Origin of the sequence: Corynebacterium sp. KPL1995, assembly GCF_000477935.1 — a bacterium.
Lineage (GTDB): Bacteria > Actinomycetota > Actinomycetes > Mycobacteriales > Mycobacteriaceae > Corynebacterium > Corynebacterium pseudodiphtheriticum.
The window spans coordinates 114151-228175 of the sequence record NZ_KI515715.1; the positions used below are offsets into that span (position 1 = coordinate 114151).

100 protein-coding genes, 12 tRNA genes, 1 pseudogene and 1 riboswitch (2 of these 114 running past the window's edge) are annotated in these 114025 nt (G+C 56.3%); of the genes and pseudogenes, 41 read left to right on the forward strand and 72 right to left on the reverse strand.

All coding sequences use genetic code 11. The annotated features are described in order from the left end of the window. A protein-coding gene (locus HMPREF1292_RS00485; protein WP_023018279.1) for a translation initiation factor IF-2 N-terminal domain-containing protein crosses the window boundary here: on the reverse strand, nt 1–2280 show its 5' portion. Its footprint begins 1350 nt before the window's first position; 2280 of the gene's 3630 nt are visible here — the first part of the coding sequence; the start codon lies at nt 2278–2280; the stop codon falls past the left edge of the window. A 297-nt stretch (nt 2281–2577) separates the two neighbouring features. Here HMPREF1292_RS00485 and HMPREF1292_RS00490 point away from each other — a divergent pair, with 297 nt between their 5' ends. After that, on the forward strand, nt 2578–3303 hold the full coding sequence (locus HMPREF1292_RS00490; protein WP_023018280.1) for a hypothetical protein: 726 nt from the start codon (nt 2578–2580) through the stop codon (nt 3301–3303). 271 nt (nt 3304–3574) lie between these two features. On the opposite strand, the gene ndk is transcribed toward HMPREF1292_RS00490, so the two are convergent. The 4 genes from ndk to HMPREF1292_RS00510 form a co-directional block, all read right to left on the reverse strand. Then, nucleotides 3575–3985 carry a nucleoside-diphosphate kinase gene (gene ndk, locus HMPREF1292_RS00495; RefSeq protein ID WP_021353603.1) on the reverse strand — a complete coding sequence of 137 codons (411 nt, stop codon included), beginning with the start codon at nt 3983–3985 and terminating at the stop codon, nt 3575–3577. 161 nt (nt 3986–4146) lie between these two features. Continuing rightward, the gene (locus tag HMPREF1292_RS11185) at nt 4147–4512 is read right to left on the reverse strand and encodes a DUF4233 domain-containing protein (protein WP_081703827.1); all 366 of its coding nucleotides are present in this window, start codon (nt 4510–4512) and stop codon (nt 4147–4149) included. 188 nt (nt 4513–4700) lie between these two features. Beyond that, nucleotides 4701–6299 carry a folylpolyglutamate synthase/dihydrofolate synthase family protein gene (locus HMPREF1292_RS00505; protein WP_023018282.1) on the reverse strand — a complete coding sequence of 533 codons (1599 nt, stop codon included), beginning with the start codon at nt 6297–6299 and terminating at the stop codon, nt 4701–4703. Continuing rightward, nucleotides 6299–9046: a valine--tRNA ligase gene (locus HMPREF1292_RS00510; RefSeq protein ID WP_023018283.1), complete on the reverse strand. Its 2748-nt coding sequence runs from the start codon at nt 9044–9046 to the stop codon at nt 6299–6301. The genes HMPREF1292_RS00505 and HMPREF1292_RS00510 overlap by 1 nt, the downstream gene beginning before the upstream one ends. Nucleotides 9047–9150: 104 nt before the next feature. On the opposite strand from HMPREF1292_RS00510, the gene panB reads away from it, so the two are divergent. Genes panB through HMPREF1292_RS00525 form a run of 3 tightly spaced genes read left to right on the forward strand, consistent with a single transcriptional unit; the run spans nt 9151 to nt 11599 of the window. Beyond that, nucleotides 9151–9981 (forward strand): 3-methyl-2-oxobutanoate hydroxymethyltransferase, encoded by an 831-nt coding sequence (gene panB, locus HMPREF1292_RS00515; protein ID WP_023018284.1) that lies wholly within the window; start codon nt 9151–9153, stop codon nt 9979–9981. Further along, the gene (gene panC, locus HMPREF1292_RS00520) at nt 9982–10875 is read left to right on the forward strand and encodes a pantoate--beta-alanine ligase (protein ID WP_023018285.1); all 894 of its coding nucleotides are present in this window, start codon (nt 9982–9984) and stop codon (nt 10873–10875) included. Further along, nucleotides 10868–11599 (forward strand): hypothetical protein, encoded by a 732-nt coding sequence (locus tag HMPREF1292_RS00525; protein ID WP_021353596.1) that lies wholly within the window; start codon nt 10868–10870, stop codon nt 11597–11599. Before panC ends, HMPREF1292_RS00525 begins: the two co-directional genes overlap by 8 nt. A gap of 106 nt (nt 11600–11705) precedes the next feature. On the opposite strand, the gene clpX is transcribed toward HMPREF1292_RS00525, so the two are convergent. Continuing rightward, nucleotides 11706–13040: an ATP-dependent Clp protease ATP-binding subunit ClpX gene (clpX, locus tag HMPREF1292_RS00530; protein WP_021353595.1), complete on the reverse strand. Its 1335-nt coding sequence runs from the start codon at nt 13038–13040 to the stop codon at nt 11706–11708. A 178-nt stretch (nt 13041–13218) separates the two neighbouring features. Here clpX and HMPREF1292_RS00535 point away from each other — a divergent pair, with 178 nt between their 5' ends. Next, the gene (locus tag HMPREF1292_RS00535; RefSeq protein WP_023018286.1) at nt 13219–15642 is read left to right on the forward strand and encodes a sensor histidine kinase; all 2424 of its coding nucleotides are present in this window, start codon (nt 13219–13221) and stop codon (nt 15640–15642) included. Between the two features lie 66 nt (nt 15643–15708). Here HMPREF1292_RS00535 and HMPREF1292_RS00540 read toward each other — a convergent pair whose 3' ends face one another. The 5 genes from HMPREF1292_RS00540 to HMPREF1292_RS00560 form a co-directional block, all read right to left on the reverse strand. Continuing rightward, entirely contained in the window at nt 15709–16380 is a 672-nt protein-coding gene (locus tag HMPREF1292_RS00540; protein ID WP_021353593.1) for a response regulator transcription factor, read from the reverse strand. A gap of 335 nt (nt 16381–16715) precedes the next feature. Continuing rightward, nucleotides 16716–17345: an ATP-dependent Clp protease proteolytic subunit gene (locus HMPREF1292_RS00545; RefSeq protein ID WP_021353592.1), complete on the reverse strand. Its 630-nt coding sequence runs from the start codon at nt 17343–17345 to the stop codon at nt 16716–16718. A 38-nt stretch (nt 17346–17383) separates the two neighbouring features. After that, the gene (locus HMPREF1292_RS00550; RefSeq protein ID WP_023018287.1) at nt 17384–17986 is read right to left on the reverse strand and encodes an ATP-dependent Clp protease proteolytic subunit; all 603 of its coding nucleotides are present in this window, start codon (nt 17984–17986) and stop codon (nt 17384–17386) included. Between the two features lie 198 nt (nt 17987–18184). Continuing rightward, on the reverse strand, nt 18185–19573 hold the full coding sequence (tig, locus tag HMPREF1292_RS00555; RefSeq protein ID WP_023018288.1) for a trigger factor: 1389 nt from the start codon (nt 19571–19573) through the stop codon (nt 18185–18187). A 92-nt stretch (nt 19574–19665) separates the two neighbouring features. Next, nucleotides 19666–19739: transfer RNA gene (locus HMPREF1292_RS00560), tRNA-Pro, on the reverse strand. 150 nt (nt 19740–19889) lie between these two features. Between HMPREF1292_RS00560 and HMPREF1292_RS00565 the strand changes: the two genes are divergently transcribed. Next, nucleotides 19890–22214 (forward strand): NADPH-dependent 2,4-dienoyl-CoA reductase, encoded by a 2325-nt coding sequence (locus HMPREF1292_RS00565; RefSeq protein WP_023018289.1) that lies wholly within the window; start codon nt 19890–19892, stop codon nt 22212–22214. 11 nt (nt 22215–22225) lie between these two features. On the opposite strand, the gene HMPREF1292_RS00570 is transcribed toward HMPREF1292_RS00565, so the two are convergent. Then, nucleotides 22226–23971, reverse strand: a complete 1746-nt coding sequence (locus HMPREF1292_RS00570; protein WP_023018290.1) for a pyruvate dehydrogenase — start codon at nt 23969–23971, stop codon at nt 22226–22228. A gap of 170 nt (nt 23972–24141) precedes the next feature. After that, nucleotides 24142–24216 (reverse strand) — tRNA-Gly (locus tag HMPREF1292_RS00575). 227 nt (nt 24217–24443) lie between these two features. Between HMPREF1292_RS00575 and HMPREF1292_RS00580 the strand changes: the two genes are divergently transcribed. Further along, nucleotides 24444–25268, forward strand: a complete 825-nt coding sequence (locus tag HMPREF1292_RS00580; protein ID WP_023018291.1) for a hypothetical protein — start codon at nt 24444–24446, stop codon at nt 25266–25268. Nucleotides 25269–25365: 97 nt separating this feature from the next. Here HMPREF1292_RS00580 and HMPREF1292_RS00585 read toward each other — a convergent pair whose 3' ends face one another. From HMPREF1292_RS00585 to HMPREF1292_RS00600, 4 genes are all read right to left on the reverse strand, one after another. Continuing rightward, a complete protein-coding gene (locus HMPREF1292_RS00585; RefSeq protein ID WP_021353174.1) occupies nt 25366–25560 on the reverse strand; it encodes a PspC domain-containing protein in 195 nt (64 codons plus the stop codon). A gap of 12 nt (nt 25561–25572) precedes the next feature. Continuing rightward, nucleotides 25573–26049, reverse strand: coding sequence for a ribose-5-phosphate isomerase (locus HMPREF1292_RS00590; protein WP_021353173.1), 477 nt, complete (start codon nt 26047–26049; stop codon nt 25573–25575). 83 nt (nt 26050–26132) lie between these two features. Continuing rightward, nucleotides 26133–26405 carry a hypothetical protein gene (locus HMPREF1292_RS11190; RefSeq protein ID WP_023018292.1) on the reverse strand — a complete coding sequence of 91 codons (273 nt, stop codon included), beginning with the start codon at nt 26403–26405 and terminating at the stop codon, nt 26133–26135. A gap of 2 nt (nt 26406–26407) precedes the next feature. Beyond that, complete coding sequence (locus HMPREF1292_RS00600) at nt 26408–27019, reverse strand: DsbA family protein (RefSeq protein ID WP_023018293.1); 612 nt, start codon at nt 27017–27019, stop codon at nt 26408–26410. A 274-nt stretch (nt 27020–27293) separates the two neighbouring features. Between HMPREF1292_RS00600 and pepN the strand changes: the two genes are divergently transcribed. Next, entirely contained in the window at nt 27294–29849 is a 2556-nt protein-coding gene (gene pepN / locus HMPREF1292_RS00605; protein ID WP_023018294.1) for an aminopeptidase N, read from the forward strand. Between the two features lie 42 nt (nt 29850–29891). Here pepN and HMPREF1292_RS00610 read toward each other — a convergent pair whose 3' ends face one another. Beyond that, on the reverse strand, nt 29892–30638 hold the full coding sequence (locus HMPREF1292_RS00610; protein WP_023018295.1) for an SDR family oxidoreductase: 747 nt from the start codon (nt 30636–30638) through the stop codon (nt 29892–29894). A 45-nt stretch (nt 30639–30683) separates the two neighbouring features. Further along, a complete protein-coding gene (locus HMPREF1292_RS00615; RefSeq protein ID WP_023018296.1) occupies nt 30684–31928 on the reverse strand; it encodes a cystathionine gamma-synthase in 1245 nt (414 codons plus the stop codon). A gap of 138 nt (nt 31929–32066) precedes the next feature. Here HMPREF1292_RS00615 and HMPREF1292_RS00620 point away from each other — a divergent pair, with 138 nt between their 5' ends. From HMPREF1292_RS00620 to HMPREF1292_RS10305, 4 genes are all read left to right on the forward strand, one after another. Beyond that, the gene (locus tag HMPREF1292_RS00620) at nt 32067–33116 is read left to right on the forward strand and encodes a mechanosensitive ion channel family protein (RefSeq protein ID WP_021353168.1); all 1050 of its coding nucleotides are present in this window, start codon (nt 32067–32069) and stop codon (nt 33114–33116) included. Then, entirely contained in the window at nt 33097–33585 is a 489-nt protein-coding gene (locus tag HMPREF1292_RS00625; RefSeq protein ID WP_023018297.1) for a globin, read from the forward strand. The genes HMPREF1292_RS00620 and HMPREF1292_RS00625 overlap by 20 nt, the downstream gene beginning before the upstream one ends. 147 nt (nt 33586–33732) lie before the next feature. Beyond that, a complete protein-coding gene (locus HMPREF1292_RS00630) occupies nt 33733–34542 on the forward strand; it encodes a hypothetical protein (protein ID WP_023018298.1) in 810 nt (269 codons plus the stop codon). Between the two features lie 257 nt (nt 34543–34799). Next, a complete protein-coding gene (locus HMPREF1292_RS10305) occupies nt 34800–35804 on the forward strand; it encodes a hypothetical protein (protein ID WP_023018299.1) in 1005 nt (334 codons plus the stop codon). A gap of 105 nt (nt 35805–35909) precedes the next feature. On the opposite strand, the gene ald is transcribed toward HMPREF1292_RS10305, so the two are convergent. Beyond that, a complete protein-coding gene (ald, locus tag HMPREF1292_RS00640) occupies nt 35910–36998 on the reverse strand; it encodes an alanine dehydrogenase (RefSeq protein ID WP_023018300.1) in 1089 nt (362 codons plus the stop codon). A 241-nt stretch (nt 36999–37239) separates the two neighbouring features. After that, nucleotides 37240–37353: riboswitch (TPP riboswitch) on the forward strand. On the opposite strand from ald, the gene thiC reads away from it, so the two are divergent. From thiC to HMPREF1292_RS00655, 3 genes are all read left to right on the forward strand, one after another. Beyond that, complete coding sequence (thiC, locus tag HMPREF1292_RS00645) at nt 37341–39182, forward strand: phosphomethylpyrimidine synthase ThiC (protein ID WP_174232164.1); 1842 nt, start codon at nt 37341–37343, stop codon at nt 39180–39182. Its footprint overlaps the riboswitch before it by 13 nt. A 167-nt stretch (nt 39183–39349) precedes the next feature. Continuing rightward, nucleotides 39350–39598: an antitoxin VbhA family protein gene (locus HMPREF1292_RS00650; protein WP_023018302.1), complete on the forward strand. Its 249-nt coding sequence runs from the start codon at nt 39350–39352 to the stop codon at nt 39596–39598. Between the two features lie 155 nt (nt 39599–39753). Beyond that, a complete protein-coding gene (locus HMPREF1292_RS00655) occupies nt 39754–40338 on the forward strand; it encodes a Fic family protein (RefSeq protein WP_255342460.1) in 585 nt (194 codons plus the stop codon). 66 nt (nt 40339–40404) lie between these two features. Here HMPREF1292_RS00655 and HMPREF1292_RS00660 read toward each other — a convergent pair whose 3' ends face one another. The 8 genes from HMPREF1292_RS00660 to HMPREF1292_RS00695 all read right to left on the reverse strand — a co-directional run bounded on the left by HMPREF1292_RS00660 (nt 40405) and on the right by HMPREF1292_RS00695 (nt 49963). Beyond that, a complete protein-coding gene (locus tag HMPREF1292_RS00660) occupies nt 40405–41337 on the reverse strand; it encodes a trypsin-like serine protease (protein ID WP_023018304.1) in 933 nt (310 codons plus the stop codon). 63 nt (nt 41338–41400) lie between these two features. Continuing rightward, entirely contained in the window at nt 41401–42465 is a 1065-nt protein-coding gene (locus HMPREF1292_RS00665; protein ID WP_021352964.1) for a DUF418 domain-containing protein, read from the reverse strand. A gap of 196 nt (nt 42466–42661) precedes the next feature. Then, complete coding sequence (locus tag HMPREF1292_RS00670; RefSeq protein ID WP_023018305.1) at nt 42662–43363, reverse strand: hypothetical protein; 702 nt, start codon at nt 43361–43363, stop codon at nt 42662–42664. Continuing rightward, nucleotides 43363–43971 carry a thioesterase family protein gene (locus tag HMPREF1292_RS00675; protein ID WP_023018306.1) on the reverse strand — a complete coding sequence of 203 codons (609 nt, stop codon included), beginning with the start codon at nt 43969–43971 and terminating at the stop codon, nt 43363–43365. The genes HMPREF1292_RS00670 and HMPREF1292_RS00675 overlap by 1 nt, the downstream gene beginning before the upstream one ends. A 53-nt stretch (nt 43972–44024) precedes the next feature. Continuing rightward, nucleotides 44025–45695: an energy-dependent translational throttle protein EttA gene (ettA, locus tag HMPREF1292_RS00680; RefSeq protein ID WP_021352961.1), complete on the reverse strand. Its 1671-nt coding sequence runs from the start codon at nt 45693–45695 to the stop codon at nt 44025–44027. 118 nt (nt 45696–45813) lie between these two features. After that, entirely contained in the window at nt 45814–46374 is a 561-nt protein-coding gene (locus HMPREF1292_RS10310) for a single-stranded DNA-binding protein (RefSeq protein WP_023018307.1), read from the reverse strand. Between the two features lie 241 nt (nt 46375–46615). Further along, nucleotides 46616–47617, reverse strand: a complete 1002-nt coding sequence (locus HMPREF1292_RS10315; RefSeq protein ID WP_023018308.1) for a GDSL-type esterase/lipase family protein — start codon at nt 47615–47617, stop codon at nt 46616–46618. A 66-nt stretch (nt 47618–47683) separates the two neighbouring features. Beyond that, complete coding sequence (locus HMPREF1292_RS00695) at nt 47684–49963, reverse strand: cytochrome c oxidase assembly protein (protein WP_023018309.1); 2280 nt, start codon at nt 49961–49963, stop codon at nt 47684–47686. A 109-nt stretch (nt 49964–50072) separates the two neighbouring features. On the opposite strand from HMPREF1292_RS00695, the gene HMPREF1292_RS00700 reads away from it, so the two are divergent. Beyond that, nucleotides 50073–50146: transfer RNA gene (locus HMPREF1292_RS00700), tRNA-Arg, on the forward strand. A 153-nt stretch (nt 50147–50299) separates the two neighbouring features. On the opposite strand, the gene HMPREF1292_RS00705 is transcribed toward HMPREF1292_RS00700, so the two are convergent. Continuing rightward, the gene (locus HMPREF1292_RS00705; RefSeq protein WP_023018310.1) at nt 50300–50782 is read right to left on the reverse strand and encodes a DUF3800 domain-containing protein; all 483 of its coding nucleotides are present in this window, start codon (nt 50780–50782) and stop codon (nt 50300–50302) included. 277 nt (nt 50783–51059) lie between these two features. Between HMPREF1292_RS00705 and cmrA the strand changes: the two genes are divergently transcribed. From cmrA to HMPREF1292_RS00725, 4 genes are all read left to right on the forward strand, one after another. Continuing rightward, nucleotides 51060–51857, forward strand: coding sequence for a mycolate reductase (gene cmrA, locus HMPREF1292_RS00710; protein ID WP_023018311.1), 798 nt, complete (start codon nt 51060–51062; stop codon nt 51855–51857). Between the two features lie 83 nt (nt 51858–51940). Beyond that, nucleotides 51941–52624, forward strand: coding sequence for an oligoribonuclease (gene orn / locus HMPREF1292_RS00715; RefSeq protein WP_023018312.1), 684 nt, complete (start codon nt 51941–51943; stop codon nt 52622–52624). Between the two features lie 49 nt (nt 52625–52673). Then, a tRNA-His gene (locus tag HMPREF1292_RS00720) sits at nt 52674–52749 on the forward strand. A 121-nt stretch (nt 52750–52870) separates the two neighbouring features. Next, nucleotides 52871–53539, forward strand: coding sequence for a GntR family transcriptional regulator (locus HMPREF1292_RS00725; RefSeq protein ID WP_021352954.1), 669 nt, complete (start codon nt 52871–52873; stop codon nt 53537–53539). 3 nt (nt 53540–53542) lie between these two features. On the opposite strand, the gene hrpB is transcribed toward HMPREF1292_RS00725, so the two are convergent. Together hrpB and HMPREF1292_RS00735 are read right to left on the reverse strand one after the other, a co-directional pair. Further along, nucleotides 53543–55969 carry an ATP-dependent helicase HrpB gene (gene hrpB, locus HMPREF1292_RS00730; protein ID WP_034645377.1) on the reverse strand — a complete coding sequence of 809 codons (2427 nt, stop codon included), beginning with the start codon at nt 55967–55969 and terminating at the stop codon, nt 53543–53545. Nucleotides 55970–56061: 92 nt separating this feature from the next. Beyond that, nucleotides 56062–57210 (reverse strand): Ig-like domain-containing protein, encoded by a 1149-nt coding sequence (locus HMPREF1292_RS00735; protein ID WP_126849897.1) that lies wholly within the window; start codon nt 57208–57210, stop codon nt 56062–56064. A gap of 395 nt (nt 57211–57605) precedes the next feature. Here HMPREF1292_RS00735 and HMPREF1292_RS00740 point away from each other — a divergent pair. Continuing rightward, nucleotides 57606–57678: transfer RNA gene (locus HMPREF1292_RS00740), tRNA-Lys, on the forward strand. Nucleotides 57679–57827: 149 nt separating this feature from the next. Here HMPREF1292_RS00740 and HMPREF1292_RS00745 read toward each other — a convergent pair. Then, nucleotides 57828–58619: an enoyl-CoA hydratase-related protein gene (locus HMPREF1292_RS00745; protein ID WP_023018315.1), complete on the reverse strand. Its 792-nt coding sequence runs from the start codon at nt 58617–58619 to the stop codon at nt 57828–57830. A gap of 65 nt (nt 58620–58684) precedes the next feature. Next, complete coding sequence (locus tag HMPREF1292_RS00750) at nt 58685–60031, reverse strand: glutaminase (RefSeq protein WP_023018316.1); 1347 nt, start codon at nt 60029–60031, stop codon at nt 58685–58687. Between the two features lie 108 nt (nt 60032–60139). Between HMPREF1292_RS00750 and HMPREF1292_RS00755 the strand changes: the two genes are divergently transcribed. Next, complete coding sequence (locus HMPREF1292_RS00755) at nt 60140–60724, forward strand: nicotinamidase (RefSeq protein WP_023018317.1); 585 nt, start codon at nt 60140–60142, stop codon at nt 60722–60724. 39 nt (nt 60725–60763) lie between these two features. On the opposite strand, the gene HMPREF1292_RS00760 is transcribed toward HMPREF1292_RS00755, so the two are convergent. Beyond that, nucleotides 60764–61045 (reverse strand): DUF3618 domain-containing protein, encoded by a 282-nt coding sequence (locus HMPREF1292_RS00760; protein ID WP_021354079.1) that lies wholly within the window; start codon nt 61043–61045, stop codon nt 60764–60766. Nucleotides 61046–61268: 223 nt separating this feature from the next. Between HMPREF1292_RS00760 and bcp the strand changes: the two genes are divergently transcribed. After that, nucleotides 61269–61739 carry a thioredoxin-dependent thiol peroxidase gene (bcp, locus tag HMPREF1292_RS00765; RefSeq protein WP_027018040.1) on the forward strand — a complete coding sequence of 157 codons (471 nt, stop codon included), beginning with the start codon at nt 61269–61271 and terminating at the stop codon, nt 61737–61739. Nucleotides 61740–61814: 75 nt separating this feature from the next. Further along, complete coding sequence (locus HMPREF1292_RS00770; RefSeq protein WP_023018319.1) at nt 61815–62435, forward strand: TetR/AcrR family transcriptional regulator; 621 nt, start codon at nt 61815–61817, stop codon at nt 62433–62435. Nucleotides 62436–62472: 37 nt separating this feature from the next. Here the strand turns inward: HMPREF1292_RS00770 and HMPREF1292_RS00775 are convergent, their stop codons facing one another. From HMPREF1292_RS00775 to HMPREF1292_RS00790, 4 genes are read right to left on the reverse strand one after another with little or no spacing between them, the layout of a single operon-like run. Further along, nucleotides 62473–62877: a holo-ACP synthase gene (locus HMPREF1292_RS00775; protein ID WP_023018320.1), complete on the reverse strand. Its 405-nt coding sequence runs from the start codon at nt 62875–62877 to the stop codon at nt 62473–62475. Nucleotides 62878–62881: 4 nt separating this feature from the next. Next, complete coding sequence (gene bioD, locus HMPREF1292_RS00780; RefSeq protein ID WP_023018321.1) at nt 62882–63559, reverse strand: ATP-dependent dethiobiotin synthetase BioD; 678 nt, start codon at nt 63557–63559, stop codon at nt 62882–62884. Continuing rightward, complete coding sequence (locus tag HMPREF1292_RS00785) at nt 63556–65079, reverse strand: adenosylmethionine--8-amino-7-oxononanoate transaminase (protein ID WP_023018322.1); 1524 nt, start codon at nt 65077–65079, stop codon at nt 63556–63558. The genes bioD and HMPREF1292_RS00785 overlap by 4 nt, the downstream gene beginning before the upstream one ends. A gap of 3 nt (nt 65080–65082) precedes the next feature. Next, the gene (locus tag HMPREF1292_RS00790; RefSeq protein ID WP_023018323.1) at nt 65083–66003 is read right to left on the reverse strand and encodes an SPFH domain-containing protein; all 921 of its coding nucleotides are present in this window, start codon (nt 66001–66003) and stop codon (nt 65083–65085) included. Between the two features lie 248 nt (nt 66004–66251). Here HMPREF1292_RS00790 and HMPREF1292_RS00795 point away from each other — a divergent pair, with 248 nt between their 5' ends. Together HMPREF1292_RS00795 and HMPREF1292_RS00800 are read left to right on the forward strand one after the other, a co-directional pair. Next, nucleotides 66252–67073, forward strand: a complete 822-nt coding sequence (locus HMPREF1292_RS00795) for an SDR family oxidoreductase (RefSeq protein WP_051137410.1) — start codon at nt 66252–66254, stop codon at nt 67071–67073. Nucleotides 67074–67179: 106 nt separating this feature from the next. Then, the gene (locus HMPREF1292_RS00800) at nt 67180–67791 is read left to right on the forward strand and encodes a class I SAM-dependent methyltransferase (protein WP_021354069.1); all 612 of its coding nucleotides are present in this window, start codon (nt 67180–67182) and stop codon (nt 67789–67791) included. Nucleotides 67792–67910: 119 nt separating this feature from the next. Here the strand turns inward: HMPREF1292_RS00800 and HMPREF1292_RS00805 are convergent. Beyond that, nucleotides 67911–67992: transfer RNA gene (locus HMPREF1292_RS00805), tRNA-Leu, on the reverse strand. A gap of 72 nt (nt 67993–68064) precedes the next feature. Between HMPREF1292_RS00805 and HMPREF1292_RS00810 the strand changes: the two genes are divergently transcribed. Beyond that, a complete protein-coding gene (locus tag HMPREF1292_RS00810; protein WP_023018325.1) occupies nt 68065–68502 on the forward strand; it encodes a hypothetical protein in 438 nt (145 codons plus the stop codon). Continuing rightward, nucleotides 68502–68864, forward strand: coding sequence for a DUF3817 domain-containing protein (locus HMPREF1292_RS00815; protein ID WP_021354068.1), 363 nt, complete (start codon nt 68502–68504; stop codon nt 68862–68864). Before HMPREF1292_RS00810 ends, HMPREF1292_RS00815 begins: the two co-directional genes overlap by 1 nt. A gap of 74 nt (nt 68865–68938) precedes the next feature. On the opposite strand, the gene HMPREF1292_RS00820 is transcribed toward HMPREF1292_RS00815, so the two are convergent. The 8 genes from HMPREF1292_RS00820 to clpS all read right to left on the reverse strand — a co-directional run bounded on the left by HMPREF1292_RS00820 (nt 68939) and on the right by clpS (nt 74966). Beyond that, the gene (locus tag HMPREF1292_RS00820; RefSeq protein ID WP_023018326.1) at nt 68939–69580 is read right to left on the reverse strand and encodes a non-canonical purine NTP pyrophosphatase; all 642 of its coding nucleotides are present in this window, start codon (nt 69578–69580) and stop codon (nt 68939–68941) included. Further along, complete coding sequence (gene rph, locus HMPREF1292_RS00825) at nt 69580–70371, reverse strand: ribonuclease PH (protein WP_023018327.1); 792 nt, start codon at nt 70369–70371, stop codon at nt 69580–69582. Before rph ends, HMPREF1292_RS00820 begins: the two co-directional genes overlap by 1 nt. Before the next feature lie 29 nt (nt 70372–70400). Continuing rightward, nucleotides 70401–71174, reverse strand: coding sequence for an MBL fold metallo-hydrolase (locus HMPREF1292_RS00830; protein ID WP_021354065.1), 774 nt, complete (start codon nt 71172–71174; stop codon nt 70401–70403). 68 nt (nt 71175–71242) lie between these two features. Further along, on the reverse strand, nt 71243–72076 hold the full coding sequence (gene murI / locus HMPREF1292_RS00835) for a glutamate racemase (RefSeq protein WP_021354064.1): 834 nt from the start codon (nt 72074–72076) through the stop codon (nt 71243–71245). Nucleotides 72077–72240: 164 nt separating this feature from the next. Next, complete coding sequence (locus HMPREF1292_RS00840) at nt 72241–72954, reverse strand: rhomboid family intramembrane serine protease (protein WP_023018328.1); 714 nt, start codon at nt 72952–72954, stop codon at nt 72241–72243. Between the two features lie 15 nt (nt 72955–72969). Beyond that, nucleotides 72970–74055 (reverse strand): P1 family peptidase, encoded by a 1086-nt coding sequence (locus HMPREF1292_RS00845; protein ID WP_034645398.1) that lies wholly within the window; start codon nt 74053–74055, stop codon nt 72970–72972. A gap of 14 nt (nt 74056–74069) precedes the next feature. Then, entirely contained in the window at nt 74070–74603 is a 534-nt protein-coding gene (locus tag HMPREF1292_RS00850; RefSeq protein ID WP_021354061.1) for a DUF2017 domain-containing protein, read from the reverse strand. Nucleotides 74604–74654: 51 nt separating this feature from the next. Continuing rightward, entirely contained in the window at nt 74655–74966 is a 312-nt protein-coding gene (gene clpS, locus HMPREF1292_RS00855; protein WP_031268667.1) for an ATP-dependent Clp protease adapter ClpS, read from the reverse strand. A gap of 224 nt (nt 74967–75190) precedes the next feature. On the opposite strand from clpS, the gene HMPREF1292_RS00860 reads away from it, so the two are divergent. Together HMPREF1292_RS00860 and HMPREF1292_RS00865 are read left to right on the forward strand one after the other, a co-directional pair. After that, a complete protein-coding gene (locus tag HMPREF1292_RS00860) occupies nt 75191–76534 on the forward strand; it encodes a nicotinate phosphoribosyltransferase (protein ID WP_023018331.1) in 1344 nt (447 codons plus the stop codon). Beyond that, nucleotides 76535–78673, forward strand: a complete 2139-nt coding sequence (locus HMPREF1292_RS00865) for an ATP-dependent DNA helicase (protein WP_023018332.1) — start codon at nt 76535–76537, stop codon at nt 78671–78673. 40 nt (nt 78674–78713) lie between these two features. Here HMPREF1292_RS00865 and serB read toward each other — a convergent pair whose 3' ends face one another. The 3 genes from serB to nrdF all read right to left on the reverse strand — a co-directional run bounded on the left by serB (nt 78714) and on the right by nrdF (nt 83396). After that, the gene (serB, locus tag HMPREF1292_RS00870) at nt 78714–80015 is read right to left on the reverse strand and encodes a phosphoserine phosphatase SerB (protein ID WP_023018333.1); all 1302 of its coding nucleotides are present in this window, start codon (nt 80013–80015) and stop codon (nt 78714–78716) included. Nucleotides 80016–80255: 240 nt separating this feature from the next. Continuing rightward, complete coding sequence (ctaD, locus tag HMPREF1292_RS00875; RefSeq protein WP_021354055.1) at nt 80256–81998, reverse strand: cytochrome c oxidase subunit I; 1743 nt, start codon at nt 81996–81998, stop codon at nt 80256–80258. 414 nt (nt 81999–82412) lie between these two features. Then, a complete protein-coding gene (gene nrdF, locus HMPREF1292_RS00880) occupies nt 82413–83396 on the reverse strand; it encodes a class 1b ribonucleoside-diphosphate reductase subunit beta (RefSeq protein WP_021354054.1) in 984 nt (327 codons plus the stop codon). A gap of 195 nt (nt 83397–83591) precedes the next feature. On the opposite strand from nrdF, the gene HMPREF1292_RS00885 reads away from it, so the two are divergent. Next, entirely contained in the window at nt 83592–84332 is a 741-nt protein-coding gene (locus HMPREF1292_RS00885) for a FadR/GntR family transcriptional regulator (protein WP_023018334.1), read from the forward strand. Between the two features lie 52 nt (nt 84333–84384). On the opposite strand, the gene nrdE is transcribed toward HMPREF1292_RS00885, so the two are convergent. From nrdE to HMPREF1292_RS00910, 5 genes are all read right to left on the reverse strand, one after another. Then, the gene (gene nrdE, locus HMPREF1292_RS00890) at nt 84385–86547 is read right to left on the reverse strand and encodes a class 1b ribonucleoside-diphosphate reductase subunit alpha (RefSeq protein ID WP_021354052.1); all 2163 of its coding nucleotides are present in this window, start codon (nt 86545–86547) and stop codon (nt 84385–84387) included. A gap of 92 nt (nt 86548–86639) precedes the next feature. Continuing rightward, the gene (nrdI, locus tag HMPREF1292_RS00895) at nt 86640–87080 is read right to left on the reverse strand and encodes a class Ib ribonucleoside-diphosphate reductase assembly flavoprotein NrdI (protein ID WP_023018335.1); all 441 of its coding nucleotides are present in this window, start codon (nt 87078–87080) and stop codon (nt 86640–86642) included. Nucleotides 87081–87224: 144 nt separating this feature from the next. Beyond that, nucleotides 87225–87470 carry a glutaredoxin-like protein NrdH gene (gene nrdH, locus HMPREF1292_RS00900; protein ID WP_021354050.1) on the reverse strand — a complete coding sequence of 82 codons (246 nt, stop codon included), beginning with the start codon at nt 87468–87470 and terminating at the stop codon, nt 87225–87227. Nucleotides 87471–87932: 462 nt separating this feature from the next. After that, nucleotides 87933–88055 carry a type B 50S ribosomal protein L36 gene (gene ykgO, locus HMPREF1292_RS00905; protein WP_021354049.1) on the reverse strand — a complete coding sequence of 41 codons (123 nt, stop codon included), beginning with the start codon at nt 88053–88055 and terminating at the stop codon, nt 87933–87935. 184 nt (nt 88056–88239) lie between these two features. Then, a complete protein-coding gene (locus HMPREF1292_RS00910; protein ID WP_023018336.1) occupies nt 88240–89661 on the reverse strand; it encodes a sugar porter family MFS transporter in 1422 nt (473 codons plus the stop codon). A 41-nt stretch (nt 89662–89702) separates the two neighbouring features. On the opposite strand from HMPREF1292_RS00910, the gene nadE reads away from it, so the two are divergent. Then, nucleotides 89703–90557 (forward strand): ammonia-dependent NAD(+) synthetase, encoded by an 855-nt coding sequence (nadE, locus tag HMPREF1292_RS00915; protein WP_023018337.1) that lies wholly within the window; start codon nt 89703–89705, stop codon nt 90555–90557. 7 nt (nt 90558–90564) lie between these two features. On the opposite strand, the gene HMPREF1292_RS00920 is transcribed toward nadE, so the two are convergent. Continuing rightward, a complete protein-coding gene (locus HMPREF1292_RS00920) occupies nt 90565–91323 on the reverse strand; it encodes a fructosamine kinase family protein (protein ID WP_023018338.1) in 759 nt (252 codons plus the stop codon). A 57-nt stretch (nt 91324–91380) separates the two neighbouring features. On the opposite strand from HMPREF1292_RS00920, the gene HMPREF1292_RS00925 reads away from it, so the two are divergent. Then, nucleotides 91381–92223: a hypothetical protein gene (locus HMPREF1292_RS00925; protein ID WP_023018339.1), complete on the forward strand. Its 843-nt coding sequence runs from the start codon at nt 91381–91383 to the stop codon at nt 92221–92223. Between the two features lie 52 nt (nt 92224–92275). Here HMPREF1292_RS00925 and HMPREF1292_RS00930 read toward each other — a convergent pair whose 3' ends face one another. Beyond that, nucleotides 92276–92818, reverse strand: a complete 543-nt coding sequence (locus HMPREF1292_RS00930; protein WP_023018340.1) for a hypothetical protein — start codon at nt 92816–92818, stop codon at nt 92276–92278. Between the two features lie 96 nt (nt 92819–92914). Between HMPREF1292_RS00930 and HMPREF1292_RS00935 the strand changes: the two genes are divergently transcribed. Together HMPREF1292_RS00935 and HMPREF1292_RS00945 are read left to right on the forward strand one after the other, a co-directional pair. Next, complete coding sequence (locus HMPREF1292_RS00935) at nt 92915–94105, forward strand: cytochrome P450 (protein ID WP_023018341.1); 1191 nt, start codon at nt 92915–92917, stop codon at nt 94103–94105. 655 nt (nt 94106–94760) lie between these two features. Further along, nucleotides 94761–95932: pseudogene (locus tag HMPREF1292_RS00945) on the forward strand (IS1249 family transposase). 169 nt (nt 95933–96101) lie between these two features. On the opposite strand, the gene HMPREF1292_RS00950 reads toward HMPREF1292_RS00945, so the two are convergent. From HMPREF1292_RS00950 to ramA, 7 genes are all read right to left on the reverse strand, one after another. After that, nucleotides 96102–96174, reverse strand: a tRNA-Ala gene (locus HMPREF1292_RS00950). Between the two features lie 182 nt (nt 96175–96356). Continuing rightward, on the reverse strand, nt 96357–97076 hold the full coding sequence (locus tag HMPREF1292_RS00955) for a thioredoxin domain-containing protein (RefSeq protein ID WP_023018346.1): 720 nt from the start codon (nt 97074–97076) through the stop codon (nt 96357–96359). Nucleotides 97077–97141: 65 nt separating this feature from the next. Next, complete coding sequence (locus HMPREF1292_RS00960) at nt 97142–97663, reverse strand: MauE/DoxX family redox-associated membrane protein (protein WP_023018347.1); 522 nt, start codon at nt 97661–97663, stop codon at nt 97142–97144. 1 nt (nt 97664) lies between these two features. After that, nucleotides 97665–100280, reverse strand: coding sequence for an ABC transporter permease (locus HMPREF1292_RS00965; protein WP_023018348.1), 2616 nt, complete (start codon nt 100278–100280; stop codon nt 97665–97667). Nucleotides 100281–100282: 2 nt separating this feature from the next. Next, entirely contained in the window at nt 100283–101101 is an 819-nt protein-coding gene (locus tag HMPREF1292_RS00970) for an ABC transporter ATP-binding protein (protein ID WP_023018349.1), read from the reverse strand. A 126-nt stretch (nt 101102–101227) separates the two neighbouring features. Beyond that, nucleotides 101228–102490 (reverse strand): UDP-N-acetylglucosamine 1-carboxyvinyltransferase, encoded by a 1263-nt coding sequence (gene murA, locus HMPREF1292_RS00975; protein WP_021354038.1) that lies wholly within the window; start codon nt 102488–102490, stop codon nt 101228–101230. Nucleotides 102491–102520: 30 nt separating this feature from the next. After that, complete coding sequence (gene ramA / locus HMPREF1292_RS00980; protein ID WP_021354037.1) at nt 102521–103363, reverse strand: acetate metabolism transcriptional regulator RamA; 843 nt, start codon at nt 103361–103363, stop codon at nt 102521–102523. A 319-nt stretch (nt 103364–103682) separates the two neighbouring features. Between ramA and cysK the strand changes: the two genes are divergently transcribed. Beyond that, on the forward strand, nt 103683–104618 hold the full coding sequence (gene cysK, locus HMPREF1292_RS00985; RefSeq protein ID WP_023018350.1) for a cysteine synthase A: 936 nt from the start codon (nt 103683–103685) through the stop codon (nt 104616–104618). A 20-nt stretch (nt 104619–104638) separates the two neighbouring features. Next, nucleotides 104639–105205, forward strand: coding sequence for a serine O-acetyltransferase EpsC (gene epsC / locus HMPREF1292_RS00990; protein WP_021354035.1), 567 nt, complete (start codon nt 104639–104641; stop codon nt 105203–105205). A gap of 265 nt (nt 105206–105470) precedes the next feature. On the opposite strand, the gene HMPREF1292_RS00995 is transcribed toward epsC, so the two are convergent. From HMPREF1292_RS00995 to HMPREF1292_RS01005, 3 genes are all read right to left on the reverse strand, one after another. Then, nucleotides 105471–105764 carry a GNAT family N-acetyltransferase gene (locus tag HMPREF1292_RS00995; protein WP_021354034.1) on the reverse strand — a complete coding sequence of 98 codons (294 nt, stop codon included), beginning with the start codon at nt 105762–105764 and terminating at the stop codon, nt 105471–105473. A 473-nt stretch (nt 105765–106237) separates the two neighbouring features. Then, nucleotides 106238–106310: transfer RNA gene (locus tag HMPREF1292_RS01000), tRNA-Phe, on the reverse strand. A gap of 54 nt (nt 106311–106364) precedes the next feature. After that, nucleotides 106365–106438, reverse strand: a tRNA-Asp gene (locus HMPREF1292_RS01005). Between the two features lie 238 nt (nt 106439–106676). On the opposite strand from HMPREF1292_RS01005, the gene HMPREF1292_RS01010 reads away from it, so the two are divergent. Continuing rightward, nucleotides 106677–107483: an SDR family NAD(P)-dependent oxidoreductase gene (locus HMPREF1292_RS01010; RefSeq protein ID WP_023018351.1), complete on the forward strand. Its 807-nt coding sequence runs from the start codon at nt 106677–106679 to the stop codon at nt 107481–107483. A gap of 118 nt (nt 107484–107601) precedes the next feature. Here the strand turns inward: HMPREF1292_RS01010 and HMPREF1292_RS01015 are convergent. Together HMPREF1292_RS01015 and HMPREF1292_RS01020 are read right to left on the reverse strand one after the other, a co-directional pair. Continuing rightward, a tRNA-Asp gene (locus HMPREF1292_RS01015) sits at nt 107602–107678 on the reverse strand. A 31-nt stretch (nt 107679–107709) separates the two neighbouring features. Continuing rightward, nucleotides 107710–107782: transfer RNA gene (locus tag HMPREF1292_RS01020), tRNA-Glu, on the reverse strand. 140 nt (nt 107783–107922) lie between these two features. On the opposite strand from HMPREF1292_RS01020, the gene HMPREF1292_RS01025 reads away from it, so the two are divergent. Beyond that, nucleotides 107923–108321: a metal-sensitive transcriptional regulator gene (locus HMPREF1292_RS01025; RefSeq protein WP_023018352.1), complete on the forward strand. Its 399-nt coding sequence runs from the start codon at nt 107923–107925 to the stop codon at nt 108319–108321. Here HMPREF1292_RS01025 and HMPREF1292_RS01030 read toward each other — a convergent pair whose 3' ends face one another. Beyond that, the gene (locus tag HMPREF1292_RS01030) at nt 108322–109800 is read right to left on the reverse strand and encodes a DUF4185 domain-containing protein (RefSeq protein WP_023019813.1); all 1479 of its coding nucleotides are present in this window, start codon (nt 109798–109800) and stop codon (nt 108322–108324) included. 144 nt (nt 109801–109944) lie between these two features. Here HMPREF1292_RS01030 and HMPREF1292_RS01035 point away from each other — a divergent pair, with 144 nt between their 5' ends. Next, nucleotides 109945–110205, forward strand: coding sequence for a heavy-metal-associated domain-containing protein (locus HMPREF1292_RS01035; protein ID WP_021354030.1), 261 nt, complete (start codon nt 109945–109947; stop codon nt 110203–110205). 28 nt (nt 110206–110233) lie between these two features. Then, nucleotides 110234–112555 carry a cation-translocating P-type ATPase gene (locus HMPREF1292_RS01040; protein WP_023018354.1) on the forward strand — a complete coding sequence of 774 codons (2322 nt, stop codon included), beginning with the start codon at nt 110234–110236 and terminating at the stop codon, nt 112553–112555. Between the two features lie 332 nt (nt 112556–112887). On the opposite strand, the gene HMPREF1292_RS01045 is transcribed toward HMPREF1292_RS01040, so the two are convergent. Both HMPREF1292_RS01045 and HMPREF1292_RS01050 read right to left on the reverse strand, forming a co-directional pair. Beyond that, nucleotides 112888–112960: transfer RNA gene (locus HMPREF1292_RS01045), tRNA-Lys, on the reverse strand. A gap of 165 nt (nt 112961–113125) precedes the next feature. Continuing rightward, a protein-coding gene (locus HMPREF1292_RS01050; RefSeq protein ID WP_021354028.1) for an acetyl-CoA hydrolase/transferase family protein crosses the window boundary here: on the reverse strand, nt 113126–114025 show its 3' portion. Its footprint extends 612 nt past the window's final position; 900 of the gene's 1512 nt are visible here — the last part of the coding sequence; the start codon falls outside the window, past its right edge; it ends in the stop codon at nt 113126–113128.

Sequence of the window (114025 nt, forward strand, 5' to 3'; positions counted from 1 at the left end):
CCCGGTATTAACGTCAATAACGATCATCGCTTCCGTCCGGTCGATGACCAACGAACCACCGGATGGCAACGGCACATTACGCGACAAGGCCACTTGGATCTGTTCATCAATGTGATACGCAGTAAAGGAATCCTGGTCGTTGAAAGCCTTTGGGTCGTGCTTTGTAATTCGCTTCAACAAATCCGGAGCCACGGACTTCACATAGGAGTAAATGACTTCATAGGCCCGATCACCGTCGACAATGAGCTCAGTGTAGTCCTCGTTAAACAGATCGCGAACCACCTTGACCAGCATATCTGGTTCTTCGAAGAGAGTTACTGGCTCGGTTGATGCAGACTGCATCTCATCTTCCATGCGCTGCTTAATATGCAGCCACTGGTTGTGCATGCGGTCCACATCAGCAGCAATGGCACGCTCCGGCACGCCTTCGGCAGCCGTGCGGATGATCGTGCCACCATCTTCCGGTACGACGCGCTCCAACATGTCTTTCAAGCGTTTCCGCTCTTCCGCCGGAAGTTTCCGTGAAATCCCAGCATTACGCCCGCCTGGCACATACACCAGGTACCGGCCAGAAAACGAGATATGCGCGGTCAGACGCGCGCCCTTATGGCCCAACGGGTCTTTCATGACCTGCACCAACACTTGGTCGCCAGGCTTCAAGGCCGCTTCAATACGACGCTGGTGTCCGCTGAGGCCGCGTGCTTTCCAATCAACTTCCCCGGCATAAAGGACTGCATTGCGTCCCTGCCCAATATCGATGAACGCTGCTTCCATGTTGCGTAACACGTTTTCGACGCGACCCAGGTAGATATTTCCGATCATGGAGCCTTGGTTTTCCGCATTGACAAAATGCTCGACCAACACGTCGTCTTCGAGCAGACCGAGTTGAGTAACCGTACCTGGCCCGTCCATGCGTGGACGCTCGCAGACAACCATTTTGCGCGTGATCGCTGCTCGACGCTCTTGGAATTCACTTTCGGAAACTATGCGTTCTGTCTTGCGGCTTTCTTCCCGCAGCTCGTTGCGACGACGGCGCTGTGCTTCCAGACGGTCGGAGCCGCGCAAACCACGTGGCTCGTCAATCTTTTCGACGGTGTGCTTGTTGTCCGCAGCTTTGTCTTTATTTTTGGCATCACCGGTGTTTTTCGCGTCACCAGAATTTTTTGCGTCGCCGGAATTTTTTGTGCTGGCAACTGCTTCTTCGACACTGCCCTGTGAACCTTCGTTCGAGGACTCCTGGGCACTCTCATCAAAACCGCCGTCTTTCTGGGAAGCGACGTTGCTTCCAGCAACATGGCGATTATCATCACCCTGATCAGCGTCAGCAGTCTGCACCGATTGCGCGCTACCACGCCCACGCGATCCGCCACGGCGACCACGGCGGCGTCGACCGCGGGAATTAGTGCTGCTCCCACCGCGATTATTCGTGGAGTTGTCGTTACGCACCGCGTCATCACCCGTTAGGCCATCACCCGTTAGATCATCGTTGCCCGCTAAGTCATCTCCCACCAGATCATCGGAAGCGACTGAGTTGGATGAATGAGCCGTCGCATCGCTTGCTGCGGTCCGCGCACCATTTCTCCTTACACCGCGCGAGGTTTTTCCAGCACGGTTACGTCCCCGGTTATCGCCGTTTTCTTCAGGTGCGCCAGTTGCATCCTCGGCTTCTTCCGTAGCGGCGATGATGTCGTCAATCTCAGATTCGGCAACGTCCGGACCGACATCCGGTGCACGGAATACTGGAACGTAGGCATTCATCCTCGGTTCTGCTGGGGCGGGCACATTCGGGGCTGGCTCAGGCTCATCAGCTACCGAAATGTTTGGCAGATCCGCAGCAACTTTTTGCACGATCTGGTTAATTTCATTTTCCACGTTTTTGCGCACCCGGTGGCGCAATTTCTCTTCCGCTTCGTGGTCTAGCGTCGAATCTGTTTGCTTTGGTTGCTTTGGTTGCTGTGCTTTCTTGCCATGCGTTTTTTCGCTCTTATCGGCCGTTTTGCCTTCGGCTTCGCTCTGTTCAGCCTTGCCAGCTGTGCCCGAATCGGGATTGCCCGAATCGGCTTTGCCTTTGCTCGCGATATAATCCAGTACGGCAGTGACCTCGTCCGGTGCCACATTCGACTGGGCACGCTTAGAAATCTGCAAATCCGCTAAAACTCCAATGAGCTCCCGCGAACTCAACCCTAGATTTTTCGCCAACGTATACACGCGGGTCTTTTCCGGCCATGCCGCGCTTGTCAGCGTCGAAGCTTTTTCAATTGTCTCTTTGGTGAAATTCACCGTTATCTTTTCTCCTGAGCTCGTCTTAAACCCCGGGCGCAGCCACCTGGCCGCTGCCGCGCAGGGCATCGAAAATATTCAAATATAAAGCCCACACCGGGCTCGTCATACAAAAACTGTGTGCCGTAACGTTCTTCCAACCGCACTCGCGGGAACAACACAGTTGGCATTATGTCACAGAATTCTTGCCGACGGATAGCCGCAAAGCACAACTTCGCCCACAGTTTCCTCCCGCTAGCTGCGTGCCATCTGAACAATCGAACTCGGCAACTCGGCGATTTTGATTAAAATAAGGACATGCTCAGTAGAAAGGGTCACCACCGTTCGATAACTACACAACTGCTTTTCAACGCTGGCGCCGCCGTGCCCGCAGGGCTTGGTTATTCGTTGATACTGCACGAGCACTGGTTAGCAGCAGTACTCTGCTTCGCCTGTGCCATCGGATCCGGTGTCTGGCTGTTCCGTGATTACCTAGTCTCCGTTTCCACCGAGGAATACCGGGACACCGATTACACCCCGCAGCAAAAACTCATGCTGTACCTTCCGATAGTCCCGTGGAGTGTCATTCTGCCGCTGCCAATTGCCCAATTAGACGGCGTTCTTCATCCAGCTGCCTCCATTGCTGTGACGGCGGCGGTGGCGACCATCGGCTTTGCTTTCCAGATCCTCGGCACCAATATCGGTCCGCGTCGCGTCGGCAAGCGTCGAATCCAACAGGCACTGCGAAAAAGCAATATGGAAGAAATCACCAGTGAGCGACTCGAACTGGTCGCACGACATCCGAAGGTACTGCGGGGCCTGGCGGCCGTCGGAGCCGGGGATAATGTGTTCATCAACGTCACAGAATTTGCAGGCGCCATCCACCGGGACACCGATGAAGTGATCACTGAGCTGGAAACACTGCGGAAAGCGCACCTGGTCGAGGCGAAGAAAATTACCGTGCGCGAGCAGCCGCACAAGTGGCAATATAGCTTAACCCCCGCCGGTATTCGGTGCTTGCAGCACTACCGGCAGGGGCGTTAGCGAAGTTCGGTGTTACAGGGATTGCGGTTGCGCTCCCGCTAGCACGGGGTTTGTTAGCACGGAGGTGAGCAGCGCTCAGCGCCACCCTTGGCATAGACGCTGGCGGCAATCCCTAGCTACGGTCATGTGTCTTTTTTACAAATAGTGCTACGAAATCGCCGGTTTTGCGGCCACTATTTGCAAAATTCGCACATAAACTGCGCCAGGTTATATAAGTGCGCGGAACGAGCGCACCGAGTGGAGACAGATTCTTGGAACCAGATCCCGCTGCTTACAGGTTCGGGAACCAGATCCCGATCTCGCGCTCTGCGGATTCTGGGGAATCAGAACCGTGGACGACGTTTTCTGCAACGGACAACGCAAAATCACCGCGGATGGTGCCCGGGGTGGCCTTACCGACGGGATCGGTGCCGCCAGCCAGCTGGCGCCATGCGTCAATGGCGCGGTCGCCTTCCACGATGCCAGCGATCAAGGGCGCGGAAGTGATGAAATCCACCAGCTCACCGAAAAATGGCTTATCGGCGTGCTCAGCGTAGTGCTTTTCTGCGGTTTCGCGGTCTGCCACACGCAAATCGAGTTCTGCCAGACGCAGTCCCTTGCGCTCAATGCGGGAGATGATCTCTCCCACGTGGCCATTCTGTACACCGTCAGGTTTGATCAAAATCAGAGTACGTTCAGTCATGGTCTCTAGTTTACAACTTGTTTCAATGAAAACTTCTTCGGTCTAGCACTTCCCAGCCGACACCAAGCACCGGAAATTCCACGACTAGCGCAGCTAGTCTGTACCCAAATGCTGACCACTAGCGCAGTTAGTCCGTGCCCAAATGCTGACCACTAGCGCAGTTAGTCCGTGCCCAAATGCTGAGTGGTTAGCAAGCCACGCCGCATGCGTTCCAACAACATCGAGCGCAAATACAGCATGAACGCCCAGACAGCAATGAACAACAGCATGATGACGCCGATGGACCAGTGGATGAAGAACGTCAACAACCCGAGCGCTTGCAGCACCAGAATCATGGGGATAGCCCAGGACTTGCGCACGAAAAAGACTGCGAGCACATGCAAAGCCCCGAGCACCGTTACCGCAACCCAGTTCGGCGTCGTCCAATACACGCCACCATCAATTTTTAAAATGACGGTAAGACCCAAAAAGATACTGATCGCTTGCATGATCAGCGTGCCCGACATCATGCCGGCCAGCCCACGCATGGGGTCTTTTACCGGCGCTTTGCCTGGGCCCAATGGGCCGTACTCGGCAGCGCGGCTGCCAGCCGCCCCAGTAACGCGGCGGGCACTATCCTCGCGGGCGCTACCCTGCCGGCCACTATCCTGCCGGGCTTTGTCGCGGCTGTCGCGGCGGTCACGGCGGTTATTGTCGTGGCGGGAATTCTGATCTGTCACGACGGTTCCTTTCCAAATAGCGTGCGGGCTTCCCCAGCGGTAACCACCGAGCCGGTGATCACGATGCCAGAGCCCGATTGCACCTCGGCATCTTCTGCCAATTCCACGGCCAGCGCGTAGGCACCAGGCAGGTCGTCGATAGTGTGCACGCGCTCTTCACCAAAGATTTCCACGGCGTATTCCGCCAGCGTATATGCGTCCAGAGCTCGCGGAGAGCTGTTTTGACTAATAACCACTTCATCCAGGTGCGGTTCCAAAGCCAGCAATACGCCCTTGGCATCTTTGTCGTCGAATACGGCTACTACGCCGATGAGACGCTGGAAATTAAAATCACGCGAGAGCGCCGCACCCAGTGCCTGCGCACCATGTGGATTGTGCGCTACATCGATGAACGTAGTCGGCGAGGTGCGCACGCGTTCTAAACGGCCCGGCACCGACACGGTGCGGAAGCCTTCCCGCACAGTATCCAGGTCAAGCCCGTGCCCGGCGCGAGCTCCAAAGAACGCTTCTACCGCTGCCAGTGCGCACGAGGCGTTCGCTGCCATGTGACTACCCGAAAGAGGGATGAAGATCTCTGGGTATTCCCCACCAAGCCCGCGCAGGTGCAATTGCTGCCCACCTACAGCGACGGAGGTTTCCAGCACCCCAAATTCGCTGTTATAGCGCGCTACACCGGCTTCCACTTCGACGGCACGGCGCAGAATCACGTCCATGGCTTTCGAGTCTTGTTCTCCGATGATCGCGATGTTCTCGGAGGGCTTCAACACGTCGTCCAGGTCATCACGTTGTTTGATGATCCCGGCTTTTTCCGCCGCGATTTCTTCGATGGTCTCACCCAGGTAGTTCTGGTGGTCCAAGCCCACCGGCATGACGACGGAAACTTCCGGGTTCACCACGTTGGTGGAATCCCAGGTCCCTCCCAGGCCAACTTCCACCACCGCGACTTCCACCGGAGCATCCGCAAACGCGGCATAAGCCATGGCAGTCAGGATCTCGAATTTGGATAAGCGCACGTCGAAATGCGCATCGGTCATCTGCACAAACGGCTCAATTTCTTCCCATTGGCGCACGTATTCCCGCGCAGGAATCGGGTTACCGTCCAAGCAGATGCGCTCGGTAACCGTCTGTAAATGCGGCGAGGTGAACATGCCAGTGCGCCGATGAAAACCACGCAGTAGCGAATCAATCATGCGCACCGTCGAGCTTTTACCGTTGGTACCCGCGACGTGGATAACGTGGAAGTTTTCTTGCGGGTTGCCCAATAAATCCAGCAGGTACTCTATGCGTTCCAGGCTCGGATCGATCTTCGTTTCTGGCCAGCGGGTATCGAGTTCCGCTTCCACCGCAGCCAGCGCGCTGAGTTCTTCTGGCGTGGCTTGCAGCGGGGCTGGCGCGTTGCGTTCTTCATCCGGCAATCCCAGGTTGAGTTTCAACCCGTGCTCGTCGACTTCCACCGCATCGCCGGCCAAGGCGGCGAGGTCCTGATCTAACTCGCTGCTCTCGGAATGGTCTGTGTGTTGGTGACCATTGCCTGTGTTCTGGCGCTCATGGTCTGCGTGTTGACGATCATGGTCTGCGTGTTCGTTTTCTGTCACTAGCCTAGTGCCTCCAGACGCGCGCCGATGCGGTCAACTTCTTCTTGTGCCAGCTGTTGGCGGTCTTTGATCTTGTCGACGACATCTTGTGGTGCCCTGGCCAAGAATTTCTCGTTTTGCAGCTGGCCACTGGTCTGGGCCAGTTCCTTTTCTGCCTTTTTCAGGTCCTTCTGCAGTCGGGCACGTTCTGCTGCCACGTCCACGGCACCAGAGGTATCCACCGCAATGGTGATCGTGGCCTGGCTGAGACGCACCTCAACGGAAGCAGACTCGGTGAAATCTGCGCCTGGTTCTTCCACGTTTGCCAGGTTGCGCACCAGGTTTTCCTGTCCAACCAAGTCGGCAGCAGCAAAATCCAGCTTTCCGGGAATCTTCTGCGACGGCTTCACGCCCTGGTCCGCACGGAAGCGACGCAGCTCGGTAATCAATACCTCGGCATCGGCAATGCGACGTGCAGCAACCTCATCAACCGCGACCCCACCGTTGGTATCAGCTGCGGTAGGCCAATCTGCTACCACCAGAGATTCGCCACCGGTCAGCGCCTTCCACGTCACTTCGGTCACAAACGGCATGGTTGGGTGCAGCAAGCGCAGCACCACGTCCAGCACCCGTCCCAGCACGATCTGGGTATTCCGGCCTTGGGCAGACTCCCCCTCGCGTGGGATCTGGGTTTTGGCGATCTCGACGTACCAGTCGCACAGCTCACCCCAGGCGAAGTGGTAGAGCAGCTCGTTGGCTTTCGCGAATTGGTAGTCGTCCAGATACTTGTCTACCTGCGCGCGTACTTGTTCGGTGCGGTCCAAGATCCAGCGGTCGGCGTCGGTAAGCTCACTGCGCTCGGGCAGCTCGCCCATACCCGCACCGTTCATCAACGCGAACTTGGTGGCGTTAAACAATTTGGTGGCAAAGCGCTTCGAAGCCTCTGCGGCCTCATCACCCACCGGCAGATCCACGCCTGGGTTTGCGCCACGCGCCAAGGTAAAGCGCAAAGCGTCGGCGCCGTAATCGCGTACCCAGTCCATTGGGTCAATGCCGTTGCCCAGTGACTTCGACATCTTGCGGCCGTGCTCATCACGAACCAAACCATGCAGGTAGAGATCCTTGAACGGCACCTGTGGCCGGCCGTCAGCAGCCGTGCCGAAGGTTTCCGGGTCCTGTTGAGCTGCGAAGGTGCCGAACATCATCATGCGGGCAACCCAGAAGAACAAGATGTCGTAGGCGGTGACCAGCACCGAGGTTGGGAAATAGCGCTCCAGGTCAGCGGTTTTATCTGGCCAGCCCATCGTGGAAAATGGCCACAGTGCAGAGCTAAACCACGTATCCAATACGTCGGGGTCTTGCTCATAGCCTTCTGGGGCTTGCTCATCAGGGCCGACGCAGACGATGTCACGCTCGCCGTTTTCATCTTCTGGCCCGTACCAGATCGGAATGCGGTGGCCCCACCACAACTGGCGCGAGATAGTCCAGTCGTGCATGTCATCAACCCAATCGAAGTAGCGCGGCTCCATCGACGTCGGGTGAATCTTGGTATCGCCTTCACGCACGGCATCACCAGCCATCTGTGCTAGCTTGTCCACCTTCACAAACCACTGCAGCGACAAACGCGGCTCAATCGGTTCCCCGCTACGCTCTGAATGACCCACCGAGTGCGTATACGGGCGCTTCTCCGCAACGATGCGGCCTTGCTCCGCCAAAGCCTCACGCACTTTTACGCGGGCTTCTTCACGGCTCAACCCATCAAACTGGGTACCGGTACCAGCGATATGGCCGGTGGTATCCATGACCGTGGGCATGTCCAGGTTGTGACGCAAGCCCATCGCATAGTCATTCGGATCATGCGCCGGGGTGATCTTCACAGCACCGGAACCGAATTCTGGATCTACGTAGTCGTCGGCGATGACTTCCAGCTCCAGATCGTCCCGGAATGGGTGCGGGAACTTCTTGCCCACTAGGTGGGTATAGCGCTCATCATCCGGGTGTACGGCCACGGCGACGTCGCCAAGCATGGTTTCTACACGGGTAGTGGCGACGATGACGTGATCTTCGTCGTCGGCAAGCGAGCCATAACGCAGCGAAACCAGCTCACCGTCGACGTCTTTGTGTACGACCTCGATGTCACTGACCGCTGTTTCCAGCACCGGCGACCAGTTAACCAAGCGGTGCGCACGGTAAATCATGCCCGCGTCAAACATCTGCTTGAAAATGTGCTGCACGGCGCGCGAGAGCCCCTCATCCAGGGTGAAGCGCTCGCGCGACCAGTCGACGGAGTCACCAATCGCACGCATCTGCTGTTGGATGGTGCCGCCGTATTCTTCCTTCCATTCCCAAACCTTGGCAATGAAATCTTCCCGCGAGTAATCCCAGCGAGATTTGCCTTCCTGCTCGCGCAGCTTAGCTTCCACCTTCGTCTGGGTAGCAATGCCTGCGTGATCCGAACCCGGCAACCACAGCGTGGAAAAACCCTGCATGCGCTTGCGACGGATAATCGAATCCATCAACGTGTGATCCAACGCATGCCCCATATGCAATTGTCCGGTGACATTCGGTGGCGGCAAAACCACGGAATAAGCAGGCTTGTCCGCATCTTCGTCCGGGCGGAAATAGCCCTTCGACTCCCAAGCGTCGTAAAGATCTTTCTCTACCTCGCCCGGCTGCCAGTTCTTCGCAAGCAGATCGCTACGGTCGCGACCCGGCGCGGCATCGGTTGCGGAATTACGGTCATCTGGGTTTTGCTGGTTCTCCGTCATCACGGCGCCTATTCTAGCGCCCACCCGCAACCTGGGCCGCAGCGCTACAGGAGTTGCCCAGCAGATCCCCAGTAATAATCCGCCACACTGCTAAAATCCGGCCTATGTCTACCCAACCGTCTCTCCCTGCAAAACGTCTGCGCACCCATTATTTTTCCCGCGCAAAAGCCAACGGCACCCCTTTCACTGCACTGACCAGCTACGATAGCCTCACCGCCAGCATTTTCGACGACGCCGAGATTGATCTGCTGCTGGTGGGAGATTCCGCGGCCAACGTCGTGTTCGGGCACAGCTCCACTTTGCCGATCACCACCGAGGAGCTCATCAGCCTGTCCGCTGCGGTGGTGCGCTCTACCCGCCGCTCATTCGTTGTCGCCGATTTGCCCTTTGGCAGTTATGAGACTTCGCCAGCCCAAGCCGTGGATACCGCGGTGCGGTTTATGAAAGAGGCCGGCGTGCAGGCGGTAAAAATCGAAGGTGGTGTGGAAATAGCTCCGACCATCAAAGCGCTTGTCGACGCCGGCATTCCGGTGTGTGCACACATTGGTTTTACCCCGCAAGCCGAACACGCGCTCGGCGGCTACCGGGTACAAGGCCGTGGTGAGGCCGCCGCGCAGCTGCACGCCGACGCACAGGCCGTGGCAGAAGCGGGGGCTTTCGCCGTCGTCATGGAAATGGTACCCAGCCAACTGGCTGCTCAGATCACCCGTGACTGCCCTATTCCTACCATCGGCATCGGTGCAGGTAACGAGTGCGACGGCCAGATCCTGGTCTGGACTGATGCCTTCGGTCTGGGCGCTGGGACGCCACCGCGATTCGTGCGCCAGTACGCCAATCTTGCCGACGAGCTGCGTAAAGGTGCTCGTGCTTACCGCGAGGATGTTGCAGCCCGTACGTTCCCGAATGACGCCGAATCATTTAGTGACGAGAATTAAATGCAGGTCTTCCACACTATCTCTGACGTACGCGAGTTTTGCGCAAAAGCACGCTCGGCTCCCACGGTGGGCACAGCTTCCACTGCAGGCTCGACTCCCACGGTGGGCTTGGTTCCCACGATGGGCGCACTGCACGACGGGCATGCCAGTCTGGTGCGCGCCGCACGCGCCGACAACGACATCGTCGTCGCATCAGTATTCGTTAACCCACTGCAGTTCACCGACCTGGGTGATTGCGACGACTACCGCAACTACCCGCGAAACCTGGAACAAGACGCAGAATTCCTACGCACGCTCGGCGTCGATGCGGTCTTTGCTCCCAGTGTCGACGAAATGTACCCGGGTTTTTCTGCATCTCCAGACCAGCACCCACAAATCTGGGTACGCACTGGCCGCATGGGCGAGATTCTAGAAGGCGCCTCCCGGCCTGGACATTTTGATGGAGTCGCAACCGTCGTCGCCAAACTGTTTCAGATCATCCAGCCAGACCGGGCCTATTTCGGGCGCAAAGATGCCCAACAGCTGGCGATAATCCAAGCCATGGTGCGGGATCTGGATATTCCGGTGACTATTCACGGTCTTCCCATAGTGCGCGGTGTAGACGGGGTGGCAGAATCCAGTCGCAACTTACGCTTAAGCGCGCCACAGCGACGCGCTGCCCAAGCCCTATCTCAAACCTTATTTGGGCTTCGCGACGGCGAATTCACTAGCGTAGAAGCAGCTAGAGACCATCTAGCAAGTTGCGCAGGGGTGGAGCTAGATTATTTCCGTGTTGTCGACCCAGCAAATTTACGGGACGTTCCTGCCGATACCCGCCCAGCGCTAGCCTTGACCGCAGCCTGGGTAGGCCCGGTTCGTTTGATCGATAACTTGGCTTTGGAGACGTATGAATAATCGCGACGATTCCGCAGAGCTGTCTGCCATCATCAGCGAATTTCTCCGCAATGGTTACGAGCACGCAGATTTTTCGTGGCTCGTGAATTCAGCTGCCGAAGGGAATGCAGACGCAACCGGGGTGGCGGGTGACAAAATAGCCCGGGAAAAACCAGCCAGTAACGAAACAAACGTCGACAAGCACGAGTTATATGCCCAGGCCATCACAGCCTGCATGGAAGCGATTACGCCCCCGGCAGAAGCACTCAATGTCGATTCACCTGTGCCCGCAGAATGCATGGCACACATTGTCTCCGCCCTGTTTACCCAGTTAGACACGCACCGCGAGGCTGTCGCCTTGTTAGCCGCAGATTCCCTACACCCGGTGCTAGAAACCGGAACTACCACCACCATGATGGAATCATCGGAGCTTGGGCTACACCTGGACCGGGTATTGCTACGTGGCCAAGAAGCCGGCGCGTTTCGGCCCGGTATTTCTGCCAACGATGTGTTTTACATAATCATCTCGCTGAGCTTGTTCCGGCTCAATCACCGGCACCTGATGGCCACAACTGCCCAGGTCGATACGCTTTCAGCAAGCAATTCGGTGGGAATTCGGCGACTCGTCATCGATGCTGTGTTGTCGTTTTTGACCTCGAATATCGAAGATTCCGAGCACGAATCCTATCTATTCACCAGCGACGAAGAACACGACGGTGGCGGGCTCGGGGTGTACTGGGACTAAACCCAGCCACAGCCTAGCCCTAGCTGCAGGCCGCAATTTGAGCCCCTACCCCAGGGCATAGTCCGAGCCCAGCCCGGGCGCGGTTTTGCGCTAGGACTGGTGCTTGCTATGCCGATTGCATGTTTTCGGAATAACGCAGTTCGGGATCATCGTCGCCACGTACCGCGGCAGCAGTGACAACCACCTGGTTGATGTCTTCCCGATCCGGCAAATCGTACATCACGGGAACCAACAGGTCCTCCAAAATCGCGCGCAAGCCACGGGCACCAGTGCCGCGGTCAATCGCCAAATCTGCGATTTCCCCTAAGGCGTCGTCGTCGAAGATCAGCTCGGCACCGTCCATAGCGAACAAACTCCGGTACTGCTTAACCAACGAGTTCTTCGGCTCAGTGAGCACCTGTACCAACGATGCACGATCCAGGTTTTCCACCGTAGCTACCACCGGAAGGCGGCCAATAAACTCTGGAATCAGGCCGAATTTCACCAGATCAGCGGTACGCACCTGCGAGAACAACGCCGCGTTGTCGGTGTCTTTGCGGGAGTCGATCTCTGCGCCAAAGCCCAAACCTTTCTTGCCGACGCGCTCCGCGATTACTTTGTCCAGGCCATCGAAAGCGCCCGCAACAATGAACAACACATTGGACGTATCCAACTGAATAAATTCCTGGTTGGGATGTTTACGCCCACCCTGCGGTGGGATGGAAGCGGTCGTGCCTTCCAAGATCTTCAGCAACGCCTGTTGCACGCCTTCACCTGACACATCTCGGGTGATCGAAGGGTTTTCGCTCTTGCGCGAAATCTTGTCAATCTCGTCGACGTAAATAATGCCACGCTGCGCGCGCTCCACATCAAAATCGGCAGCTTGCAACAACTTCAGCAGGATATTTTCTACGTCTTCACCGACGTAGCCAGCTTCCGTTAACGAAGTAGCGTCCGCAATCGCGAATGGCACATCCAGCATGCGTGCCAGCGTTTGTGCCAGGTAGGTTTTGCCCGAACCGGTAGGGCCCAACATCAAGATATTGGATTTCGCAATCTCAACTTCTTCATCCGCATGGATGGAATCGGCCCGCCCGCCATATTTCGGGCCCGAGGTTTTCTGTCCCCCACCGGCACCGCTGTGGGTAAATTCGTCGGCGCGCATGCGCTTGTAATGGTTATAAACTGCCACCGACAGGATGCGTTTGGCCTGGTTTTGGCCAATGACATAGTTATCCAGGAACGCAGAAATTTCCGACGGCCGTGGCAGGCGCTTGGCATCGTCGGATTCCTGTGCGCCCGGCTCGTTAGCGATTTCTTCTTCGATGATCTCGTTGCACAGTTCAATGCACTCGTTGCAGATATACACACCGCCACCGGCGATGAGTTTTTTCACCTGTTTTTGGCTCTTCCCACAGAAGGAACACTTCAGCAGATCAGCGCTTTCTTGCATACGTGCCATAGGATCTTTTACGTACTTCTCGTTTCGCGGTCGTGGACAGGTGCGTGAGGATATTTCTGGCGCCACAAGGCAGCCAGATTATTGTCTCTAGTGTAATCACCATGCACCGTTTCGCTGGTAGCCACACGATGGTAGAGCCGATGCCACCAGTCCGAACTCATGATGCAAAACTTACTGTATGGCTACTCCCCGCACCGCTTTCGATATTGGCCCTGCTGCCGGCACTGATTCTGCTGCTGGTTCTGCTTCTGCCGCCGACACTGCTTCTATCGAACACGATGCACACTCTGCACACGATGCACGTTTTTTGCCTACACTCTTGCGGCGAATCCGGCGTGCCATGGGCGACGATTCCGTCGAACTCACCACCCTACGAATCTGCTGCACCGCAATGGCGGTCGCGCTGTTGGTCTACCTGGGATTGCAATACGTCACCTATGGCTCCAACTACATCGGCGACTGGTACGGCTACCTCATAAGTATCGGGCTGGCCCTGAGCGGGATATTCATGCTGGCATCGGCAATCGTCGGCAAGCTGGTCTGGTTGCGTTATTCCCTGTATACCAATGCACTCGTGCTGTTGGTAGCTACCCTGGCGTTTCCTGTGGCGTATTACACTATGCCCGACCTGGGTCCTGCGGTGCTGCGGTTTACCGATTTCACCGGCGTTTTGGCCATCAGTGTGGTTTTGCTCTCCCCGACTAGACGAGCGGTACTGGTTGCAATCTTGATTCAGGTCTTCCCCAGTGCATTACATTCCCTCGTCTACGGGCGCACGAGTATTCCAGAGCTGTTAGCGATCACAGGGTTTGCGGTACTCATGAACTTGATTCCGTTTGTGCTGGGGGCAGTTACGTTGATGCGCGTTGCACGCACTATCGACGAGACTGAACAGAAGGTGCAGGATTCTTTGGCTGAATCCGAGTCCAAGCATGCAGCAATTGCCGAGCGCAAACGCCTCAATGGTCTGGTCCATGACCATATTTTGGGTTCGCTCTCAGCCATCGCCCGCGGGCAAAATATGCAGGCCGACGCCGTACGTTCGTTGCCTTCTCGCCCCGCGACTGGCGAAGACATTACGCTGCAACAATTGCTTGCCGACGTCACCTGCAGCGTGCAGGATCTCACCCCAAATTGCTCCATCACAATCAATGGGCAAGACGCACACAATGGCAGTTCCGACCTTGGTTTTTCTACGATCAAAGATTCTGCAGCCGAAGCCATCCGTTTGTCTGTCACTGAAGCTGCACGTAATTCCCGGAAGCATGCTGGCGACTCGTGTCAACGTAGCTGCGCTATCAACATCACCGATGGTGAGCTGGTTTTTGAATTTTCTGACGACGGTCGCGGTTTCGATATGGCAACGCGTAATCCGCAACGGGCGGGCATCAACGTATCGATTTTGCACCGCATGCGCAGTATTGATGGCGGCGATGCCCAGATTGTCTCTTCGCCTGACAACGGCACAACCGTCACCGTGCGCTGGTGCTTGCGCACCGCAGAATCCCAATTCAATGAGCGCATGGCAGCACAAGCAAATGATTTTTCCGAAGATCAGCTCACAGCCGCAAAGTTAGAGCAACAGCTACTGCAGCCAGCACAAGTTTCCCGATCATGGGCTTGGCCATACCTAATTCTGGCCGTCATCAGCATCGTTTCTGCAGTGTGGGTGAACTCCGGCGAGTTCCTGATGGCGATCCCAGCAGCCGCCGTCGCCATTGCTACTTTAGCCCTGCTTGTCTTAGACAGCTCACCCCATATTGACGGCACCAAACGCTTCGTCTTCACGGTCGGTTTTCTTATGTTAGGTCCGTTAAGCATGTTGCAGCGCGTCGATTATGCGGCTGGCCGAGAAAATTTGTGGGCGTTGTCGATCATTAGCTTGCTCTGTTGCATTCTGATTTTGCGCGGGCAAATCTTGTGGGGAGCCGGCTGCTTCGTTGCCAGCGCGGCGTTAATGAAAGCCTGCACCTTGCTCACCGCCGGTGCAATTGCCAGCCCACCTCTGGCAGATATTTTGGTGCAGGTAAATCTCGTCATGGCAGCCACGGTGGTTTTTCTTGCTACCAACACTTTGCTGAAGAACCTGCCCCGGCTGCGTATGGAAAAACGCACCGCCTATGCAGAGGCGGCACGGGTACGGCAGATTCAGTTAGTGCACAGACATTGGCATGAACGCATTGAGTTGCACGCGGCTCCGGTGTTTGAAGCTGTGCAGCATTTCCAGACTCCCCCACCGTTGTTGCGGGAAAGGGCCCGCCTAACAGAATTAGCGATCCGCGACATGCTGCGTGCGCCACTGTTGGATCGCCCCGAAATAAAAACTGCTGCTTGGGATGCACGGAAGGCCGGCGCTACGGTATTGCTGCTGGATGATCGGAGTGAACGCGATTCCAGCATGGTCGGCCGTAAATCCGATGGCCGAGATGTCGGCGCCGCGCTGGAACGGCTTGTGCCTTTGGTGCTGGAGCGTCTGAACTTCGCGGGACCAGACAAAGTAACCATCCGTATTTTGCCGCCTGGGCGCAAATATTTCGCCACGATCACCACCGACAGTACTGGGATTACCCGGGTGCCATTCCCGGAGGTCTACGACGGCTGAAAACCTGCTAGGCCCCCGCAATCCTGGCTCTCGGCGGTTAGATTACGAAGCACCCAAATGCGAGTGTTAGTGCGGGTCAGTCGGCCCGGGTAAGAATCCATCTTCTTGGGCACGCTGGTATAAATCCAGCTTCGTAAAGGTATCGCGTCCGACGCTCGAGTACTTCTGCCGAACGCGGTTTAAATAATCGTTAACCGTGTCTTGTTTCAAACCAGTCAAACGAGCAACTCGCTTCGCTGGCTCACCCGAAGCATATAATTCCAAGACTTCGCGCTGTCTATCGGAAAGGTCCACGGATTCAAGTAAAGGATCGCTATCCATCGCAGCGGCCATTTCCGTAGAGATCGTCGGGCACCCACCCAGAGTGCGACGAATAGCGGCCACAATTTCTTCCGATGGTTGTGTTTTGCTCAATACTTCCGCGACGCTGGTACTGAGTACTTGCCGCAGCAAATATGGGCTTTCCAAGGACGAGACCACAACGATATGCGGGGTGAGCTCTTCGATCTTTTCCACATTTTCTACCGGTCGACTATCATCCGATAAGCGAAGATCAAGCAGAACTAAGTCGACTTTCTTCTTTTTACCTAAGACACTGAGAAGTTGCGGCACGCTGGGTGCGCTGGCGATAACGGTGAAATCCGAATAACTACTAAGCATAGCCTCTAGGCCTTGCCGGGTTAGTTCGTGGTCTTCCACAATTGCTAAACGATAGGTCTTGGAACTAGAAGGTGTCATACCTGTTGCCCTGTGCCTTTGTGTGGTCGTTTCTCTAAGTGTGTATTAGGCGGATCATCGTGTCCGGTTTTTGGTTCACGGAAACCGGCGCTGGTGAAATGATTGCCCCCAACAGAGTTTAGAGGTGCTCACAGCAATCTACGAGTACGGCTGACACCACAGCTACCCCCATTTTTTGGGTGTAACACCCATGGGTTGTCTCAGGTGCGTAATACAGGCAAAGATCTACTACCCCAAAAGCGTGTTGGCCAAAATACAGCAGCACCCTCCCGTCGAGAAACGATCGGAAGGGTGCTGTCGTGCAGGTACTGTCGAAATTGAATGATCGGCAGATTTTAGTCGTGATTAGCCTTGCGGTAATCAAAGACACGATCGATAATTCCGTATTCCACGGCGTCTTCCGCGGTCAGAATCTTGTCACGGTCAGTATCAATGCGGATCTGTTCTGCGCTCCGGCCGGTGTGCTCTGCCAAAGTACGCTCCATCAAAGTACGCATACGCTCAATTTCGGCAGCCTGAATCTCCAAGTCAGAGACCTGTCCTTGCGTGCCCTGCGTAGCAGGCTGGTGAATCAGTACACGAGAGTTCGGCAACGCCGCGCGCTTGCCTGGTGCGCCCGCAGCCAGCAGCAATGCCGCCGCAGAAGCAGCCTGACCCAAGCACACCGTCTGCACATCACAGCGGACAAAACGCATGGTGTCATAAATCGCCGTCATAGCCGTGAAAGAACCACCTGGCGAGTTGATGTACATCGTGATGTCACGGTCGGGGTCCTGAGACTCCAGAACCAACAACTGCGCCATGATGTCGTTAGCTGCGGTGTCATCAACCTGGGACGCTAAGAAGATGATGCGCTCTTCAAACAGCTTGTTATACGGGTTAGTTTCCTTCGTGCCGTTCGCGGAATGCTCCAAGAACGACGGCAGCACGTACCGCGAAGTTGGCATCTGGGATTGGTTCAACATGAAAGTAGTTCTCCTCTTACCTGGTTCGTGGTTCGTGCTTAGTTAGTAACAGTGCCGCCCTGAGCAGCAGAAATGACATGGTCTACCATGCCGTATTCCAAAGCCTGCTGTGCGGTGAACCAACGGTCACGGTCGGAGTCCTTGGTGACCTGTTCAAAAGTCTGGCCAGTGTGCTCCGCAATCAGCTGTGCCATCTCACGCTTGGTCTGCGCGAATTGTTCTGCCTGAATCGCGATATCAGCGGCGGTACCACCAACACCGGCGGATGGCTGGTGCATCATGATGCGTGCGTGTGGCAAAGCAAAGCGCTTGCCCGGTGCACCGGCAGTGAGCAAAAACTGCCCCATGGAAGCTGCCAGCCCCATGCCGTACGTACGCACGTCACACGGCGAGTACTTCATGGTGTCGTAGATAGCCATGCCTGCGGTTACGGAACCGCCTGGGGAGTTGATGTAAAGAGAAATATCGCGGTTTGGATCCTCCGCGGAAAGCAACAAAATCTGTGCGCACAGCTTGTTGGCGATTTCATCATCCACCTGGGTACCCAGGAAGATAATGCGTTCACGCAACAAGCGCTCGTAGACAGAGTCGCCCAGGTTCATGCCCGTCGAACCTGCCTCGCTCGTAATTTTGTCAGACATTAGTGTTTCCAACTCCTGTTAGTCGTCGTACTCAATGACACCAGCGTACTCGCCGTCCGTAGGCCCGTCAGCTGTGTTCGCTGTCAGCGTTTACATGCACCGCACCTACGCAAAACCCGCCAAGCTCAGCTACGTTAGCCAAACCCGGCGGGTGTGGTTTTTCGAAGCATCATATGCTCCGAAAGTCACCGAGAGAGATTACTTCTCCTCGGAATTTTCCTGTGTCGCTGCAGCGTTGTCGGCACCTTCAGCACCTTCAGCGTTTTCTTCTTCACCGAAGTAGTCCTTTGGATCAACAGCATTGCCGTCGGTATCTTCTACCTGGACATTGCAGATAGCCATCGCCAGTGCCTTGCCGCGACGAACATCAGCGAACAAGTTTGGCAGCTGGTTAGCCTGCTGCAACTGCTGCATAAACTGTCCTGGCTCCATGCCATAGGAACGAGCGGTGAACATGATGTGCTCGGTGAGTTCTTCCTGGGAAACCTCCGGCTGCTCTTGCTCGGCAACCGCATCCAAGAACAACTGGGTACGTACAGAATCCTCGGCAGATTCCCGCGCTTCCTTGTCGAACTGCTCGCGGGAAGTTCCCTGTGCTTCCAAAAGCTGAGCCAGAGCCTTCTCGTCGCCACCAACCTGGCCAAGTACCTGGTGGTACTGGTTGTGCACCTGGTCGTCGACCACGGTCTTTGGAAGCTCGAATTCCACCTTTTCCAGAGCTGCCTTCAGCACCTCGTCGCGGATTTCTGCAGCCTGCTGGGCCTTCACGGATTCTTCAGCCTGCGTGCGGATAGCTTCACGCAACTCATCGGCAGTATCGAATTCCGAAGCCATCTGTGCAAAGTCATCGTCGAACTCAGGCAGCTTACGTTCCTGGGTCTTCTGTACGTGCACGGAAACTTCTGCTTCCTCGCCAGCATGCTCACCGGTCTGCAGCTTCGCGGTGAAGGTGTTGTCTTCGCCGGTCTTCATTCCACGCAAAGCGGTGTCCAATCCCTTGACCAGGTTTCCAGAACCGATCTGGTAGGACATGGACTCAACCTTAGCGTCTTCAATTTCTTCACCATCGATCTCTGCAGACAAGTCAATGACTGTAAAGTCGTTGGTCTTCAGCTGACGCTTGGTTTCCTTCAATTCGCCGAAACGATCGCGCAGCTGATCGATCTGCTCATCAGTAGCCTCATCCACGGACTTCAGCGGAGCAACGGAGACCTTGAACTTGGAGAAGTCTGGAACCTCAATATCTGGCTGAACATCAACTTCAGCAGTGAATTCTACGAATTCATTGTCCTCAATCTGCTTGATATCAACCTCAGGCTGACCGATTGGGTTGATGTCATTTTCCTTCATGGCCTGTTCATATTTAACCGGCAGCATGTCATTGACGACCTGCTCCAAAACAGGGCCACGGCCAAAACGCGCGTCGATCAGCTGACGGGGCGCTTTACCTTTACGGAAACCTGGGATAGACACCTGCTGCGCAATGGCCTTATAGGCTGCATCGATTTCCTTGTCGAGCTCAGAGAATGGGACATTCACGGTGAGCTTCACGCGGGTATCGCTCAGCTTGTCGACGGTTGTCTTCACGAGTAACTCTCCTGGTTTCTCATCGAGGGATAGTGCTAGTAATTATTTTATTAAACAGAGGCCCAAAGCACTCACAGCCTGGACCCCATTTGTCGGGGCGACAGGATTTGAACCTGCGACCTTCTACTCCCGAAGCAGATGCGCTACCAAGCTGCGCTACGCCCCGTGACCACTCACGTGCACCAAGTGCACATGAACACGCCCACAAAGTCTACCCGCCTTATTTTCGTCCCGCACAGCCGGGGTCGCCTATCCCATAGCCAGCAGGAGCCTTGGCGGGTTTTTGTTATGCAGAACACACGCTAGAGTGTTATTTATGACACAATTCGCGAGCGTTTCCTTGGCTTCCTCTGCAATCAACACCACGCCTAGTGCCATACCTGGTTCCCCCAACGACAACTATTCGCGACTACTCGCTCCGATCACCGTCGGCAAGAAGCGTTTCCGTAATCGCGCAATTATGGGGTCAATGCACACCGGCCTCGAAGACGACCCAGCGAATGCACCGAAATTAGCTGCGTATTTCGCCGAACGCGCACAAGGCGGCGCAGCAGCTGTGGTCACTGGCGGCTATTCCCCAAACCAGCTGGGAGTACTAAGCCCGTATGCACAACCATTCAATAATCACGAAATGGTGCAAGCACACAAGCAAGTCACCGCCGCCGTGCACGAACACGGCAGCCTGGCGTTTCTACAGCTACTGCACGCTGGCCGCTACGCCTTCCATATGGAATCAGTCAGCGCCAGTGCCACCCAGGCGCCGATCAGCCCTTTTCCGTCTCGTGCGCTTTCTGACGAAGAAGTTGCCCAGACCGTCCAAGATTTCGCGAATGCCGCCAAACTCGCCGCACAGGCCGGTTACGACGGCGTACAGATTATGGGTTCAGAAGGCTATTTGATTAACCAATTCCTCTCTTCACGCACCAACCAACGCGACGACCGCTGGGGCCAGCAACGCAGCCTTTTCGCCTTGGAAGTAGCACGGGCAGTGCGGAAAGCCGTGCCCGCAGATTTCCTGGTTGATTTCCGCATGAGCATGCTGGAATTGGTCGAAGAAGGCCAAACCCAAACCGAAATTCTAGAACTCGCACGTGGTTTGGAAGAAGCAGGCGTCGACATGCTCAGCACCGGTATCGGCTGGCATGAAGCTCAAGTGCCGACGGTCATTACCAGCGTGCCCCGCGCAGCCTTCAGCTGGGCCACCGCGCGAGTCAAAAAACACGTCAATATTCCGGTGATCTCATCCAACCGCATCAACACGCCAGAAGTCGCCGAACAAGTATTGGCCGGAACCTGGGACGATACCGGCGTGGAAACCGATTTCGTCTCGATGGCCCGGCCGTGGCTGGCGGATCCAGAATTCATCAACCGCGTGCAAGCTGGCCACGCAAACCAGATCAACCACTGCATTGCGTGTAACCAGTCCTGCCTGGACCATGTTTTTGAAAACAAACGCGCAACCTGTTTAGTTAACCCTCGCGCGGGCTACGAAACTCAACTGACCTTGCAGCCGATCAACGGTGGACACGTTGGTGCTGGCGAGCCTGCCGGTAAGGCGTACCCAGAAAAGGCTGCCCCGAAAGCAGCGGTCATCGGCGGCGGTGTCGCTGGCCTATTTGGTGCTGAAGCTTTGGCGAAACGCGGCTATTCCGTCGAGGTATTTGAGGCTGCCGATACCGTCGGTGGGCAATTCCGCTTGGCTATGCAGATCCCAGGAAAAGAAGAGTTCCACTATTCCCTGCAGTCAGTACTTGCCCGTTTGGATGCACAGAATGTAAAAATCACCGCCTCTACCCCAATGACCGCGCATGAAGCTTTCGCTGCAGGCTTCGACGAGGTAGTGATCGCCACTGGCGTGCGCCCGCGCATACCGGAGATTCCGGGCATCGAACAGGCCATGGCCGGCGAGTTCGACGTCGACGTCATCACCTACGCGGAATTGTTGTCCGGCGCCAAACAGGCAGGCAACAAGGTGGCAATTGCTGGTGCAGGTGGTATCGGTTTCGATGTTGCAGAGTATTTGGTGGAAGCTCCAACGTCCACAGATATCACAGCCGCAGATATCACAGCCGAGCCCACACCAGCGACCATCAACGAATGGGAATCTGCCTGGGGTGTAAGCCGCCGTGCAGATCTACCTGGCAATCTGGAACGCCCGCACCCGCCACGGGCGCAACGTGAGATCACGATGTTGCAACGCAAACCTTCCCCGCAGGGGCTGGGCCTCAACCGCACCACCGGTTGGGTGCACCGTATTTCCGTGGCCGCAGCCGGAGTAAAACAGGTCAGTGGTGTTGCCTATATGAAGATCGACAACGACGGGCTGCACCTGAACGTGCCAGTCAACGACGCGGCCAAGACCAGCAAGGCTATCCGGAAGGCACAGAAGGCGGGAGATAAAGCTAAGGTCGCCGAGCTGGAAGACGACCTGAAAAATAACCGCACCGACACCGTGCTGGACGTCGACACGATCGTGTTATGCACCGGCCAAGAGTCAGTCGTCGAAGCAGACTTCAAGAGCTTAACCGAGGACCAGCGCTCCCGCGTGCACGTCATTGGTGGCGCGGATGTTGCCGCTGAGCTAGACGCGGCACGGGCTATCCGCCAGGCCGTCGAACTCGCGTCTGAGCTGAAACGTTAAATAGTATGCGCTTACGGACGCGGAATATTGCGCAGGTTAGAGCGTGCCATCGACAGCATTTTGCCTACGCCGCCGTTGAGCACGGTGCGGCCAGCTGCCAAGGCGAAGCCCTTGAGCTGATCAAGTTCCAGTGTTGGTGGCATGGACAGCGCATTCGGGTCGGTGATGACGTCGATCAACACCGGACCGTCCATCTCCAGGGCCTCTTTTAGCTGCTGGCGCGCCTTCTTCGGGTCCGTGATGCGCACGGAAGGGATGCCCAGGGCTTCGGCAGCACCGGCGTAATCAACGCCATCGTGGTCGGTGCCGAACTCCGGCATGCCCTCGACCAGCATTTCCAGTTTCACCATGCCCAGCGAAGAGTTATTAAAGACCACGGTTTTCACCGGCAGATTGTTGCGACGTACGGTCAACAGCTCACCCATCAACATTGCCAAGCCACCATCACCAGAGAAGCTGACGACCTGACGGTTGCGGTCTGCTTGCTGCACGCCAATAGCTTGTGGCAGCGCGTTGGCCATGGTGCCGTGCTTCCAAGAACCAATCACGCGGTTACGGCCAGTGGGGTTAATATAACGAGCCGCCCACACGTTGCACATTCCGGTGTCGACAGTGACCACGGCGTCGTCGTCCAGCAGCTCGTCGATCTGGTCGGCGAGGAACTCCGGGTGGATCGGGGTGTGCTTCTCGACGTTCTTGGTGTACGCCTCCACCACTTGGCTCAACTCACGCTCGTGCTTTTTCAGCATGTCATCCAGGAACGAGCGGTCAGTCTTTTTCTTAGTCTTTTCCAGCAGCGCGTTGACGGTTGGTAGCACGTCGCCGCAAATAGCGTGGCTGAGTACCGCGCGGCGCCCCAGGTGTTCCGGGTTGTTGTCAACCTGCGCGATCACTACATCAGAGCCATCTGGCAGGAAGTCCACGTATGGAAAGTCCGTGCCCAACATCAGCAACAAATCCGCATCCTGGCAGGCATCGTAGCAAGCGCCGTAGCCCAGCAGGCCGGACATGCCGACGTCATACGGGTTGTCATACTGAATAACTTCTTTGCCGCCCAACGCGTGGCCGATGGGGGCGTGCAGGTGGGCCGCTAGATCAATAATCTCGTCGTGCGCACCGGCGGAGCCAGCACCGACGAACAGCGTGATCTTTTCTGCTTTATCAATGGCTGCAACAAGCTTGTCGACGTCAGCAGCATCCGGAATCATCTGCCCTTTCTTGCGGGCGATTACTCCACCGCTCACCGGCTCATCGACCTTCTCCGCCGCGATGTTACCGGGGATAACCAGCGTGGATACTTGCTTGTTGCCAATCGAATTCTGGATGGCGGTGTGCAGGATGCGCTGGCCCTGCTTCGCGGAATGCGCGACTTCGATATAGCCGGAGCATTCCTTCAAGACTTCCTGCGGGTGGGTTTCTTGGAAGAAGCCGGTGCCAATTTCTTCGCTCGGGATGTGGGTGGCCAGTGCCAGGACGCGGGCGCCGTTGCGGTGGGCGTCGTAAAGCCCCTGCACCAGGTGGGTATTTCCCGGCCCACAGGAGGCGGCGCACACGGCGAGTTCGCCAGTAACGAGGGATTCTGCACCAGCGGCGAAAGCTGCGGATTCCTCGTTGTGGACGTGGATCCATTCCATGTCCTTGTGGCGGCGAACGGCATCGACAATGGGGTTCAGGCTGTCACCGACAAGGCCGTAAATGTGGCGCACGCCTTGTTTGGCGAGGGTGTCGATAAGGAAGTCTGCGTAGGTTTTCGACATGTAGTCAAAGCTCCTTGGAATACGCTGTTTATGAGTAATTGTTCAACAGCATTCCAGACTACGCCGATTTGGTAGCAGAAAAATCCCGTGAGACTGATCTTACAACTGAGTGTTTATATCTCCACAGAGATTTTCTCAGTACTACTAGTGATCAGCCCCACGGGATTACGTGGAGGGAATGACGGGAATCGAACCCGCGTCTTCAGCTTGGAAGGCTGAGGTATTAGCCACTATACGACATTCCCCTTTGCACCTTTGCGGTGCGTTCAATAGCCTACAACATAATCTCGATAGCGCCAAACTCCTCCTCTTTCCAGCAGTTATGCCCCATTAATCGCCTATTTAAATCGCTCAGCACCATAACCCCACTGGTACACCCACATCATCACTGGCACCACCTCTGCGCAGACACAACCACTGCCGCGCAGAATCGTTAGAATGGCGACAAAACATTTTGGGAGTGAGAGTAAGCATGGAATTTCTGTTGATCGTTCTGCTTGGCGTCGGCATCGCGTTTTATTTCGCCAGCCGGAATAACAAGAAGCAAATAGAACAAAACAACCAGAATGAGCTGGACGACGCGCGTGCCGACGCACAGCGCTGGATCGACCGCTTAGGTTCGCAGGTCTACAGCATCGACGGCACCGATACCGCCTCGAAGCAAGCCATGTCTGATGCCTCCGAGCGCCACAACGCGGCAGCCTCGGCGCTATCTTCTGCCACCACCGTGAAGCAAGCCCGCTTGGCCCGCGAATCCGCACTCGAAGGTATGCACTATGCCAACGCGGCGCGCGAGATCATGGGCATGTCTACCGGTCCGGAGATCCCACCGCTGGAAGGCCAACGCAATGCTGGCAAGGTAACCGAGCGCCGCGAGATTGACCACGAAGGTGAGCGCATCATTGCTTCGCCGAAAGCCAGTGATGATGCCCCGCACTACTACCCTGGCGGCAAAGTTGCAGGACGCCCGGTTCCGGCTGGCTGGTATTCGACCCGCTGGTGGGAACCTGCACTGCTGACCGGCGTGTGGGCCATGAGCTCGGCGATGATGTTTTCCATGATGTTTTCCGGCATGGCAGGCGTTGGCTATGGTGCTCAAGATTTTGAATCCGGGGCTGGCGAAGGCCTAGATGGTGCTGGTGCCGACGGGGCCAATGGTATGGACGGCGCAGATGGCGGCGACATGGATGGAATGGATGACATGGGCGGCATGGACGGTGCAGGTATGGACGACGGCGGTGGTCTATTCGGAGGCGGCGATGACGGCGGCCTGTTTGACCTCGGCTTCGACTTCTAAAACCAAGGCCTAAGCTAAGCAAGCACCCCATTGTTGGTTCAACAATGGGGTGCTTGGAGTTTTTAGCTGACAACAAATTCTGAGCTAAAGCAAATATCTACCATTTGGGGTAAGCCAGCCACTGAAATAGATACACGAAGATCATAGGGGCCCCTACCAGACAAGCTAGGACATAGCACCACCTCACAGTATCGGCTTTGACCCCGTACGTTTCCGCTACGCCTGCACAGACTCCTGCTATTTGTTTGCCGTCGTCTGTACGGTGCCACTTATTTTCTACGGGAAGCTCCATGAGCAGCCTCAGTTATTCGGCGCTTGGCACTTCTGGGGCTACACCTGTGCGCTCGTATTCCGCCAAAATGTCAATGCGGCGCTGGTGGCGCTGCGCTGCCGACCATTCCTGATCCAAGAAAGCATCGACGATCTGCAGTGCTTCTTCCTCTGAGTGCATGCGCCCACCGATACCGATCAGCTGTGCGTTGTTGTGCTCACGCGCCAAGCGTGCGGTTTCTGGTGACCACGCCAATGCGCAGCGTGCACCTTCGACCTTATTAGCGGCAATCTGCTCACCGTTTCCGGAACCGCCCAGTACGATGCCCAGCGAGCCCGGATCATTAACGGTGCGGGTAGCTGCGTCGATGCAAAACGCTGGGTAATCATCGTCGGCGTCATAGGTGTGCGCACCGCAATCAATCACCTCATAGCCAGCTTTGTTCAGGTGTTCTTTGATCAGGTTTTTCGTCTCAAAACCTGCGTGGTCTGCTCCAAGATAAACGCGCATACACACAATAATAGCCGCCTGGCAGAAACCAGACGGCTAAATTTTTAGGCGTGGCGTGGTGCACACCCGGAGAGAACGAGTGTTTAGCGCACTGGAGTCTCTGCCCCCGCATCAGAATTACGGTTAGTAATCATGCGGTAGACCAACCAAATGCCCAACGCCAGCAGCAGCCACGGAAAAAGCTTGAACACGACGGCCACGGTAGAAGCCAGGCCGGTGATCACGGCGACTACAGACGCAAGCAAACACACGCCTGCAGAAATCAAAGCCACTAGGGCATTCTGCCGCCAAGAATAAAAGGCAGCGGCACCGCCCAGAGCAGCGATGATCAGAGAAGTAATAAAAGTACCAAACATAGTTACACCTGTGGGTTTTCGGTTCGGGAACGTTTCAGTTCGAAGAAGTATGGATACTGTCCTAAACGCAGCGCAGCGTCGAAAAGTTCCCCGGCTTCTTCGCCTTCTGGAACACGGGTAATAACTGGGCCGAAGAACGCCGCATCACCCAATTGCATTACCGGAGTTCCCACATCATTACCGACCAAGTCGATGGCCTGCTGGTGGTATGCGCGCAACTTCTCATCGACCTCATCGCTATTTGCCAGTTTCGCCAGCTCAACATCGGCTTCGATATCTTTCAAAGCCTGCACAATCAAATCGTCGTAAGCGCCATAGCCTTTTTGACCACCGTTGCCCTGCTTATGAATCAATGTGCCCAAGGCCGTGTAATAGGCATCAACCTTGTCAGGGTGCTGATCTTTCAACGCGGCAGCAACGCGGGCTGGGCCCCAGTTGGCCTTCATCATCTCGGCATAATCGGCCGGAATATCTGCGCCCTCATTCAGCACAGACAAAGAAAACGGCATCCACTCGACCTGCACGTCGCGGACTTTCTCGACTTCCTTCATCCAGCGAGAAGTCTGCCATGCAAACGGGCAGGAAGCATCAAACCAAAAACGTACGGTTTCCACTGTGTTCTCCTTAATTTTTCATTCGGGGCTTTTCCTACGGGGCAAATTAGCCTGCGCACGATGCCTAAATCATGTGCGATCGTGTGCACTGATCCGGTCATCATTTATCCAGTCATAGAGTAAATCCGCCACCACTGATCCTACGGAGACATTAAGCTAGGTGCGAACAACTTCATGACCTAATAGTTCTGTGGCACTGGCCGCAACATCGACTGGCCGTAGCATGGACCAACCGCAGTATTTACTACAACGCAGAAGAAAGGTAATTCATTCCGTGACTTCTCTTAATTTAACGCGCGATGAAGCCCAGCAGCGCTCGCAGCAGATCAAAGTGCACAACTATAAGGTGGCGCTGGATCTGACCGTCTCCGAGAAATTCTTCACCTCCCACACCGTCGTCGACTTCGAAGTCCGTGAAGGACAGCAAGCAGATACCTTCCTGGATTTGCGTGCCGACGAAATCGTGGAGCTTTTTATCGACGGCACCGAGAAGCCGACTGATTACGACGCCGAGCACGGCATCCCGCTGCAGGGGCTGGAACCAGGACGTCACAGCGTCGATGTCACCGCGCGCATCCCCTATTCCCGCACCGGGCAGGGTCTGCACCGCTTCGTCGATCCGGCTGATGACCGGGTTTATCTATACTCGCAATGCGAAACTGCCGATGCGAAACGCATCCTGGCGTGCTTCGACCAGCCGGATATGAAGGCGACCTACGATTTCTCTATCACCGCCCCGCACGACTGGACCGTGATTACCAACGAGACCTCCACGGTTACCGATAATGGCGATTCCCGCGAGTGGAACTCACGGATCGGCTACCAGCTTTCCACCTACCTGATCGCTGTGTGCGCCGGCCACTACTACCAGGTCAGCGACGAATGGACGGGCACTCTCACCGCGCACCCAGAAACCAGCGAGGAAGAGCGCGAAATTACCGTGCCGCTGGCACTGTTCTGCCGCCAATCACTGGCCAAACACCTCGATGCCGAGCGCCTGTTCACCGAAACCAAGCAGGGCTTTGATTTCTATCACCGCAACTTCGGCATTGCCTACCCATTCGGCAAATACGACCAGGTTCTGTGCCCAGAATTCAACATGGGCGCGATGGAAAACGCCGGTTGCGTCACCCACCGCGACGAGTTCGTCTTTCACAACAAAGCCACCCACTACCAGTACGAACGCCGTGCCGATACCTTCTTGCACGAAATGGCGCACATGTGGTTTGGCGACCTGGTGACCATGCAGTGGTGGGATGACCTGTGGCTCAATGAGTCCTTTGCCACCTGGGCCTCGGCGATCTCACAGGCCGAAGAAACTCAGTACGACACCGCGTGGGTCACCTTCGCGAACATCGAAAAATCTTGGGCCTACCAGCAGGATCAGCTGCCGACGACGCACCCGATCTCCACCGATGCCTCGGACATCGAGACCGTCGAGCAGAACTTCGACGGCATCACCTACGCCAAGGGCGCTTCGGTGCTGAAACAACTACAAGCTTATGTCGGCCGCGAGGAATTCTTCGCCGGTGTGCGTCGCCACTTCGAGGCACACAAATTCGGCAACGCCACCTTCGAAGATCTGCTGGGCCACTTGGAGGATGCTTCCGGCCGTGACCTGAGCTGGTGGGCGCAGCAGTGGCTGAAAACCACCGGTGTCAACACCCTGGCTGCCCGCACCGAGGATGATGGCAAGACCTACACGTCTTTTGCCGTGCACCAGGCCGGCGAGACCCTGCGCACCCACCGCATCGCCGTGGGGCTGTACCGTTTCGACGAAGAGTCGCAGAAGGTGGTGCGCACCAAGCGCGTCGAGCTGGATATCGACGGCGAGTTCACCAACGTCGACGAGCTGGTCGGCACACCAGTTGCAGACCTCGTGCTGGTCAACGACGACGACCTAACCTACTGCCTACCGGAACTCGACGAGCGCTCCCTGGCCACGCTATTGCAGCACATCGACAAGATCGCCGATCCGATGGCTCGCACGTTGTGCTGGTCTGCCGCCTGGGAGATGACCCGCGACGGCAGCCTGAAGGCACGGGATTTCGTGCAGCTGGTCGCCCGCGGTGCGCAGGCAGAAACCGAAATGGCGGTGCTGGAACGCATCACTGGCCAGGCTGTCACCGCTCTCACGGCCTATGCGGACCAAGACTGGGCAAAGGCCGAAGGCGCACAGTTGCTCGGTGAAGCGTTCCAAGCAGCCGCAGAAAACGGCAGCGAAGACCGCGCCTTGATCTTCATCAAGACTCTGTCTCACCTGCCGTTGGTTGATTCCACCCGCGCATACCTGCAAAACATCCTGGATAACGACGAGGACGCCGGCCTGCGCTGGAAGGCACTGACCGCGCTGGCTGCCGATGGCGCCATCGGTGAGGAAGCCGCCATACGCGAAAAGATCGCCCAACAGCGTGAGCTGGACAAAACCTCGTCTGGCGCGCAGGCTGCGCTCCAGGTCGAGGCCGCTATCAACAGCGACGAGAATAAGAAGCGCATCTGGGATGAACTGCGCACCGGCGAGTTGGGCAACTTGGAAGCCCGCTTCAAGATGCTGGGGCTGACCTTTACGGGTTCGGCGAAGCACCTGGAGCAATTCAACGAGGCATACTTCGCCGACGCACAGAAAGTCTGGGCGGAATTCTCCCCAGAAATGGCGCTGGCGGTATTGACCGGCACCTACCCAACGTGGGACAAGACGGAAGAAGGCTTGCAGCGTGCCGACGACTTCCTGGCTGGCGATATACCAGCCGGCTTGCGTCGACTCGTGCTGGAAGGCCGCGATCGCACTGCTCGTGCCCTGCGCAACCAGCGCATCGACCGTGGCGAGTAATTACTGAGTAATTATTCGCGTAATTGCTGCGAGCTAGTGGTGCTAACGGTCTGCTAGCTCAATGCGTGGGCGCACCCGCAGCTCGGTGAACTGCGTGGTAGGCCCAGCCTCCACGCAGGAACGCACGGCACGGGCTACTTCCGCTGGGGCAATCATGTGCTCGGCGTTGTAGTCGCCCATCAAGCCTTCCAACATCGCGGTATCCGTAGGACCCGGCGCGACGGTAGTCACGCGGATATCGCGTTCGTCCTTGCGCAGGCAGTCAGCTACGGCATACAGCGCATGCTTGGTGGCTGCGTAGACGACATTGTTCGGGTGCCCTCCGTGGCCGGCTCCGGAGTTGATGTAAATGACATCGCCTTCGGTTTTCCGCAGGGCTGGCAGCAACTGGCGGGTCAGCTCTGCGGCAGCGAAGACGTTAATGTCGAAGTGCTTGCGCCAATCGGCCGGAGTGGCATCGTCGACCGATTTCTTTTCTGCAATCGCCGCGGCGTGCACGACGACGTCGACTGTGTCCAGGCCGAGGACGTCGGCAAGCTGAGTGCCGGGCTGCGCGTCGTCGGCAAGCAATTCTGCCACCAGATCAGCCTGCACCGGGGTGATGTTGGCGCATTCCGCGAGCGCGTCGAGGCCTTCTTGGTTACGCCCCAGGGCGTACACGACATGGTCACGCGAAAGGTCAGCAGCGATCTCACTGCCCATACCACCGGTTGCCCCGGTAACAACGGCAATCTTGCGTGGCTGTTCGGACTGGGCTTGTTCTGGCTGGGTTTGTTTTTCCTGTGTCATGTCGACTCCGTATTTTTAGGTAAGTTTTTCGGCTGGATTTCTACGCTATTTTTCGTCCAGTTTGTCCAATGCGTGCGTGAGATCAGCAATGAGATCGTCGATGTCCTCAATGCCGATGGACAGGCGCACCAGATCAGATGGTGGGGAAAGTTCGGAGCCTTCGGCGGAAACGTGCGTCATGCTGGTTGGGTGTTCTACCAGAGACTCCACGCCACCGAGCGATTCTGCCAGTAGGAACAGCGTGGTGTTCAGACAGAATTGTTTCGCTGCTTCCTCGCTGTGGAAGCGCACGGACATCATCGCGCCATAGCGCTTCATCTGCTTGGTAGCGGTCTCGTGACCCGGGTGTTCACTTAAGCCTGGATAAAGCACAGATTTGATCTCTGGGCGGGACTGGAAAAACTCCGCGATCTTTTCTGCGTTATCGCAGTGCCGGTCCATGCGCACCGAGAGAGTTTTGATGCCGCGGGTGGTCAGGTAGGCATCGAATGGCGAGGCAATAGAACCGACGGCCCCCTGGAACCACAACAGTTCGGCGTCGACGTCTTTATCAGCGGTGACCACTGCCCCACCGACGACATCAGAGTGTCCACCCAAATACTTGGTGGTCGAATGCAGCACGTGATCTGCCCCCAAGCTGATTGGGTTCTGCAAATATGGGGAGGCAAAAGTATTGTCCACCACCAGGGAGGCGCCACCTTTGACCTCTGCGATGGCAGAAATATCGCTGATGGATAGCGCAGGGTTGGTTGGAGTTTCCAGCCAAATCACGCGGGTGTTGTCGCGGATCGCGCCCGCCAGCTCGTCGACGTCGCACGTGTTGACGACGGTGTAATCAACCCCCCACGGCTTAAAGACAGACTCGATCAAGCGCCATGTTCCGCCGTAGGCGTCGTTGCCTAAGATCATGTGGTCGCCTGGGCGCAGCAAGATCCGCAACAAAGTATCGGTGGCTGCCATGCCCGAGGAAAACACACGAGCGTACGGAGCCTTTTCTAAAGCAGCCAGGGTAGTCTCCAGGCTGCGTACCGTCGGATTAGCCACGCGTCCATATTCAAACCCTCCGCGCAGACTGGCCAAACCGTCCTGGGCGTAGGTTGTCGAGGCATAAATCGGAACGTTGACGGAACCGATGTGCGAGTCCGGCTCGTAACCAGCGTGGATCGCGGCCGAGCTAAAGCCGTTGAGGTAATCAGCTTTGGCATCGGCGGTGAGTTTGTGGTGCGCAGCCGGGTACTCCGGTGCGGGAATCCGGTGCGGGGTCAGATTATTTTCTGCAGGTGAAGTCATACCTTCCACCATAATCCAGATACGCGGACCGTATTGCGGAAATCACCGCAACACTCACAGGAAACTTGCAGCGAAATTCCGTAAGATGGCCGAAGTTGCAGCGGAAATCGATTGCCAAAGCAAAGAATTAAGGATGAGATGAGCACGAATATTTTTCAACTCGCATCAAATTCTGTTCCTTCGGTGCCTTCTGCCGAAGAAACGGTAAATACTGTCAACAATTGGTGGAATAACCCAGAAACCCAGGCCTGGTTGTTCCAACGTCCGATTTATATCGGCCTGATTATTGTCTTCGCGTTGCTGGCGCACTGGATTTTGGTGCGCGGCATCAACAAACTGGCCAACCACAACATGAAAAATGGTCGTAAGAAGACCCCCGAGTCTCGTTCCGAATCACGGAATTCTCATGAGATTCCAGAGCCAGATGCGGAGAAGTTGCATCAGATTGCGCTGATGGAAAAATCGCGGGAGAACCGCCGGAAATCGCGTATCAAGACGCTTTCCGGTGTGGCGAAGTCTGCCGTCGCCATTTTTGTCTGGGTGTGGGCGGTCATTGCGATCTTGGATGTCGTCGGCATTAACGTCGGCCCGCTGATCGCTTCCGCCGGTATCGTCGGTGTGGCCCTTGGTTTTGGCGCACAATCGCTGGTTCAGGACTTCCTGTCCGGTATTTTCATGCTGATCGAAGATCAGTACGGCATCGGCGACGTCGTCGACTTGGGCGACGGCACCATGGGAGAGATCGAGGAAATTTCGCTGCGCATCACTTCCCTGCGCGATATCGACGGTGCACTGTGGCACGTGCGCAATGGTGAGATTTTGAAGGTCGCAAACCACTCCAGCGACTGGTCGATCGCGCGTTTCCAGATTCCGGTCAGCCACAGCAACGACCAAAACAAGGTTTGGAAAGTGCTTACCGAAGCCATGTCCAAGGCTGCTGCCGACGAGCGGTGCGCCAACGAGATCATGGAGGCTCCAGAAATTCAGGGTGCTTCCGAGTTCAACCCGGATTACCTGTCCTACCGTGTTTCTGTGATTACCATGCCTGGCGAGCAGTGGCACGTTATGCGTGTGATGAACGGTTTGATCATGAACGAGCTGGCTGAGGCCGGTATCAAGACTCCATACCCATACGGCATTGGTATTGCTGGCCCAGGAGGCGAGCCACTTGGACGCTCACAGTCATAGCCAAGACATTCGTTCCGGTGAGCGCCCGGGTTCTGTCTTTGAAGCCATCGGCGGAATGGAAACCTTCGAGACGCTTGTCGACGGTTTCTACGCCCAGGTTCCTGACGACGACATCCTGGCGCCGATGTACCCGGAGCAGGATTTCGCCGGTGCCCGCGACCGCTTGTTGTGGTTTTTAGTGCAGTTTTGGGGTGGGCCGAAGTTGTTTAATGAGCGTCGTGGGGCACCCCGACTGCGCATGCGTCATGCTGAATTTCCGATTGATACCGCTGCAGCGGAGCGTTGGCTCGAATTGATGGGGCGCTCGTTAGACAAGATCGATGAGAAAACGATCCCTGCAGAATACCGCACCGCGATCTGGAACCACATGCAAAAACTGGCGTATATGCTGCGCAATATGCCAGACCATCCGGCGCCAGAAGAACAACCTGATCTGGGGATCGTGCGCAGAGATTTGGGTCTGCAGTAATATCTAGAGCCAAACGTCGAGTATTCGTAGTACCGGCTGCGTAAGACTTTCACCGTCTGCGCAAGACAGTGGAATAGTCACAGGGCGAGAATATGGTTAGCATTAACCATATTCTCGCCCGCTTTTTCTTTTCCGGAGCTGAATATCATGTCTCAACACCGCCCCCGCCACGCGAAACCGTCCGGTGGTTCGCCCGCAGTGGAAAAGGCCATGGCTTATTCCAATGAGCTGGCGGTTTTTGCCCGGGAAAACCCCAAGCGTGTTGGCACGGGAACCGTTCTGACCGTGCTCTTGGTGCTTGTAGGCACAATTTTTGGTGCTAGCCAGATTGAGCGGCCACCACAAGAAGAGTTAGATGAGGTGGTTGCTAAAGAGATTGTCCCCGAACCTGTAACGCATATTGAACCTGCCCCGGCCGTCGAAATGATGATTCCGGCCTTGGACATGTACGCAGTGTTCGAAGATGAAGCCTGCCGGGTGAAAGACGGCGCGATTGACCCCGCGACCATGGAATATGCTTGTACCTATACTGCCGACGACCGCCCGTATTCCTTGCCTGGCACCGATGCCGATGACATCGTCGTGATCGCTGGCCATACCGGTGCTGGAGTCGCCGGGGTATTTGATGAGCTTTACGACGGCAGCAACGATGAACACAAAGTCTCAATGGGAGACAAATTGTATCTGCGCACGGCCACTTCTGGTGATCAGTGGTTGGTGTATGAAGCAACGGACATGCATTCTCCACAAAAAGAGCTGCTTGCAGGTGACCCAAATATTTGGGGCGAATCTGCCACCCCCGGCAGATTGCTGACTATCAGCTGCGTACAACCATTATTTCAAACCTCTATCCGCAACGCAGTAGTCGGTTGGCAATACCAAGGCGTCACAAACAACGCGCCACAGCCTGCCATGGAAGATCCAGCACCGAAACACCCAGGTGATACCGGATTTTAACCAATCCAAGGGAGCCCCTGCGGAGGATTCGCACCTGCCTTAGGGTATAGAAAATCTCTAGTACCAAATCTAAATTTGGCCTTCAACACCGACAGAATTACACCACTCGAATTTCACCCCCTATTCCCAGCTTCCTATAAGCACACCCGAATAATTGGCTTGCGGAAGTGAAGGAAGTGACTAATGTGAATATTCGAGCTGCAAATTTTCCTGTGCAGCATTTGGTTCTGTACCCAAGCCTTCCCCAGGAGCACTCTATGAAGAACTCAACCAAGCTCGCCATCGCCGCTCTGATGGCCGGCTCACTGTCCCTGTCCTCGCTGCCTGTCGCTGATGCACAGGAGCCTGCGGCAACTACAGAAGTAAACGGCGTTACTTACTACCTGAACAAGACTGGTGACGAGCCATTCTATGTGAAGGAAACAGAGGACATTCACAACCCGGCCGCCACGCCAGCAGACCTATCTGGTGAAGCTACTCCTGATGCTGCTACCGAAGACAACGCAGCAACTAACGGCGAGGAAGTTGGCGCCCCAGCTAAGACCAAGGTTGTCGATGGCGTTACCTACTACCTGAACGAGACCGGCGCCGAGCCGTTCTACGTCAGCGATTCCGCACTGTGGAACACGCCACGTGCACAGGTTCCAGCGAACAAGATCCTGGGCTACGTTGACCCTGCCATCGACGGTGAGTTCGGCGCTCTGCCAAAGACCAAAGAAATTAACGGCACCACCTGCTACCTCAACGAGACCGGTGAAACCCCGTTCTACGTGAAGGATCGCAACCTGTGGAACACCGCGCGCGGTGACATCAAGGACGCAAGCCAGATTTGCGAAGCAACTACACCAGGCACCCCTGGCAGCAGCAACGCTGCCGCAGCTGCTGGCCTCGTAGCCGGACTGGCAGGCCTGGGCTTGCTCATCGGCGGTGTTTGGCACTTCCTGAACAAGGATGGCAAGACCCTGGTTCCGTCCAAGGACCGCGTCAATGCTGAGCCAACCGCAGAAGAGAAGAAGAAGTCCGAAGAACTGCTGAAGCAGCACGGCACTGACATCAAGCAGAAGACCGACGCTGCCAAGGCAAACCCAGCCGAGGCTGGCAAAGCTGCTGACATCGACACCACTGGCGTAACCAAGGCTGCCCCACGTGGTATGGCTGCAGAGACCGGTAACAACACCGTTGCTCGCGGCATGGCCGCAGTTGCTGTTATGGCACTGCTCGGCGCCGTAGCATTCTTCGCACGTCGTCGCTTCGTAGCCTAATAACTACACGCGCGGCTCAAACTGCGTCGTAAAGTACGAAGCTAAAAGCGCAGAAATAACGCCCCAACCAAAACTGGTCGGGGCGTTTTCGCATCTCCAGAACTACTAATCCTTCCAGTCGAAAGCCTCACGCACCGGCTTCGAAATCAGCTTGCCGTCGCGCGTCGACAAGCCATCAGCCAAACCTGGGAAACGTTCAATAGCCTGATCCACCCCACCAGCAGCAACCGCGCGGATATACGGCAGCGTCGCAGAAGTCAGCGCACGCGTCGACGTATTAGCTACGGCACCCGGCATGTTCGCCACGCAGTACATCAACGCATCACCAACGCGGAACACGGGATCCTGGTGGCTGGTCTTACGGGAAGGCTCGAAGCAACCACCCTGGTCGATAGCAACATCAACCAGCACAGAACCGCGCTTCATGCGCTTGATCAAATCTTCCGACACCAACTTCGGTGCCTTGCCACCAGCAACCAAAACAGCACCAATCACCAGGTCGGCTTCCAGCAGTTCCTCTTCGATGGTCACTGGATCCGAAATTTGCGTGCGCACAGTTCCCGCGTACTGATCGTCAAAACGCGCCAAAGTACCAGCATCAATATCCAGCACGGTGGTCTCTGCGCGTAGACCATGAGCCATCGCCACTGCAGAAGCACCAACCTGGCCACCGCCGATCACAACGACACGGCCCGCCTTGGTTCCCGGAACACCGGAAGGCAGTACGCCTCGGCCGCCGTGGTGTGACAACAGATGGTGGGAGCCCTCCAGCACAGCCAAACGGCCAGCCACCTGCGACATTGGAGTCAGCAACGGCAAGGCACCGTTTTTATCAGTCACAGTTTCATAGGCCAACGCCGTGGTGCCGGCCTCGACGAGCGCGTCGGTCAGCTCACGCGAAGCAGCCAGGTGCAAATACGTAAACAGCAGCAGATCCTCACGCAGGTACTGGCACTCCTCCTGCAAAGGTTCTTTAACCTTCAGCACCATCTCGGCAGCCCAAGCATCAGCTGCAGTATCGACGATGGTGGCGCCACGCTCGGTGTAGTCACTATCGACGTAGCTGGAGCCTTCACCCGCTCCAGACTGGATGAGCACCTCGTGCCCGTCGTCGACAAGAGCCTGTGCCGCCGCTGGGCTCAACGCCACGCGGCCTTCACTGTTCATGATTTCTGCGGGAACACCAATTTTCATAGGATTGATCCTCAATTCTGGTTGCTTTTGTGCATGTTCGTGCATCAGGCATGCATTACGAGTTTCCGACAAGGGGTGGTGCCGAAAGCTCTTTGCCTTACACTAGGGTACGTGTTGTAAGCTAGCAGCAACGGTTTTGCGAAATGCGCCACAATTTTGAAATTTCTCGATAAAGCTATCGATTTACGAAAACTCAGCGCGCCTACCTTAGGCCCCGCAGGACGCAGCCGTCGACAAGTTTACGCACCACACACGGGTGCCCTGCTGGTACAGGGCTGAGATCACGCTAATACCGCGTGAGCACCGTTCGAACCTGTTGGTTAGTACCAACGTAGGAAGGAGGTGGGCACTGTGGCGAACCATGACGCGCACACCGCTGCCCCCGAAGACGAGATTCATTTCAAGCACTCCTACTCCCCGATTCGCGAGGGTGACCTGGAAGTTCCAGAAACCGAGATTCAGCTTGATGATTCCCCCACCGGCCCCAACAAGCCTTTCCGCGTTTACCGCACCCGCGGCCCGCAGGCCGATGTGCACCGTGGGCTAAAGCCGCTGCGTTTGCAGTGGATCAAGGACCGCGACGATGTGGAAGAGTACGACGGTCGTGGACGCGATCTTGCCGACGACGGCCGCTCCGCGCAACGCCGTGGCGCCGCTAGCCAGGAATGGAAGGGTGAATCACGCCCGCCACTGCGTTCCAAAGAAGGCAAAACTGTCACCCAGATGCACTATGCGCGCCAAGGCATCATCACCAAAGAAATGCAGTTTGTTGCGCTACGCGAACACTGCGATCCGGAGTTCGTGCGCAGCGAGATCGCCCGTGGCCGGGCGATCATCCCGAACAACATCAACCACCCGGAATCCGAGCCAATGATCATCGGCCGGAAATTCCTCACCAAAATCAACGCCAACATCGGCAACTCTGCGGTGACGTCCTCGATTGAAGAAGAAGTCTCCAAGTTGCGCTGGGCTACCCGCTGGGGTGCAGATACCGTGATGGACCTATCCACCGGCGATGATATCCACACCACCCGCGAATGGATTTTGCGTAACTCGCCGGTTCCGATTGGTACCGTGCCGATGTACCAGGCTCTGGAAAAAGTCAACGGTGTGGCTGAGGATCTAACTTGGGAGATCTTCCGCGATACCGTCATCGAGCAGGCAGAACAAGGTGTGGACTACATGACTATCCACGCTGGTGTGCTGCTGCCATACATCCCGATGACCACCAAACGCGTGACCGGCATCGTTTCCCGCGGCGGTTCCATCATGGCTGGCTGGTGCCTGGCCCACCACAAGGAATCGTTCCTGTACGAGAACTTCGACGAGCTGTGCGAGATCTTCGCCCGCTACGACATCGCCTTCTCACTGGGCGACGGCCTACGCCCGGGTTCCATTGCTGATGCCAACGACGCCGCGCAGTTTGCGGAGCTGAAGACCATCGGCAAGCTGACCCAGCGTGCCTGGGAATACGACGTGCAAGTGATGGTCGAAGGCCCCGGCCACGTTCCACTGGACAAGGTGCAGATCAACAATGAGCACGCCCAGGCCTGGGCCAATGACGCCCCGTTTTATACTCTCGGGCCGTTGGTTACCGATATTGCCCCTGGCTATGACCACATCACTTCCGCGATCGGCGCTGCCAATATCGCGATGGGCGGCACCGCAATGCTGTGTTACGTCACGCCAAAGGAGCACCTGGGATTGCCGAACCGTGACGACGTCAAAACCGGTGTTATCACCTACAAGCTGGCCGCGCACGCGGCAGACGTCGCCAAGGGGCACCCTGGCGCGCACGAGTGGGACGATGCCATGTCGAAGGCACGCTTCGAATTCCGCTGGCACGACCAGTTTGCGCTGTCGCTAGACCCAGACACCGCGCAGGCCTACCACGACGAAACCCTGCCAGCGGAGCCAGCGAAAACCGCGCACTTCTGCTCAATGTGTGGCCCGAAGTTCTGTTCCATGCGCATTAGCCAAGATATTCGCGATGCATTCAGCGACGATATGGCGGATCTGGGCATGCCAGCCTTCCAGAAGCCCGTCGACGATGATGTCGCTGCTGCTGTAGCGGAAGCCAATGGCGAAGCCGTCGAAGAGAGCATGGAAGAAAAGGCCCAAGAGTTCCGCGAGCAAGGTTCGGAGCTATACCAGCACGAGGGAAGCTACGTGCCGAAGCGCTAAATTTGCGCTAACCATGCGCTAAAGGATGCCACCGCCAATCAGCGCAATAGTCTCTGAACTGGGCGCCTGAAATGAGGATCTGAGCTGGGAAAACCTCCGAGGAAGCTCCTGCATTCTAAAGCCCTTCCGGGTAAACTGAAATGCACGAGAAACTCGGAGGTTTTCTTATGTCTGTACCTTTGCGGCGTTCTGCGCCAGGGACCAAAGCAAGCACTGCGACTGCTCAATCTAGCGCTGTCATCACGGAATCAGAAGATGTTGCCGAAGCTCAAACGCTTGCTGATGCCGCACTTGGAGCAGCTGGTCATTCAGTTTCCGATCCCTATATCCGCGATCTTGGGCGGTTAATTGCTAGTGGGGAAATCTCCGGTGATGAAGCTGTGCAACGCGCCCTCGCCCACATCGATGGGTTCTAATGCCGGAACAGCGGTGGGGGTATAATAGCTGGGAAGATTACTACATTCCCGGTACCAAAACGGTCCGTAATAAATTTCGGGCCCCAGGCAAGCCGTACGGTGAGCCAAACCCGAATATATTGCACGCCAAAGAAGAGGCTGCAAGCTTTCTTCGGATGCATGAGCTCAGACTAAGGCCAATTACAGGCGATTTCGACTACGCGCATATGAAGGCAATTCACGGCTACATCTTCCAGGATGTGTATGACTGGGCTGGGGAACCTCGCGTCGGCCCACACGGGTGGATGACTAAAGAAGGCCCTAATGTTTTACACCCAGATGACCCCGATAATCCGACGATGGCTTTCACCTATTATCCGGGCACGGAAATCATGCACGAGGATGCCCGCAAGCAATACCGCAGGCTAGCCGAAAAGAATTATTTGCGCGGCCTGGAAAAACAAGAATTCGTGCAAGAATTAGCTGAAATCTGGGGCGAACTGAACGTCATACATGTTTTTCGCGAAGGCAATACCCGAACGCAGTTCATTTTCTTCGAGCAACTGTGCCGTAAAGCCGGCTACCAGATCGCTTCCGAGCGCTTTGCTGTCCGCGACGAGGCAACCATGCAGCGTGAAGCCGCCGCCGGTAGACCATATTTACGCGAGGCCTTCGTGCACGCCCGATTTTATAGCCAAGCTACCGGCAGCAATAAACGCCTAGCCGAAGTTCTCGACCAGGCGATATCACCCTTGCACTAGCATCGTTGCCTTAGCACCGTTGAGAAAGCACCGCTGGGCTAGCTCCGTTGCACTAGCACTGCCCTACTACTTCTTCGGCTTACGCGCAATACCCAAACCGACAACCAGCGCTACCAGTACCGCACCGCCGCCAAGCAGCCACCAGGTGGTGTTGCTGGAATCATCTGCAGATTCCCCAGCAGCCGAGGCAGTGCTGTCCGTGGAGGTATTGCCGCCGCCCTGCGAAACATTCGCTTCCTCAGAGCTGACGGACTCAGACTGCTCGATCATGGTCTGAATCATCCAGTCGTAGCTTTCGGCTGCAGGAGCCACCACAGATTCCGGAGAAGTTGTCGACTCTGGATCATCTGGGTTAAACGCTGCCGAAAGCACACCGTAAAGCTTGCCGTCCATGAATACCGGTCCGCCGGAATCGCCTTGCTGGAATTCCGCATCATTATCTAGGCGAGCAATTGCAGCCTGCTCACCGCCGAATAACGCGAAATTATTCAGCTCTGTGATTTTGCCATCTGCCTTGGGCAGTTTCTCGGTTTTGCCGGTACCCTCTGAAGACCAGCCATAAGATTCGATTGCGCCCTCAGCCGGGGTTTCTTGCATGATCTCCGGATATTCTTTCAAGCCAATTGGCTCCGCGGTACGAATCAACCCGATATCACCAGCTGGAGCTTTGTACCAGTCCGCAACCTTCACCCGCTTTTGATCATCTCCTTGGCCAATGCGAACGCTACCGCCCGGGGTTTCGGAGTTTTCCAGGCAGTGCCGTGCGGTCACCACCCAATAATCCGCCACCGCGGTACCGGTGCAGTTTCCGTCCTCGTCGCCGTCGTCGCCGATCTGCTCGGAAACCACGGCATTAGCGTGCACACTGTCTTCAGCGAATTGATCACTGATCAAGGCTTGCGCAGGTACGGCAGCAGCCAGTGTGGCACCAAGAGCCACGGTTGGGGCGGCGATGGCCAGCAAACGGGAGGTCTTGGAGTTCTTAGAAGTCTGAGACATAATGAGCTTCTTTCTATACGGAATCGGTATTAGTTATTAGTCGGGTTTATGCTGTCGCAGTGACTATCCACCGTGGTTGCTGCTGTGGTTATCACTTCGCTTGCCACTCAGGCCATTTACGGCCTGGGATCCTGTGCGCGCCACCTTTCCAAGCACGTATTCCAGTGGGCCATAGCGGAAGAACATTGCCCAGATACTCGTGCCGACGACCGCGACCACGACGGTGGCGATGGCCAGCTCTGGGTACTGGGTGGCGATGTGCCCACGGTTGATGATGCCGGCAGAAATCACGTGTCCCAGATACACCGTCAGGGCCATGGATCCCATTGCTTTGAGTGGGAAGACCCAACGATCAGTCTGGACGAGCAGCAGGCACAACAAGATGATGGTGAGCGAGCCCGCTATGGTTGCTAGCCCGTCGACAAGCCCGCCGCTGTGCGGCTTCGCGTCCAAAAATCCGTGCACGGCAATCCCGAGGTTGTTTCGCGTGGCGACGGCATATGCCGAATCCACCCAATCGCGTGCCAACACGCCCAACACGGAAATCACAACCCCCGCAGCAGCAGCTAGGAACCCTCTGGTGGAAAATGGCGTGACCTGCCAGTTATTGGCACGCAACCAGTGCGCAAAAAGCACACCGGCCGCCATGTAGGCCAGCCACATCACGATGGGATACGGCTCACGCAACAACGCATGCAAGGTGGTGTGCAGCGTAATCACGCGCACGATGCCAGATACTGCGAGCAATACGATGAATCCAAAGCTTACCCACTTAGTGGACCAGCGTGGGATTTGCAGTAATGCGAACACGATATACCCAATACCCAGTGCTTTGAGTACCACGATGATGGTTCCGGCGTACGGGGTAACCACGATGCCGATGAGCACGAGAATGACACCACGAATAAAAACATCGACGGCGCCGCGCTTGCTGAATATGATAGTCATCGATATTCCGGAAAGAACCGCGAATAGGGCCGACGGAAAGCCTTCGAGGAACGCTCCAGCGAAACCTTTGAGCGGGTATAAATGTGCGATGATCATCGCCAGCAAGGCGATGCCACGGGCGACGTCAACTCCGATGATGCGCCCCGTGACGGCTGGTGTGTGTTGGACAGTATCTGGCATGTCTCCAACCCTAACGCGTGTTACTGAAAATTCCTTGCAGCATTACTTCCGACTTCCAGGCAGTTCTCTGGCCGAAAGTTCAGAATGCCGAAAAAATACCGCTTACGCTGTGAAACCAGCGTGAGCGGGAATCTTTCTTTAGAAAATAACTGTTACTTTGCGTGGCGTGCCGCTGCTATTACAACCCGACTTGGGGCTAAAACAGCATTGCCAACCCGCGCGCATGGTAGACGCTACCAAAGGGAGCATCTATACGAGCCCAGCGGCCCTGTGCAGAAACCCGCAGGTGACGCGGAATATTCATGGGTGCCGAGAAGCCCGGGATTAGTCCTAAGTTTGTGCAGGCGAAAATCATCCGCATTGGGATTTCTACTTCTTCACTACTGCCAGTACTCGCAGACTGAGGGTTTACTGTGAGTTCACTGTGCATGTCGGTGGCAGTTTCCGGTTTCACGGTAAGTACCGTTTGGTTCATCAAACTCTGCGGTGGGCCCATCGGCCCAGAAAATTGCCGGGCCAGATCCCGGCCTTTATCGGCGAGTTCGCGCACTACATGCACCGGCAAATTATCCAATAATTGGAACCCCTCAGCCGGTGGCAACGCGCCTGGCCAAGAGGTATCACGGGCAGGCCCCAGATGAGTCTGTCCGGTTTCCAAACAATGCAGCAAAGTACTGGCTGCCACCACAGCACCGTCGCGGGATACTGTGCCTTTGATACGGCGGCAAGCAACCACTTCAAAAGGGGTGGTCACGAAAACATCAATGAGGTCACCATCCCCGACGTCGTCTTTGAGAACTCGAAACCGAGCCGACGCGCTCGCGTCCAAGCCAACGGCACGCGAAACCAATGCGCGTAGCCCAGGGCCACCTGCTGTGACTTCGAGGGATTCAGACATTAATCGTCGTAACCAATCTCATCGCCATAATCGACTTCGTCACCGTAACCAACTTCATCGCCGTAGTCGACCTCATCGCCATAGGAAATTTCATCGTCGTAGCTGATTTCATCACCGAGCGAGTCTAACTGGACTCCCCTAGCGCTGGGTCCAGAACCCGATTCTGCTTCTGCTTTATCAGCAGCTTTAGCCAGGGTGGATTCCAAACGCATAACTTCACGTTCTTCCTCCGTCAACGGGCGTGGCATCTGCGTATCCATATCCACAGCCACAGAGACCGTTTCCACCACGCAAGCAATACGCCCGTGTTTATCCTTGATCTCTTGGCGGGTCACAAAAGAAGAATTTCCTACCTCAACGACCTGGGATTCCACCAACAGCACCGAATTGCCTTCCGGCTCAATCGGTTTCCGGAAATCTAGGTCCAGTTTGCGCACAAAAGCAGCAAAATCTTCCATCCCAGCGGGATCAAAATAAGCCTCTTTGTACGCCAGGCGAGCCTCTTGGGCGATTTCCACATAATTGGCGTTCATCACATGCCCATAGCGGTCGAAATCCGACCAGCGCAAAGGCACGCGATATTGATGAATTGCCGGGTTATCTGCCATGGAAAACCTTGGAAACCTTTCTAGAGTGGCTCGCCTGTTACTACCGAGTAGCGTTAGCGAGTCAGCTTACGGTGGGTGACGCGGGATGGACGAGCAGCTTCCTCGCCGAGTCGTTCCACCTTATTCTTCTCATAGTCGCCAAAGTTACCTTCGAACCAGAACCATTGGCCTTCTTCCACGTTGCCTTCCCAGGCCAGAATGTGGGTACAGGTGCGGTCCAAGAACCAGCGGTCGTGGGAAATAACCACGGCGCAGCCCGGGAATTTCTCCAGCGCGTTTTCCAGCGAACCCAAAGTCTCAACGTCCAAATCGTTAGTTGGCTCGTCGAGCAAGATCAGGTTTCCGCCCTCTTTCAGTGTCAACGCCAGGTTCAGACGGTTGCGCTCACCACCGGAAAGCACCTTGGATGGCTTTTGCTGATCTGGGCCCTTGAAACCGAATGCAGAAAGATACGCACGCGAAGGCATTTCGTTCTGGCCCACGTGGATATAGTCCAGCCCTCCGGAGACGACTTCCCAGACGGTTGCTTCTGGGTCAATGTTTTCCCGGTTCTGGTCTACATATGACAGCTGCACTGTCTCACCGACGCTGACCTTGCCCGCATCTGCTTCTTCCAGGCCAACGATGGTTTTGAACAGCGTGGTCTTACCCACACCGTTGGGACCAATCACGCCCACGATGCCATTGCGTGGCAAGGTGAACGACAAATCCTTGATCAAGGTACGGTCGCCAAAACCCTTGGTCAGGTTGTCTGCTTCGACAACCTTGTTGCCCAGACGTGGAGGCGTAGGGATCTGGATTTCTTCGAAGTCCAGTTTCTTGTACTGCTCGGCCTCGGCAGCCATTTCCTCGTAGCGCTCCAAACGCGCTTTGTTCTTCGCCTGACGCGCCTTGGAACCGGAGCGAACCCATTCCAGCTCATCCTTCAAACGCTTACGCAGCTTGGCGTCCTTTTTACCAGCAACCTGCAGACGCTCCTGCTTCTTTTCCAGGTAGGTCGAGTAATTGCCCTCATAAGGGTGCAGCTTGCCGCGGTCAACCTCACAAATCCAGCCCGCAACATTATCCAGGAAGTAGCGGTCGTGGGTCACTGCCAAAACCGCACCCGGGTAGTTTTCCAGGTGCTTTTCCAGCCAGTGCACGGACTCGGCATCCAGGTGGTTAGTTGGCTCGTCAAGAAGTAGCAAGTCTGGTTCCGACAAAAGCAGCTTCGCCAAAGCTACACGACGGCGCTCACCACCGGAAAGGTTAGTGACGGGCTCATCCGAAGGCGGGCAGCGCAGCGCTTCCATAGCCTGTTCAATCTTGGAATCGACTTCCCAAGCATCCGCATTATCCAGGTCTTCCTGGAGCTTGCCCATCTCTTCCATGAGCTCGTCGGTGTAATTGGTGGCCATCTCTTCTGCAATGGCTTCAAAGCGTTGCTTCTTTTCAAAGATCTCGCCGAGACCTTCTTCTACGTTGCCGCGAACAGTCTTTTCCTCGTTCAGCGGTGGCTCCTGCTGCAGGATGCCGACGGTAGCACCCGGATCCAAGAATGCTTCGCCGTTGGATGGCTCAGACATTCCGGCCATGATCTTCAAAATCGACGACTTACCCGCACCGTTCGGGCCGACGACGCCGATCTTTGCGCCGGGGTAAAAAGCCATGGTGACGTCGTCAAGAATGACCTTGTCACCAACAGTTTTGCGTACATTTTTCATCGTATAGATGAACTCGCCCATATTTCCCCTTCGCGAAATTAGGTGGAACGACACTAAATCTTTATCTCTGACGAGAATACATGACTTTAACTGCCGCCCCACCACGGATCCCGCACGATATAGGCGTCACTGTGGCTAGCTAGTGTGCACCGACAGGCACTGCGGCGTTTTCTGTAGCTTGCTTGTTTGCTTTCTTATTATCCGTTGCTGATTGTTCGCCAAACGGAGTCGCTGATTTGTCCGCAAACCCGGATGCAGATGGGCTAGCAAGCGCATCCTGATCAAAGACGACGCCTTCGACGTTAAGAACCACCCCGCCATTATCATCACGATCTGCTTTCCTCTTGGTCAGGGCTGCGGCATAGTGTGCAAGGTCTGGGGCAATGTGGGTGGCCTTCAACACCGTTTTCGAGTGTCGCTTTTCCTCATTATCTTCCCACTGCTGGGTCACCAGTGACCCCACCAGCACTACTGGGTACCCTTTGTGCAAGCTCGCAGCTGTGTTAACAGCCAATTGCCCCCAGGCTTCAACGTCCAGAAACAGATTGTCATAATCCCGCCACCCGGATTCTTGTTCCTCGTCACGCACCGCACGAGAGGAAGCAACGCGCATATCAAGCACGCAATTTCCTCCAGCGACGCGACGCAGGCTGGGCTCTTGGGTAATCCGACCGGTGATGGTGATGTGGTGTTGCGACATAGTGTGCGCTCCCCTTCCAAATCTTTAGGTAACCAACGCGATCTGCGCTGGTAACACCTAGTGTCAGGGGAAACGATGGCCAAACCAATCACGGCGGCCGCCTGGTTGTGAATAAATACAGTTATCCACAGAAATCGCACGAATTGTGCTGGCACAGTTGCACACACAAATACCCTGCCATACCGAAAATTACGATGTGCCAGGGTGTATTATTCGCGCCACCCAAGGCTATATGCGGAAGTTAACGCGCAATTTCAGCAGCAATAGCTTGCGAACCCTTGGTTGTCGGGTGCATAGCCATGGTGTGGGTTGGCGAAGTAATATCCAGCCACACCGCAGATACATAACGCTCAGCATCGGGCGCACAGGTGTGGTGATCACGCGTTGCGGCACGAACGTCGACGAATCGCGCGCCCGCTTCCGCTGCCGCCTCCCGTTGCACATTCGCCAGAGCTGCTTCCACCTGGCGTGCGCCCGGCACGATAAAGCCCAGCGGCTGATTCGGGATCACATTGACGAAGCAAACGTGACCTTGCGGTGAGGAAACACTCAAATACGAAGGTATAGTCACCCGCGCATTCGGTGCGAGCTCACGCACCTGGTGAGTGATATTCGCTACGCGGGCTTTGTAGCGGTCAATCACTGCCTGTGGGTACGGAAATGGAATCTCATCCAATTTAAACCGCCACGGATCAAGGCCGCCCACCGCAATCACAACTTCCTCGGTAGCCGGGCCGATATTGCCATCGCGCACAGCTTGCTCCAGCTGATGCTCAACGACGCTGCGGGAAGTTGCCCCGTTACATGAGTAATCACCCAAGGTACGCCCAGTCATGCCTGCCAACTGACGTGGCCAGTTATCTGGATCCTGCCCACACCCACTCAGGCCTAATTCAACCGGCCGGACGAAACCTTTACCGGAATTACTCGAACTAGACGAAGAACCCAAACTTTCTTGTGGTGTTCCCCGCTGCAACCAGCGGAAACCACGAACGTGGCCGTTAGCGGTAAACGAATCCCCCATTGTGACCAATTGCTTGCCTGGGTTTGTGGAATCCCCTCGCACCCCAACCGCATGGCGGCTAGAGCTTGAACTGGAGCTACCATCTTCTGACGACAAACTGGAGCCTGAGCTCGAGGCCTCTGCCGACGGCGAAGCACCAGCGGTACCTGGCGTAGCAGTCAAACAGAGTGCAGCAGTAGCCAGTGCGCTTAGCGCAACGGCGAGTGGGCTCTTTTTCATAACGAAAAATTCCTTGGTGGTTGACAGTCAGAGGATTGCCGGCAAGTGTTGGCGCGCTCCAAGCCCCTATTCCGGGGCGTTCCCCCAGCCGGAGCCATCCCCGCCACGTTTCCTACGGAAACGGGATTGGCCCATCTCGGATTCGTGATACTCATCCTCGATGTGTTCTCCGCGGCTCATCTTTTCCAACATCGCATTGTATAAATCTAATTCATTACCAGAATCATTACCGAATCCAGAGTCTTTTTTCGGCGTTTTTTCAGACTGTTGAACACCAACAGTTTTCTGTGCATAAAGCCGGTCGTCGTCGGCAAGGTCGTCGTCGGCAAGACCAGAGCCGACGAGGCCTGCGTCGGCAAGGCCAGCGTGGGCGAGATTATGATCTGGCACCCGGTCCATCTCCGCATCGATGGCTTTTTGCTGTTCGCGGTCATAAGTAAACAGCTGTCGGAATAGCTCACCGAATACAACAATCAGCGGGAACGAACCGGCGGCCCAACCAATGCCGGCACCAACGCGCTGATCCGCCAGCAGATCAATCGTCCATGGCAAGTTAATCGAGGTGTAAAACTCCTCACCGTAAATTTCGGTGAGCTGCATCATGTACACGCCCAGGTAGAGGTGAATCGGCATGGAGAAAAACAGCCAGGCCAAACGCACCAACGGCTGCTTACGCCCCGGCAAAGGATCCGGCCCCATGACTTCCCAGAAATAAATGTAGCCAGAAACCAAAAATGCCCAGTTCATGATCACGTGACCGGCGTGATCCGAAATCGCAGCCTGGTACCAATCAAAATTCAAGTACAACGCATAAAACACAAAGATGAATTGCGCGAGGTTCACTGGCGGATAGGTAATAATGGCCAGCCCGCGCGACTGGCAGAACGCCCGAGTCCAATCATGCAGGTTCGGCTTGCCCGCCTCGCCTGGCTCCCAAGCCGTCATGATCAGCGTCAGCGGCGCGCCCAACACCAGGAACACCGGGAAGGTCATCGACAACAACATGTGGCCGATCATGTGCATGGAGAAGGTCGCCGGAATGATCATGCCGACGCCCGAGCTCATAATCACCGCCATGCCGAGTGATCCCAACAAGAACCAGGCAGTGCGACCACGCGACCAGTCGTGCCCGGCGCGACGCGCACGACGAACCGCATATAGGTAGCCTGCGGCCAGCAGGATGCCGAGTGCACTGAACATGACGTCGAAACGCCAGATAGTCCACACATTAAGAATGTCTGGCTCAAATGGGATGTCGTAGCCGACGGTGATTTCCATCGTCGACAAGTTTGGGTCATCCGGTGCAGGTGGCGGGGTGCGCCCCATCGTTACGGCGATGCCTGCAGTCAGTGCCATCACGAGCACTTCTACAACGGCGATTCGCTGGAACACGCGTGGGCGTTGCGCTAATTGTGGGATGCTGCGCTGACGGTGAAGCCAGCCTAGGCCAACGAGGACGATGGTCAACACGGTTTTCGCAGTGATGATCCAGCCGTAGTTCGTCGTAAAGATATGGTGTGGGCCAATACGCAAGGCAGCGTTGACGACGCCGGAAATTGCCATTACTGCCGCCGCAAACAACGCCAACGTGGAATAGCGGCGAACGGCAAGTTCAAGATGCTCGCCGAGGCGTCGCGAGTGTGCGATCAAGGCGGTCAGCCCGCCGATCCACAGCACCATGAACACCAAATGCCAAAGGTAGGAGTTTGTGCCCCAATCGTGGTCACCACCAGATGCCGAGTGGCCTTCCATACCCAGCGGAACGACGGTGAGTACCGCGCCGATGAGCAAGATTGGCTGCATGGTCCAGCGACGTGCGAATAAACCGACGATGCCCACAACAGCAGCCATAAGCGACATGATCAGCCAGGATTTCGCTTCGGCAACCTGGTCTAGGGCCACATTCCAATGTGCGAAGGTACTGAAAAATGGGGTGCCGGAGACATCGGAAAACGTCATCGAGACCATCACCAGTGCGACGACGGCGACACTAAGCAAGCTCAGTGCACCAGTGCGCGCCGCCAGGTGTCCGTCGACGCTGAGGCGCGCTTGGGCAAGACCAAAATTAGGGGTGGGATCGCCTGCAGCAGAAGCGGGCATCCGCGGTGGAATGAGGAATGCGGTAAGCAGATAGGAACCGACGGCGAGCGCGACCAGAATCCAAGCAGCCGCGCGGAAAAATGGCAGACCAAAGGTGGTCAGCATGCCTGGGTCTGGGATACCGAGCGCTGCGAGTGATTCTGCGAGAAATTGCGCAGAAATAATGCCGGCGGCAAGACCGGCGACCAGCAGCATTGCCAAGTACCAGGGCCAGGTGGAACGCACACGAGAGGTCGGGGTAGGCATAGGCTCTAACCTACAACCGATCGCCCGGGATTCTGAACCCGTGTGTCACTTACTTAGACAATCCGGTATAGTTTTTATGCGGATCGGCGCTCATGGGCGCGATCTACCGGCCTCCATAGCTCAGTGGATTAGAGCAACGGGTTTCTACCCCGTCGGTCGCGGGTTCGAATCCTGCTGGGGGCACTTTTAGAGAGGACAAATAAAGAGCGGACTACTGACGATAAATTTTAGTCTCTCATTCCCGAAATGAAGCCCGCCTCACTCTTTCCAACTTATTTCGGTTCGCTGGTGAACTAACTACATTTCCACGTACATCAAAAACCGGTCTCACCGACTTCATGATCTGAGAGTGATGAATTTTGGTTCATTCCGCGAATCAGCCGCTCGCGCAAGCCTATTCAACGATTCCCGCATAGCAGTATTCTCTCGATCTGCAAACTCAGCCGGACCAGAATCTGTTTCTTTCGGAGTTCCTATAGGTTTTTCTGCTGCAAAATAAAAAAGAGCTCCTTCTAATTCACGAAGGTATGAAATTAGCGCACCGACTACTCGCAGATTTTCGGGACGCTCTTCAGCAGCTAATGCGAATAACAGATCAGCCCCTTTCTTTTCCCATCTATTTGGGTCACGCCCGGCAGGTATCTCTGGAGCAAACAACTGGCGTTTCAAATGGGCAAAGCGCGCACCAAACGCTCGTGCGTTATCTACTGGAATAAAAAATCCTCCGTAGCCAAAAGCCGGACTATCAGAGAACCGCCTGTGACTTGTATGAACAAAAGCACCAGGCTGGCCTATTTCGTCAAGATAAGCCAGTAACATAATCCCCTCCCGATTTACATAGCACAGGAGCCCGTGCAGTGCACGGGCTCCCGGAGTTGCTGCCCTGGGTCTTCTTGCATGTGCTCAACCCTGGCTCACAACGATAACAATAGTCTTTGCCGTCAGGAAGCGCAATTACCACCATCTCCAGCCCCGCGCTACTTACACACCAAGGTAGGGTTGAACGCAACAAGACCCCAAGACAGCTACGCAACAGCGACTCCCCAGTGTGCCTTACCTCCGCCACTGCGGTGAGCGCGCATCGTTAAGGAGAACCATGGCTCTTCCCCACCCGCGACCAGAAACCTTTGCCCTGGTCACAGGCGCCAGTCAAGGCATCGGCGAGGCCATGGCACGCGATCTCGCCAAAGCCGGCCACAACCTGATTCTCGTCGCCCGCCGTGAGCAAGTCTTGCAAACCCTTGCCGACGAACTCAGCTCCCACGGCATCACAGCCGAAGTTTTTGCCGCAGACCTGTCCAACTACGACGAAGTCACGGGTTTGTTGGAATACCTGAAAGATAAAAACGTCTCTATCGCAATAAACTCGGCTGGCATTGCAAGCTTTGGCAAATTCGTCGACCAGGATTGGGATTATGAAACCAACCAGTTTCACCTGAACGCCACCGCTGTCCACCGCATCACCAACGCGGTTGTCCGCCCCATGCTAGAGCGTGGTGAGGGCGCGATCTGCAACGTCGGCTCCGCCGCAGGCAATATCCCGATCCCGAATAATGCCACCTACGTGTTCACCAAAGCCGGCGTGAATGCTTTTACCGAGGCGTTGCACTACGAACTGAAAGGCACCGGCGTCAACTGCACGCTGCTTGCCCCAGGGCCTGTGCGCGATGCCGTCGTGCCTGATGAGGAGCAGTCGATCGTCGATAAGGTCGTGCCAGACTTTTTATGGACCACCTACGAGTCATGCTCGGCCGAAACTCTGGAGGCGATGGCAAAAAACCGACGCCGTGTGGTTCCCGGCCCACTGTCGAAGGCGATGAACGTACTCAGCCAAATCGTGCCCGTACCGTTGATCGCACCTTTGGTCGGCAGTTTTTATTCCAAGATGGGTTAGTTGAGATGCTCTGATGGCACCGATAGCGCTGATTAAAACCAACTAAAACCGACTAAATATTTCACCACAGGAAATTCTTGCTTATGACCACTACTAATTCAGAAAATTCCCGGCCAAACGATGAATCACCTGCTGCAGCTAATATCCCAGCAAAAAGCAACCGCCTGGTGTGGATCGACCTAGAAATGACCGGGCTGGACCCGAAGCAGCACGTCATCGTCGAGGTTGCGGCACTGGTCACTGATGCCAACCTGAACATTCTTGGCGACGGCTACTCTGCGGTCATCCATGCCAGCGCAGAAGAACTAGCAAAGATGGATGATGTGGTCGTGCGCATGCACCAAGCGTCTGGCCTGGATAAGGAAATTGCGGAATCTACCACCAGCATCGGTGACGCCGAGCAGGCCGTTTTAGATTTGATTGCCCAACATTGCGAAGCGGACTGGGCCGTTCCGCTGGCTGGCAATTCGATTGCTACCGATCGCCGCTTTATCCAGGAATACATGCCGAAGTTAGACCAACGCCTGCACTACCGCATGGTGGATGTCTCCACAATCAAAGAACTCTCCCGACGCTGGTTCCCGCGTGCGTATTTCCAGCAGCCAGATAAAGGCCAGGCACACCGCGCGCTGGCAGACATTGTGGAATCCATCCGCGAGTTGGATTACTACCGGCGCGCGGTTTTTGTGGATCCGAATCAGCTTTCTAGCACCGATGCAACACGTGCAAAAGAAGCCGCTACCACCACTTACCAGCGGTTTTTGTAAACGCGCGATAATGCGCTAATCTAGTGCGTGCTGCTTTAGAGTAGCGATGGTGGCTGTAGTTCAGCTGGTAGAGCACTAGGTTGTGATCCTAGGTGTCGCGGGTTCGAGCCCCGTCAGCCACCCCAAAGTTTCACCCTCTTGACCGCAGAAATGCGACCAAGAGGGTGTTTTACGTATACCAAGTTAAGTCTACGAGATACTCGGACCAAGGAATTTCCACGGACGCACGCCAAGTAAGCTTGCAGCATGGCCTACGCTCAATTCCCCCAGATTTCTGCTCGCGCAACATCCCTGCGTGATCAAGTCTCCGAGTCCATCCGCGCCGGCCTAATCACCGGCGAACTCGCCCCCGGCGAGATTTACTCGGCGCCACAACTGGCTGCCCAAATGGGCGTTTCAGCTACCCCGGTACGCGAGGCCATGCTGTATTTCGAACGCGAAGGCATGGTCACAAAAATGCGCAATACCGGCTATAAGGTGACCGAGCTATCCGCGGAAACCCTCGACGGCGCAGCCGAAGCCCGCATCCTGTTGGAAGTGCCCACCATGGCGAAAGTCGCGCGGATCTGCACCGGCGAAATCGCAGAAAAAGTCACAGAGCTACGCGCCCTGGCACATGAGCTGAATGACGCCGCCGAGCGCGGCGACCTAGTCTCCTATTTGCAGGCGGACCTGCGCTTCCATTGTGATTTCCTAGCACTAGCCGGAAATCCAGTAATCGTGGAAACCGTATCCAGTTTGCGCACCCGCAGCCGGGTGACTGGCCTGCGTCCGCTCGCCGAGGCCGGCAACCTGGTTGCCAGCTCCCAGGAACACGAAGCCATGATCGACGCTGCGCTCGCACAAGATGCCGCCGCTATGGAAGCCATTGTGCGCACCCATATTGGGCACGTGCGCAAAGAATGGGCTGACTAATCATCAGTTTTTGCGCAGCTTCGCATTCGTTTTCGCCGTCGCGGTTGCCTGCCACGGATTTTCCGGCCACGGGTGCTTCGGGTAACGCCCGCGCATCTCCGCGCGAACCCCGGCATAAGGGCCAGACCAAAAACTCGCCAAATCATCGGTAATCGCGAGCGGCCGCCCCGCCGGTGACAACAGGTGAAACTGCACCCGCTTGCCGCAATACATTGGGGATTCCGTCAGCCCGAAGCATTCCTGTAGCTTGACGCTCGCCACTGGCCGCTCACCAGACCAATCCAGCCACACGCTTCTTCCCGAAGGCACCAGCACCCACTCCGGCGCTAACTCTTCGAGCCGTGTGGCCTCTGGCCACGGTAATAGGCGCTGCAACGCGGGATAAAGATCGATTTTGCTAATCGCTGTGCCCGCGGCAATCTGTTCTAATTCTGGTGCCAACCACATTGCTGGGTCTGCAGCCGCCACATCCGGCCACGGCGAACCGTAGTATTCGTGCAGGTGACGTAGCCGGGCAGAGAAATTACTTGCCGACGCAGACCACTCGAATAATCCGAGCCCGTGTTCCCGAATGCTTTCTGCGACGGCCTCGGCAGCGGCGTCGCCAGTGACCTGCACCGGTGTCGAAGATAACTCGATTGCTCCGGCTCGTCGACGCTTTCTGCCTCGAATCTTGCCACCGTCCACAGTCGCGGTTGTGGTTTCTTTCACTCCTGTGGCCTCCAGGGCATCGTCTTCCGTTATCCGCGCGGCGGACCGGATGATCGCGTTTCCGGCGTTCGACAACGAAATCTCTGCAACCGCAAGCCATTCTGCATCCGCCAGACTGGAATCCGACAACAAGCGCGCCCGCGTGCCGCTCGCCAGAAGATATTCGCGGCTAGTCCCAGCCCCAGAGCTGGGGCTAGCACCAGAGCCCAAGCCAGCACCAGAGTTAGAGCCAGTACGAAGGCCAGATGCCCCGGCCGACACCGCACGCGCTACTTGCTCCGGATAAGCAGCCGCGACCACTGCCCCGGGATCCACCGGGCCTAGGTCCGGCACCAACTTGGCCAGGCGCTGCACCAGTCGTTTCTGTGCAGGCGCACGCGTAATATCACCGCGGGGCTCCTCATCGAGTTTCGCGATAGTCTCCGCAGCCCCGGAACCATAACGCAACAGCGCTGCCCCAAGACGAGGGTCCGTCGGCAAGAGGGCCAATTCTTTGCTGGCGCCAATGCGCTGCAAGGTGGTGCGGGCAGCAGCCATCGCTGTGGCCGGCGGTTGGTCCAACAGAGGGAAATCATCGCCAGCGCCCCAGGTGTCCAAAAATAGGGCGGCTTGTGTCAGGTCTGCACTAAGGATCTCCGGGCTAATATGCGGCGCAAAATGCTGGTAATCCTCTTGCGAATAGCAGCGCACGACAGTCCCCGGCCCCTCACGCCCGGCGCGTCCCGCCCGCTGGTCAGCACTAGATTTGCTGGTCGACGCCGTCACCAACCCCGACATGCCCCGCTGCGCATCTCGGCGTGGCAGCCGAGCCAGCCCTGCATCCACAACAGCACGCACCCCGGGCACAGTCAGTGACGATTCCGCAATGGAAGTTGCCACCAGGATGCGCCTGCTATCGGTGTATAGTGCGCGATCTTGCTCATCGGTGGTTTGCTGCCCGTGCAATGGGAAAACGGGAGTGTTGGCGTCGACAAGCGTGGTCAATTCCGCGCACACCTGGTTAACTTCGCGCACACCGGGCACAAAAACCAGCGTCGATCCCGCGCTTGCCGACGCCTGCTCGGCGGCCTGTTGCGCCAAGTGGCGGTAAAAACTACGTTCGCCTGCCGCCCGACCGGGTGCCGGTGCGTAACTGATCTCCAACGGGTGAATCGCCGCCTCCGTAACATGCACCGGGGCGTCCATGAGCTGGGAAAAACGCTGCGCATCCACGGTGGCAGACATTGCGATAACCCGGAAATCTGCACGCAACTGCGCCAACTCCAGGCACATGCCCAACACCAAATCGGTGTCGAGTTGGCGTTCGTGGACCTCGTCAATTGCAACAGCTGCGACCCCAGGCAGCTCAGGATCGCGCAACAAACGTCGAAGCAGCACCCCGGGCGTGACAAACTCGACGGCTGTGCCGGTTACCGATTCGCCACGAATGGAATGGCCTACGAGCTCCGGCTGTCCAGAAAGTGTGCGCAAACGATGCGCGGCCGCTCGGACGGCAACCCGGCGTGGGGCGGTCACGATGATCTTGCCGACGGAGGATTCTCGCTCGGTGGCGGCATTCTGTGCGGCGTTTTGTGCAGCTTGGTTCGCCAGCGCCGGTGGAATCAGGGTGGTTTTACCGGTTCCGGGTGGGGCTTGCACAACGACGTTGCCTTCGGCAGGCAAACTAGCAATGGTCTCGGTAACAGGCAGGCCTGCGCCGATGCGGGACAGATCAAAGATGCACGTCATAGTTACTCACGCATTCTAGGGCTGGCAGCGTCACTGTTGGGGTTGTCCGCAACAAGGTGGTGCCGCCGCGTCTAACCACACGGTTACCAGGAGCCGATTTCGTTTACGTTGCCCGCTGACCAAGTTTCCCAACTGATATTCCAGTCTCCCAGGCCGTCGTAACCTGACAGGGTTCCACCATCAGTGTTTTTTACCTCGATGACGTCGCCACGCTTCACGGTGTTCATGAACCACTGGGCATCGGCATCGGTGACATTGATACAACCGTGCGAGGTATTCGTTTTACCCTGGGCCCACTCCGACCACGGCGCACCATGCACGTAGATGCCGGAATACGACATTTGCGTCGCAAAGTTCACTTCGGTGCGATAAGCCCCCTGCCCGGTCAACCCGAAAGTCGAGGAATCCATCACGAGCTCATTATGTTGATCGCCCACGAGGTAGGTTCCATTCGGAGTTGGATATTCCGAACGCCCCAGCGATACTGGCACGCTGCGCAGCGTCTGTCCGTTGCGGGTGACGGTCATGGTTTTGGAAGCATTGTCAACGACCGCACGCACATCATCCCCAATGGTGAAGCTGGTGGAATTGTCCTTGCTTCCCCACATGCCATTGCCCATATCAACGCCATAAATATCGGCTTGCACAGTCACGGTGGTTCCTGGCTCCCAATATTCTTTCGGGCGCCAGCGCAGCTCGCTGTTGCTAATCCAATAAAAAGCACCGACGGTGTCATTGGAAGTTTCAATGGTGATCGCATCTTGCACCGCTTGGCGGTCATACACGGTGCCCGCGAAACGGAAATTAATCGTCTGCCCAACACCAACCGTCGAATCGGGCAGTGGCACCATGGCAACGGAAGATTGACTGGACGGCTGGGGCGTCGTGAAGCTAACAGTAGTGGTGTTGCCTTCTACATCAGTTGCTTCGATGGTGTAACTGCGGTTGTAACCCAAGACCTCGTCGGTTTTCCAGGTCTTCCCATCGTCGGAAAGCACGGATTCCACCTCATAGCCGACCTCATTAAGCATGGTGACGGTCTGCAGCTTGTTTTCACCGGTGACCTCTACCGGCACGGTGGGATCAACATCGGTGGCGCCATCTTGCACGCTTACCGACGGCGGAGTCTCCAAATCCTGGCTTCCTGCTGCAGAAGAATGCTGCGTTTCAGAACTGGTATCCGCGCAGGCCGCAAGGCCCAACACCAGCCCTCCAATTGCGAGGGCGGACAATGATTTAGACCAGAAGGTCAACGCGGAACTCCTTTCGCAGCACACAGCTGCATTTTTGTTAATTTTCCTGTTGGCGCCTGCACCCAGGACCATGAAAACTCTGCTAGCGAGCCTAACCCACAATTAATGCTTTCCTGCGCTTCTGCGCAATGAGTTATGCACTTGCAACCGAATCGTTGCATAAACCAGGTGTTATTAATCAATCGTTGTCAGGCCCAGTTTTGTTAACAGCAAAAACAGCACACATAAACCCCACGAGCAAGGAAGAAAAAGCAGGTCAACGGCTCGATTTTTCTTATTCAACAACCACTGCTAGAGTATCTATTCGTTGCGCACGGTACAGTGTTCAACAGTAAGAGTTGAGAAGATGAACACTTCAGATAATCAACACTTACGCGCCATTAGCTCAATTGGCAGAGCAACTGACTCTTAATCAGTGGGTTCGGGGTTCGATTCCCTGATGGCGCACAATACAAGCAGGTCAAGCGGTTGTGAATTCAATCACTTGACCTGCTTCTTCGTTGTTACCTGATTACCAGGGCTCCACGCCGGGGTAAACAGAGTAAACAACAAAGGGATACAGACTTTCGGCTCGCCCAGGTTACTAGCCATAGTAGCTAAAACCTGGGCGCACGACGCTCCACGAAAGCCTGCACCCCCTCACGGTGGCCGTCAGTGCGCAGCAACTTCGGCTGCTGGACCGCCTCATCCTCCAACGTTTGCGACAACTGCCCCAGGCAAGCCGCATTCACTCCGCGCTTAGTAGCAGCCAGCGCTTCCGGCGAAGAGTTGTGCAGCACTGCCGCGCATTCACGGGCCACGGCCAAGGCAGCGCCATCGTCGGCAAGCTCCGCTAGCAAACCGGCGCTCTGGGCAGCAGGCGCCGGCAAAGGCTGCTGTAACAAGGCCATGCGCATCGTCACCGCACGCCCCAAAGACGCCGACAGTGTTTGCATCACGCCACCGTCGGGAAGCAAACCAATCCGACCGAAGGGCAGCACGAAGAACGCACTCTGGGCTGCTACCACCAAGTCGCAAGCTAAAGCCAACGACGCCCCCACCCCGGCAGCAGCGCCTTCCACCGCTGCAATGACCGGCACCTCGGCCTCAACGACGGCTCGGATCATGGCATTGAGCTCGCCCATGGACGTCTGGATTTGTTCGTCACTAGCACCAGTCAGAGATTCCCCTGCGGTCAAATCCAACCCGGAGCAAAAATGCGCTCCGGCACCGGTAATCACAATGGCACGAACAGACCTTTCGGCTGCTGCATCCGTGATGGCTTTCGCAACCTCCCCGAAAGCGGTATGCGTAAGAGCATTGCGTTTATCTGGGTTATGCAGCGTAATTATTGCCAAATTGTCAGCAATTTCTTGCTGTACGAGCTGCTGGGGCTGCTGTTCGGGCATTATGTTCACTCCTAGTGTGGGCTGCTTTGCACCACACTAGCAAAGAATTAGTGACCCAGCACACATCAATCTTCCCAGGCGGGAGGCTGCGGTCCTTCGTCTGGGTCCGGGCAATCGTCGTCATGATAGCGATCGTCTTCCCGCTCAGTAGCAAACGGCGCGGATTCCTGCTCATTGACATGAATCTCCGTGCCATCCACCGTGCGGTAATCCGGCACATGATCGTCTGGGTCCACAATCGAGATTCGGAAACCTTTTTCTTCCAGCAGGTGCATACCTTCTTTGAGCAAGAACCGGCCCATGCGGCGAATACCCGACACGCGCGTCATATCGAAAATAACGTGGTCCCCGGAAATCTCGTGCTGCGACAACTCGTACAAGATGGATTCTGCAGAGTTGAAGTTAATCATGCCCTGCAACGTGACGACGGTGTCTTCCTGGTAGGTCACGATCGAGCGCACCGCATCCACTCCGGCGCGGTCATCCGCTGCCATCAAGTGCAAGCCCATGTCTTTCGAAAGCAGTTTGAAAATACGGACGCCACGAACAGAATTACCGTATTCATTCAAGCGCGGAGAATATGAGGCAAAACCCAACTGCCCAGGCAAAGTACCCAGCAAACCACCCGAAACACCAGATTTTGCGGGAATGCCCACATGCGCCATCCAACGCCCAGCCTGGTCGTACATTCCCGCTGAACTCATCACAGCCAAGGTTAAGCGGCAAACATCTGGCTCCAGGACACGCTTGCCGTTCAGCGGATGCACGCCACCATTGGCTAACACTGCGGACATGAAGGCCAAATCGCGGGTCGTCACCATGACCGAGCATTGCGCGGTGTAACTAACGACAGCATCGTGGGCGTCGTCCTGAATAATGTCGTAATTGCGCAGCATGTGTGCCAATGACAAGTTACGGTCAGCGTATTGCAGCTCGGAATCGCAGAGATCATAGTCCACCCGCAGCTGGCGGCAGGCCATCTCAGACAAGAACGCGCGGATCATTTCAATCCGGTCTTCCACCGTAGCGCCAGTCCCGCCGATCAACTGGGTCACGGCAATCGCGCCCGCGTTGATCATCGGGTTTACCGGGCGGTGGCCTTCCCGGTCCAGGGAAAGCTCATTGAACGCTTCACCCGACGGTTCCATGCCGACGATCTCACTGACCACGTCGATGCCATGCTCTTGCACAGCCATCGCATAAATAAACGGCTTAGAGATCGATTGGATGCTGAATTCCACCTCGGCATCACCGGCGCTATAGATATGCCCTGAGGTGGTACACATCGCCGCACCCAAGGAATTTGGATCTTTATTCGCCAGTTCAGGAATATAGTCGGCATTAGAACCGGCGTCTTGGTAGCGAACCTCGTCCAGGATGGTGTCGAGGTAGGAAGAAATTGGTGCTTTCACAATCACTCTCCTGGATAAATTAAATCTACTGAATCAGCAAAAATCTCGTGCCAGAATACGCCCCACTACAGGCGGGCAAACACCCGGGGAATACTAGACTGAGAAACTATGAGCAACAACACTAAGCAAAACCGCACTGCCCTGATAGTGGTGGACGTGCAAAATGACTTCTGTCCAGGCGGTTCTTTGGGTACTGCGCGGGGCAATGAAGTCGCCGAGCACATTGGCACACTGGCCACCGACGATTATGACTATGTCGTAGCGACCATGGACTGGCACATTGCTCCAGGCTCGCATTTTGCCCCAGAAGGCGAAGAACCGAATTTCACTACTACCTGGCCGGTGCACTGCGTGGCGGATTCCCATGGCGCACAGTTGCACCCGGCAGTAGCGGAGATGAAATTCGACGAGACCTTCCGCAAAGGCGAATACACCGCGGCGTATTCCGGTTTTGCGGCTACGAGCGCTAGTGGCACCGGGTTGGCCGATTGGCTGAACGAACGTGACATCGCGCAGGTCGACGTCGTCGGTATTGCCACGGATTATTGCGTACGCGCAACGGTACTGGATGCCTGCACACAGACAAAAGCCCGCGTGCGCGTGCTACGTGAGCTGTGTTCACCGGTAGCGGAAGACACAGAACGCAGCGCTATCGAAGAGATGCGCAACGCGGGTGCAGAAATCATCGACTAACGCCGATTTTCACCAACGCGACGGATAAAACCTAAGGTTTTATACGTCGTGTTCCACAATCATGCGCTTGAGCTCTTGAATGTCATTCTTGCGCTGACGCCCCTTGAACACGTTGAATGCGATGCCAGCAGCCACAACGGCGCCCACACCAGCCAAGATCTTCTGCACCTGCGGGTCTTGCAGCTTTTCCAGGAGGTTGGACTTGGCATCGTTGACTAAGTTGCCAGGTTTGGTGCGCTGCGCAAGCTCGTCAAGCGTTCCCGCCAGCTGCTTACGGGTGCGTTCAATGTCACGCTGAATATCGTCAATTTTCCGTGCCACGTGGACTCTCCTAATTATTCACTGCGTTTTATTCACAACGTTTTATTCACTGCGCTGGTTCACTGCCCCAGTTCGCCGCACCGGTTCACTGAGCCGGTGCGATACGCCGGTTCACAACACCGGTGCGACGCTCACAGTTTCCTGGCAATTGTGTTAGCTAGTCTACGTCAGACTACCCTTGCACGCCTACCCGGCGGCCTGCCAAGCCGGTATGGTGTTAGGTATGAGCAATATTCAACTTGGCGTAGGAGATGCTGCACCCGATTTCGAGCTGCCTAACGACGAGGGCGGCACCACGAAACTATCGGATTACTCGCGCGTACTGGTCTATTTCTACCCCAAGGCCAATACCCCAGGTTGTACAAAACAAGCCTGCGATTTCCGCGACTCCTTGAGCCAGCTCAATGATCTGGGCATCGACGTCGTTGGTATTTCACCGGACAAGCCAGAAAAACTCGCGCAGTTTAAAAAAGACCACGACCTGAATTTTCCGTTGCTTTCCGACGTCGACAAGAAAGTCATGGAAGCCTACGGCGCTTTCGGCGAGAAAAACAACTACGGCAAGAAGGTGCAGGGCGTTATCCGTTCCACCTTCCTCATCAACAACGGTGCTGTGGCACTCGCTCAGTACAACGTCAAGGCCACGGGCCACGTTGCGCGCGTAGTGCGTGATTTGCCAGAGCTAGAAAGCTGAACGGCGCCACATCGCTGGTTCTGTTAAGCAAACACTAAAAACTCACGTAGTAGACAAGTCAGGGCGTAGAAGCCGATGTCAGAGATTCTGGTGCCACGGCGTCGGCCGTCGCAAGCACGCAGCCGGGAGCGTTTCCATCGCATTTTGCAGGCCGCACGGGCTGTGCTTGTCGACGTCGGTTTCGAGTCCTTCACTTTCGATGAAGTCGCCCGCCGTGCCGAGGTACCCATCGGCACGATCTACCAATTCTTTGCCAATAAATACGCAATGATCTGCGAACTTGATCGCGTCGACACCGCAGAAACCGTTGGTGCTCTGCAATCATTTTCTGCACAAATCCCCGCTCCACAATGGCCCGAGGTGTTGGAAGGTTTCATTGACCACCTCGCACATATGTGGAGTGAAGATCCCTCCCGCCGTGCTGTCTGGCACGCCATCCAGTCCACGCCGGCTACGCGTGCCACAGCCGCGGATACCCAGCAAGAAATGCTGACGATTATCGCACAAGCCCTGCGCCCGCTGGCACCAGAAATGGGGGAAACGGCCCGCCATGAGATGGCCGGGCTGCTCGTGCACACCGTGGTCTCCCTGATGAATTTTGGTGTACAAAGCGACGATGCCAAAGCTTTTTCCCGCACCGTCGACGAAACCAAACGGATGCTGGTCGCCTACCTATTCAGCGTGGCCACTCTATAGCGCTGCTAATAATCGCTGGGCAAACACGAGTTTTACGCTAGTAATAGAGCACGCAGCTCGCGGTGGCGTAATCACCATCGTGGCTGATACTGATGCTGTGCTGAAATTGCCCGATCGCTGCCGTGATCTCATGCGCCAAATCCGGGGCGAAATCCAGTGCTAACCTGCCCCAGCGGTCCGGGCGCACCGTGATTGCCGACCAATCGATGTCTTCTTCCCGCAACCACGGCGCGCTGCCATAACGAGCCTGCGCCCAGGCCTTCAAAAAAGCCTCTTTCGCGGCCCACCGCCCCGCCAAGTGCACATACTGCCCGTGAGCGCTGGCCTGGGCGCTACGCCACTCAAAATCACTGAATACACGACGGAAACGTGAACCAGGGATCTCTAATTGCTCACGCAATCCGGGCACATGAACCAGGTCCGTCCCAATGGAAATCTGCACTGTTTTACATCCCCAACATTGGTAGCCCGGCTACCGTATGAAACGCCGGAACCCCCAGCTTGTCGACGCGCTCGCGAAACTCTTCTGGGGAGCACTCCCCCATTGCTTCCGGCAGGCTAAACCACAATTGCTTGCCCGTTACCCGCGGCAATTCTTGCACGTTCAATTCCGTTGCCAAATCTGGCTGCTCCGGCATGCTCCCACCAATCAACCCGGCGACTTCCACCCCGGCGGCTTCTGCGGTGCGCACCGTCAACTCAGCCATGTTCAAGCTGCCCAAGCCGGTGCTCGTCACCACCACCAACTTTTCCCCAAGATCTTTGGCCAGATCCAGCACACTAAACTCCCGCCCATTGCGGTCAGTGCCTAAGCGCACTAACAAACCTCCAGCGCCTTCCACTAAACAAATTCCGTGTTCCGCGCGGAAATCAGAGATCCACTGGCCCACTGCGTCGCGGTCTGCCTGCGTGAGCCCGGCGCGCTTGGCTGCCAGGTTTGGTGCCAGTGGGTCTGGGTAACGCCGGTACACGTCACCGGCAATGCCCGTGAGTTTGGTGACCACGGCGGCGTCATCGTCGTCACCAGTTTGTAGTGGCTTCAGCACCGGTTGCTGCCAAGCCCATCCGAGCGTGGCGGCTGCGATGGTTTTGCCCACTCCGGTTCCAGTACCGGTAATGATCATGCGGTTTCCTCCGGCGTGGTTGGTGCGGTTGCTGTGGTCCGTGTACTTGATGTGGTTGCTGTCGTTGTTTCCGTCAGCTGAGTTGTTCGCGCCTCGGTGTCGCGGATGCCGCGGGTGCCATGGGTACCGCAGACTTCAACAATGCGTGCGATGGCTTGGCAAATGGCAATCAGCTCATCATCGTTGCAGATATACGGTGGCATGGTATAAACCAGGCGTCCGAAGGGGCGAAGCCACACCCCAGCAGACAGTGCAGCGGCAGTTGCTTGCGCCATGTCGACGTCCGCATCCATTTCCACTACACCGATCGCACCGAGCACCCGGACATCAGCCACGCCAGGCTTGTCGCGTAATGGGTGCAGCCCCGCGACGAGTGCTGATTCAATCCGTGCTACGTCGCTGCGCCACGCGCCTTCCCGAATCATTGCTGTCGCCTCGGCGGCAACTGCACAAGCCAGCGGGTTAGCCATGAACGTCGGGCCATGCATCAGCGCGGCAGGCTGCATAGTCTCCGCGACTTCTTTCGTGGCCAAGGTGGCTGCCAAGGACATAAATCCACCGGTGAGAGCCTTGCCGACGCACAAAATATCCGGGGTGATGCCCGCTGCATGGGTGGTAAACACCTCGCCAGTACGACCAAAACCGGTGGCGATCTCATCGGCGATTAACACGATGCCGTGTTTGCTGCACAATTCGCGAATGCCCACGAGTAGTTCGTGATCGTGAAAACGCATGCCCCCGGCTCCTTGCACCACCGGCTCGATGATCATCGCGGCAACCTCGCCATTCATGGCGTCTTCTACCAGCTGCAGGTATTCTTCTCGCTCTTGCGCGCTCGCACCCCGCGTGGGGGGCGCGGGCACAAAAATTTGTTCTTTTACTGTTCCGTTCCACAGGGAATGCATGCCGCCGTCGGGATCGCACACGCTCATCGCTTGGAAAGTGTCGCCGTGGTAACCAGAGCGCCAGGTTAACAGCTTGTTGCGGCTGGTTTCCCCATCTGCGGCTGGGCTCGCTCCACGGGCGTATTGCAGCGCCATTTTGATGGCAACTTCCACGGCAACTGACCCAGAATCCGAATAAAACACCTGCTGGTAACGGTTTTCGGTGAGCGCAAGCAAATTTTCTGTTAGCTGCGCAGCTGGTTGGTGCGTCAGGCCGCCGAACATAACGTGACTCATCGCATCAATCTGATTTTTCGCTGCCGCCACCAAACGCGGGTGAGAATGACCAAAGCAGGCAGCCCACCACGAACTCATGCCGTCGATCACCCACTGCGAATCTGGTTGTGCTGTGCTTTCCGAATCGGCTGAAGCTTCCACCGCTGGGCCGGGTGCTGCGGTGGTGACGGCGTCGGCAAGCTCCAAATAGCAACCGTCGGTCGAGCGAACCACCCTCGTTGGCTCGCCAGGTGCAGCATATGGGTGCCAAATATGCTGGGCGTCGATCCGAGAGATCTCCCGGCTAGACCTGAATTTCGGGGAAAATTCAGGGGAAAAATGTGCTGGCGTGTCAGGCACGGGTTAGTCCTTTTTCTTGTTCGCAGGCTTGTTATTAGAGCTGAGCTGAGTTGAGTACAACACATTGCGCATGCCGTCGAAAAGCTCGCCCATGCCGCCTGGGTTATTAGGCATAAACATCACATTCGAACCCCCATTGCCAGCAACATCGACCATTGCGTCCAAATACTGCGAAACCAACATGAGCACTTCCGGGGATTCCTCAATGCCAGCTTCACGCAGCAGCTCATACTGCGCAGCGATGCCTTCCACAATTTCTTTACGCTGGTCCGCCACACCCCGCCCCTGCAAACGACGGGCCTCCGCAGCTCCTTCTGCTTCCTTGACCACACGGATCTTTTCGGCCTCTGCCTGGGAGACCGCAGCATCACGCTCGCGCTGAGCGGCGTTGATGGCGTTCATGGAATCACGCACCTTGGAATCTGGGCGGATATCCGTGACCAGAGTATTGACAAAGTGCCAACCATATTCCGCCATGTTGTCGCGCAAGGATTCCGCCACATTGCGGGCAATATCGTCTTTGGAAGAAAACGACTCATCCAGCTTCATCCCAGCCACCGAAGAACGCACATTATCTTGCACATACGCGATGATTTGCTGCTCGTGGTTAGACAGCAGGTAGTAGGCCTCGCGCTCGCGACCTTCCACGACTTGGTACTGCACCGCGACGGGGATTTGCACAAAGACGTTGTCCTGGGTTTTCGTCTCCACCATCACATCAAGTTGCTGCACCTGCAACGAGATCCGATCCCGCACCCGGTCGACAAAAGGGATTTTGATATTCAGCCCGGCGTGCGCGACATGGTGGAATTTGCCCATGCGCTCGATGACAGCCGCCTGCCGGGTTTGCACCGTAAATATGGAGGACGTAGCTACCAAAATCAGCAGTACGAGGAGAATCCCCACCATAGAGAGCAAAATCATGTGCGCGTCCTTTCAGTTGCTGTGTTTGCTGTGTTCGGAAGTCTGCTGTGTTCGGAGGTCGCCATCCCAGATTGAGATCAGCAGAAGCACCGCGAGCGCTTCTTTCCCATTTAAACGCATTTTCTTCGCGCACGTAACCCCAAGCACTCCTGAGGACGACAACCACGATAAGGTCGCTCTCCTCCCAAGGACCACCAACAAGTGTTAAATGCAACACATACCCGGAAATTGTGGCGTAGCCTATGAGCATGAACTCCACGCAACCACACCTAGCAACCGGCCAGCACCCTATTCGCGTGACCCCACGCAGCATTTTTGTCTCCGGCGGCGCAACTGGAATTGGCAAAGCTGTCGCCACGAAATTCCTCGACGCAGGATGGGTCGTCGGCGCCTACGACATTGACGACGAGCGCCTGGCGGAATTCCAATCCGAATATCCACAACTCATCACCGGCCACCTGGATGTCACCGACGCCGAACAATGGGACGAGGCATTGGCGCATTTCACCGCTCATACCGACGGAACACTAACCGTCCTGGACAACAACGCCGGCGTGATCGGCTTCGGCGATATCACTGAGCAAGACCCTGACCTGATCGCAGCCCAAGTAAGCATCAACTGCACCGGTGTCACCCTGGGAGCGCGCGCAGCACACCAATACCTAAAGAAGACCCCGGGAGCTCATCTCATAAACATGGGCTCAGCATCCTCGATCTACGGACAACCGCACATCGCCCCGTATTCGGCATCTAAATTTTATGTCCAAGGCTTCAGCCAAGCGCTGGAGCTGGAATGGGAAAAAGACGAGATACGTGTACTCAACATCATGCCGCTCTGGGCAAAAACAAAGCTGGCCAGCGGTAACGCGGAATCCATTAAACGCTTAGGCGTGCATCTAACACCAGAACAGGTAGCGGACAAAATTTGGCAAGCCGTGCACCCCGCCAACAGGTTAACCCGGCATCGCATCATGTACTCAGTCGGGCTACCGTCGTTAGTCATGCGCTACGCCGCCAGGTTTGCCCCTTCCATTGTCGTGCGATGGATAAACAAGTTGATCGCACAGTAACCATCCCCGCCGCGCAGAGCTCTTGAACCAGCCGCGTTGGCGCCGGGCGCTTGGAATCCCCGCCGCGCCAGGCCACTTGGTCGCGCAGACGAACTAGAATGGAACCATGCCTACCTGGAATGACCTCACCCGCAACAATCCGTCACACTCTGAGAATTACGCTGCCCGGTGGAAACGCTTCGTCGCCGAAGGCAAAGACATTGATGGCGAAGCCCGCTTCGTCGACGCATTGAGCCCACGCAGTGCCAAAATCCTCGACGCAGGCTGCGGTACTGGCCGGGCCGGCGGGCCACTGATCGCACGCGGCCACACCGTTGCCGGAATCGACCTAGACCCGGTGCTGATTGAGCATGCCAAACACGACTTCCCCGACGCCGAATGGCACGTTGGTGATCTAGGCTCTGCCACGTTGTACGAACAGCCAGAGCTGGGGCACATGCGCGGCAGCTTCGACGTCGTCTTTAGCGTCGGTAACGTACTCGGCTTCATTGACCCAGCGGATCGGGAAACCGCCATTGCGAATCTCTATGAGCCATTGCGGCCAGGTGGTCGCGCAGTACTAGCATTTGGTGCTGGCCGTGGTTGGGGCTTCAGCGAATTCCTCGAATCGTGTACTGCGGCTGGTTTCGCCCAAGACCTCCTGCTATCTAGCTTCAACATCGAACCATTCGATACTGACTCTGATTTCCTCATCGCTGTGCTACGTCGACCACGGTAGGCTTCAACCCGGGCATTTTTGACCCATTTTTGACCGAGAACGAGCCCTCACGAACCCAAACCAGAAATCAAAAAACCCTCGCTTACCTGGAAAAAACCTGGTGGCGAGGGTATAAAATGTGCGCCCGGTGAGACTTGAACTCACACGTCCGAAGACACTGGAACCTAAATCCAGCGCGTCTGCCAATTCCGCCACGGGCGCTTGCGAAAATATAGTTTAGCGCACACCGTCGCCAGTGCCAACTTTCGCCCCCAGTTAGGTAATCTTGAGGCCGTGAAGGACTCGCAGAATGACAAACGCGCCACGATCCGCGTGCGGTGGTGGCACCTCGTCCTGCTCGCTATCGTCGTCATCTGCTTCTTCGGGCTGGCCTGGTGGCAATGGACGCGATTCCAATCCGGTTCCGGCACCTTCCAAAACCTCGGTTACGCACTCCAATGGCCCTTGTTCGCAGGTTTCGCGGTATTCGCCTACCGCATGATTTTGCGCTACGAAAACGAGAAACTGGCCGAAGAAAACAACCCCGAAACAAGCAACCAGCCTTATGTCGCAGACAGGCACAAGCTAGAGCAAACCGTTACTGCCATCGACGACGATTTCCTGCCCACCCGACGCAATGACAACGTCGAGGCGTTCAACGAACTGGCAGACCCGGCAGCGCGTCGTCGGCAAGCACGTAAGCAGCACCCAACCCAGAAAAAGGACAGCTAGTGAGTACTCAGAAATCCATCCACCCCGAGCGGCAAAAACGCGTGCGCAGCGCACTAACCATTTTCTCGGCGCTGGCCTTTATCACCGGCTTCTTTTTGCTGTTTTTGGTCGGCCGCATGATCAGCGAATACATCCTGGGCCTCGAGATCCCCGTGTGGGCCCGCTATATCGGCGTCGCCCACGGTTGGGTTTATGCCGGGTTCGTGCTCAGCGTGATCAACCTGGGGCTGAAGGCACGCTGGGAGCCCCTGAAATGGCTCAGCACTGCCTTATCCGGAGTGGTGCCGTTTTTCTCCTTCTGGATGGAGGCCAAACGTCGCAAGGAAATTACCACCGAATTTCAGCTTGCCGACGTCCGGTAACTGTCCGGTAACAGTCAGGAAACTGTGAGTCACCGGCTAGCGCCAGTGCCACTGTTTTTCGCAGCTGTCACTGTTTAACGCAGCAATTCGGCCAATGTCGGCACCAGCTGCGCCAACGCCTTGCCCCGGTGCGAGGCGGCATTTTTCTCTTCCGGGCTTAGCTGCGCGGAACTGCGCGCCTGCTCGATGCCCCCAGCCTGGGCAATTTCTGCCTCCGGGACGAAGAGCGGATCATAGCCGAAACCATTTTCACCACGCGGGCTGCGCAACAACTGGCCTTCCCAGCGGCCTTCTACCACGTGTTCGGCTCCGTCCGGAGTAACTAGCGCGCACACCGACACGAATGCACAGCTGCGGCGCTCATCCGGGACGTCGGCAAGCTGCGCTAAGAGCAGTGCATTATTCGCAGCATCATTGCCATGCTCACCGCACCAACGCGCAGACAACACGCCCGGCATCCCAGCAAGCTCGTCAACCGCCAAACCGGAATCATCCGCGATGGTGACCAAGCCGGTGTTTTTCGCCCCGGCGCGGGCTTTGATCAGGGCGTTATCTGCAAAAGTGCGGCCGTCTTCCACCGGTTCCTCGTAAGCCGGGGCATCTGCGGTGCCGATGACCTCGACGTCGGCCAGATCAGCCAACTCCGGAGCCTCGGCAACAATCTTGCGCAACTCAGCGAGTTTCTTGGGATTATTCGATGCAACCAGGATCTGCACTAAGCATCGCCTCCCCGGTCGCCATCATGAGCACCTGCCTGCGCAGCAGCGCCGCCAGACAGCGGCTTCGCCAAAGCGGCACGCTGCGCCTCAATCAACTCGTAGCAACCTTTTTGCGCCACATCCAGCATCTCGTCCAGCTCATCGCGGCCAAAGACGCCATTTTCGCCAGTGCCCTGGATTTCCACGAAATCACCGTGCGCATCCATCACCACGTTCAGGTCAACTTCCGCGCGAGAATCTTCCTCGTACGGCAGATCCAAGCACACGTGTCCGTCGATGATGCCCACGGAGATCGCAGCGATCGGATCCAGCAACGGCTCGCCCGGCACCACTCCCTGTTCTTGCAGCACAGCGATGGCGTCGGCAAGCGCCACGTAGGCGCCGGTGATCGCGGCAGTACGGGTACCACCATCAGCCTGCAGCACATCGCAGTCCAAGTTGATGGTGTTTTCGCCCAACTCGCCCAGATCCACCGCGGCACGCAGCGCACGGCCCACCAAGCGAGAAATCTCGTGGGTACGGCCTTTAACTTTGCCGCGCATGGACTCGCGCGGCATGCGCTCGTGGGTAGCGGAAGGCAACATGGCGTATTCGGCAGTCAGCCAACCTTCGCCAGAGAATTTTTTGAAACGCGGCACACCCTCTGAAACTGAGGCTGTACACATCACGCGGGTATTACCGAATTCCACCAACACGGAACCAGCCGGGTTGGAGGTAAAACCACGGGTGATGCGCACCGGGCGGAGTTCATCGAGGGCACGTTGATCAGCTCGCTGAAAATCAGACATGCTTGCCAGCATACCTGCGTGCAGCTGGCTTAGACTGTGTATTCATTACCGGGCAGTGCAACTTGCACCCGACCGGAAAAATGATTCTCGGCTGCCCGCACTGTGGCAGCGCTATCGCCCCAGGGCTGTAAATGCGTCAGCACCAAATTGCGCACCCCGGCCTTCGAAGCCAGCACCCCGGCATCAGCGCCAGACATATGCATGCCAGAAATCTTATCGGCTGCGGTCACCCCCCAAGCAGCCTCGCAGAGGAAATACTCTGCGCCACGTGCACATTCCACCAGGTCCTCGGTGTAGGCAGTATCAGCCGAATAGGCAATCACCTTGCCACTGACGTGATCTTCAATCCGCAATGCGAACGTCTCTGTCGGGTGCACAGTACGAAACGGGGTGATCGTAGCTTGCTCAAAAACCTGCGGCACACCATGTTGCAAAGCGGTGAACTCGAAAGTATCTGAGAGATCATCTACCTCGTCCAGAAAATTCCCACTCATCCGGCCCAGGTGCGTGACCGTATGGCTCGGACCCAATAGGCGATGACGTCGGTGCGCATTGCGAGTGGGATGAAAACGTCGCCAAACCATCAACCCTGGAAAATCACTGCAGTGATCCGCATGCATATGGCTGATCACTAAATGGCACGCCGAGGGTTCCGCAATCTCCTGCAGGGCAGCGAACACGCCAGAACCGAAATCTACTACTACCGAGGGCGCAGATGAATCACTAAACGTCAGCAAATAGCCACTAGCCGGGTTGCCCGGCGAGGGTACCGATCCAGAGGAACCAAGAACTGTGAGTTTCATGATGTCTATCCCAGTTGCATCACAGCTGTCAGTTAATCACCAACAACTTATTTTCTAATCCCCATAGTTTAAGCCTTGCCGACGCCAGTTGCAGATCGAGTGACTTCACCCACACCCAAACCTAAAAAGCGCTGGGAAAGCTCCGCGAATTTTTCTGGATCCCCCGTAGATTCAAAAATACGTTGTTGTTTTTTCCCAGTCGCCAACAGATCCAATTCCGTCAAATGCCGCAGAACATCCTTCGCGGTCTCTTCTGCCGAGGAAACCAAGGTGACGTTTTCGCCAATCGCCAACTGCAAAACTCCGGACAACAACGGGTAGTGCGTGCAGCCCAACACGAGCGTGTCGACGCCCGCCGACTGCAGCGGTTCAACATAGCCTTGCGCCACCCCCAAAATCTGCCGCCCGGAGGTAATGCCGCGTTCCACAAAATCCACGAATGCCGGACACGCCACCGCTTGCGCGGTCACCGCCGGATTAAGCCGAAACATGTCTTGGTAGGCACCAGACTTCACGGTTCCTTCGGTACCAATGACGCCGATCTTGCCGTTTCGGGTAGTTGCCATCGCACGCCGCACAGCCGGCTGGATCACCTCCACCACAGGCACGTCGTAGCGTTCACGCGCATCGTGCAGGAAAGCTGCGGTGGCGGTGTTACATGCAATAACCAGCATTTTGCAACCACGTTCCACCAATTCATCAGCCACCCGCTGGGCATGGCTGCGCACCTGAGCAATAGGCAAAGGCCCGTAAGGCCCATGCGCAGTATCGCCTATATATAGCACCGATTCATTCGGCAGCTGATCCATAATGGTGCGCGCAACCGTCAAGCCGCCGACGCCAGAGTCGAAAATCCCGATCGGTGCTTCCCGGTCCAGCTGGCGCGGGGTGCGGTTGCTCATGGGCGTAGACAACGTGTTCTGTACGGGGCTCTTGCCTGTGGTCTCGGTTGTGCTCACGGGTTGTAGTTTAGCGGCTGCACAAAAATCAGGTTGCTCATTCTTGTCGATGCCTGCGCTTTACGACAGCCTGAGCGCGCTCGAGCCCACACGTGCACTGCCGCTGGCTATTTCGTGTTGCGCACCACGAATCCGGCAATGATGCCACCGATGAATCCACACAGGTGCGCCTGCCAGGACACGCCCGGCATCGTCGGGAAGATTCCCCAGATTAATCCCGAGTACACGCTGGCAATGACTAGGCCGATAACCAGCTGGGTGAAACTACGATTGAAAATTCCGCGTACCAACAAATAAGCAAACCAGCCATAGAGCACACCGGAAGCACCGATATGCACCGTACCCACGCCGCCAATCAGCCACGTGCCCATGCCTGCAACCAGGGTGATGATCAACGTCGATTTCAGCCATACATGCTTGCCCGAGGCCGCAATCACAAAAGTGAATAATGCCCCTGGGATGGTATTCGAAATCAAGTGCGCGAAATTGCCGTGAATCAGCGGCGCCGTAAACACCGTCCACCAGGCTGTGGTATCCAGCGGGTGTACACCGTAGGCCAGCAGCGATCCGCCGAGCACATACTGGTTGACGATGTGCACCGCCCAAATCACGACGACATAGGTCACGGCATAGGATGTGCCCGCTTGTAAACGCCGACCGACGCCTAGCCGCGCAGGTCCACCACCACCACCGCGGCGGGCCGGTTGGTTCGACAGGTACGGCATCATCCCGCCAGTGTGGCCAGTATTTCCCGGCCCGGAGTAATTCGGGTTGTACTGCCGGAAGTTATCACGGGGTGGTCGGCGAAAACTTGGTTCCATCGGCTGGTCATTCTCCTAGTTCGCGAAATTCGCTGCCTTAGCCAGTTGCGAGTACGTCGGCAAGCCGTAACCGGGTTCCGCATGGACCACGGCATGCACGATGGCATCGCAGACCACCTGGGAACTTGCCGCACACAGGGCAGTCATCATTTCTGTGGTGATCGTTTCTGTAGTCATCGTTTCTGTGGTGGTCGCTGGATCGTCCACCATGCTAGACGAATTGTGGGGTGAATCAGCCGATTCTTTCGCAACTGTTTCTTTCGCAGCTGTCGAAACCGCAAACAGCGTGTCCCCGTCCAACGGGCTGTGGGCAGGCCGTACAGCCCAGGAAATCCCATCGTGGCCACACATCGCCAACCGGCGTAACTGCGCTTTGCTGAGCGGCGCGTTGGTGGCGATCACCCCGATGGTGGTATTCAGTGACGCGGCTGGGCTGGGCAGATCCGCGAATCTTTCCGGGTCCACGGGTGCGCGCTCCGGGGCACCGAACAATCTACCCGTAGCTGCATCGACGACCTCACCGACGGGGTTGGCTACCACGGCGGCAGAGACTTGGTAGCCTGCAACTTCCCGGCTGGCTTGGCCGAACCCGCCACGTAGCTTTCCGGCGGTAGCTCCACAGCCAGCGCCGATGTTGCTTGTCGACGTCGTATTGGCAACGCCGTCGAAGTTTTCCAGCGCACGAGCCGTGGCACGCTGCCCGTCTGCCGCAGTCGGCCGGTGTTGCGGATCGCCTACGGCAAGATCAAAAATCACCGCCGCGGGCACGATCGGCACCACTGGCCCATCGCTATCCGGGCCGAAAACACGAAAACCAGCCCCGCGTGATTCCAACTCCGCCATCGCACCATCGGCAGCTGCCAGCCCATACGCAGAACCGCCGGCCAGCACAATCGCTTGTACTGCACCGACGGTATTTTCTGGCGCTAACAAGTCTGTTTCTCGGGTTCCGGGGCCGCCGCCGCGCACATCAACGCTGGCGACCGCGCCTGCGCCAGAACCAGCTGCAGCGAAGCTCAGCACACTCACCCCGGTAGCACCGAGGCTGACATGTCCGATGCCCACACCGGGGCAAAAGTCCATTTCGGACCGATTAGACATACGCATCTAATCTTTTAGTCTTCCATCATGGCGCTAAGCAGCGAATCTTGGTTATAAGCCAACCATTCCACCAACGCGTCGCGGTCTGAGATCAGCTCTGAGACTTTCTTATCCGTATTCGCCAGATACAACCGGGCGTCATTCAGGCCCGCAACAAAGGCCTGCACCTCGGATTCATCCAAGTTAATTTCTACGCCCTCGTTGACCTTTTCGGAGACCAACTGCAGGTTCTGCAGCTTGGCACGCGCAATGTCATTTTCGTGCAGCGAGCGCAACAGGGAGCGATCGCCGTCGTATTCCTCGTCGCCTTCGCGCTGAAAATCCGGGAACAACCGCGCCAGTGCGGGATCGTCCGGCGCTTCTTTGTGGCCAGAAGGCATATCCATCATCTCAGCCAACTCGTCTTTCGGCGCAGACTGCGCTCGGGCGATAATCGCTTCCACGACAGCGGCGATAATATCGCCCATGGCTTCACGCTCAATGGGGTCGAGAACGGTCTGGAATTTCGGGCTGCGTCGCAGGCCCTTCTTCTTGCGCCACGGTTGCATGGTCTCGAAAGCTCCTCTAGTCCTTAATTACTCGGAATATCGCGCCGGGGATTAGCCCGCTTGCTGCATCGTCGCCCACAGCCCAGCGGTGTGCAGCTTTTTCACGTCAGCTTCCACCTTATCGCGCTCACCGGAGGTCACCACGGCTTTACCTTCCGAATGCACCTGCATCATCAGCTCCTGCGCGCGGGATTTCGAAAAGCCCAGCACGGTTTGGAACACGTAAGTTACATAACTCATGAGATTGACGGGGTCATCCCACACGATGCACATCCACGGCAGATTCGCACTCGTAGCAACCTCAACGTCAATTTCTTCATCCAGCTCGGGGCTGGCCATTGGGCTAGATGCGTGCACTTCCATGGCGGAGGTTTCTAGTGGTACAGAAACTTCCGACTCGTGAGCCAACTCGTGAGCCTCAGACTTGCGCGTATTCATGACTGCTAGTTTACTGACTCGTTCCCGTGATTTCTGCATATTAGACACCCACGAAGTTCAAGCTAGACACTCACGAAGTTCAAAAGCCTACAATTTCTAGGGCCGTTGAACCTGCTCAGCCCTCCTGCGGCCACCAGCCGTCGGCAAGAATGCTGGGTGTATCCTTAGCGAGTGTGAATTCTTTGCAGCATCCTGCCGCTTCCACCGCGCTATTAACAGATAAATACGAGCTCACGATGCTCGAAGCCGCGCTTGCCGACGGCACCGCCCACCGCAACGTCACCTTCGAGGTTTTCACCCGGCGCTTGCCCACTGAGCGCCGCTACGGCATCGTCGCTGGCACGGCGCGAGTGCTGGAAGCAATCCGCGATTTCCGCTTCACTGAAAAACAACTGGAACAGCTCGATTTCCTGCAACCGGAAACCATCGAGTACCTGCGTAATTATCATTTTCGCGGCCAGGTAGATGGCTACCGCGAGGGCGAGCTCTACTTCCCGTCTTCACCCATTTTGACGGTCCGCGGGACTTTCGCCGAATGCGTCATCTTGGAAACCGTCGTGCTGTCCATTTTGAACGCGGATTCTGCTGTGGCCTCTGCCGCTGCCCGCATGGTCTGCGCTGCGGATGGGCGCTTCATGCTCGAAATGGGCTCGCGCCGCACACACGAATACGCTGCGGTAACTGCCGCCCGTGCGGCTTATCTCGCTGGGTTCGACGCCACCTCTAACTTGGAAGCCGCCAGCCGCTACGGCATTCCGGCGCAGGGGACAGCTGCGCACGCGTGGACACTGTTGCACGTCGACGAGAACGGCCAGCCGGATGAGAAATCAGCTTTTGCTGCGCAGGTGAAACGCCACGGTGCATCGACGACGCTGCTGGTTGATACTTTCGATATCACCCGGGGCGTAGAAAACGCGGTCGCTGTTGCAGGCACAGAGCTGGGGGGCGTGCGCATCGACTCCGGTGACCTCGGCGCACTCACCCGCCGGGTGCGCAAACAGCTTGATGGGCTCGGCGCGACCAACACCAAAATCGTAGTCTCTTCTGACCTCGACGAATTCGCCATCGCTGGTTTGCGCGGTGACCCCGTCGATGTCTTTGGCGTCGGCACTTCCGTGGTCACTGGCTCTGGCTCGCCGACGGCATCGCTGGTGTACAAGCTGGTGGAAGTCGAGGGCAAGCCTGTCTCGAAGCGTTCGTCCGGAAAGGTCTCCGACGGCGGCACCAAAGCCGGCGTGCGCACGTACCGTGAAACCGGAGTGGCTGTGGAAGAAATCATCTACCCGCTTGGCGGCGAGATACCTGCGCATTCCGGTGCAGAAATCCGCGAATTGACGGTTCCGTTGATCCGCGACGGCGAGATCGTCGATGGCTTGGATGACCTGCATGCCTCCCGCGAACTAGTCTCAGCAGGCATTGCCAGCCTGCCGTGGGAAGGTTTGGCTTTGGGCCGCGGTGAACCTGCGGTACCGACGCGTCTGGCTGGGTTCTAAATGGAGTCTGCCAGCACCAATACCAGCGCCAGCACCGGGACCGGCAGCACTAGTACCGGTACCAATACCGGCAGCACCGAAGAACTTCTCGCCACTGCCGTGAGCGGTTTCGGCGGTGCAGATCGCCCAGGCCAGCGTCGGATGGCCAACGCCGTCGAATCCGCCCTCGGTTCCGGGCGTCACTTGGCAGTCCAAGCCGGCACCGGCACCGGGAAATCCCTGGCCTACCTGGTCCCGGCGTTTCGCCACGCGCAAGAAACCGATACGTGCGTCATCGTCTCCACTGCGACTCTGGCTTTGCAGCGCCAGCTCATAGAACGCGATCTGCCTCGGCTTGCCGACGCCCTGGAGCCGGTGATGGAACGGCGGCCAACTTTCGCAATCATGAAGGGCCGGTCCAATTACCTGTGCATGAACAAAATCGCGCAAGCACAACTGGAGCCGGAATTAGAGGCAGCAGCCGAAGACGCAGCTGCCACAGAGGCCGCCAGAGAAGCGGCTGCAGATGCCGCTGGAAAGGTCGCCACAGCTTCCGGGCACACAGTCGAACAAGCTGCTAGCGAAACGCCCGCACGCCCTGGCAACCCGCAACCAATCACCTGGCTAGGAAAACAAATCGCCAGCCTGCACAACTGGGCCCAAGAAACCGACACCGGCGACCGCGATGACCTCGACACCAGTGTCAGTGATGCCGCTTGGCGCCACGTTTCGGTCAGCTCCCAAGAATGCCTCGGTGCCTCGCGCTGCCCACACGGCGTCGAGTGTTTCGCCGAACTCGCCCGCCAAGAAGCCCGCGAGGTCGACGTCGTCGTCACGAATCACGCCATGCTCGCCATCGACGCAATCTCCGAAATCGATACCCTCCCCGAACACGATTGCGTCATCATCGACGAAGCGCACGAACTCGATGCCCGCATAACCTCTGCAACCACCGCAGAACTTTCCCCGCGCTCACTGACCTTGGCAGCCAATCGCGCCGGTCCGCTTGGCGCGGAGGGCAAGGATTCCCGTTTGAAGGATCTCGCCGAGCAATGGCGGATTACCACAGAAGATCTTCCCGACGGGCGCTGGACGGAATTGGATCAGGCCGCCGATTCTGAACTCACCGCCATCGCAGATGCGCTGGCGTCGCTACGCGCCACACTGAAAGACGCCCCGGAGGGCGAAGCGACTAATGAGCCAGAAACCGCAGCCGAGCGTAATAACCTGCGCAATCACTTGGCCACACTCGAAGAAACCGTGCATCGCATCCAGGAAGTCTTCGATACTGAGGACCCGGCCGCGCAAGACGATGTGGTTTGGTTGGATCGCAATGAACGCTACGGGGACACATTGCAGGTAGCACCCTTGTCGGTGGCAGATTTACTGCGCGAACGCTTATTTGGGGAAAACACCGTGGTGCTGACCTCGGCGACACTGACTTTGGGCGGGCGTTTCGACGCCATGGGCGCGCAATGGGGTTTGCCAAAGGGTAAGTGGGACAGTTTGGATGCAGGCACCCCATTTGATCCGGCGAAATCCGGGATTCTCTATGCGCCGAAGCACCTGCCGCAGCCGGGCAGAGATGGTCTGGCACCAGAAACCTTGGAAGAGATGCGTGAGCTGATTATGGCAGCCGGCGGGCGCACCCTCGGGTTGTTTTCCTCGAAGCGGGCGGCCGTGCAAGCGGCCGACGAGCTGCGCCCGAAGTTGCCTTTCCCCGTCTATGTGCAGGGTGAGGATTCGATTGGTGCGCTCGTCGAAAAGTTTGCCACGAAAGAACACTCTGTCCTGTTTGGCACTTTGACGCTGTGGCAAGGTGTCGACGTACCCGGCAAGGCTTGTTCACTCGTGCTGATGGACCGCATTCCGTTTCCGCGGCCCGATAACCCACTGCTGCAAGCACGCTCGGAGGCAGCGCAGGCGGCTGGGCGTAACGGCTTCATGGAAGTCTCTGCCACCCACGCCGCGCTACTGATGGCGCAGGGTGCAGGGCGTCTGTTGCGTTCAGCTACCGACCGTGGCGTGGTCGCGGTATTGGATAACCGGGTGGTCACTAAGCGCTACGGCCAGTTCTTGTTGTCATCTTTACCGCCATTTTGGCGCACCCAAAATAAAAAGACCGTGCTGGGCGCACTGAAGAGATTGGTGCAGAGCTAGTCCAAAACCGGTCCAGTGCCGGTCCAGTGCTAGCCCAGAGCTAGTCCAATGCGACGCGGTGGTAGCTGCCATCCTCCCGGTCGGAAGTATCGATCTCTGTGCGGGGAATACCCATGATGTAGAGCACTTCATCCAAAAATGGGTGGCTCACCGAGGTATCAGCAATTTCCCGCAATGCTGGCTTCGCGTTAAAAGCCACACCCAAGCCGGCGGCGGAGATCATATCGATGTCATTGGCACCGTCGCCGACGGCCACTGTTTGCGCCATCGTCAGGCCCGAATCCGCGGCGAATTCCGCGAGGAAATTCGCCTTCGCGGCACGGTCTACCACCTGTCCAATCACCCGGCCGGTGAGCTTACCGTCTTCGATTTCCAGGGTATTGGCCCGAACGTAATCGAGCTCGAGTTCTTCGGCGAGATCTTCTAGCACCTGAATAAAACCACCAGAGACCACCGCGGTGCGATAACCCATACGGTTCAGCGTACGCAGCGTAGTGCGCGCGCCTGGGGTTAGTTCGATGGCATCGGCGACTTCTTGCACCACGGACGCATCCAGCCCAGCCAAAGCCTTTACGCGCTCACGCAACGATTCTTCAAAATCTAATTCCCCGCGCATCGCCCGTTCAGTCACTTCGGCGACTTCCGCTTCCCTGCCTGCGTGGGCAGCGAGCATTTCAATAACCTCGCCGGTGATTAGCGTGGAATCGCAGTCAAAGCACACCAGTCGTTTACCCCGACGGGCCAGACCTGCGCGTTCGATCGCAATATCCACCCCGAGGTTGCTGGTCAGCTGCGCTAGCGCCGCACGAAGGTCTTCACTGGCACCAGGTGCTGGATTTGCTACCGACACAAAGATTTCTAGGCCAGTAACTGGGTAATCCGCTATGCCACGCATGCGGTCGATATTCGCACCGTGCTGGGCCAGGGTGGCGCCGACCGCTGAAATCGCCTGTGCCGTAACTGGGTTTCCCAGCACCACCACGACGTGAGTAGACCGTGGATCTGGTGCCGGAGTCTCGTTATCTTCTGTTCGGTACTCGATGGTGACCTGCTGGCCTAACGGGGTTAATGCAGCGGTCAAAGCTTCAGATAGCTCAGCGAAATGCTCGTCTTTGATGCCAGTAAACGCAGCCAATTGCAGGTGGCCCAAAAACTCAGACTGCTGCACGTCTAACAGCTGCACGCCATAATTAGCGAGCACGCGGAAAAATTCCGCGGAAACGCCTTTTTGGTCTTTCCCGCTGACGATAACGACGGCAGAGCGCAATCCTTTCTGCAAGCGGACGGTTGGTTCAGCTCGCCGGGATGCAGCGGGGGTCTGGTTGGGGTCTGATTGGTTCACAGGTTCCTCAATTCGGTTGCTACGTCGGTGAAACTAGCGGCGGCGTATACGCAGGGTGCCGTTTCTAGGATAAGCCAAACCCCCGCTACCCACTAGGAGTGGATGGGCGCGGGGGTTTGGATGGTTAGCAGGTAGGGGCTAGTTCTGGCGCAACCGCTGTGGCTGATTTCTCCAGAACTATGCTGTTAGAACTTTCGACCTGCTAAGAGCGTTCTTCAGCGTCAGGAGCACAGGCACGGACTAGTGCTTGGCGTGCGAAACCTGGCGTGGGTCTTCGTGTGCTCCGGAGTCGTGAGCGCCAGAGTGCGCTTCGGCACGCATGCGCTCGACCATGTGCGGGTAGTGCAGCTCAAATGCTGGACGCTCCGAACGAATGCGAGGCATCGAGACGAAGTTGTGGCGTGGTGGTGGGCACGAGGTTGCCCATTCCAGAGAGTTGCCGTAACCCCATGGGTCATCGACAGTGACGATCTCGCCGTAGCGCCAAGACTTGAAGACATTCCATACCAGTGGGATAACCGAAGCACCCAGAACGAAGGCGAAGACGGTGGAGATCTGGTTGTAGATGGTGAATCCGTCGGAGTCCAGGTAGTCAGCGTAACGACGTGGCATACCCATGTTGCCGACCCAATGCTGCACCAAGAATGTGCCGTGGAAGCCGATGAAGGTCAACCAGAAGTGGATCTTGCCCAGACGCTCGTCCAGCATACGACCAGTCATCTTCGGGAACCAGAAGTACAAACCGGCGAATGCGGAGAACACAACGGTACCGAACAAGGTGTAGTGGAAGTGAGCGATCAAGAAGTAAGACTCAGCCAGTTGGAAGTCCAGTGGCGGCGAAGCCAACATGACACCGGTCATACCACCGAACAGGAAGGTGGTCAGGAAGCCCATGGCCCAAATCATTGGGGTCTCCCAAGTGATGTGGCCCTTCCACATGGTGCCTACCCAGTTGAAGAACTTCATACCGGTTGGGATGGCGATCAGGAAGGTCATGAACGAGAAGAACGGCAACAGGATAGCGCCGGTCACGAACATGTGGTGCGCCCACACAGCCATCGACATGCCACCGATGGACAGCGTCGCGAAAACCAGGCCGATGTAACCGAAGACTGGCTTGCGGGAGAAGACCGGAACAATCTCGGAGATAACACCAAAGAAAGGCAGAGCCAGAACGTAAACCTCTGGGTGGCCGAAGAACCAGAACAGGTGCTGCCACAGGATGGCACCACCGTTGGCTGGCTCGTAGATGTGGCCGCCAAGCTGACGGTCATACAGAACACCCAATGCAGCAGCGGTCAGAACTGGGAAGATCATCAGGGCCAGGATGGCGGCAACCATGATGGTCCAGCAGAAGACTGGCATACGGAACATGGTCATACCTGGTGCACGCAAAGTCAACAGGGTGGTCAGCATGTTAATAGCTGAGGCGATGGTACCGACGCCAGTAGCGCCGACACCGACGATCCAGAAATCAGCACCCAAGCCTGGGGTGTGGATCGAGTCAGCCAACGGCATGTACATGGTCCAACCGAAGTCCGCGGCACCACCTGGGGTCAGGAACCCAGCCAACATGACGAAGCCACCGATGGTGGTAATCCAGAAACCAAAAGCGTTCAGACGCGGGAAAGCCACATCCGGTGCGCCGATCTGTAGCGGCAGGATGTAGTTAGCGAAACCCCACACAACCGGGGTAGCGAACAACAGCAACATCACGGTGCCGTGCATAGTGAACAGCTGGTTGAACTGCTCGTTGGACAGCATCTGCAGGCCAGGGGTGAACAATTCGGCACGAATCAACAGTGCCATCAAGCCACCGAGGAAGAAGAAGCTGAAGGACATGATCAAGTACATGATGCCCAGCTGCTTGTGGTCGGTGGTTGAAAGAATTGTCAACGCCTTAGACCCGGTGCGTTCATGCCCCGTTGGTTGGGGACGAGTTGGCTCGACATAATCATCAAGCCGTGGCGCCACAGCGGTCATAATTCCTCCTAATTACGAAAGCACTCGCCGACCACCAGCACAGCTAATCGGCGCGCACTGGAGGTACAGAAAATGCCAATTAATTACGAGTATTTATATTAGGTCACTGCGAGGTTTTTAGGTAACCACTGAACGTTTTTGTTTTCTCATTTCCCACCTGCGCCCAGCCCAGCATTAGTTAGGCTTAGCCAGGCCCTTTTCGACGGCCACTACCCCACTGGCATAGTGGCACGAGCCTTAGACGGCTTAAGTGCAGGAACACGAAAAACCCCACCAGTAACACGGCGGGGCACACATAATCTGGAGCACATACTCCGTGAGCCACCCCACTGTAACTGTTGAGGTTTCTGTGAAAAGTTCAACGCCGGAAGGGGGCTGCTATTCCCCCGGTTGGTGTCATACTTTCGGCGGGGTTTAGAAATCCCAGTCGTCGTCAGTCGTCAACTCTGCTTTCCCCATGACATAAGAGGAACCGGAACCAGAGAAGAAGTCATGGTTTTCATCAGCATTCGGCGCCAACGCAGACAGAATTTCTGGGGACACTCGTGTTTCGTCAGCCGGGAACATGCCTTCGTAGCCGAGGTTGTTTAGTGCCTTGTTTGCGTTATAACGCAGGAATCGCTTGACGTCTTCAGTCCACCCGAGCTCGTCGTAAAGATCCTCGGTGTACTGCATCTCGTTTTCATACAATTCGTACAATAACTCGAAGGCGTAATTCTTCAGCTCTTCCTGGCGCTCTGGCGACTGCTTTTTCACCGACTGCTGGTATTTATAGCCAATGTAATAGCCATGCACGGCCTCATCACGAATGATCAGACGGATGATGTCTGCGGTGTTGGTCAACTTCGCACGCGAGGACCAATACATTGGCAAGTAGAAGCCGGAGTAGAATAGGAAAGATTCCAGGAGCGTGGAGGCAACCTTGCGCTTGTCTGGGTCTTCACCGTGGTAATAATCCAGCACGATGCGTGCCTTACGCTGCAAACGCTCGTTTTCTTCCGACCAACGGAATGCATCGTTAATCATCGGCGTCGAGGCCAGAGTCATGAAGATATTCGAATAAGACTTGGCATGCACGGACTCCATGAACGCAATATTTGTCATGACTGCTTCTTCATGTTGCGTCTGGCAATCCGGCAACATAGCCACAGCCCCGACAGTGCCCTGAATGGTATCCAGCAGAGTAAGACCCGTAAAGACCCGCATGGTGGTCTCTTTTTCTTTCTCAGTCAGGGTTTTCCAGGTGGGAATGTCATTGGAAACGGGAACCTTTTCTGGCAGCCAAAAGTTACCAGTCAACCGATCCCAGACCTCTTGATCTTTATCATCGGGAATGGTGTTCCAGTTGATGGCTTTGACCGGTTTGTTCGGATCGTCGGGAGCAGTACCAGATGCCATGGGAGTACCTCGTTCTGTCAGGGATTTTCACTTAAAATTAGGCGTGTATCCCGCCTTTTAACTATCCAATCTAGCCTATTTTGCGCACTCATTTCGGCCTGGATTCGAGCAGTTCTGCACCTAACAAGTGCCGCTCATAACTAAGCTGGATACGGCGTTGCTAATCGACGACTCGTGACGAAAGGAACACCACCCGTGACCCCGCCGCACCACCCCCACGGCGCAACTGCCACTGCCCCACTGCTGGGGTCTGTCTTCGATGAACTTGGCCGCGAAATCGTCTCGGGTGAACACCCAGCAGGTACACAATTTACGCTGCATGCAATCTCCGAGCGTTTTGGAATTTCTCGTACCGTAGCCCGCGAGACCATGCGCGCACTGGAGCACGTGGGCTTAGTAGCCGCAGGCCGGCGGGTTGGCATCACAGTCTTAGAGCAACGACATTGGGCTTTGTTCGATCCGGCTGTCATCAGCTGGCGCTTAGCAGCTCCCACTCAGCGCAGTGCACAGCTGGCTTCCCTCAATGAATTACGGATGGCGGTCGAACCGGTTGCTGCACGGCAAGCCGCGGACAATGCCAGCCCGCAACAACGTGCCGAAATCCTGGAATTGGCTAGCACCTTGGTGCACTTAGCAAAAATGCCCGCCGAAGCGGGCAGGCAGGAGGACGACGCAGCAGACTTCCTAGCAACAGATTTACGTTTCCACTCACTGCTCCTGGAAGCTTCTGGTAACGAGATGTTCGCGGCACTCGTACCGGTATTTTTTGCCATCCACAGTGGCAAAACCGTCTTCGGTGTAGGTGCAGATAAGCCAGTGGCCAACACCCTGGATCTACACCAGGAGTTGGCCCAGTACGTTAGCGACGGCGACGGCATTCACGCAGAGCGCACCTCGCACGCTTTACTGCACGAAGTGGCGCGCTCCTTGGAGTAGCCGCCCCGACGGGTTCAAACTTTAGTGGTTTCCCCGGCGGGTTTTTAGCGGCTTACAGCATGCAAGAAACGCAGCCTTCTACCTCTGTACCCTCCAACGCTTGCTGGCGCAGGCGGATGTAGTACAGGGTCTTAATACCCTTACGCCAAGCATAAATCTGGGCTTTGTTGATATCGCGAGTGGTCGCAGTATCCGGGAAGAACAATGTTAAAGACAAGCCCTGGTCTACGTACTTCGTGGCTACCGCATAAGTATCAATGATCGCCTCGTAGCCGATCTCGTAGGCATCCTGGAAATACTGCAGGTTGTCATTGTCCATGTGCGGCGCCGGGTAGTAGACACGGCCGACTTTGCCTTCTTTGCGGATCTCGATCTTCGACGCAATCGGGTGGATCGACGAGGTCGAATTGTTGATATACGAGATGGAGCCTGTCGGCGGCACGGCCTGCAAATTACGGTTGTACAAGCCGTGCTTGGCGACGTCTTGTTTCAACTGTTCCCAGTCTTCTGCACTCGGCGTGGTGATCGAAGAATTTGCGAAGAGCTCTTTGACTTTCTCAGTCTGTGGAGCAAATTCGGCTGGGTCGTAGCTGTCGAAGAAGACTCCGCTGGCGTAATCCGATTGTGGGAATTCCGCAAAGTGTTCGCCGCGCTCGCGGGCCAGTTTGTTGGAGGCCTTCAAGCTGGCATACATCACGGATGCGAAGTATGCGTTGGTGAAATCCAGGGCTTCTTCCGAGCCGTAGTAGATGTGCTCGCGGCCTAAGTAGCCGTGCAGGTTCATCTGCCCCAGGCCAATTGCATGCGAGGTGTTATTGCCCTCACGCACTGATGGCACCGAGTTGATCGTGGTCTTGTCCGAAACAGCGGTCAACGCGCGGATAGCCATCTCAATGGTCTTTTCGAAATCCTGCGAGTCCATGGCCTTGGCAATGTTCAAAGAACCCAGGTTGCAGGAGATATCGTGGCCGACGGTGTCATAGCTCAGGTCGTCGTTCAGTACCGATGGACTGTTGACCTGCAAGATCTCTGAGCAGAGATTGGACATGTTGATCCGTCCGGTTTTGACCGGGTTCGCACGGTTCACCGTGTCTTCGAACATGATGTACGGGTAGCCGGACTCGAATTGCAGTTCGGCGATGGTCTGGAACAAGTGCCGCGCATTGATCTTGGACTTGCGGATGCGCGGGTCCTCCACCATGTCCTCGTAGTTGTCGGTAATCGAGATATCGGCGAATGGCTTCCCGTAGACGCGCTCGACGTCATAAGGCGAGAACAAATACATGTCTTCGTTGCGCTTGGCTAGCTCGAAAGTAATATCTGGAACGACCACGCCGACGGACAAGGTCTTGATGCGGATTTTTTCATCTGCATTTTCACGCTTGGTGTCCAAAAACGACAGGATATCTGGGTGGTGTGCGTTCAAGTACACCGCACCTGCGCCCTGTCGCGCACCCAGTTGGTTGGCGTAGGAGAAGGCATCTTCCAGAAGTTTCATTACTGGAATCACGCCGGAAGACTGGTTTTCGATGTGCTTGATTGGCGCACCGGATTCACGCACGTTGGACAGCAGCAGGGCCACGCCACCGCCGCGCTTAGACAACTGCAAGGCAGAGTTGATGGAACGACCAATCGATTCCATGTTGTCTTCGATACGCAGCAGGAAGCAGGAAACCAACTCGCCGCGCTGAGCCTTACCGGCGTTCAGGAACGTCGGGGTAGCTGGCTGGAACCGCCCAGACATGATCTCATCCACCATGGCCTTGGCGATCTCTTCGTTGCCGTCGGCAAGGAATAATGCGGTCATGGATACGCGGTCTTCGAAACGCTCTAGGTATCGACGGCCGTCGAAAGTCTTCAGCGTGTAGCTGGTGTAGTACTTGTAGGCGCCCAGGAAGCTCTGGAAGCGGAATTTGTAGGCATAAGCTTGCTTGAACAATGACTTGATGAATTCGAAGTCATATTGTTCGATCACGGACGGGTCGTAGTAAGAATTTTCGATCAGATAATCAATTTTTTCTTCCAGGTCATGGAAGAACACAGTGTTCTGGTTGACGTGCTGGATGAAGTATTGATTCGCGGCTTCGCGGTCTTTGTCGAACTGAATCTGACCATTTTCGTCGTAAAGATTCAGCAACGCGTTCAACGCGTGATAATCCAGCTGGTGATCGGTACTGACGGGTTCGGCGACAGTTTTGCCGACGTGATTGGTCACGGATGCAACCTTCCTGCTTTGAGACATTGTGAATTAAAAGGTGGTGAATTGAGAGGTCGTGAATTGAGGAGTTGTGGAATGAGATTCTGGAATTAGGATGCGAGATCTTCTACTAGGCCGAGCCGTTGTGCGTTATTGTCCAGACCTTGCCGGACTAGCTCCACGTCTTCGGCGGTTCCCATGAGCTCGAAGCGGTAGACATACGGCACGTTACATTTAGCGGCGATGAGGTCGCCTGCTTTGCCGTAGTCGGCACCGAAATTGCTGTTTCCGCCAGAAATGACAGCCCGTAAGTGTTTTCGATTATCGGGGTCATTCAGAAATTTAATAACTTGGGGCGGAACTGGTTTGGCGGTTGCTCGAGTCAACGAAACCCCTCCCCCATAGGTCGGACACACCAGCACGAATGGTTCATCAACACTCAGGTGGCCTTCCTGTGCTGGACGCAGCGGAATGCGTTTGGAGCGATAACCTAGCTTGTCGACGAATCGCTTAGTGTTTTCCGTGGTGGAAGAAAAATACACGACCAACATCGTGGGCCACACTCCTGTCTGCACACGGCAAAAGAAATGACTTGGGTTGACTACCTGAAGGTGACTGCTGGGCTCATTGTTAGGAATGGCCGCTGTCTATGGGAGAGGGGGAAATATGCAGTTATAACGATGTTCTGTCAGCGATTAGGCCGAGGCAGTAGCCATGGTCTCCGCCAATGCGCTCAGGCGCTCTGGACGGAACCCGGACCAGTGCTGCCCCTCTGCTACTACGACAGGCGCTTGGAGGTATCCCAGGGCCATGACGTAATCGCGTGCTTCATCATCCATGGAGATATCGATAACGTCGTAGTCCAGATCAAGTGCGTCCAGCTTCTTTTTAGTCATGGTGCACTGCATGCAAGCTGGCTTGGAGTAAACGGTGATTGCCATGGGGAGACTTCCTTGTCAGTACGCATCGGGCGGGTTTTTCGAGTGTTTCTCGATGAAGTTGTGTGGCAAGCCCATCGGCTCGCTTCGACTTCATCAACACTATACGTTGTGCCAATATGTCGCAATTACACTACATATAGTAGTTACATCTGTGGAATCCCCTGCTGGAGGTATTCACAGCCCCCACATCTAGCTCGCGGGCGAGTGATTACTTTCCCAGCCGAGAACACCTTTTCCAGCCCCCGTCAGCATTTCCGCAGGACGACTCACCACACCGTTATCAAATCGTTATACACGGATGTAATTTCACAGGCTGTGATTAGGCTGTGTACAAAATGTGGAAACTCAGCACAGGACGAAAACAGAAATCAGAGCAGGGTGAAAACATAGCAAAACCGCCGCCCCACTCAGTTAAGAGTGAGACGGCGGCATGATACAAGCTTCGGAAGAAACCCAGGTGAATTAGCCCTGACGTGCCTTGAAGCGTGGATCTTTCTTGTTGATCACGAAGGTTTTACCGTGACGGCGGATGACCTGGGCGCCCGGTTTCTTCTTCAGCGACCGAAGCGACTTGCGGACCTTCATCGGGCGCTCCTTTCTGTACGCAGCTACTACACAGCGTGTAGACAATAATTATCAGCGACCGCCCAAAACGGCGATCATAACACAAGCTGACAGTCTACCTATCTCACACCAGTTTTCTCAAATCCCAGTGTTTTCGTGCACTCTCGCCCTGACAGGATAGCTCGTCAACACTTGCTAATGCGCTTTACTTAGCCCAGCGTTTTTCCATAACCTCGCCGACTTCCTCCAAGCTGCGCCCCATCGTCTCCGGGATAAACACCCGGACAAAGCCCAGAGCAACCACACCCAGCATGGAGAAGGCCACGAAGGTGCCGGAACCGCTCAGAATCTCTGTGACTGGCAAGAAAAATTGTGCGACAGCCCAGTTCGCCACCCACAGCGCAAGACCGGCGATGCCCATACCCAGACCACGAGCCTGCACTGGCACAATCTCCGAGATCAACAGCCAGGTAGTTGGGGAAACCGCAGCCTGCTGGAAAGCGATAAACACAGCCATCAGACCTAACGAAACCATCGCCCAGGTGAAGCTTCCGTCGGCAAGACTATAGGTCAGAGCCAGCACCAACAGGGAGATAATATTTCCGGTCAGCCCCCACGTCAGCAAGCGTTTCCGGCCGACGACATCGATGATCTTCAGGCCTACCCAACAAGCAATAACGGAAACCACACCAATGACGATCGAGGTATACACCGCATTGGTGGTCGAGATACCGACCTCACTCATCATCGTCGGCGCGAAATAAATCACGGCATTTACGCCCGTGATCTGCTGCGTCACGCCGATCAGCATGGCAATCAGAATGGTCACCCGGATCCAGCGCATCTTTTTCAGCGCCTGGAATTCCTCTGAGGTTTTCGCACCACCGGAAGCGGCGGTACCGGCGTCGTAAAGCTGTTCTGCCTCAACAACGATTGACAGCTCTTCCAACGACATCCCGGCGCGAGCAGCCACCTCGCGGGCCTGATCGGTGCGGCCTTTGCGTGCCAACCAGACCGGGGTATCGGACAAGAAAATCATGCCAGCGGTGAGCATGGCACCCGGAATCGCGGCCATTCCCAGCATCAGGTGCCAGTTGCCAGTCGGTGCCAACAAGGAGTTGACCAGGTACGCCAGCAGCTGGCCGACGACGATCATCAGCGTGTTCAGGGAGACCATGCGACCCCGTACCGCGGCTGGGACCTTCTCCGCGATATACATCGGAACCACGATCGACACCGCACCGACGGCCACGCCCAAAAAGGTGCGCGCGGTGGCCAGTTCTGCGACGGATCCAGCCAACGCACACCAAATGGAACCAGCACAGAAGATCACACCGTTAACCAGCAGGGTCATGCGCCTGCCCCACCAATCCGCCACGCGGCCACCCAGCAACGCACCGATGGCGGCGCCAACCAGCAGCATGGCGGTAACGCGCCCTTCCTCGGCAGCGCTCATGCCAAATTCGGGGCTGATATATAACAGTGCGCCGGACATCACTCCGGTGTCGTATCCGAAAAGCAGGCCACCGATGGCGGCGAAAGCGGCGACCATTTTCACGTAACGACGGGTTTCGGTCGTTTCGGCACGGGAGGTATCGCGCGCACCAGTCTGATTATTCTCGGTCATTTTCACAAACACTCATTGTGTCAGGCGACTAGGCTAAAACCATGCCGAAAAACCCCAGCATGAAGCAGCAATCGATCATAAAAGCCCTGGGTGTTAAGCCCTTAATCGATCCAGAAGAAGAAGTTACCCGGCGCGTAAATTTCCTGGCGGAATACCTGAAAACCACCGGTGCACGAGGTTTTGCCCTCGGTATCTCCGGCGGCCAGGATTCCACCCTGGCAGGCCGTTTAGCACAGCTAGCAGTCGAAAAACTGCGCACAGAAGGCCACAGCACAAAAGGCCACCAGGTGGAGTTTTGGGCACTGCGCCTGCCGCACGGCCAGCAGCACGACGACGCCGATGCGCAGATGGCCCTGGAGTTTATTCGCCCCGACCACCGCGCCAGCATCGATATCGCTCCCGCCACCGCCGCGATGGATCAGGCTGCTGCCGCTGCCGTCGGCGAGACTAGCCTGAGCGATTTCAACCGCGGCAATGTCAAAGCCCGCCAGCGCATGATTGCGCAATACGCAGTCGCAGGTGCCCGCGGCCTGTTGGTTATCGGTACTGATCACGCCGCGGAAAACATCACCGGTTTCTTCACTAAATTTGGCGACGGTGCTGCAGACGTCTTACCACTGGCTGGGTTAAATAAACGACAGGGTGCAGCACTCTTGCGCCACCTCAAGGCCCCAGATGCTACTTGGCAGAAGGTCCCCACCGCTGATTTAGAAGACGACCGCCCGGGGCTTGCCGACGAAGAAGCCCTCGGGCTGCGGTACTCAGAGATTGACGATTACTTGGAGGGTCGAGAAGTCAGCGAAGAGACGGCCACGCGCATCGAGCGATTGTGGGATGCCGGCCAGCACAAGCGCCACTTACCGGCCACGCTTGCCGACGACTGGTGGCGCGACTAGACCAGGTTTAACCCAGCAGCTGCGCGGTCACCTGAGCTGCGCGTTGTAGTGGCCCCGCATACGCCGACCCATGCGTCAGCGCATGTACCGCCAGTGGGTGCAACTGATGCATCGGGATGAACTCGCGCCAATTTTTCGGCAGCGGCGAAACCTCGTGATAACCTGCGACAATCTCGTCGAAATGCGGGGCGCCAAATAGATCCAGCATGGCCAGGTCGGTCTGCGGATGCCCGCCGTGTGCCGCGGGATCAATGAACGCAGGCCCGTCGCTACCGAACAGCAGATTGCCCGTCCACAAATCACCGTGAATGCGGGCGGGCTTCACCGACCACTCCGCGGCGCGGATCGCCTGGCAAGCGCGTAGTACGTCGGCAAGCTCGTCGTCGGCAAGCGTGCCTGCCTGGGCTGCGGCGCGGGCGAATGGCTCGACACGCTGGCGAGTATAAAACTCTCCCCAATCGTCTGTAGGGATGCAGTCCTGTTGCTGGGTACCGATATAGTTCGGACCCTGCCAACCAGCCGGGGGTGCGCCAAAAGCAGGCGCTCCGGCGGCGTGGATGCGGGCTAATTCGGCACCAGCTCGGCGCGCGGCCTTAGCAGTCGGGGCCACCGATTCGATGTATGCCGTCTGCAGCTCATTGCGCTGCGTGTCCACGGCAACGATGCGGGGCACGCATTCGCTGGCTTCACCCAGCCACTGCAACCCTGCAGCTTCAGCCTCGGCAGCACGGTGTTCGTTCGGGCGTTTGGTGAAACTCTGCGTCATATCCCCCGATGGTACGGAAAGGGATCTGGACAGTTCATGGTGCTATAAAGGATCGGTATGAGCGAGACAACCGCAGACGGCACGCACGGGCACAACTTCGGGGATGCAGATCCCTCACAGAAAACTAACTCCCCGCAAGACACTGAGTCCTGGCAGCAAGAACTGCCCAGTTTCATGCGCAATTTCGAGCGCTTCGACTGGATTCTGTGGGGTCTGCTCGCTGCCTCAGGCATCTATGGTTTTGCACTGCTGCCATTCCGCGCGATGCTGCTGGTGGATCACCCCTTTTTATATTCCGCACTGAGTGGTTCAAGCCTGTCGGTGCTCGCGCTAACAGCAGAAAATGAAAACAACACCGGGCTGATCGTCGCTACGGTACTGGTCGCGGCTGTAAGCATGGTGAAGTTTTTGCCGCTGTTTTTCTTGATCGGCAAGCGCTGGGGCCCATCGTTTATCGATTACTCATTTATGGGCCATCCCCCGTTGTGGTTCCGGAAGCTGGAAAACTTCATCTACCGCCACCCGGGTTTTTGTCTGCTGCTGTCGTATATTCCGTTTTCGCCGATCCCAGCGACAATCATCGTCGTCATCGCAGGCATTAAACGCACCAAGGGCTGGATCATCGGCGCCTATGTGTTAGTTTATGCCATTGCGCTGAAGTGCTTCTACGTCTATTTGGGTCTGACCTTCGGTGCAACGGTACGCGAGACACTGGTAACCATCGAGCGTTACGTCACCTGGATTACCTTCGCCCTGCTGGGATACATGTTTTTCACGATGTGGCTGAAATCCAAGCGGAAGAAGGCACGTTTGCACACCATGGACGACGCCCATGGACTCAGTAATACGGACGGCAGGGCTGAGAAAGACGACCGGATCACGAAAGACAACGCGAACTAGTGGGGGGAGCTCGATGCTAGCCCGCCGACGGGGGCGACCCCACTAACAACAGCTAGCCCAGAGCCTGCGGGTTTTTCGGCAGCAACCGGCGAGTAACTACCACCATGAACGTGATCAGCAAAATAAACAACGCAGCATCAGCAGCAACGTAGAAATAATGCGTGGTCGAGCCACCTGCAAAATTTCCAGCCAGTACGGCATCGGTACGAATATTGAGGATCGGGCGAATCACCAGAATTTTGATCGCCAGCACCACGCTAATCGCGATGCCCAGGCCCCAGAGTTTCTGCCGCGACGGCCGACCCAGCAGCCGCACCAGCGTCGTAATGAGTACGACGGCCAGAATGACCTCGACGATGTTCATCGCGAAAAACACCCGTCGGCCAATGCCTAGCCCCAGTGGAATCGTGATCCCTGGGGCGGTGAATTTCAGCGGTGCCTCGATCAGGGAAATGCCAATGATCAGGCCCAACCAAATCGCAGGCAGGAAAAACAGTAGGCTCCGTTTTCCGCGGCCACCTCCGATGGGTTCCGAAGCCACCTTGCGTGCACTGCTTTTTCCGGTGCTTTTGTTCGAACTAGCAGTCTTTTTCATGCCTCCAGTTTAGCGGTTTGCCCTACTGCTATTGGCCAGAATTTTCTATTTCACATTTCTTATTTCAACAGAAAAATTTCTGTTAACCTCGAAATTGTGTCTGAAAAACTATCTTCTTCCCCTGACAAACTAGACATTCGCACTTCCGACCCGGCCGGGCGTGATCCGTTGGCTTATTCCCACGACGTCCATGCCCATGGCTGCCCGATTGTGCATGACGACGCCGGAGATATCGTCGTTGTTGGTCACGCAGAAGCCACCCGCGTCGCCCAGGATGCCGAAACCTTTAGCTCCGCGGTCTCGCGTTATTTGCAGATCCCGAACGGGCTGGATGGCGACAAGCACAGCGCTTTCCGACGCTTGCTGGATAACTACCTGAATGCCGACGAGGTTGCTCGTTACAGCGCAGATTTCCACCGGGTGGCCCGCGAGGTCATCGATGGTTATCTTGCCGACGCCCCCGCTGCCGGGGATGAAGTGAGCGTCGATGCCGTACAAGATTTGGGCTACGATTTTGCGGTGCGCGCCATGGTCGCCTGGCTGGGATGGCCACGCGCGATTGAGCCCCGGCTGAAAGAATGGGTGGAGAAAAACGCAGCTGCCACTCGCTCTGGGCAGCAGCACCGCACCGCCCGGGTGGCCCAGGAATACGACGAGATCATCAACGAGGTCGTCGGCGAGGTTCGTGCTGCCGGGCAAGATTGCGTGACCTACCGCTTGATCAATGACACCAGTTTGGGCCGCGAGTTGGAATTCGAAGAGATCGTGTCCATCCTACGCAACTGGACCGGCGGTGATCTTGGTTCGATGGCGAAATGCGTGGGAGTTTTGTTGCACGCACTCGCAAAAAACACTGCCGTACAAGAGCGCATCCGCTCCGGTGTGTCTTCCGAGGAGCTGGTGGCGCTTGTCGACGAGATCTTGCGCATTGACGATCCGTTTGTTTCTAACCGGCGGGTCACCGCCCGCCCGGCAACTGTGGGTGGCAAGCAGGTCGACGAAGGCCAGCGAGTGTATTTGCACTGGACTGCTGCAAACCGTGACCCGGAGACATTTGCCGACCCAGACGGCTTCGATCCAGAGGGGAATGCCGAGAAGAATCTGGTCTGGGGCACCGGGCCACATGCGTGCCCCGGCAAAGATCTGTCGATGGTAGAAATCGGCGCTTTTGTTGAGGAGCTGCTCGCAGTAGCCACCGTGCAAGCGAGTTCGCAGGCAGGCGCAGAACGCGATGAGCACCCGGTCGGCGGCTGGAGTAGCTTGCCGATTACTCTGCAACGGCGCTAAAAGGATAAGCCAAAGTCCCGGCGCCCCTGCCTGGATTGGATCCACGACACTCAGCTTTACCCTTGCTATCGCCGCTCGCTTAGCTCTTCTGAGCGTTAGCTATTTGGCTATAGACCCATTCCGCGCAAAAGAAAACAAGCAACGAAATACCCACTGGCCACACGCCGCCTATCTTTCCCGTCAACGCTAGCACCCCAAAAATGGCTGCACTAAGACCAGAAAGAAAAATAACAGCGGCGCATAGCTGCTTCTTTAACTGAAGCATTGGTTTTTGACCTCCATGATTCCTGAGGAGTCTCGTCCACGCACGAACTTACAATGTGTGCCGGTAACACAACAGACCCCTGCTCGGCTGATTGGCTGCCGCTTTCCGTATCTGTCCCCGGCTATTGCTACCTGCCATGAGTGGCATCACGACCGAAAAACGTGTCTCCATTGTGTCGAATATAAGTCGATGCCGGTCCCCTACAGTCTGTTTTACACAAACAAGAATAGGGTTATACGACAAAAAGTGTGTCCGTATCGGCGGGATTGACGCAGATAAAGACATAAAAACAACGCATTTATAATCCCCACAACGATATAAACGCCCCGAATACGCTCAATCCACGATCCAATGCAGAATCTGTGCTAAGCATGCGTGTTGCCTTAACGCATGAAGAAAAACAGACCACGCTGCCCCGTATGCACTGGGACAATGAAGAAAAACGGCACAACAACCAAAGGCACAACCCGATGGCGTTGCACCTCACCAACCTGCGGGGCATCCACAACAAAAACACGTCCAGACCGCCAACTATCCGCAGACTTCAACACCTTCATTAGCTGCATCTGCGGCAATGCCTCAATAACCGAAACCGCTGCTGACCACAACATAAGCCGACGCAGCCTGGAACGACGCTTCAACACCTTCTGGTTCATCGATATCCCCCACGACATCGACACAGCCCGCATCTACGACCAAATCTTTATCGATGGAACCTACACCGGCGCCGGATGCCTTCTTATCGCTGCCACACGCAACCACGTTGTCAATTGGGTATGGGCACACCACGAAACAACCGCGGCCTACCAGCAACTTCTCGAACCCCTACAAGCACCTGTCATGGTGGTCCTCGATGGTGGCCGCGGTGCCTATTGCGCCATCAAACAAACCTGGCCAACAACCCGCATCCAACGATGCCTAGTCCATGCCCAACGCGTCGTGCGCAGACATCTCACCTCCCGACCACGCACCGATGCCGGCAAAACACTCTACAAACTAGCCCTCGACCTCACACGCATAACCACAATTGACCAAGCCGCACAATGGACCGCCCACCTGCAACAATTCGACACCGTCTACCGCACATGGATGGATGAAAAACACTCAGCATCACAACCGGCAAGCGCGAATACACACATCTATCCGTGCGCAAGGCCTACAACAGCCTGAAACATCTCTACCAGCAACAATGGCTATTTAGCTTTCTCCAGCCACCACAAATACCAACAACCAACGAATACCAATGGGCATCAACTACCAACAGCCTAGAAGGCGGGATCAACGCGCAACTGAAACTACTGACCAGGCTCCACCGCGGCAGATCAGACAAGCGACAACGACGAATGCTCGAATGGTGGCTCTACCTGCACACCGAAAACCCCAGACCACCTATCGAAATAGCCAAACAACAAAACTGGGGGCGCGATGCACTCGCCAAAGTCAACACCACGCCCCACAACGAGAACGAAGCCGACCAGCAAACAGGACGACCAGCCCTCTACGACCAGGGTATCGATGTTGAATACACACACTCAATCGGTATCCGGAAAGGCCAGATCTAGGGAATTGGCGACACGCCGATCAGACACATTTTTGCTACTTAACCCAACCCCGACACGGGGTAGCAACCCCAGACACACTTTTTGTCGCATATCCCCAAGAATACCCCGAATAACCAGCGTAGATACAGCAAAACCCCCGGTCATTAACAACCAGGGGAAATGCAAAAAGTGGAGCTAACGGGACTCGAACCCGTGACCCCCACACTGCCAGTGTGGTGCGCTACCAGCTGCGCCATAGCCCCAGATTGAAACTCACCGCGATAATCAGTTGTTTCTCGCCGTCTGTTCAACGGTTGTTTAGTCTACACTTTCACCTTATGCGCAAACAAATCCCGCGCTCAGCATAGGTTTTCGGTTTTACCGAAAGCCCACCCGACCGCGGGATGCACCCGGTAATCGTGCAGATTACCGGGTTTAGCGCGCATTACTTGGACGCAACAGCGACTTTCACCCAGTCGTTGATGTCTTCAACTTCCAAGTCTTTGCCATCCATCAGAACGCGTGGGGTGGAAACGCGACCGACCTTGGATTCCAGGTCTTTAGCATTGGCCTCGCCAGCTTCGCGGGCCTTTTCCAGGAATTTGCCATTGCGAATGTCCTCGACAGCCTCGTCAGATGCTTCCATCTGCGCGGCCGCATCAGCGAAATCATCAGGGCCCCAGCTACGAGCAATATCCTGCTGGTTCTCGAACATAGCTTCACGCAGGTTCCACAGGGCATTGACGTCGTCATGCTCTGCTAATGCCAGCAGAGCGGCAACTGCCTGGGTGGAATGACCGTCGCCCTGGTTATCCAGGAAAGTCATAGGGTGAATCGATACGGCCAGGTTTCCAGCGTTGATTTCTTCCAGAGCCTCAGCATCCGTGGCTTCTGCCAAGTGTGCACAGTATGAGCAGGAGAAATCCTCATACAGATCAACGTGTGGGGACTTGTCGGCAGCACCAAACGTCAGGGTGTTGCCGTCAAAACTCGTTTCTGCGGAAACTTGCTTGATCTCCCAATTGGCAAATTTCTCTGCTTTCGCACCCTGTCCAGCAAGGACGATATAGGCAATTACTGCTACCACGATGGCCAGTACCGCGACGATGGCACCGATAAAGCCCGCGCTCGATTTCTGGTTCGGGTTGGTTACTTTCTTACTCACTCATCCACCTTGTTCTTCGTTGGTTCTCGCTTGCGAGAAGGTCTCAGTTAAGGATAAACGGCCGCCTACGGATAAATAGCTAAGCGTCGGAAAGGCCTGCGCGCAATCCACACGCTTAAGAAGATATAAAACACATCTCGCAGGATTGTGCGCAAATAGTTCATAGCCTGATCCGATTCGCTGATATCGATGGTGAAGCAACCGCAATCGATCATCAGCCCACGCGCCCAAGCAGACCCTACACCGATAATAAACAGCACCAGCACCGTCGTCGATACCCAGGCTGCTGGTTTCAGGAACAAACCAAGAAGCAGGAATACTCCCCCTGCGATCTCCAGCGGGCCAATCAGATGTGCCAACGCCGAAGACCACTCCGGGGTGAAGATTTCGTAGCCCTCAATGGTCTGTGTCACGGACAGGTGCTGGTTTAGTTTTGCCGAACCAGCACTGATCCAGATATAGGCCATATAAAACCGAGCGAAAGCGCGAATGGCCTCGAGCACCCAGAAACCTAGAGAGCGCCCCTTCCAGGTGCGTTTCACCACACCAACATCCTTGGGTTCGGTCGTATTGTCCATATCGCTCATACTAGTCCGCGATAGCTTCCAGCGGTGGTGTTTTAGCAGCCTTGCGTGCTGGCCACAACGCGGAAACCACGCCCACGACTGCCGCACCACCCAGCATGATCAGCACCTGATGCCACGGAATCACCGCACCGCCGAGGCCTTCACCTGCCAGCACGTCGATGAACGACCAGCCCAGGCCAAGCCCCGCAAGAATGCCCATGATGGCACCGAATAGCGCAATCTGGACGGCCTCAACAATGATCATCGTGCGAATCTGTCCACGGTAAGCACCAACTGCGCGCAACATGCCGATTTCTTGTCGACGCTCAATCACACCGAGTGTCAGCGTATTGATAATGCCCAGCACCGCGATGATCACGGCAAGTGCCAGCAAGGCGTACAGAATCGACAGCATCTGATCGATCAGCTGGCTAGCCTCGTCAGCATATTCAGCACCGGTTTTCACCTGGATGACCAGGAATTCCTTGACTGATTCCACCAGCCGCTCGCGCATCTCATCTTCCCCGACAGAATCATCGGTGTTTACCGCGATCATCTGGATCGGAGCGGTATCGCCTTCCATGACTTCATCAACGGCAGATTGTGAGACCAGCAGGTTTTCAAAGATATCGTTCTCGCTGCTGTAAATGCCGGTGATGGTCACTTCGGTTGCGTGCCCAGGTTCCACAGCGACTGGTTCGCCAGATTCATCGGAGCTTTCGGCGGTCTCGAGCGTCGTCAGTGGGAGCGCCTGGCCGACGGTCCAGCCTTCCGCCTTTGCCAGTTCATCACTGACCAGCACTCCAGGCTGGGCAACCAAATCCGCCGAGCCTTCCAGAATTTCCATATCGACGAAATCCTGCGGGCTGCCGTCAATGCTGTTGGTAAAGGTATAGCCCGGACCATAGTTGTATCCGGCCTGCCCGGCGATCTGCACTGGCGCCATGCGCATGGTCACTGTGCTTTCCACGCCATCGGTTTCTGCCAAAGCCCCCGGAACCGCTTGAGGTACTGGGAAAGACCCATCCTGCGGCCCGGTAGCCAAGAAATCTGCGGTGACCGTATCTTCCAGCATGTCACCAATGCTGTTTTTCATGGTCGCACCCAGCATGCCAATGCCGGTTACCAGCATCATTCCCAGGGTCAACGCGAATGCCGTGGCAGCGGTACGCCGTGGCGAACGGCGCGCATTCGTGGAAGCCAACCGCCCCATGGAACCAAACGGGGCTCCGATGACCCGGCCCAAAACTGGCACGATGCCCATGCTGAATGCTGGACCGGCCATGAAGTAGCCGACGACTACCAAGAAGGCACCAATGCCAACCAAGCTGGCGCGCAGGGTGGTTCCAGAATCGTCCAGCAGCATCGCCAGGCCTGCGGCCAGTACACCAGCCACGATGATCACAGTGCCGATGATGGTGCGCACGGTCAGTGGGGCACCTGCAGCGGACTCCGTCGAACGCATGGCTTCTACCGGTTTCACCTGCCCGGCCCGGCGCGCCGGCGCCCAGGCAGAAGCGATGGTGACCACGACGCCCAGGATTATCGGTAGGACGATGGCGGTCAGCGACAATCCCAGCCCTCCACCATCGAAGGACATGCCGCGTGCAGAAAATACCGCGCGGATGACCGCAACCAAACCAATACCGGCAACCACACCAAGAGCCGAACCCAGCAGGCCAACGACCAACGCTTCCACCACCACTGATCCGGTGATCTGGCGCTGAGACGCACCGATAGAACGCAGTAGTGCGAATTCTTTGATGCGCTGCGCCACGATCATAGAGAAGGTATTGGCGATGATGAACGTCCCCACCAGCAGACCAATCAGGCCGAAGGCAACCAAGAAGTAATTGACAAAACTGAGCGCGTTGCTGACTTGCTCCGTCAATTCGTCGGCAAGCGCCTGCCCGGTTTGGGCTTCTACCTGTGGATACGTTTCGTTGAGGTGGTTCACCAGTTGCTCAGCAGTGGTGCCGTCATGTGCCGCGACAGCCATCTGGCTAGCAAGACCGTCTGGGTTAAACAGGTTCTGGTAGGAGCCGGCTTCCATCAACACCGACAACGAACCCAATCCTTGTTCCAGGGCTGGGGTGTAGATTCCGCTGACGGTGACTTCGTAGCGCTCTTCTGGAGTGACCAAAATGATCTTCTCGCCGACGCTGATGCCTTGCTCTTCTGCAGCGGTGTCGTTGACGATGACCTCGCCTTCACCGTGCGGTGCTGTGCCGTCAATGATCTCGTCAGCGTCCCCCACCTTGTCTTCCGGCGGGTAATACATCTGCAGCGTGGAAGTACCACCACCTACCTGGTAAGCCTCCAGGTTCTCATTGGCGACTACCACGTTGGTAGATTCGGTCAGGTTGACCGCGCGCACCGATTCATCGTCGGTAATCGCTTGCACGGTCTCTCCATCGATGATGGGCAGGCCTTCTGCCGGACCGACTGCTGCGTCGACATCCTCATAGGCGCTGCCCACGGCTGCCTCAAAGGTCGACGACAGCGAGTTGGTAAACATGAACGCGCCAGAAATAAATGCGGTACCCAGCATCACTGACAGTACCGTCAGTGCCAGGCGCAATTTATGCGAGACGATATTGCGCACGGCGATGGTGCGCATGGAAGTTCGCTTCGCCATATTTAGCCCTCAATTCCCGCCATGGTCTGCAAAATATCGTCCATGCTGGCGCCGTGTAGCTCATCGACGATAGTGCCGTCTTTCAGGAAGATCACGCGGTCGGCATACGAGGCCGCGCGTGCGTCGTGGGTGACAATCACCACGGTTTGGTCGTCGTTATCAACGGCAGTGCGCAAAATGTCCAGCACCTCTGCCGAGGAATTGGAATCCAAGTTACCGGTCGGTTCATCACCAAAAATGATCTCCGGGCGCGAAACCAAAGCGCGAGCACAAGCCACGCGCTGCTGTTGGCCACCAGAAAGTTCTGCGGGGCGGTGGCCCAAACGTTTCGCCAGGCCCAGGCGCCCGGTGACCTCGTCGAACCACGCCTGATCTACATCTTTACCTGCGATGTTGAGAGGCAGCGTGATGTTTTCGGCTGCAGTCAGCGTTGGCACCAGGTTAAAGGATTGGAAAATAAAACCAAGGCGATCACGACGCAGCTCGGTGATACCTTTATCGCCCAACTGCGAAAGATCTGTATCGCCGATGAAGGAATGCCCAGCAGAAGCCGCATCTAAGCCCGCCATGCAATGCATGAGGGTGGATTTACCAGAACCAGATGGCCCCATGATCGCGGTAAATTTTCCGCGTTCGAAGATCACATCGACGGAATCAAGCGCGACGACTTCTGTGTCACCAGAGCCATATTTTTTCGACAACCGGTGTGCGCGAGCCGCAGGAACAGCTTGCGGCGAATCTTGTGCGGCAACGGCATGTTTGCCAGTGGCGTGTTTACCAGTACCTGAGCCGCGCTGTGGGCCATTGTCATAAGCCGTCATGTGGGTGCGAACCTTTCCGGAAAGTTTCGGCGAAATCTACTGTGCGATTACTCCAAGCAGACTACCCGATAGGGTTCACACCCGGGCAAGGCTTCCCGCCCCAAGGGCTAGGACTAGTAGCTGCTCCTAAGCGACAGAACGTTCGATGGTGGCACCCAAACGTTGCAGGTTTTCCACAAAGTTCGGGTACCCGCGATCAATATGGTGCACGTCATGAACCGTAGTTACGCCGTCGGCACGCAAGGCCGCCAACACCAAGCCGGCACCAGCACGAATATCGGAGGACCAAACGCTTGTCGACGACAGCTCATCAATACCCCGCAATACGACGTGGTGGCCGTCAACTTGTGCATCGGCACCTAGGCGCTGCATTTCGTCTACGAAACGGAAACGCGCCTCAAACACATTTTCCGTAATCACAGACATGCCGTCGGCAAGCGCAGAAATCCCAATGGCCATCGGTTGCAAGTCCGTCGGGAATCCCGGAAACGGCAGGGTTTGGTAGTCAACAGCAACCGGGCGCTGTTCCATGCGCACACGGAAGCCGTTTTCATACGATTCAATTTCTGCCCCGGCACTGCGCAGTTTTTCCAGTGGCAAGTGCAGGTGCTTGGGGGCAATGCCGCCGACAGTAATATCCCCCTGCGTCATCGCGGCAGCATAAGCCCAGGTGCCAGCTACAATCCGATCGCCAATCACGTGGTGTTCGGTTGGATGCAGCTTGTCGACGCCGGTGATAACGATCGTGGAAGTTCCGGCTCCTTCCACCTGGGCCCCCATGTCATTGAGCATCTCGCACAGGTCGACGATTTCTGGTTCCCGGGCGGCATTATGCAGCGTCGTCACGCCCTCAGTCAGCACCGCGGCAGTCAAAATATTCTCCGTGGCCCCTACCGACGGGAAATCCAGCTTGATCTCTGCGCCGTGCAAGTTGTCCGCTTCTGCCACCACAGCGCCGTGCTGGATACGGGTAGTCGCACCCATTTTTTCCAAGCCAGACTGGTGCATATCCAGCGGACGGGAACCGATCGCATCACCGCCGGGCAAAGCTACGACCGCACGCCCACAGCGCGCAGTTAGTGGCCCCAACACGCACACAGAAGCTCGGAATTGGCGGACTGCTTCAAAGTCCGCATTTGAAGAAAGCTGATCACTACTTGGTGTAGTGATACGTACGGTTGGCCCGTCGATCTCCACAGCACAGCCCAACCCCTGCAGCACATTTTGCATCAGGGGAACATCGAGGATTTCTGGGCAATTGTGCAGCGTGGTAGTTCCTTCTGCCAACAACGCCGCGGCCATCAATTTCAGCACGCTGTTTTTGGCTCCGTCGACTTTGACTGAACCCTGCAAGCGTGCCCCACCGGTGACTAAAAATATATCCTTCACAATGTTAAAGACTACCGATTTCTCGAGCAGTTACGGCAACGCGCCGATGCGCCGGGCAGCGTTAACGGCCTCATACCTAGTGTGCGCACCAAGCTTGCGCATAACAGAGCGTAGATAAGACTTCACGGTTTCTGCACCAATGCCCATTTCTTCCGCTGCCTCCACGTTGGTATGCCCTAAGGCAACACAAGAAAGCACATCAAGTTCGCGGGCGGATAGACGCGTGGACTGCTTGACGCGTACGGGCGAGACCATTTGCTCGCATAAGACCTCCAGCTCTTTGCGCACGTGCTCATCATTCACCCGGTTAGCCAGCATGCGCAGCTTAGAGTGTGTCGAACGAACTTGTTCCCATTCAGCACCATTCATGCTGCGGTTGGAACGCGGCGTCGCCGGAACAGAGGCTTCGATTTGCCGCAGTGCAGAATTAACCGCAATGTCTTGTTCCAGGCACCGTGCGGTCATAGTGACTTCTTCGATGACCTTATCGCCCAACCGCACTGGCGAATGCACACCGACGTAAAGTACGCCACGAATTTCTCTACGCACGATCACAGGAACGGCCAAAAGAGAATGTAGGCCTTCGTCCTGCATCACGCGGTCGTTTTCGTGGCTAATAATATTTGCGCGCGTGTAATCAGAAACACCGACTGGACGACGCGTGCTGACCACTCTGCCCCCCACACCAGTACCTGCCTCCATGATGATGTTTTGCAAGGCAGGGGTACGCAGGCCCACCCACTGGGTAATTTGCAAGCGGTTATCAGGCAACAAGGTGGCGTACATAGTGACGGGGATGCTGGTGGCGTTTTTCAACGCAGTGAGTGCTGAGCGGACAGCCTCATCGTCATCTTTGATTAGGTGGGAATCCATGAAGTCTCCTCATCTGGGTGTACCCATTTGGGTGTTTCCAAAACCGCTTGACCTCACTGTAGCGTGAAAACGGGGGTAATACCTAACCCCGTTCACCCCACCGATATCGCGGCCGAACATCTGAAACTATTGCGGCCAAACATCTGAAATTTCGTCAGCAAAATTCCCCACCTGACCCGACTTAGCGGTCTAGAATATAAAGACTGCTCTGTCTGTTTTTTTATGTATAGTAGTGCGCAGAAAGTTAACCCCAACTCACTGCAGGGTGGCATGCATGCTCATGTACCGCCTCTGCAGCCGCAAAGGAGCTAAAGAATAAATGGGTAAGGTATACGACAACATTCTGGATACCATCGGTGGAACCCCACTGGTTCGTTTGAACGAATCCGTCAAGGGCCTGAAGGCTAACGTCTACGCCAAGGTGGAATCCTTCAACCCAGCAAACTCGGTGAAGGACCGCATTGGTCGCGCAATTGTCGATGCAGCCGAGGAGTCTGGCGAACTGAAGCCAGGCGGCACCATCATTGAGGCGACCTCCGGCAACACCGGAATCGCCCTGGCACTGGTGGGCGCGGCCCGTGGCTACAAGGTTGTGCTCACCATGCCAGAAACCATGTCCAACGAGCGTCGCGTTTTGCTGCGCGCCTACGGTGCAGAAATCGTCCTGACCCCAGGTGCGGCAGGTATGCAGGGCGCCGTCGACAAGGCTAACGAGATCGCCGAGACCGAAGACAACTCCATCCTGGCCCGCCAGTTCGCTAACCAGGCCAACGCCCAGGTTCACTACAAGACCACCGGCCCAGAAATCTGGGAAGACACCGACGGCAACGTCGACATCTTCGTCGCTGGTATTGGTACTGGTGGCACCATCTCCGGTGCAGGCAAGTACCTGAAGGAAAAGAACCCAGATCTCAAGGCTATCGCCGTTGAGCCAGCTGCTTCCCCACTGTTGACCGAGGGCAAAGCTGGCCCACACAAGATCCAGGGCCTGGGTGCAAACTTCATCCCAGAAATTCTGAACCGCTCTGTACTGGATGAAGTCATTACTGTCAGCAACGAAGATGCCGTCAAGGCTTCCCGTAAGTTGGCTGTTGACGACGGCATCCTGGGAGGAATCTCCACCGGCGCCAACATCAAAGCTGCCCTGGAAGTTGCAGCTCGGGAAGAAAACGAAGGCAAGAACATCGTCGTGATCATTCCGGACTTCGGTGAGCGCTACGTTTCCACCTTGTTGTACGAAGACATTCGCGACTAGTCCCTGTTAGGCTCTTGTCTATGTTCCAGATCGTGTCCCGCATCCGCGAAGATCTCCAGAATGCCCGCGAGCATGACCCCGCTGCGCGTGGCTCACTGGAAAATGCACTCGTTTATTCCGGCCTGCACGCGATCTGGGCGCATCGGGTTTCCCACTGGTTGTGGCAGCACAACTGGAAAGGGCCGGCCCGAATCCTGGCACAGCTGAATCGCTTTTTCACCGGTATTGAAATTCACCCCGGTGCAAAAATCGGTCGGCGTTTTTTCATTGACCACGGCATGGGTATCGTCATTGGCGAAACCGCCGAGATCGGCGATGGTGTGATGCTGTACCACGGTGTCACATTAGGTGGCCAGGTGCTCACACAGACTAAACGTCACCCAACGTTGGAAGACAACGTGGTGATTGGTGCCGGAGCCAAAGTGTTGGGTCCAGTGACCATCGGGAAGAACTCTTCCGTCGGCGGCAACGCAGTAGTAACCAAGGACGTTCCCGCGGATTGCATTGCCGTGGGAATTCCTGCTGTGGCGCGCCCACGGAAGAAAGAAGAGTGCGAGAAGCTCCGCGATCCGGATTACTACATCTAAGATTTCGAGCCTCACCACCCCGCCCCCACCATGCGGGGATATTGCTTGAACATGCGGTTGCGCAGCGTCTAAACCTTGCAACCTTGCATACATGATTAAAGCCCGGGTATTTGAACTGACCCCCGAAAGTTGGACTGAGCAATCAGTTTCTGACTAGTGGGAGCACTTCAAATACCCGGGCTTTTGTGCGGCCTATTCCGCGCAGCTGGGCGCGAATCAGGCCGAACGGTTGGTCGCAAATTATGCCGCGCAGTTAGGCGCAAAGTTAGTTCTCTGCGACAAGATCTTGATATTCCTCGTTTTTCTGCAGGAATTTCTCATACGCAGAGCACGTTGGAAGAATCTGCAGATCGTTCTCTCGGGCGTGGTCCAGGCTAAACTTGATCAGTGGTTTAGACAGGCCCTGGCCCCGGAATTCTTCGAAAACCTCGGTGTGGTTGAAATTTCGGACATTGCCTTTGTCTTGGTAATCAGCAAACCCTGCCAATTTTCCGTCGACGGTTATTTCAAAACGGGATTCTGCAGTGTTATTGGTGATTTGCTGGTTATGTGCAGTCATAAACTATCTCCTTGGATCAAATAGTTTCCGTGGACCTCGTGGTTCTTAAAACGGAAGCACTATGAGCTCTAGTATGCCAGGATTCCTCTACCGAAGATGCACAAAACGGTGGACAGGATGATGGGAAAACCTGGATAAAACGGTGGGAAAACGTGGGAAACGAGCATGCACAGTGAGGGCGTGACAAATGCAGGGTTATGCAACAAACCCCGGGAGTCCGATCTAATGTGCGATTTTTACAAATAGGGTCGCTAAAAGAGGCCTTTTTCGTTCACTATTTGTAAAAATCGCACAAAATTCCGGCTCCCCGACACGGGATAACAACCCCAGACACACCTTTGCCGTATAACCCTCATATATCCCGATATCCCCCCTTTTGTCGTATAAATCGGAAACGAGCATGCACGGTGAGTGCGTAACAAATACACAAAACCCGCCAGCATGTTTGTGCAAACATTCTGACGGGCTAGATGTGGCCAGAAGCGGGATCGAACCGCTGACCTTCCACTTTTCAGGCGGATGCTCTACCGACTGAGCTATCTGGCCAAGGAAAACAATCTTAGGATTTACGTTTCCGCAAACACCCAGCATTTTCCTGAGCGACCCTGACGGGACTTGAACCCGCGACCTCCGCCGTGACAGGGCGGCGCGCTAACCAACTGCGCCACAGGGCCTTATTAACTTTGCGTGACTCCGAATCCTGACTGTGCAGTCTCCGTTGCGCACGATGGTTAAGACTACCTTTTCCTTATACACCTGAGCAAATCCGCACTACAAGTGGCATAAAACCTACATACCAGAACCACCGCTAGACTCACCTTATGCCTACCGAAAATCCTGCACCATAACTCGGCGCGCTACGGCTCTGCACCAAACAGCCCTGCACCAAACAGCCCTGCACCGCGCACCATCGTGATCACCGGAGCATCAGATGGAATCGGCGCCGCAGCCGCGCACACGCTACACAACGCCCGCTCGGAAGACCGACTCGTCATCGTCGGGCGTAGTCCAGAAAAGACACGCAACGTCGCCAATGCCTTAGGTGCAGAGCATTTCACCGCTGATTTTTCTTCCCTCACCGAAGTTCGGGAGCTTGCCGACGAACTCAACCAGCTAGACCATATTCACGCCTTGGCCAATAATGCCGGTGGGATTTTTGACGGGCCCGTAACCACAGCTGATGGTTTTGAACGGACCTGGCAGATCAACGTCGTTGCCCCTTTCCTGCTGACTTCCCTCCTGCAGGATAAACTCCGTGCCGACGATGCCACCGTCGTTCAGACCGCTTCAGTGGCACATTTGCTGATGTCTTATTTCCGGCCAGATGATCCGAACACTTTCCAACACTTCAGCTCGTCCCGCGCTTACGGTAACGCGAAACTCGGCGATATCTTGCTCACGCGCTATCTCGACTCGCACGGACTGACTGCGGTGTCTTTTCACCCTGGAGTACTAGCAACATCGTTTGCGCAGACTTCATCCGGCGTAATCTCTCGGGTGTATTCCAGCGTTTTGGCGAAAGCCCTCAGTGCGCCTGCTGTGGGCGGCGATAACCTGGCTTTTCATTTGGCTGGAACTCCAGGTATTCATTTTGAATCCGGTGAGTATTACAACGAGAGGCGCCGCCCAGGCAGGCAACGCCCGATAGCGAAAAACCTGGGGGTGGCTCGCCGTATTTTCGACGATTTAAGTGACAAGCTGGGCGTCTGTTGGGCCTAAGCATGAATCTGAGCTTGAATATGGGCTCGGACATAAGCCCCGGACTTAAGCTTGCTGACAAGTTGTTAAAGAAAAAATCTCGAGGCACCGTTTTTCAACGATGACTCGAGATTTTGTTTGGCGACCCTGACGGGACTTGAACCCGCGACCTCCGCCGTGACAGGGCGGCGCGCTAACCAACTGCGCCACAGGGCCTTAGTGTAAAAGAGATTATGAAAGCTCTTTGTACCCCCAACGGGATTCGAACCCGTGCCGCTGCCGTGAAAGGGCAGTGTCCTAGGCCGCTAGACGATGGGGGCTAGCGTGTTCAACACCTTGTTTCCTTGGTGTCGGCGACTTGCTACACATTAATACACTTCTTAGCATTTGACAAAACCGCAGGAGAAACACTGTTTTTCGCCGTTTGTATGCACTAGTTATCTGCCAGTATTCTACGGTTATGAGCGCCGCGGATACTCCACAAAAACTCGCCAAGACACTCGCCAAGACAATGGACACACAAAACGCGCAACAGCCACCCGAGCACGCTGACGACCCATGCCCATGCACCCACCATGAACACGGGTACAGCGCAGACAAATCCCGCTACTTGTCCCGTTTACGCCGCATCGAAGGGCAAACCCGCGGGATCCAGCGCATGATCGACGAAGACCAATACTGCATCGACATCATCACGCAAATCTCCGCGATCACCTCAGCCCTAGAAAATATTTCTCTGGACCTACTCAATGACCACATTCACTCCTGCGTAGCCGATGCCGCGACCCAATCTGGGCCACAGGCAGAAGCCACGCTGGACGAGGCCATGAAGGCCATACGCAAGATTGTGAAGAGTTAACTAATCCAGCAGTGCAGCAGCTTCGGCGTCGTCAAGCTCAACGATCCTGGTGGCCTCATCAGGCGTCAGTTGCGGTACCGCATTGTCGTCTGGAGCTACCTCGGTGACATCCAGAACTTCAGCATCAAACGGCGCGACATCCGGGCTTGGTACCGGCGCTGAACGCAACGCACGCGGCTGAACTGTCTCGGCACCCGCAATGCCGAAGAATTTGTCGAGGCCACGCACGTTGAACTGCGTGGAGTTATAACGTGAATTGTCCGAGGTGTTCCATTGCGAGATCACCAAATCAAGGTTGTCCAGGGTTGAACCCGGGGTGATGTAGCCGCCATAAGGTTGCGAGAAATTATTCGGCCCCTGCGGCTGATCCCATGGCCCGTTGCGCACGATGGTCGCTACCGGCACGCGGTTCCAGTCCGTAGCCAGCTCGCGAGAAATCCGGACTTCCACAGCCAAGGTTTCCTCGTTAAACATCGCCAGCACCCAGTGGCCTTGGATATAGCGCAGCGACATCTCTCCGGCCTGCACAGGCTCGCTGAGCACAGGGTGCAAGACGCTTGTCGACGCAGACTCCCACTGCCCTGTGCGCGGGTTGTAGTGCTGCCAGGCCCGCGGATTCGCTAGGTCGCGGGGCTGCATACGGCTGAGGTAGACGTCGTGCTTACGGCCAAATTTCGTCGACACCTGATAAACCCAGCCATCCGGGCCTTGTTCCCAGGACAACAGCTGCAGCAATCCACCTTTATAGCCACCGTCGATCGTGCCGACAGATTGCCACGTCGCACCCTGATCGAGTGACTTCCACACCTGCGTGTGCGTGACATTGCCAAAAGGCTTGTTCCACATGCCCTGCATATACAGGGTGCCGCCGAGATTGAGCAGATCCGAAGGAATCACGGTCAGTCGATTTTCGCCGTGGGAATACTTGACCAGCTGTTGGACTTTCGGCCCGTCGTTCAGTGGCTCCAGGATCTCGATGCGCCCGTCATGGGTTTTCTGGGCCACAACACCAACCGGGCTGAGCCACTCACCTTCGCCGAAGCGTTGACCACGGAAGGAATCACCGAAAACCACCGCAAATTTCTTGCCCGGAGTAATTTCGCGCATGATTCCCAGATCACCGGAATAGAAACCAGCGGCATCAGACTTGCCGACGCCCAGCAGGTCGCCCAGCATGGTGACGTTGAAATCTTGTCGGGGCGCACCGGGCTGGCTAGGTTGTCCGGGCACACCAGGTTGTTGTCCCGGCCGCTCTGGTTGCGGCGCTGGCTTGGGCGCAGGGCGGCTACCTTGGTTGTTGCCGTTATTTCCGCTACTTCCGTTCGAGGAGCCGAAAGCGGGCAAGGATGATTGCGCATGAGCAGCAACTGGGTGTGCACTAACCCCGACCCCAAGGCCGAAGCTCAGGCCCAGCGCAAGAATTAGCGTCGCTGGGCGCTTGTGGATTGAAGTCCGCGGTGCGCGGCGTGATTCTGACATACATAGAAATCTAGACCACCACACACCCTTGTCATATACCCCCTAGGGGTATAAACTGGGGCCGGTAAGACAAATCCGAAAAAGATCTGCACACGAATATTCGCAATCAGACACACATATTCGCCATCAGAAAGGAACCTACTTATGTCCAACCCCAGCACCACTTTCCGCGTCACCGGAATGACCTGCGCGCATTGCGAAAACGCCGTGCACGAGGAAGTCTCCCAAGTCCCTGGCGTAGCCGGACTAACAGTCAGCGCACAAGAAGGCACTCTTACCGTCTTCTACAACAACGCCACTGACAACAACGCCGGTAACAACTCCGCCAAAGCCGAAAACCAAGCCAGCGACGAAGACATCATCGCAGCCGTCGACGAAGCTGGTTACACCGCCGAACGCGCCTAACCCACCACATAAAGGAGCGCTTTCTACAATGCCCACCCCAAGGTCAACCTCCTCGCCTATTCCAGCGCCAAGCACTGCCTCTTCCACCATTGAGCTGAATATTTCCGGGATGACGTGCGCCTCCTGTGCTGCACGCGTCGAAAAGAAGCTAAACAAGCACGACGGCGTGCATGCCGAGGTCAACTACGCCACAGAAAAAGCCACCATTACCGGCGACACGGACGCGCTGGATGCTGATGCACTCATCGCCACCGTCGAAAAGACCGGCTATGGCGCAGAGCTCACCCCAGAGTCCACCACAGCAGGCACACAGGCCCCGCAGGATGCGATGGCCGAGGCCGAGCTGGATTCTTTACGACGCCGACTCATCGTTTCCGCAGTACTGGCGGTACCGGTGATTGCTTTGGCGATGGTTCCGGCGTGGCAGTTTGATTACTGGGGCTGGGTGTCACTGGCGTTGACTTTGCCAGTCGTAGTGTGGGCGGGATGGCCGTTCCATAGGGCTACTTGGCAGAACCTACGACACGGCAGCGTAACCATGGATACGCTGATCTCGCTGGGAACATCATCGGCGCTGGTGTGGTCGATGGTCGCGCTGTTTTTTGGTTCTGCGGGCGATCCTGGCATGCGCCACGGCTTTGATTTCACGGTCTCGCGTGGCGACGGCCTGAGCCACATTTACCTCGAAGTCGCCGCTGGCGTAATCACGTTCATCCTGCTGGGTCGGTACTTTGAGAAACGCTCGAAGCGCACAGCCGGCTCCGCTTTGCGGGCATTACTGGATCTGGGTGCCAGTGAAGTCACCGTGCTGCGCAATGGTGCAGAGACCACCATCAACATCAATGAGCTGACGGTTGGCGATGAATTCGTCGTCCGTGATGGCGAAAAGATAGCCACCGATGGGGTGATCGTCTCCGGCCACAGCACCATTGACACCTCGATGCTCAGTGGAGAATCCGTCCCCGTGGAAGCCGGTCCAGATGATGCCGTCGCTGGCGCCACGATCAACGTTGGTGGCGGCAAGTTGGTGGTACAAGCCACGAAGGTAGGCAAAGATACCCAGCTCGCGCAGATGGCCCAGATGGTGGAAGACGCACAATCAGGCAAGGCTTCTGCCCAACGGCTGGCCGATAAAATCTCCGGGGTTTTCGTCCCCATCGTCATTGCCGTTTCCCTACTCACGCTCATCGCCTGGCTGCTCATCGACGGTGACTGGGCCGCCGCATTTACCGCCGCGGTAGCCGTGCTGATCATCGCCTGCCCGTGCGCATTGGGCCTGGCCACCCCTACTGCCCTGCTGGTGGGCACCGGACGCGGCGCGCAGATGGGCGTGCTGATCAAAGGCCCAGAGGTGCTCGAGCATTCCCGTGGAATTGATCGCGTGATCCTGGATAAAACCGGCACTGTGACCACCGGCGTGATGGAACTTGCCGACGTTGTCACCGCCGAAGGCTTCGACCGCGACGAAGTGGTGCACTTGGCAGGCAGCCTGGAACACGAATCTGAGCATCCGATTGGCCGCGCAATCGCCCGGGCAGCCACAAACCAGCGCGCGGACGGCACACTGAGCGAGGTCAGCGATTTTGAGTCCATCCGCAGCGCTGGTGTGCGCGGCGTGGTGGAAGGCCGCCGGGTGGCCGTCGGCAAGCCCAGCTTGGCGGACAACGCAGATCTGGGCGCGCTGCAGCAACCGTTTCTGAGCGCGCAGACCCAAGGTCACACTGCGCTCGTGGTGCTTGTCGACGGCACCCCCGCCGCCGTGCTGATGGTGGCCGACCAAGTCAAGACCACCAGCGCTGCAGCAATTCAGCAATTCCATGAACTTGGCATTGAAACGATGCTGCTGACCGGCGATAACCAGGCGGTGGCAGAAACCGTCGCGGCGGAAGTTGGCATCGAGCACGTGCGCGCCGAAGTTATGCCGGAAGACAAGGTCGCGGTGATCGCGGATTACCAGGATCGGGGCTATAAGGTCGCGATGGTTGGCGACGGCATTAACGATGCTCCTGCGCTAGCGCAAGCCGATTTGGGCATGGCGATGGGGACCGGCACCGATGTGGCAATGGAATCCGCCGATATCACGCTGGTGCGTGGTGATCTGCGGGCAGCCACCGACGCTATTCGCTTGTCTCGTCGCACGCTGGGCACCATCAAGGGCAATTTGTTCTGGGCTTTTGCCTACAACACCGCCGCCATCCCGTTGGCCGCTCTGGGGCTGTTGAACCCGATGCTGGCGGGTGCGGCAATGGCGCTATCGAGCGTGTTCGTGGTTAGCAACAGCCTGCGCTTGCGTGGATTCACTTCTACCGCTGGTGCCGGCGTGGATGCTACCGTGCGTGCAACCGTGTAGCCCCCCCCCGCGAGTGCTACCTTGCGTGCAACCGCTTAGCCCATCGCCGGTGATCATGTCTATTGTGTCTTTTTTGCAAATAGGCCCGCTGAAAGTGGCCTTTTTCGTTCACTATTTGCAAAAATGCACCATCTGCCGACGCTCCGAGCAAACATGTTTGGGGATGCGGAAAATCCTCCAAGATTCCGTCCGCATCCTCTTTTTGCTACTTAACCTACTTCCCCTCTTTCACCCCAGCTTCACTCAGAAAGATAACGACCCCCTGAACTCAAGAGCAAAGCAGATACGGCAAAACCCCTGGCCAATTTCTTGGCCAGGGGTTTACCTGTTTGTGGGCCCTGCGGGGGTCGAACCCGCGACCTTCGGATTAAAAGTCCGCAGCTCTACCAACTGAGCTAAAGGCCCAACAGCTCACTATGCTAATACACACCAAACATAAATAAAAATCACCCCAGCCAAGTGCAGAAACTGCACCAGCTGGGGTATCAGGCTGTCACGCCAAGCTAGGAACTGTCACCCCAGCCAAGTGCAGAAACTGCACCGGCTGGGATGACATGCGAGTGCCAGGAACTAGTCCTGCTTGCCGCGCATATCGCCGTATTCTTCGAAGTTGCGCTGGAAATTGAAGGCGGTCTCCAGGTCAACCGGGGTGTGGACATGCTGCTGCTTCATGGCACGGTCGAAGTAAGCCTGCAGCTCATCGCGGTAATCCGGGTGCGCGATCGCGATCATCTTTTCGGCACGGTCACGTGGGGTCAGGCCACGCAGGTCGGCGTAGCCGTACTCGGTGATGAAGACCATGGTGTCGTGCTCGGTATGGTCGATGTGCGAAGCGAATGGAACAATCGCAGAGATTGCGCCGCCCTTAGCCTGCGATGGGGAGATGAACGTCGAGATGTAGGCGTTACGGGTGAAGTCGCCGGAACCACCGATACCGTTCATCACACGAGAGCCCATGACGTTGGTGGAGTTGATGTTGCCGTAAATGTCAGCCTCAATCGCACCATTTGAGGAGATCAGGCCCATACGGCGGATTACCTCTGGGTGGTTAGAAATCTGCTGTGGACGCAGGATGATGTGCTCGCGGTACTTTTCTGCTTGCTCGTTCATCTTTTCCGCATACTCTGGGGAAAGAGCAAACGAGGTTGCCGAGGCAACGGTCATTTTGCCGGCGTCGATCAGGTCCAGCATGCCGTCCTGGATAACCTCGGTGTAGGCGGTGATGTTTTCGAACTTGGAGTCCAGCAGACCTGCCATCACGGCATTTGGCACGTTCCCGACGCCGGATTGCAGGATGAACTGATCGTATTCCAAACGACCTGCTTCAACTTCGCCTTCGAGGAATTTCAGGAAGTTCGCTGCAATCTTCTCAGAGATCTCATCTGGTTCACTGAACGGCGCATTGCGGTCCGCGGCATCGGTCTCGACGACAGCAACGACCTTTTCTTTGTCGATCTCGATGTATGGCGA

What these genes read in the sequence shown, in the direction of transcription:
- rph (WP_023018327.1), bottom strand. Translation starts at nt 70,371, where the DNA reads ATGTCTGATTTTCAGCGAGCTGATCAACGTGCCCTCGATGAACTCCGC.
- HMPREF1292_RS00755 (WP_023018317.1), top strand. Translation starts at nt 60,140, where the DNA reads ATGAGCAACAACACTAAGCAAAACCGCACTGCCCTGATAGTGGTGGAC.
- HMPREF1292_RS00930 (WP_023018340.1), bottom strand. Translation starts at nt 92,818, where the DNA reads ATGAAAAAGACTGCTAGTTCGAACAAAAGCACCGGAAAAAGCAGTGCA.
- HMPREF1292_RS00510 (WP_023018283.1), bottom strand. Translation starts at nt 9,046, where the DNA reads ATGACGGAGAACCAGCAAAACCCAGATGACCGTAATTCCGCAACCGAT.
- nrdH (WP_021354050.1), bottom strand. Translation starts at nt 87,470, where the DNA reads ATGGCAATCACCGTTTACTCCAAGCCAGCTTGCATGCAGTGCACCATG.
- panB (WP_023018284.1), top strand. Translation starts at nt 9,151, where the DNA reads ATGTCTACCCAACCGTCTCTCCCTGCAAAACGTCTGCGCACCCATTAT.
- cysK (WP_023018350.1), top strand. Translation starts at nt 103,683, where the DNA reads ATGGGTAAGGTATACGACAACATTCTGGATACCATCGGTGGAACCCCA.
- HMPREF1292_RS00660 (WP_023018304.1), bottom strand. Translation starts at nt 41,337, where the DNA reads ATGTCTCAGACTTCTAAGAACTCCAAGACCTCCCGTTTGCTGGCCATC.
- HMPREF1292_RS00865 (WP_023018332.1), top strand. Translation starts at nt 76,535, where the DNA reads ATGGAGTCTGCCAGCACCAATACCAGCGCCAGCACCGGGACCGGCAGC.
- HMPREF1292_RS10310 (WP_023018307.1), bottom strand. Translation starts at nt 46,374, where the DNA reads ATGTCGCAACACCACATCACCATCACCGGTCGGATTACCCAAGAGCCC.
- nadE (WP_023018337.1), top strand. Translation starts at nt 89,703, where the DNA reads ATGCCGAAAAACCCCAGCATGAAGCAGCAATCGATCATAAAAGCCCTG.
- HMPREF1292_RS00695 (WP_023018309.1), bottom strand. Translation starts at nt 49,963, where the DNA reads ATGCCTACCCCGACCTCTCGTGTGCGTTCCACCTGGCCCTGGTACTTG.
- HMPREF1292_RS00850 (WP_021354061.1), bottom strand. Translation starts at nt 74,603, where the DNA reads ATGCAACCGTGGCGCAAGAAGAAGGGCCTGCGACGCAGCCCGAAATTC.
- HMPREF1292_RS00525 (WP_021353596.1), top strand. Translation starts at nt 10,868, where the DNA reads ATGAATAATCGCGACGATTCCGCAGAGCTGTCTGCCATCATCAGCGAA.
- HMPREF1292_RS01035 (WP_021354030.1), top strand. Translation starts at nt 109,945, where the DNA reads ATGTCCAACCCCAGCACCACTTTCCGCGTCACCGGAATGACCTGCGCG.
- ramA (WP_021354037.1), bottom strand. Translation starts at nt 103,363, where the DNA reads ATGGATTCCCACCTAATCAAAGATGACGATGAGGCTGTCCGCTCAGCA.
- HMPREF1292_RS00545 (WP_021353592.1), bottom strand. Translation starts at nt 17,345, where the DNA reads ATGTTGAACCAATCCCAGATGCCAACTTCGCGGTACGTGCTGCCGTCG.
- HMPREF1292_RS00610 (WP_023018295.1), bottom strand. Translation starts at nt 30,638, where the DNA reads ATGACACAGGAAAAACAAACCCAGCCAGAACAAGCCCAGTCCGAACAG.
- HMPREF1292_RS00705 (WP_023018310.1), bottom strand. Translation starts at nt 50,782, where the DNA reads ATGTTACTGGCTTATCTTGACGAAATAGGCCAGCCTGGTGCTTTTGTT.
- HMPREF1292_RS10305 (WP_023018299.1), top strand. Translation starts at nt 34,800, where the DNA reads ATGAAGAACTCAACCAAGCTCGCCATCGCCGCTCTGATGGCCGGCTCA.
- HMPREF1292_RS00650 (WP_023018302.1), top strand. Translation starts at nt 39,350, where the DNA reads ATGTCTGTACCTTTGCGGCGTTCTGCGCCAGGGACCAAAGCAAGCACT.
- nrdF (WP_021354054.1), bottom strand. Translation starts at nt 83,396, where the DNA reads ATGGCATCTGGTACTGCTCCCGACGATCCGAACAAACCGGTCAAAGCC.
- HMPREF1292_RS11190 (WP_023018292.1), bottom strand. Translation starts at nt 26,405, where the DNA reads ATGTTTGGTACTTTTATTACTTCTCTGATCATCGCTGCTCTGGGCGGT.
- HMPREF1292_RS00920 (WP_023018338.1), bottom strand. Translation starts at nt 91,323, where the DNA reads ATGACGCAGAGTTTCACCAAACGCCCGAACGAACACCGTGCTGCCGAG.
- orn (WP_023018312.1), top strand. Translation starts at nt 51,941, where the DNA reads ATGACCACTACTAATTCAGAAAATTCCCGGCCAAACGATGAATCACCT.
- HMPREF1292_RS00995 (WP_021354034.1), bottom strand. Translation starts at nt 105,764, where the DNA reads ATGACTGCACATAACCAGCAAATCACCAATAACACTGCAGAATCCCGT.
- HMPREF1292_RS00490 (WP_023018280.1), top strand. Translation starts at nt 2,578, where the DNA reads ATGCTCAGTAGAAAGGGTCACCACCGTTCGATAACTACACAACTGCTT.
- HMPREF1292_RS00535 (WP_023018286.1), top strand. Translation starts at nt 13,219, where the DNA reads ATGGCTACTCCCCGCACCGCTTTCGATATTGGCCCTGCTGCCGGCACT.
- HMPREF1292_RS00840 (WP_023018328.1), bottom strand. Translation starts at nt 72,954, where the DNA reads ATGGAACCAAGTTTTCGCCGACCACCCCGTGATAACTTCCGGCAGTAC.
- ykgO (WP_021354049.1), bottom strand. Translation starts at nt 88,055, where the DNA reads ATGAAGGTCCGCAAGTCGCTTCGGTCGCTGAAGAAGAAACCGGGCGCC.
- HMPREF1292_RS00630 (WP_023018298.1), top strand. Translation starts at nt 33,733, where the DNA reads ATGTCTCAACACCGCCCCCGCCACGCGAAACCGTCCGGTGGTTCGCCC.
- HMPREF1292_RS00845 (WP_034645398.1), bottom strand. Translation starts at nt 74,055, where the DNA reads ATGTCTAATCGGTCCGAAATGGACTTTTGCCCCGGTGTGGGCATCGGA.
- HMPREF1292_RS00860 (WP_023018331.1), top strand. Translation starts at nt 75,191, where the DNA reads ATGCTGGGTGTATCCTTAGCGAGTGTGAATTCTTTGCAGCATCCTGCC.
- HMPREF1292_RS00910 (WP_023018336.1), bottom strand. Translation starts at nt 89,661, where the DNA reads ATGACCGAGAATAATCAGACTGGTGCGCGCGATACCTCCCGTGCCGAA.
- HMPREF1292_RS00540 (WP_021353593.1), bottom strand. Translation starts at nt 16,380, where the DNA reads ATGACACCTTCTAGTTCCAAGACCTATCGTTTAGCAATTGTGGAAGAC.
- nrdI (WP_023018335.1), bottom strand. Translation starts at nt 87,080, where the DNA reads ATGTTGGTCGTGTATTTTTCTTCCACCACGGAAAACACTAAGCGATTC.
- HMPREF1292_RS00770 (WP_023018319.1), top strand. Translation starts at nt 61,815, where the DNA reads ATGTCAGAGATTCTGGTGCCACGGCGTCGGCCGTCGCAAGCACGCAGC.
- HMPREF1292_RS01040 (WP_023018354.1), top strand. Translation starts at nt 110,234, where the DNA reads ATGCCCACCCCAAGGTCAACCTCCTCGCCTATTCCAGCGCCAAGCACT.
- HMPREF1292_RS00565 (WP_023018289.1), top strand. Translation starts at nt 19,890, where the DNA reads ATGACACAATTCGCGAGCGTTTCCTTGGCTTCCTCTGCAATCAACACC.
- HMPREF1292_RS00580 (WP_023018291.1), top strand. Translation starts at nt 24,444, where the DNA reads ATGGAATTTCTGTTGATCGTTCTGCTTGGCGTCGGCATCGCGTTTTAT.
- murI (WP_021354064.1), bottom strand. Translation starts at nt 72,076, where the DNA reads ATGAGCAACCGCACCCCGCGCCAGCTGGACCGGGAAGCACCGATCGGG.
- HMPREF1292_RS00570 (WP_023018290.1), bottom strand. Translation starts at nt 23,971, where the DNA reads ATGTCGAAAACCTACGCAGACTTCCTTATCGACACCCTCGCCAAACAA.
- HMPREF1292_RS00665 (WP_021352964.1), bottom strand. Translation starts at nt 42,465, where the DNA reads ATGCCAGATACTGTCCAACACACACCAGCCGTCACGGGGCGCATCATC.
- HMPREF1292_RS00675 (WP_023018306.1), bottom strand. Translation starts at nt 43,971, where the DNA reads ATGGCAGATAACCCGGCAATTCATCAATATCGCGTGCCTTTGCGCTGG.
- panC (WP_023018285.1), top strand. Translation starts at nt 9,982, where the DNA reads ATGCAGGTCTTCCACACTATCTCTGACGTACGCGAGTTTTGCGCAAAA.
- clpX (WP_021353595.1), bottom strand. Translation starts at nt 13,040, where the DNA reads ATGGCACGTATGCAAGAAAGCGCTGATCTGCTGAAGTGTTCCTTCTGT.
- HMPREF1292_RS00800 (WP_021354069.1), top strand. Translation starts at nt 67,180, where the DNA reads ATGCCTACCTGGAATGACCTCACCCGCAACAATCCGTCACACTCTGAG.
- cmrA (WP_023018311.1), top strand. Translation starts at nt 51,060, where the DNA reads ATGGCTCTTCCCCACCCGCGACCAGAAACCTTTGCCCTGGTCACAGGC.
- HMPREF1292_RS00590 (WP_021353173.1), bottom strand. Translation starts at nt 26,049, where the DNA reads ATGCGCGTTTATCTTGGAGCAGACCACGCAGGTTTTGAGACGAAAAAC.
- ald (WP_023018300.1), bottom strand. Translation starts at nt 36,998, where the DNA reads ATGAAAATTGGTGTTCCCGCAGAAATCATGAACAGTGAAGGCCGCGTG.
- epsC (WP_021354035.1), top strand. Translation starts at nt 104,639, where the DNA reads ATGTTCCAGATCGTGTCCCGCATCCGCGAAGATCTCCAGAATGCCCGC.
- HMPREF1292_RS00830 (WP_021354065.1), bottom strand. Translation starts at nt 71,174, where the DNA reads ATGAAACTCACAGTTCTTGGTTCCTCTGGATCGGTACCCTCGCCGGGC.
- ettA (WP_021352961.1), bottom strand. Translation starts at nt 45,695, where the DNA reads ATGGGCGAGTTCATCTATACGATGAAAAATGTACGCAAAACTGTTGGT.
- bcp (WP_027018040.1), top strand. Translation starts at nt 61,269, where the DNA reads ATGAGCAATATTCAACTTGGCGTAGGAGATGCTGCACCCGATTTCGAG.
- HMPREF1292_RS00790 (WP_023018323.1), bottom strand. Translation starts at nt 66,003, where the DNA reads ATGATTTTGCTCTCTATGGTGGGGATTCTCCTCGTACTGCTGATTTTG.
- HMPREF1292_RS00670 (WP_023018305.1), bottom strand. Translation starts at nt 43,363, where the DNA reads ATGTCTGAATCCCTCGAAGTCACAGCAGGTGGCCCTGGGCTACGCGCA.
- HMPREF1292_RS00795 (WP_051137410.1), top strand. Translation starts at nt 66,252, where the DNA reads ATGAACTCCACGCAACCACACCTAGCAACCGGCCAGCACCCTATTCGC.
- HMPREF1292_RS00620 (WP_021353168.1), top strand. Translation starts at nt 32,067, where the DNA reads ATGAGCACGAATATTTTTCAACTCGCATCAAATTCTGTTCCTTCGGTG.
- ndk (WP_021353603.1), bottom strand. Translation starts at nt 3,985, where the DNA reads ATGACTGAACGTACTCTGATTTTGATCAAACCTGACGGTGTACAGAAT.
- HMPREF1292_RS10315 (WP_023018308.1), bottom strand. Translation starts at nt 47,617, where the DNA reads ATGAAAAAGAGCCCACTCGCCGTTGCGCTAAGCGCACTGGCTACTGCT.
- HMPREF1292_RS00960 (WP_023018347.1), bottom strand. Translation starts at nt 97,663, where the DNA reads ATGAGCGATATGGACAATACGACCGAACCCAAGGATGTTGGTGTGGTG.
- bioD (WP_023018321.1), bottom strand. Translation starts at nt 63,559, where the DNA reads ATGATCATTACCGGTACTGGAACCGGAGTGGGCAAAACCATCGCAGCC.
- HMPREF1292_RS00965 (WP_023018348.1), bottom strand. Translation starts at nt 100,280, where the DNA reads ATGGCGAAGCGAACTTCCATGCGCACCATCGCCGTGCGCAATATCGTC.
- ctaD (WP_021354055.1), bottom strand. Translation starts at nt 81,998, where the DNA reads ATGACCGCTGTGGCGCCACGGCTTGATGATTATGTCGAGCCAACTCGT.
- HMPREF1292_RS01025 (WP_023018352.1), top strand. Translation starts at nt 107,923, where the DNA reads ATGAGCGCCGCGGATACTCCACAAAAACTCGCCAAGACACTCGCCAAG.
- HMPREF1292_RS00585 (WP_021353174.1), bottom strand. Translation starts at nt 25,560, where the DNA reads ATGGAGCTTCCCGTAGAAAATAAGTGGCACCGTACAGACGACGGCAAA.
- clpS (WP_031268667.1), bottom strand. Translation starts at nt 74,966, where the DNA reads ATGGAAGTGCACGCATCTAGCCCAATGGCCAGCCCCGAGCTGGATGAA.
- HMPREF1292_RS00550 (WP_023018287.1), bottom strand. Translation starts at nt 17,986, where the DNA reads ATGTCTGACAAAATTACGAGCGAGGCAGGTTCGACGGGCATGAACCTG.
- HMPREF1292_RS00725 (WP_021352954.1), top strand. Translation starts at nt 52,871, where the DNA reads ATGGCCTACGCTCAATTCCCCCAGATTTCTGCTCGCGCAACATCCCTG.
- HMPREF1292_RS00745 (WP_023018315.1), bottom strand. Translation starts at nt 58,619, where the DNA reads ATGCCCGAACAGCAGCCCCAGCAGCTCGTACAGCAAGAAATTGCTGAC.
- HMPREF1292_RS00925 (WP_023018339.1), top strand. Translation starts at nt 91,381, where the DNA reads ATGAGCGAGACAACCGCAGACGGCACGCACGGGCACAACTTCGGGGAT.
- HMPREF1292_RS00655 (WP_255342460.1), top strand. Translation starts at nt 39,754, where the DNA reads ATGCATGAGCTCAGACTAAGGCCAATTACAGGCGATTTCGACTACGCG.
- HMPREF1292_RS01030 (WP_023019813.1), bottom strand. Translation starts at nt 109,800, where the DNA reads ATGTCAGAATCACGCCGCGCACCGCGGACTTCAATCCACAAGCGCCCA.
- HMPREF1292_RS00615 (WP_023018296.1), bottom strand. Translation starts at nt 31,928, where the DNA reads ATGACTTCACCTGCAGAAAATAATCTGACCCCGCACCGGATTCCCGCA.
- HMPREF1292_RS00970 (WP_023018349.1), bottom strand. Translation starts at nt 101,101, where the DNA reads ATGACGGCTTATGACAATGGCCCACAGCGCGGCTCAGGTACTGGTAAA.
- HMPREF1292_RS11185 (WP_081703827.1), bottom strand. Translation starts at nt 4,512, where the DNA reads ATGCGTGGGCTGGCCGGCATGATGTCGGGCACGCTGATCATGCAAGCG.